At 53.6% G+C, this 115,343-nt stretch carries 97 protein-coding genes, 1 other RNA gene and 2 pseudogenes (1 of these 100 running past the window's edge); 51 read left to right on the forward strand and 49 right to left on the reverse strand.

Features of this window, described 5'->3' with window-relative positions; all coding sequences use genetic code 11:
* Window positions 1-75: 75 nt before the first annotated feature.
* Together ACJY2G_RS15800 and ACJY2G_RS15805 are read right to left on the reverse strand one after the other, a co-directional pair.
* Complete coding sequence (locus ACJY2G_RS15800) at window positions 76-435, reverse strand: cupin domain-containing protein (protein ID WP_430320507.1); 360 nt, start codon at window positions 433-435, stop codon at window positions 76-78.
* A gap of 128 nt (window positions 436-563) precedes the next feature.
* Entirely contained in the window at window positions 564-1,169 is a 606-nt protein-coding gene (locus ACJY2G_RS15805) for a transglycosylase SLT domain-containing protein (RefSeq protein WP_430320508.1), read from the reverse strand.
* A 218-nt stretch (window positions 1,170-1,387) separates the two neighbouring features.
* On the opposite strand from ACJY2G_RS15805, the gene ACJY2G_RS15810 reads away from it, so the two are divergent.
* Window positions 1,388-2,365, forward strand: a complete 978-nt coding sequence (locus tag ACJY2G_RS15810; protein WP_430320509.1) for a GlxA family transcriptional regulator — start codon at window positions 1,388-1,390, stop codon at window positions 2,363-2,365.
* Between the two features lie 78 nt (window positions 2,366-2,443).
* Entirely contained in the window at window positions 2,444-3,454 is a 1,011-nt protein-coding gene (gene gap / locus ACJY2G_RS15815; protein ID WP_112287027.1) for a type I glyceraldehyde-3-phosphate dehydrogenase, read from the forward strand.
* A gap of 133 nt (window positions 3,455-3,587) precedes the next feature.
* Here the strand turns inward: gap and ACJY2G_RS15820 are convergent, their stop codons facing one another.
* Both ACJY2G_RS15820 and ACJY2G_RS15825 read right to left on the reverse strand, forming a co-directional pair.
* On the reverse strand, window positions 3,588-5,021 hold the full coding sequence (locus ACJY2G_RS15820) for an arabinose isomerase (RefSeq protein WP_430320510.1): 1,434 nt from the start codon (window positions 5,019-5,021) through the stop codon (window positions 3,588-3,590).
* A 184-nt stretch (window positions 5,022-5,205) separates the two neighbouring features.
* Window positions 5,206-5,619 carry a VOC family protein gene (locus ACJY2G_RS15825; protein ID WP_112287025.1) on the reverse strand — a complete coding sequence of 138 codons (414 nt, stop codon included), beginning with the start codon at window positions 5,617-5,619 and terminating at the stop codon, window positions 5,206-5,208.
* Between the two features lie 200 nt (window positions 5,620-5,819).
* Between ACJY2G_RS15825 and ACJY2G_RS15830 the strand changes: the two genes are divergently transcribed.
* From ACJY2G_RS15830 to ACJY2G_RS15840, 3 genes are all read left to right on the forward strand, one after another.
* Window positions 5,820-6,278, forward strand: a complete 459-nt coding sequence (locus ACJY2G_RS15830) for a MarR family winged helix-turn-helix transcriptional regulator (protein WP_430320511.1) — start codon at window positions 5,820-5,822, stop codon at window positions 6,276-6,278.
* A gap of 187 nt (window positions 6,279-6,465) precedes the next feature.
* The gene (locus ACJY2G_RS15835) at window positions 6,466-8,208 is read left to right on the forward strand and encodes an MFS transporter (RefSeq protein WP_430320512.1); all 1,743 of its coding nucleotides are present in this window, start codon (window positions 6,466-6,468) and stop codon (window positions 8,206-8,208) included.
* A gap of 48 nt (window positions 8,209-8,256) precedes the next feature.
* The gene (locus tag ACJY2G_RS15840) at window positions 8,257-9,306 is read left to right on the forward strand and encodes an HlyD family secretion protein (protein WP_430320513.1); all 1,050 of its coding nucleotides are present in this window, start codon (window positions 8,257-8,259) and stop codon (window positions 9,304-9,306) included.
* A gap of 11 nt (window positions 9,307-9,317) precedes the next feature.
* Here ACJY2G_RS15840 and ACJY2G_RS15845 read toward each other — a convergent pair whose 3' ends face one another.
* On the reverse strand, window positions 9,318-10,331 hold the full coding sequence (locus ACJY2G_RS15845) for an isopenicillin N synthase family dioxygenase (protein ID WP_430320514.1): 1,014 nt from the start codon (window positions 10,329-10,331) through the stop codon (window positions 9,318-9,320).
* A gap of 157 nt (window positions 10,332-10,488) precedes the next feature.
* The gene (locus tag ACJY2G_RS15850) at window positions 10,489-11,388 is read right to left on the reverse strand and encodes an NAD(P)-dependent oxidoreductase (protein WP_430320515.1); all 900 of its coding nucleotides are present in this window, start codon (window positions 11,386-11,388) and stop codon (window positions 10,489-10,491) included.
* A gap of 220 nt (window positions 11,389-11,608) precedes the next feature.
* On the opposite strand from ACJY2G_RS15850, the gene ACJY2G_RS15855 reads away from it, so the two are divergent.
* A complete protein-coding gene (locus ACJY2G_RS15855) occupies window positions 11,609-11,980 on the forward strand; it encodes a protein YebF (protein ID WP_120163885.1) in 372 nt (123 codons plus the stop codon).
* Between the two features lie 259 nt (window positions 11,981-12,239).
* Entirely contained in the window at window positions 12,240-12,506 is a 267-nt protein-coding gene (locus ACJY2G_RS15860; protein ID WP_015697358.1) for a DUF3811 domain-containing protein, read from the forward strand.
* Between the two features lie 43 nt (window positions 12,507-12,549).
* Here the strand turns inward: ACJY2G_RS15860 and ACJY2G_RS15865 are convergent, their stop codons facing one another.
* A complete protein-coding gene (locus ACJY2G_RS15865; protein ID WP_430320516.1) occupies window positions 12,550-14,175 on the reverse strand; it encodes a rhodanese-like domain-containing protein in 1,626 nt (541 codons plus the stop codon).
* Window positions 14,168-14,773, reverse strand: coding sequence for a cysteine dioxygenase (locus ACJY2G_RS15870; RefSeq protein ID WP_430320517.1), 606 nt, complete (start codon window positions 14,771-14,773; stop codon window positions 14,168-14,170). The genes ACJY2G_RS15865 and ACJY2G_RS15870 overlap by 8 nt, the downstream gene beginning before the upstream one ends.
* A gap of 252 nt (window positions 14,774-15,025) precedes the next feature.
* Between ACJY2G_RS15870 and ACJY2G_RS15875 the strand changes: the two genes are divergently transcribed.
* A complete protein-coding gene (locus tag ACJY2G_RS15875) occupies window positions 15,026-15,940 on the forward strand; it encodes a LysR family transcriptional regulator (RefSeq protein ID WP_112287017.1) in 915 nt (304 codons plus the stop codon).
* On the opposite strand, the gene malI is transcribed toward ACJY2G_RS15875, so the two are convergent.
* Window positions 15,937-16,968, reverse strand: coding sequence for a Mal regulon transcriptional regulator MalI (malI, locus tag ACJY2G_RS15880; RefSeq protein ID WP_112287016.1), 1,032 nt, complete (start codon window positions 16,966-16,968; stop codon window positions 15,937-15,939). The genes ACJY2G_RS15875 and malI overlap by 4 nt on opposite strands.
* Before the next feature lie 267 nt (window positions 16,969-17,235).
* Here malI and malX point away from each other — a divergent pair, with 267 nt between their 5' ends.
* The 3 genes from malX to add all read left to right on the forward strand — a co-directional run bounded on the left by malX (window position 17,236) and on the right by add (window position 21,315).
* Complete coding sequence (gene malX / locus ACJY2G_RS15885) at window positions 17,236-18,849, forward strand: maltose/glucose-specific PTS transporter subunit IIBC (protein ID WP_439291921.1); 1,614 nt, start codon at window positions 17,236-17,238, stop codon at window positions 18,847-18,849.
* A 61-nt stretch (window positions 18,850-18,910) separates the two neighbouring features.
* The gene (locus ACJY2G_RS15890) at window positions 18,911-20,098 is read left to right on the forward strand and encodes a MalY/PatB family protein (protein ID WP_430320518.1); all 1,188 of its coding nucleotides are present in this window, start codon (window positions 18,911-18,913) and stop codon (window positions 20,096-20,098) included.
* A gap of 218 nt (window positions 20,099-20,316) precedes the next feature.
* On the forward strand, window positions 20,317-21,315 hold the full coding sequence (gene add, locus ACJY2G_RS15895; RefSeq protein ID WP_430320519.1) for an adenosine deaminase: 999 nt from the start codon (window positions 20,317-20,319) through the stop codon (window positions 21,313-21,315).
* 65 nt (window positions 21,316-21,380) lie between these two features.
* Here add and ACJY2G_RS15900 read toward each other — a convergent pair whose 3' ends face one another.
* From ACJY2G_RS15900 to ACJY2G_RS15925, 6 genes are all read right to left on the reverse strand, one after another.
* Window positions 21,381-22,400, reverse strand: a complete 1,020-nt coding sequence (locus ACJY2G_RS15900; protein WP_439291922.1) for a bile acid:sodium symporter family protein — start codon at window positions 22,398-22,400, stop codon at window positions 21,381-21,383.
* A gap of 79 nt (window positions 22,401-22,479) precedes the next feature.
* Window positions 22,480-23,526 (reverse strand): oxidoreductase, encoded by a 1,047-nt coding sequence (locus tag ACJY2G_RS15905; RefSeq protein ID WP_430320521.1) that lies wholly within the window; start codon window positions 23,524-23,526, stop codon window positions 22,480-22,482.
* 731 nt (window positions 23,527-24,257) lie between these two features.
* On the reverse strand, window positions 24,258-25,940 hold the full coding sequence (hutU, locus tag ACJY2G_RS15910) for a urocanate hydratase (protein ID WP_159282513.1): 1,683 nt from the start codon (window positions 25,938-25,940) through the stop codon (window positions 24,258-24,260).
* 42 nt (window positions 25,941-25,982) lie between these two features.
* Window positions 25,983-27,533: a histidine ammonia-lyase gene (gene hutH / locus ACJY2G_RS15915; protein ID WP_430320522.1), complete on the reverse strand. Its 1,551-nt coding sequence runs from the start codon at window positions 27,531-27,533 to the stop codon at window positions 25,983-25,985.
* 93 nt (window positions 27,534-27,626) lie between these two features.
* Window positions 27,627-28,229, reverse strand: a complete 603-nt coding sequence (locus ACJY2G_RS15920) for a HutD/Ves family protein (protein ID WP_430320523.1) — start codon at window positions 28,227-28,229, stop codon at window positions 27,627-27,629.
* Complete coding sequence (locus ACJY2G_RS15925; protein ID WP_430320524.1) at window positions 28,226-29,599, reverse strand: formimidoylglutamate deiminase; 1,374 nt, start codon at window positions 29,597-29,599, stop codon at window positions 28,226-28,228. Before ACJY2G_RS15925 ends, ACJY2G_RS15920 begins: the two co-directional genes overlap by 4 nt.
* Before the next feature lie 308 nt (window positions 29,600-29,907).
* On the opposite strand from ACJY2G_RS15925, the gene hutC reads away from it, so the two are divergent.
* The 3 genes from hutC (at window position 29,908) to hutG (ending at window position 32,999) form a co-directional block, all read left to right on the forward strand.
* On the forward strand, window positions 29,908-30,708 hold the full coding sequence (hutC, locus tag ACJY2G_RS15930) for a histidine utilization repressor (protein WP_430320573.1): 801 nt from the start codon (window positions 29,908-29,910) through the stop codon (window positions 30,706-30,708).
* 195 nt (window positions 30,709-30,903) lie between these two features.
* A complete protein-coding gene (gene hutI, locus ACJY2G_RS15935) occupies window positions 30,904-32,166 on the forward strand; it encodes an imidazolonepropionase (protein ID WP_430320525.1) in 1,263 nt (420 codons plus the stop codon).
* Entirely contained in the window at window positions 32,163-32,999 is an 837-nt protein-coding gene (gene hutG / locus ACJY2G_RS15940) for an N-formylglutamate deformylase (RefSeq protein ID WP_430320526.1), read from the forward strand. Before hutI ends, hutG begins: the two co-directional genes overlap by 4 nt.
* A 315-nt stretch (window positions 33,000-33,314) precedes the next feature.
* On the opposite strand, the gene ACJY2G_RS15945 is transcribed toward hutG, so the two are convergent.
* The 6 genes from ACJY2G_RS15945 to bcsR form a co-directional block, all read right to left on the reverse strand.
* Window positions 33,315-33,491, reverse strand: a complete 177-nt coding sequence (locus ACJY2G_RS15945) for a hypothetical protein (protein WP_430320527.1) — start codon at window positions 33,489-33,491, stop codon at window positions 33,315-33,317.
* A gap of 164 nt (window positions 33,492-33,655) precedes the next feature.
* Window positions 33,656-36,928 carry a cellulose synthase subunit BcsC-related outer membrane protein gene (locus tag ACJY2G_RS15950; RefSeq protein WP_439291938.1) on the reverse strand — a complete coding sequence of 1,091 codons (3,273 nt, stop codon included), beginning with the start codon at window positions 36,926-36,928 and terminating at the stop codon, window positions 33,656-33,658.
* Window positions 36,929-36,950: 22 nt separating this feature from the next.
* A complete protein-coding gene (gene bcsB / locus ACJY2G_RS15955) occupies window positions 36,951-39,278 on the reverse strand; it encodes a cellulose biosynthesis cyclic di-GMP-binding regulatory protein BcsB (protein ID WP_430320528.1) in 2,328 nt (775 codons plus the stop codon).
* Window positions 39,279-39,319: 41 nt separating this feature from the next.
* On the reverse strand, window positions 39,320-41,932 hold the full coding sequence (gene bcsA, locus ACJY2G_RS15960) for a UDP-forming cellulose synthase catalytic subunit (protein WP_430320529.1): 2,613 nt from the start codon (window positions 41,930-41,932) through the stop codon (window positions 39,320-39,322).
* Window positions 41,929-42,654 (reverse strand): cellulose biosynthesis protein BcsQ, encoded by a 726-nt coding sequence (gene bcsQ / locus ACJY2G_RS15965; protein ID WP_430320530.1) that lies wholly within the window; start codon window positions 42,652-42,654, stop codon window positions 41,929-41,931. The genes bcsA and bcsQ overlap by 4 nt, the downstream gene beginning before the upstream one ends.
* 1 nt (window position 42,655) lies before the next feature.
* The gene (gene bcsR, locus ACJY2G_RS15970) at window positions 42,656-42,856 is read right to left on the reverse strand and encodes a cellulose biosynthesis protein BcsR (RefSeq protein WP_120163862.1); all 201 of its coding nucleotides are present in this window, start codon (window positions 42,854-42,856) and stop codon (window positions 42,656-42,658) included.
* A gap of 203 nt (window positions 42,857-43,059) precedes the next feature.
* Between bcsR and bcsE the strand changes: the two genes are divergently transcribed.
* From bcsE to bcsG, 3 genes are read left to right on the forward strand one after another with little or no spacing between them, the layout of a single operon-like run.
* Complete coding sequence (gene bcsE, locus ACJY2G_RS15975) at window positions 43,060-44,658, forward strand: cellulose biosynthesis protein BcsE (protein WP_430320531.1); 1,599 nt, start codon at window positions 43,060-43,062, stop codon at window positions 44,656-44,658.
* Between the two features lie 5 nt (window positions 44,659-44,663).
* On the forward strand, window positions 44,664-44,897 hold the full coding sequence (bcsF, locus tag ACJY2G_RS15980) for a cellulose biosynthesis protein BcsF (RefSeq protein ID WP_430320532.1): 234 nt from the start codon (window positions 44,664-44,666) through the stop codon (window positions 44,895-44,897).
* Complete coding sequence (bcsG, locus tag ACJY2G_RS15985) at window positions 44,894-46,540, forward strand: cellulose biosynthesis protein BcsG (protein WP_439291923.1); 1,647 nt, start codon at window positions 44,894-44,896, stop codon at window positions 46,538-46,540. The genes bcsF and bcsG overlap by 4 nt, the downstream gene beginning before the upstream one ends.
* A 647-nt stretch (window positions 46,541-47,187) precedes the next feature.
* Here the strand turns inward: bcsG and ACJY2G_RS15990 are convergent.
* Window positions 47,188-47,889 (reverse strand): FadR/GntR family transcriptional regulator, encoded by a 702-nt coding sequence (locus ACJY2G_RS15990; protein WP_430320534.1) that lies wholly within the window; start codon window positions 47,887-47,889, stop codon window positions 47,188-47,190.
* Window positions 47,890-48,086: 197 nt separating this feature from the next.
* On the opposite strand from ACJY2G_RS15990, the gene uxuA reads away from it, so the two are divergent.
* Window positions 48,087-49,271, forward strand: coding sequence for a mannonate dehydratase (gene uxuA / locus ACJY2G_RS15995; RefSeq protein WP_112292001.1), 1,185 nt, complete (start codon window positions 48,087-48,089; stop codon window positions 49,269-49,271).
* Window positions 49,272-49,898: 627 nt separating this feature from the next.
* On the opposite strand, the gene araC is transcribed toward uxuA, so the two are convergent.
* The 4 genes from araC to ACJY2G_RS16015 form a co-directional block, all read right to left on the reverse strand.
* Window positions 49,899-50,834 (reverse strand): arabinose operon transcriptional regulator AraC, encoded by a 936-nt coding sequence (gene araC, locus ACJY2G_RS16000; protein WP_095922099.1) that lies wholly within the window; start codon window positions 50,832-50,834, stop codon window positions 49,899-49,901.
* 177 nt (window positions 50,835-51,011) lie between these two features.
* Window positions 51,012-52,016 carry an L-arabinose ABC transporter permease AraH gene (gene araH, locus ACJY2G_RS16005; RefSeq protein ID WP_120164009.1) on the reverse strand — a complete coding sequence of 335 codons (1,005 nt, stop codon included), beginning with the start codon at window positions 52,014-52,016 and terminating at the stop codon, window positions 51,012-51,014.
* Window positions 52,017-52,034: 18 nt separating this feature from the next.
* Window positions 52,035-53,618, reverse strand: a complete 1,584-nt coding sequence (gene araG / locus ACJY2G_RS16010) for an L-arabinose ABC transporter ATP-binding protein AraG (protein WP_112288540.1) — start codon at window positions 53,616-53,618, stop codon at window positions 52,035-52,037.
* A gap of 245 nt (window positions 53,619-53,863) precedes the next feature.
* Window positions 53,864-54,850, reverse strand: coding sequence for an arabinose ABC transporter substrate-binding protein (locus tag ACJY2G_RS16015; protein WP_112288541.1), 987 nt, complete (start codon window positions 54,848-54,850; stop codon window positions 53,864-53,866).
* A gap of 416 nt (window positions 54,851-55,266) precedes the next feature.
* Here ACJY2G_RS16015 and ACJY2G_RS16020 point away from each other — a divergent pair, with 416 nt between their 5' ends.
* The 5 genes from ACJY2G_RS16020 (at window position 55,267) to ACJY2G_RS16040 (ending at window position 62,272) form a co-directional block, all read left to right on the forward strand.
* Window positions 55,267-56,946 carry a ribulokinase gene (locus ACJY2G_RS16020; protein WP_430320535.1) on the forward strand — a complete coding sequence of 560 codons (1,680 nt, stop codon included), beginning with the start codon at window positions 55,267-55,269 and terminating at the stop codon, window positions 56,944-56,946.
* A 51-nt stretch (window positions 56,947-56,997) separates the two neighbouring features.
* On the forward strand, window positions 56,998-58,503 hold the full coding sequence (gene araA, locus ACJY2G_RS16025) for an L-arabinose isomerase (protein WP_120164006.1): 1,506 nt from the start codon (window positions 56,998-57,000) through the stop codon (window positions 58,501-58,503).
* Window positions 58,504-58,796: 293 nt separating this feature from the next.
* The gene (locus ACJY2G_RS16030) at window positions 58,797-59,546 is read left to right on the forward strand and encodes an ABC transporter ATP-binding protein (protein ID WP_120164005.1); all 750 of its coding nucleotides are present in this window, start codon (window positions 58,797-58,799) and stop codon (window positions 59,544-59,546) included.
* A 77-nt stretch (window positions 59,547-59,623) separates the two neighbouring features.
* Window positions 59,624-60,565: an ABC transporter substrate-binding protein gene (locus ACJY2G_RS16035; protein ID WP_430320575.1), complete on the forward strand. Its 942-nt coding sequence runs from the start codon at window positions 59,624-59,626 to the stop codon at window positions 60,563-60,565.
* Between the two features lie 48 nt (window positions 60,566-60,613).
* Window positions 60,614-62,272, forward strand: a complete 1,659-nt coding sequence (locus ACJY2G_RS16040) for an ABC transporter permease (protein ID WP_430320536.1) — start codon at window positions 60,614-60,616, stop codon at window positions 62,270-62,272.
* Here the strand turns inward: ACJY2G_RS16040 and ACJY2G_RS16045 are convergent.
* The 4 genes from ACJY2G_RS16045 to ACJY2G_RS16060 form a co-directional block, all read right to left on the reverse strand.
* Complete coding sequence (locus ACJY2G_RS16045) at window positions 62,269-63,765, reverse strand: MDR family MFS transporter (protein WP_430320537.1); 1,497 nt, start codon at window positions 63,763-63,765, stop codon at window positions 62,269-62,271. The two genes, ACJY2G_RS16040 and ACJY2G_RS16045, sit on opposite strands and share 4 nt — an antisense overlap.
* 129 nt (window positions 63,766-63,894) lie before the next feature.
* Window positions 63,895-64,581 carry a dethiobiotin synthase gene (gene bioD, locus ACJY2G_RS16050; RefSeq protein WP_112290477.1) on the reverse strand — a complete coding sequence of 229 codons (687 nt, stop codon included), beginning with the start codon at window positions 64,579-64,581 and terminating at the stop codon, window positions 63,895-63,897.
* Between the two features lie 209 nt (window positions 64,582-64,790).
* Window positions 64,791-66,014, reverse strand: a complete 1,224-nt coding sequence (gene mlc / locus ACJY2G_RS16055; protein WP_112290476.1) for a sugar metabolism global transcriptional regulator Mlc — start codon at window positions 66,012-66,014, stop codon at window positions 64,791-64,793.
* A 169-nt stretch (window positions 66,015-66,183) separates the two neighbouring features.
* On the reverse strand, window positions 66,184-67,083 hold the full coding sequence (locus ACJY2G_RS16060; RefSeq protein WP_112290474.1) for a LysR family transcriptional regulator: 900 nt from the start codon (window positions 67,081-67,083) through the stop codon (window positions 66,184-66,186).
* Window positions 67,084-67,225: 142 nt separating this feature from the next.
* On the opposite strand from ACJY2G_RS16060, the gene ACJY2G_RS16065 reads away from it, so the two are divergent.
* The 12 genes from ACJY2G_RS16065 to nth all read left to right on the forward strand — a co-directional run bounded on the left by ACJY2G_RS16065 (window position 67,226) and on the right by nth (window position 79,319).
* Entirely contained in the window at window positions 67,226-68,518 is a 1,293-nt protein-coding gene (locus tag ACJY2G_RS16065; protein WP_439291924.1) for an MFS transporter, read from the forward strand.
* 555 nt (window positions 68,519-69,073) lie between these two features.
* A non-coding RNA gene (locus ACJY2G_RS16070) (RtT sRNA) lies at window positions 69,074-69,155 on the forward strand.
* 354 nt (window positions 69,156-69,509) lie between these two features.
* A complete protein-coding gene (locus ACJY2G_RS16075; RefSeq protein ID WP_430320539.1) occupies window positions 69,510-70,718 on the forward strand; it encodes an FAD-dependent oxidoreductase in 1,209 nt (402 codons plus the stop codon).
* 225 nt (window positions 70,719-70,943) lie between these two features.
* The gene (gene dcuC / locus ACJY2G_RS16080; RefSeq protein WP_112291512.1) at window positions 70,944-72,311 is read left to right on the forward strand and encodes an anaerobic C4-dicarboxylate transporter DcuC; all 1,368 of its coding nucleotides are present in this window, start codon (window positions 70,944-70,946) and stop codon (window positions 72,309-72,311) included.
* Window positions 72,312-72,566: 255 nt separating this feature from the next.
* Window positions 72,567-73,007 (forward strand): DUF2569 domain-containing protein, encoded by a 441-nt coding sequence (locus ACJY2G_RS16085; RefSeq protein ID WP_112291513.1) that lies wholly within the window; start codon window positions 72,567-72,569, stop codon window positions 73,005-73,007.
* A 40-nt stretch (window positions 73,008-73,047) separates the two neighbouring features.
* Window positions 73,048-73,629, forward strand: coding sequence for an electron transport complex subunit RsxA (gene rsxA, locus ACJY2G_RS16090; RefSeq protein WP_095922116.1), 582 nt, complete (start codon window positions 73,048-73,050; stop codon window positions 73,627-73,629).
* The gene (rsxB, locus tag ACJY2G_RS16095) at window positions 73,629-74,195 is read left to right on the forward strand and encodes an electron transport complex subunit RsxB (RefSeq protein WP_120163995.1); all 567 of its coding nucleotides are present in this window, start codon (window positions 73,629-73,631) and stop codon (window positions 74,193-74,195) included. Before rsxA ends, rsxB begins: the two co-directional genes overlap by 1 nt.
* Window position 74,196: 1 nt before the next feature.
* Window positions 74,197-76,302 (forward strand): electron transport complex subunit RsxC, encoded by a 2,106-nt coding sequence (gene rsxC / locus ACJY2G_RS16100; protein WP_430320540.1) that lies wholly within the window; start codon window positions 74,197-74,199, stop codon window positions 76,300-76,302.
* Window positions 76,303-77,355 carry an electron transport complex subunit RsxD gene (rsxD, locus tag ACJY2G_RS16105; RefSeq protein WP_112291518.1) on the forward strand — a complete coding sequence of 351 codons (1,053 nt, stop codon included), beginning with the start codon at window positions 76,303-76,305 and terminating at the stop codon, window positions 77,353-77,355.
* Between the two features lie 9 nt (window positions 77,356-77,364).
* Entirely contained in the window at window positions 77,365-77,997 is a 633-nt protein-coding gene (gene rsxG / locus ACJY2G_RS16110; RefSeq protein WP_120163993.1) for an electron transport complex subunit RsxG, read from the forward strand.
* The gene (locus ACJY2G_RS16115) at window positions 77,990-78,688 is read left to right on the forward strand and encodes an electron transport complex subunit E (RefSeq protein ID WP_112291522.1); all 699 of its coding nucleotides are present in this window, start codon (window positions 77,990-77,992) and stop codon (window positions 78,686-78,688) included. Before rsxG ends, ACJY2G_RS16115 begins: the two co-directional genes overlap by 8 nt.
* A complete protein-coding gene (gene nth / locus ACJY2G_RS16120; RefSeq protein WP_120163992.1) occupies window positions 78,681-79,319 on the forward strand; it encodes an endonuclease III in 639 nt (212 codons plus the stop codon). The genes ACJY2G_RS16115 and nth overlap by 8 nt, the downstream gene beginning before the upstream one ends.
* A gap of 499 nt (window positions 79,320-79,818) precedes the next feature.
* Here nth and ACJY2G_RS16125 read toward each other — a convergent pair whose 3' ends face one another.
* The 4 genes from ACJY2G_RS16125 to ACJY2G_RS16140 all read right to left on the reverse strand — a co-directional run bounded on the left by ACJY2G_RS16125 (window position 79,819) and on the right by ACJY2G_RS16140 (window position 83,946).
* Window positions 79,819-80,313: a DUF2501 domain-containing protein gene (locus ACJY2G_RS16125; RefSeq protein WP_430320541.1), complete on the reverse strand. Its 495-nt coding sequence runs from the start codon at window positions 80,311-80,313 to the stop codon at window positions 79,819-79,821.
* A gap of 98 nt (window positions 80,314-80,411) precedes the next feature.
* On the reverse strand, window positions 80,412-81,332 hold the full coding sequence (locus tag ACJY2G_RS16130; protein ID WP_430320542.1) for a LysR family transcriptional regulator: 921 nt from the start codon (window positions 81,330-81,332) through the stop codon (window positions 80,412-80,414).
* Window positions 81,333-81,380: 48 nt separating this feature from the next.
* Window positions 81,381-82,361, reverse strand: coding sequence for an alpha/beta hydrolase (locus ACJY2G_RS16135; protein ID WP_430320543.1), 981 nt, complete (start codon window positions 82,359-82,361; stop codon window positions 81,381-81,383).
* 166 nt (window positions 82,362-82,527) lie between these two features.
* Entirely contained in the window at window positions 82,528-83,946 is a 1,419-nt protein-coding gene (locus ACJY2G_RS16140) for a NarK family nitrate/nitrite MFS transporter (RefSeq protein WP_120162884.1), read from the reverse strand.
* 357 nt (window positions 83,947-84,303) lie between these two features.
* Here ACJY2G_RS16140 and narX point away from each other — a divergent pair, with 357 nt between their 5' ends.
* Window positions 84,304-86,094 carry a nitrate/nitrite two-component system sensor histidine kinase NarX gene (gene narX, locus ACJY2G_RS16145; RefSeq protein WP_120162883.1) on the forward strand — a complete coding sequence of 597 codons (1,791 nt, stop codon included), beginning with the start codon at window positions 84,304-84,306 and terminating at the stop codon, window positions 86,092-86,094.
* Window positions 86,091-86,741, forward strand: a complete 651-nt coding sequence (gene narL, locus ACJY2G_RS16150; protein WP_112290142.1) for a two-component system response regulator NarL — start codon at window positions 86,091-86,093, stop codon at window positions 86,739-86,741. The genes narX and narL overlap by 4 nt, the downstream gene beginning before the upstream one ends.
* An 83-nt stretch (window positions 86,742-86,824) precedes the next feature.
* On the opposite strand, the gene ACJY2G_RS16155 is transcribed toward narL, so the two are convergent.
* The gene (locus tag ACJY2G_RS16155; RefSeq protein WP_430320544.1) at window positions 86,825-88,318 is read right to left on the reverse strand and encodes a YchO/YchP family invasin; all 1,494 of its coding nucleotides are present in this window, start codon (window positions 88,316-88,318) and stop codon (window positions 86,825-86,827) included.
* A 424-nt stretch (window positions 88,319-88,742) separates the two neighbouring features.
* Between ACJY2G_RS16155 and ACJY2G_RS16160 the strand changes: the two genes are divergently transcribed.
* The 3 genes from ACJY2G_RS16160 to ACJY2G_RS16170 are packed head-to-tail and all read left to right on the forward strand — an operon-like array spanning window position 88,743 to window position 92,503.
* Window positions 88,743-89,492: a gluconate 2-dehydrogenase subunit 3 family protein gene (locus ACJY2G_RS16160; protein ID WP_439291925.1), complete on the forward strand. Its 750-nt coding sequence runs from the start codon at window positions 88,743-88,745 to the stop codon at window positions 89,490-89,492.
* A gap of 15 nt (window positions 89,493-89,507) precedes the next feature.
* Entirely contained in the window at window positions 89,508-91,271 is a 1,764-nt protein-coding gene (locus ACJY2G_RS16165) for a GMC family oxidoreductase (RefSeq protein ID WP_439291926.1), read from the forward strand.
* Window positions 91,268-92,503 (forward strand): c-type cytochrome, encoded by a 1,236-nt coding sequence (locus tag ACJY2G_RS16170; RefSeq protein ID WP_439291927.1) that lies wholly within the window; start codon window positions 91,268-91,270, stop codon window positions 92,501-92,503. The genes ACJY2G_RS16165 and ACJY2G_RS16170 overlap by 4 nt, the downstream gene beginning before the upstream one ends.
* An 83-nt stretch (window positions 92,504-92,586) precedes the next feature.
* Here the strand turns inward: ACJY2G_RS16170 and ACJY2G_RS16175 are convergent, their stop codons facing one another.
* On the reverse strand, window positions 92,587-93,006 hold the full coding sequence (locus ACJY2G_RS16175) for a hypothetical protein (protein WP_112290134.1): 420 nt from the start codon (window positions 93,004-93,006) through the stop codon (window positions 92,587-92,589).
* A gap of 296 nt (window positions 93,007-93,302) precedes the next feature.
* Here ACJY2G_RS16175 and rstA point away from each other — a divergent pair, with 296 nt between their 5' ends.
* From rstA to ACJY2G_RS16190, 3 genes are read left to right on the forward strand one after another with little or no spacing between them, the layout of a single operon-like run.
* Window positions 93,303-94,034, forward strand: coding sequence for a two-component system response regulator RstA (rstA, locus tag ACJY2G_RS16180; RefSeq protein ID WP_439291928.1), 732 nt, complete (start codon window positions 93,303-93,305; stop codon window positions 94,032-94,034).
* Window positions 94,031-95,374 (forward strand): two-component system sensor histidine kinase RstB, encoded by a 1,344-nt coding sequence (gene rstB / locus ACJY2G_RS16185; RefSeq protein ID WP_430320546.1) that lies wholly within the window; start codon window positions 94,031-94,033, stop codon window positions 95,372-95,374. The genes rstA and rstB overlap by 4 nt, the downstream gene beginning before the upstream one ends.
* Window positions 95,358-96,839 (forward strand): carboxypeptidase M32, encoded by a 1,482-nt coding sequence (locus tag ACJY2G_RS16190; protein WP_112290129.1) that lies wholly within the window; start codon window positions 95,358-95,360, stop codon window positions 96,837-96,839. The genes rstB and ACJY2G_RS16190 overlap by 17 nt, the downstream gene beginning before the upstream one ends.
* Before the next feature lie 78 nt (window positions 96,840-96,917).
* Here the strand turns inward: ACJY2G_RS16190 and ACJY2G_RS16195 are convergent, their stop codons facing one another.
* The 7 genes from ACJY2G_RS16195 to ACJY2G_RS16225 form a co-directional block, all read right to left on the reverse strand.
* Window positions 96,918-99,578: a family 78 glycoside hydrolase catalytic domain gene (locus ACJY2G_RS16195; protein ID WP_439291929.1), complete on the reverse strand. Its 2,661-nt coding sequence runs from the start codon at window positions 99,576-99,578 to the stop codon at window positions 96,918-96,920.
* A gap of 40 nt (window positions 99,579-99,618) precedes the next feature.
* Complete coding sequence (locus ACJY2G_RS16200; protein ID WP_439291930.1) at window positions 99,619-100,917, reverse strand: MFS transporter; 1,299 nt, start codon at window positions 100,915-100,917, stop codon at window positions 99,619-99,621.
* A gap of 121 nt (window positions 100,918-101,038) precedes the next feature.
* Window positions 101,039-101,905, reverse strand: coding sequence for a helix-turn-helix domain-containing protein (locus ACJY2G_RS16205; protein WP_159282490.1), 867 nt, complete (start codon window positions 101,903-101,905; stop codon window positions 101,039-101,041).
* 248 nt (window positions 101,906-102,153) lie between these two features.
* Entirely contained in the window at window positions 102,154-102,864 is a 711-nt protein-coding gene (locus ACJY2G_RS16210; RefSeq protein ID WP_120162875.1) for a FadR/GntR family transcriptional regulator, read from the reverse strand.
* Window positions 102,865-102,958: 94 nt separating this feature from the next.
* Window positions 102,959-103,735, reverse strand: a complete 777-nt coding sequence (locus ACJY2G_RS16215; protein WP_439291931.1) for an SDR family NAD(P)-dependent oxidoreductase — start codon at window positions 103,733-103,735, stop codon at window positions 102,959-102,961.
* A 10-nt stretch (window positions 103,736-103,745) separates the two neighbouring features.
* Window positions 103,746-105,884: a heparinase II/III domain-containing protein gene (locus ACJY2G_RS16220; RefSeq protein WP_439291932.1), complete on the reverse strand. Its 2,139-nt coding sequence runs from the start codon at window positions 105,882-105,884 to the stop codon at window positions 103,746-103,748.
* Window positions 105,881-107,158 (reverse strand): alginate lyase family protein, encoded by a 1,278-nt coding sequence (locus ACJY2G_RS16225; protein ID WP_439291939.1) that lies wholly within the window; start codon window positions 107,156-107,158, stop codon window positions 105,881-105,883. The genes ACJY2G_RS16220 and ACJY2G_RS16225 overlap by 4 nt, the downstream gene beginning before the upstream one ends.
* Before the next feature lie 334 nt (window positions 107,159-107,492).
* On the opposite strand from ACJY2G_RS16225, the gene ACJY2G_RS16230 reads away from it, so the two are divergent.
* Window positions 107,493-109,292 (forward strand): sodium:solute symporter family transporter, encoded by a 1,800-nt coding sequence (locus ACJY2G_RS16230; RefSeq protein ID WP_439291933.1) that lies wholly within the window; start codon window positions 107,493-107,495, stop codon window positions 109,290-109,292.
* An 82-nt stretch (window positions 109,293-109,374) separates the two neighbouring features.
* On the opposite strand, the gene ACJY2G_RS16235 is transcribed toward ACJY2G_RS16230, so the two are convergent.
* The 3 genes from ACJY2G_RS16235 to ACJY2G_RS16245 all read right to left on the reverse strand — a co-directional run bounded on the left by ACJY2G_RS16235 (window position 109,375) and on the right by ACJY2G_RS16245 (window position 110,188).
* Window positions 109,375-109,602 (reverse strand): YgdI/YgdR family lipoprotein, encoded by a 228-nt coding sequence (locus ACJY2G_RS16235; RefSeq protein WP_112290154.1) that lies wholly within the window; start codon window positions 109,600-109,602, stop codon window positions 109,375-109,377.
* A 43-nt stretch (window positions 109,603-109,645) separates the two neighbouring features.
* Window positions 109,646-109,879: a YgdI/YgdR family lipoprotein gene (locus tag ACJY2G_RS16240; RefSeq protein ID WP_120162870.1), complete on the reverse strand. Its 234-nt coding sequence runs from the start codon at window positions 109,877-109,879 to the stop codon at window positions 109,646-109,648.
* 108 nt (window positions 109,880-109,987) lie between these two features.
* Window positions 109,988-110,188 (reverse strand): hypothetical protein, encoded by a 201-nt coding sequence (locus ACJY2G_RS16245; protein WP_232829945.1) that lies wholly within the window; start codon window positions 110,186-110,188, stop codon window positions 109,988-109,990.
* A gap of 300 nt (window positions 110,189-110,488) precedes the next feature.
* Here ACJY2G_RS16245 and ycgZ point away from each other — a divergent pair, with 300 nt between their 5' ends.
* The 4 genes from ycgZ (at window position 110,489) to ACJY2G_RS16265 (ending at window position 111,902) form a co-directional block, all read left to right on the forward strand.
* Window positions 110,489-110,728 carry a regulatory protein YcgZ gene (gene ycgZ / locus ACJY2G_RS16250; protein ID WP_120162869.1) on the forward strand — a complete coding sequence of 80 codons (240 nt, stop codon included), beginning with the start codon at window positions 110,489-110,491 and terminating at the stop codon, window positions 110,726-110,728.
* A 191-nt stretch (window positions 110,729-110,919) separates the two neighbouring features.
* A complete protein-coding gene (locus ACJY2G_RS16255) occupies window positions 110,920-111,213 on the forward strand; it encodes a hypothetical protein (protein ID WP_112290113.1) in 294 nt (97 codons plus the stop codon).
* A 19-nt stretch (window positions 111,214-111,232) separates the two neighbouring features.
* The gene (locus ACJY2G_RS16260; RefSeq protein WP_259275053.1) at window positions 111,233-111,529 is read left to right on the forward strand and encodes a biofilm/acid-resistance regulator YmgB/AriR; all 297 of its coding nucleotides are present in this window, start codon (window positions 111,233-111,235) and stop codon (window positions 111,527-111,529) included.
* A 115-nt stretch (window positions 111,530-111,644) separates the two neighbouring features.
* Window positions 111,645-111,902 carry a biofilm development regulator YmgB/AriR family protein gene (locus ACJY2G_RS16265; protein ID WP_439291934.1) on the forward strand — a complete coding sequence of 86 codons (258 nt, stop codon included), beginning with the start codon at window positions 111,645-111,647 and terminating at the stop codon, window positions 111,900-111,902.
* Between the two features lie 87 nt (window positions 111,903-111,989).
* Here the strand turns inward: ACJY2G_RS16265 and ACJY2G_RS16270 are convergent, their stop codons facing one another.
* Complete coding sequence (locus ACJY2G_RS16270) at window positions 111,990-113,231, reverse strand: diguanylate phosphodiesterase (protein ID WP_120162892.1); 1,242 nt, start codon at window positions 113,229-113,231, stop codon at window positions 111,990-111,992.
* Window positions 113,232-113,518: 287 nt separating this feature from the next.
* Between ACJY2G_RS16270 and ACJY2G_RS16275 the strand changes: the two are divergent.
* Window positions 113,519-113,671 (forward strand): annotated as a pseudogene (locus ACJY2G_RS16275) (type VI secretion system tube protein Hcp); the annotation flags it as partial.
* Between the two features lie 19 nt (window positions 113,672-113,690).
* Here ACJY2G_RS16275 and ACJY2G_RS16280 read toward each other — a convergent pair.
* Window positions 113,691-114,008, reverse strand: a complete 318-nt coding sequence (locus ACJY2G_RS16280; protein ID WP_430320554.1) for a DUF1493 family protein — start codon at window positions 114,006-114,008, stop codon at window positions 113,691-113,693.
* Window positions 114,008-114,457 carry an STM2901 family protein gene (locus ACJY2G_RS16285; RefSeq protein WP_430320555.1) on the reverse strand — a complete coding sequence of 150 codons (450 nt, stop codon included), beginning with the start codon at window positions 114,455-114,457 and terminating at the stop codon, window positions 114,008-114,010. The genes ACJY2G_RS16280 and ACJY2G_RS16285 overlap by 1 nt, the downstream gene beginning before the upstream one ends.
* A 230-nt stretch (window positions 114,458-114,687) precedes the next feature.
* Here ACJY2G_RS16285 and ACJY2G_RS16290 point away from each other — a divergent pair.
* Window positions 114,688-114,938: pseudogene (locus ACJY2G_RS16290) on the forward strand (site-specific integrase); the annotation flags it as partial.
* A gap of 82 nt (window positions 114,939-115,020) precedes the next feature.
* Window positions 115,021-115,343, forward strand: the 5' end (the start) of a protein-coding gene (gene ttcA, locus ACJY2G_RS16295) for a tRNA 2-thiocytidine(32) synthetase TtcA (RefSeq protein ID WP_430320556.1). 613 nt of this gene lie beyond the right edge of the window; only the first 323 of its 936 coding nucleotides appear in the window; its start codon is at window positions 115,021-115,023; its stop codon lies off the right edge, out of view.

Here is a 115,343-nt window from a genome sequence, read left to right on the forward strand (position 1 = left end):
GATTTGGTGCGCATAATGTATATTATGTTAAATACAATATCAGCTACGTACCAGCACCTCGATATCCAACGCCGTTCATACCTCACCTGCTTTGTCCTGGGTTTCTTCAGCATAATAAATGGCTAACCAAATCGTTGGCTCTTCAGTACTTGTCCATTCCACACGATGTCTGCACAACGCCGGGATATTTACGAAGTCACCGGCATTCATCACGCGCACTTCTTTCTCGTTTTCAAATTTTAAACCTGCCGAGCCCTGAAGCACTGTAACCCATTCACTTTGCGGCTGGCTGTACCAGAATCCCGGTGGACTCGCCTGACCGGTTGAAATAATTCTCTCGATACGCATATCTGGCTTCATCAATAATGGCTCGAACGTTTCTTCATTTCCCTCCTGTGCATTAACAGGAAAATCCTTAAACAGATTCGTCACCATCTCATTTCCACCTTTTGACATCAGAAATCGCACTTTGAACTGATCGCGCTACGTGATTTCTGGAATTACATCAGTACCCTAATCCTGCAGATTTCACGTAGCGTACCCATTTTCAGCATGTCTAAATGCTATAAACCTGCATAAGCCTTCTCGACTTTGGCCATGTATCTCGGTGCCTGAGGCGCCGGATGATACTGCCGGACATGCCAGTTAAACGCTTCGGGCGTCAGCTGATTGATCATCTGAATCGCGGTCTGGCGATTAGCAGAGAATGTTCGCAATAATGCGCCCGCACCATTTGCATAAGCCACTTCGGTTGCATAACGGCGTGTCAGCGGATCGTTAATCCAGTTTAGTTGCTGACGCTGCAATGCGCTGATGTATGCGGTTCCGAGGTCAATGTTGGTTTCCGGATCCAGCAAATCATCGTCATCAGGGCAGCCGCGTTTGCCTTTGTAGCGATAAGCATCACAGCCACTGGTTGATGCTTTAAGTTGCATCAAACCAATGGCATTTGAACGACTTACGGCTTCGGGATTAAAACCTGATTCGACCTGGATGATAGCCTTAACGAGTTTTCTGTCGACCTTATATTGGTCAGCAGCATCTTCAATTTCATCATCATAGGCATGCGTATCGTACTTCTTATATTTCGGCTTACTCGAGCAGCCAGCCAAAATCATCAGCATGATAATCACACTGAATCTGAAAGGTTTTTTTAGTAGAGAAATCATGAATTTCCACGGTTTTAATAAGTGAGTCTCAGCGCTGACAAGATACCGATATCATCCCTCAGGATCATGCATAAATCTGTTTTTTTTTACCCGAAAACCTGTGACAGACATGGAAGAATTGGCATCTGCACCCTGCTTTCGCTTTTAACTGCCGTAAAACGTTCTTATTTGCTAAACTCAAATCTGACTCATTTTGTATGAAAGGTATATTTAACGCCATGACAACCATTCTGGTTATCGTTCCTGACGGTGGCATGTTATTTGAAGCGGCAGGCATCGTCGATATCCTGATGCAGGCCAATCAGCTGCTGCCTGTTAATCCCCAAAGTTCGCCTTATCAGGTCGCGGTGGCCACCACGCAATCGCACCGTGTCGTTCATGGTATTTCAGGTCTGAACCTGCTGGCCGACCACCGGCTGTGTGATCTTGATCCGACAGAACCCCGTGACACGATTATTATCACCGGCAAAGGTCTGACTGAAGAAGAAAGCTCAAGCGTTGTTAACTGGCTGAAAAACGCGGCACCCCACGCGCGGCGTGTGGTGTCAATTTGTGGCGGTGCTATGTTGCTGGCTCATGCTGGTCTGCTCAATGGCCGTCATGCCACCACACACTGGCGGCTGCTTGATACCCTGCAGGCGAAATTTCCGCAGGTAAAAGTCGAACGCGGACCGATGTACGTTCAGGACGGTGAAATCTGGACATCCGGCGGTGTCAGTTCAGGTTTCGATCTCACCCTGGCCTTGGTAGAGGATGATCACGGCTTCAGCGTCGCCAGAAACGTCGCACAAAATCTGGTGATGTTTCTCCGCCGGCCTGGTGGACAAGCGCAATATAGCCGCTATCTTTTGAATCAGGCCAGCGATGGCCCTATCCGCGAGCTTCAGGCCTGGTTGCCTGAAAATCTTACCGGCGATTTATCTGTTGAAGGACTGGCCGGGCGCGTGGCAATGAGCCCGCGTAATTTTACCCGGGTATTCACTCGTGAAACCGGTATCACACCGGCGAAGTATGTCGAAGAAGTTCGCCTCAATGCTGCAAGACAGCTTCTTGAACAAACCACACAAGGCGTAGAGCAAATTGCACTCACCACGGGATTTGGTGGTGGCCTTAATCTGCGTCGTGTCTTTGAGAGAAATTTACAACTGACGCCTACAGAATACAGAGAACGTTTTTGCTCACGCATATTGGCGTAAATAGATCTATTGTTGTCATTTACGCCATCCCTTCTTCAGATTAGATTAACCCTAAGTCAGATAACTAAGGAGTTCATCATGGTCAAAGTTGGTATTAACGGATTCGGCAGGATTGGACGTAACGTATTGCGTGCTGCGCTCGGTCGCGATGATTTTCAGGTTGTCGCCATAAACGACCTGACTGACAGCAAAACCCTCGCTCACCTCCTCAAATATGATTCCCTCTCCGGTACCTTACAGGCAGACGTAAAAGCTGACGAAGGTCAGTTGCTGGTTGATGGCAAAACTGTCCGCGTATTTTCTGAAAGAGATCCTGCGGCTATTCCATGGAGCAGCGTGGGCGTTGACATCGTCATTGAGGCCACCGGTTTCTTCACTGAGAAAGAAAAAGCGGAAGTTCACATCACCCAAGGTGGTGCTAAACGCGTCATCATTTCCGCACCGGCCAAAAACGATGACATCACGATTGTGATGGGTGTAAACGATGGTCAGTATGACCCGGCCAAACATAAAGTTGTCAGTAACGGTAGCTGTACCACTAATGGCCTGGCTCCTGCGGCGCAGGTTTTGCATCAGACATTCGGCATTGAACATGGCCTGATGAATACCACACATGCCTATACCAACAGTCAGGCATTGCATGACCAGCCGGAAAAAGATTTGCGCGGCGCCCGTGCGGCGGCCGTATCTATTGTTCCTTATTCCAGCGGCGCGGCAAAAGCTATCGGTAAAGTCATTCCTGAACTGGATGGCCGTATGACCGGTTATTCACTGCGTGTGCCGGTCCCTGTGGTTTCCATCGTTGATTTGACGGTCAATCTGAAACGTGAAGCCACTGTTGAGGAAATCAACGCAGCATTCCGTAAGGCGGCTGAATCCGGCCCTCTGAAAGGAATTCTGGGGTACAGCGAAGAACCTTTGGTTTCCAGCGATTATCGCGGCGACCCGCGCTCTTCTATCGTCGACGGGCTTTCTACGCTGGTGATTGGCGGCAAACTGGTGAAGATCCTCGCCTGGTATGATAACGAATGGGGCTTCTCAAACCGTCTGGTCGATTTGGCTCTTTTGATGGAAGAACGGGGTCTATAATTCCCTCTTTTTCTGTAAGAATAATGACAGACACCGCCGGATGGCGGTGTTTTTTTATGGCTAACAGACGGGCACCGTTATTAAAAGCAATATACTGTATGTTGTAACTAAAATATCTATTCCTGTTAATGTTTCAACAAATCCTCTGTGTTACCACGCCCAGTAACGTCGCCAGTTTTTCAATTGTTTCGCCCTGATGTCCGATCCCTATCGCGCAATGATGTGCAGCTCCTCCGCATGACCAGTCTTTCGTAAATTCCCGCGCTGACAATGGGTAACGGTAACGGCTGTTGGTATTTCCGATATCCAGGATTTCTCCTTCGACCGACTGCCCTTCGGCATATTGTAAAATCACACGGTTATTGATGTCCTCGATGACAGAAAGGAACGTTACCGGGCCTTTGCGCACGCTCATCTGAATAGAAATGCCCTTCCCGGGTTTGCCGTGATAGACAGGTAACGGCACCAGACGCACTTCACCTTCTGCCATCAGCGGATGAGCTGGCCCGTCGTGCCCCCAAAGCACAACATCATCATCAAAATCAATACCATAAGGTTCAGAGAACGATCCCCCCGCTCCGAGCAGCGACATGATTTTCATGGCGATAACGTTCTTGATTTCATATTCACCAGCAACGGGAATATTGCGCCCCGTCAGCAGCGTATTGCCGAGGATCACCGACGTCACGATGTTCTCGTAAGCATTGCCCGGCGCCCCTTCATAATAATAGGCCAGTGCATCCAGCCCGTTATTATCAACCAGTTGCTCAAGCGCGACCGCGGTCGTCACTGCCCTTTCGAGCTCGGCTTTATCGCAACTGGTATCTGTGCGGAGACTTCTCCCGATTTCCTTCTGTTTCGCCTCACGTTGCGCATCACTGACCTGCTCACGCAAACTGTTCAGCTCGCACATCTCGAGGGGTTTAAAGCGGACACCTAATTTGGCTGAAAGATTGGTCATGTTGGAATACACATCCACCATGCCGTTGTAATAATGCCCCAGTACTCCCACCGTACTTTTGCCCAGCCGGATTTTTACGCCAATCGCGGTCAGCCATTGCTGTGTTTGCTGCCAGACATACGGGTCATTATTCAGCGCGCCGACAATCATCTCGTATGCAATGCCCGCACGGTTAAACACATTGGCCAGTTCCGGCGCGCTGCATGCCTGGCAATGTGCCAGCCATTCACCGGTCCGTGCCCCGCGATCGGTCATTTCACTGATAACCTGATAGGGAAGATGACGTTCAGGCTGAAGAGCCAGGATCAGCACCGGAACCTGAAATTGCTGCACCAGCGGTAACACTGTTGAACTCAGAGCGTAAGTGCTGATGGCGATAATAATGACGTCCGGAGAAACCTGTTTCAGTTCAGCGGCAAGCGTGTCGCTTTTTTCCACACTGTCGACCAGCCCGCCGTTATGAATGAGGATCTCCGGCGAAGTAAGTTGCTGCTCGATTTGCCCGAGATAGCCTGTCAGCCGTGCTTCCAGACCGGTGAATTGTGGCCAGTACGTATTAAGCCCTATCCCGAATAAGGCTGCGTTAAGCGGTCGTGAATTGCGCATAGTTTTTCCTCAGCTGATAACACGTTGAGGAGGAGTCTAAGGAGAGAGATGACCGTGAACCTTTGCGTGAAGGCCATAAACAAAAGAGGAGTGGCAAAAAAAACATTAAATTATAAAGTTGGAAGCAGGATCGCAATCCACTGCAACGCTACCCGGCGCTTGTCAGCGCCGGGAAAACAAGAAATCATTCTTCCTGCGGCCCTATCTGCATGAACGGGTTATAAGCAATTTCCCACAGATGTCCGTCCGGATCGGCGAAATACCCCGAATATCCGCCCCAGAAGACTTTTTGTCCGGGTTTGATCAGTTTGCCGCCCGCTTTCACTGCCTGCGCTAATACCGCGTCCACTTTAGCCTCACTGGCGACAGTTTGTGCCAGTGCCATACCGCGAAAACCCTGTCCTTCAGCGCTGACCTGCGCATCCTTTGCCAGCTCTTCCCAGGGGAATAACGACAACCAGGCACCGGCTAACTCAAAGAAGCTGACCCCGTCAGAATCAATGACCACTTTAGGGAAGCCAAGTCCGTGCTGATAAAACTCGGTGGCGATGGCTAAATCTTTTACGCCCAGGGTGATCATATTGATGACTGGTTGCATCGTAACTCTCCGTCATAGGGATGAAAATAATCATGAAAAAAACCTTGCTGACAGAATAAATACTTTTTGAATACTTTGCTTAGATCCTGCTTCCACTTGTCTCAAAATGTTAACAGCGCCCTCCCTTTTCTGGTAAATGTTGTCCATCGTGCTACTCTGACGCGACTAAAACCTGCTTACGCTCCGACAGTGAGGAACCTTTGACCACATTACGCCGCCGCCCGGAAGCAACCTCTCCCGCCGTTCGTTTTTTACCGGAGACCATTCATATTGGTCGCCAGTTGCGTACCTATTGTGATGCCCGCTTCAAAACTATTGGCCTGACTCTGGCCCGCGGTCAGGTGTTATTACATCTGGAAGCCGCCAATGGCCGCCTGCCTCAGGGCGAACTCACCTCGCTGCTGGAAGTCGAACACCCCACCGCTATCCGCCTGTTCGACAGTCTGGCTGAGCTCGGCTTGCTGGAACGTTGCCCCGGTGAAACCGACCGTCGTTCCAAAGACATTAAGCTGACAGAAGCCGGCACAGAACTTGCCAATCAGGTTCGCAGCATGACCGATGATATTCTTATCAGCGTGATGGAAGGCATTCCGCCTGAAAACGTAGATATCGCCCGCGGCGTTCTCGCCAGTATCACTGCCAATATCGCCGCATTGTAAGTGGCGTTTTACTCCTTCCGTATCTCCCTCCTTTTAGATTAATTACTTTCGTTACTGATTAGTTATTCGCTATTTGCATTTGTAAATATCACTGATATGAATAATTGAACTAGACACATATGACACGTCTTATTACATTATGTAGCAAGCTACAAACTAGTTGGGTAATGACTTACAAGGCATAACGATGACGACGCGTTCTGATTCAGATGTCCGGCAGGATGCCGGTGAATTATCAACACGGGATGCATCACCACAAACACTTCCACCAGAAACCGCCTCATCGAAAACGGAGACTGCACCGCCGGTTCCGCCGTCAACACATCACCCTTTTGCGGTTGAGGTCAGCACCTGGCTTTTGCAGTATCCGCGTCTGCGTATTGCAGTGTATGCACTGGCATCTCTGATTATCGGTATGACGCAGGGTCTGGGTATCAACCTGGTCAGTTCAAATCTGCCGGGAATTCAGGGGTCGCTGGGTATTTCCAACGTTGAAAGTTACTGGCTGGTGGCGGCCTACACGGCGACCAGTGTGACTGGCACGATCCTGCTTTATAAAATTCGCACACAGTTTGGTTTTCGCCGCTTCGGGGAATACGGGCTGCTGTTTTTTGCCGTGGCGTCTATGGCGCAAACCTTTACGCATGATTTCCAGACCGCGCTGGCCGTGCGCGCGGTGATGGGTTTTGCGATGGCGTCGCTCGGCCCGCTGGCGTTGTTTTATATGTTTGAAATCTTCCCCCCGGCCAAAAAGCTGACCGCCGGATTGTGTTTTGGTCTGGCGGGAAGCCAGATCGCCCTGCCGGTATCCCGCATTATTTCACCGCATCTGCTTGATCTCGGGCACTGGCATCAGCTGACCACGCTGGAATCCGGGCTGTCGCTGATCTGCCTGGCGATCATCTGGATTTTGCCGCTGACTCACCCGCCGCGGGTGAAAGTATTTGAGCGTACCGACTGGATAAGTTATCCGCTGATCGCCACTGCAGTGGCCTGTATGTCAGTGGTTCTGACGATGGGTCGTTATTACTGGTGGCAGGAAAAAGACTGGATTGGTGAAGTGCTGGTGGTCGGTATTATCGCGCTCACACTCTCTTTTATGGTCGAGTTAAAACGTAAGAATCCGATCATTGATTTGCGCTGGCTGATGACGCCGGAGATGTTGCTGTTTACCGGCTCCATGTTGTTCGTGCGAATGCTGCTGTCAGAGCAAACCACCGGTATGGTGGGATTTCTGAATCTGGTTGGACTGCTTAACGATCAGCTGGTCACGCTTTTCCTGGTGATCCTGGCGGCAACGTTTGCCGGGCTGGTCGTCGTCAGCATCATTCATAAAGCCAACCGGATTGTTTATATCCACCTTTTTTCGATTGCACTGATCGGCATTGCCTCGCTGATGGATGCCAGTTCGACGGTGGACACCCGCCCCGAACAGTTTTACCTGACGCAGGGCATGATCGCCTTTGCCGGTGCCATCTTCCTGCCGACCTCATTGTGGCTCGGTTTTGTCCGCGCGCTGCAGTTCGGGCAAAGCCAGATCATCAGTTTTGTGCTGGTTTTTCTCTCGACGCAAAACATCGGGGCGCAGGTAGGCAGCGCATTCCTGGGCACCATTCAGATCCTGCGGGAAAAGTTTCACTCAGCCGCACTGGTGGAACATATCAATTTGCAAAATCCGCTGGTTGCCGAACGTATTGCGCAATACAGCCACCTGCTGAAACCGGTCTTAAATGACGGAACCCAGCTCAACGCCGAAGGTCTGGCCCTTCTTAGCCAGAAAGTCACACAACAGGCCGGTCTGCTGGCTTACAACGATGTTTTCATGGTGGTTTCTTATATGTCGCTGGGCTGTTTTGCCGTCCTGTGCGCACATATTTGGGTCGGAAGGATCCAGACAAAAAAACGTGCAGCCGCTGAGGCTGTTGCATAAATAACGGGCTTTTGCTGGTGAATCAAAAAGAGTGAAACGGAAAAACTGATGAAAAATATATTTCGTTACCCATCCATTATTGTGATGCTTTGCCTCGGGATTATCGGGGTCATGATTGTGTTATACAGCTGGCAGTTATTTCCGTTTAATTCTCAGGTCGAATCGACGGACAACGCCTACATACGCGGCAATGTCACCCTGCTCAGCCCGCAGGTTTCCGGCTATATCACCGATGTGAAAGTACAGGATTTTATGTCGGTGAAAAAAGGTGACCTGCTGTTTGTTATCGACGACAGCACCTATCGCCAGGAATTTCTGCAGGCACAAGCCGCGGCAGCGCAGGCTCAGGTGACGTTGCAGAACTTCGAGCAAAACCGGGCTTCCGGCGCGGCCAGCCTGCAACTGGCTGAGGCGGAACTGCAGAGTGCGCAGGCGACACAAAGCAAAGCGACGCTGGATACCGGCCGCAACGGCCCGCTGCTGGAAAAAGGTCTGGTTTCCAAAACCACTGGCGATGAGCTTCATGCTGCATTGCTGACCGCACAGGCAAACGTGGCCAAAGCCCGCGCATCGGTCAATATCGCCCGTCAGAGTCTGGCGCTGGTGGATGCTAATAAAGCGTCGCTGGCCGCCGCATTTAAAGCCGCACAGGCCAGGGTAGAAGTCGCACAAATCAATCTGCAACATACGCAGATTGTGGCCCCTTCTGACGGACAACTGGGGGAAGTCAGTGCGCGGCTGGGACAATACGTCAGCGCCGGAACGCAGTTAACCTCGATTACACCGAAAACAGTCTGGGTGACCGCCAATTTCAAAGAGCGCCAGCTGGCGGGCATGGCGGTCGGAACGCCGGCGTCATTCACCGTCGATGCCCTTAACGATCATACTTTTAAGGGACATGTGGTGAGGATTGCTCCCGCAGCGGGTTCTGAGTTCAGCGTGCTGAAAGCCGACAACGCAACGGGAAATTTCACCAAGATTTCTCAACGCATCGCCGTGCGTATCGAACTGGAACCCGGACAGCTGCAAAGTGATCAACTCCGGCCGGGCATGTCGACCGTCGTCAGCGTCGATACTTCACAGGCACCAGAAAGCTGAGCGCATCAGGCTCAGCCTGTAATATCAGCATAATAACGCTGCGCTACGTCGGGATGTGAGCGCAGCCGCCCTTTCAGATAATTGAAGCCGACGTCGCGGAATAACGGATTAAGCGGATCGCTGGCCTCTCCCCGCGCCTCTTTTGCCAGATCCTCAGGCAACGGAAACAGCGGCACCACGGCATCCAGCTGAGCACCCAGGAAAAAGGCCAGCGACAACCGCTCAGCTCCGGCGGGTGGCGAAACCACGCGATGTACGGTGGCGCGCAGATAGCCGTTAGTCGCCAGTTCAAGCAACTCGCCGATATTCACCACCAGCGTATCTGCCACCGGTAAGGCATCTACCCACTGATTTTTCTCGACTTCAACCTGCAAGCCGCGTTGTTGATCCTGAAGTAAAAAGCTGAGAAATCCGGAATCCTTATGCGCGCCCACACCCTGATTTCCGCTGCCTTCTGAACGCCCCGGATAACGGATTAGCTTGATGTGCTCATTAGGTTTTTCGCCGTAAAGCGCATCAAACGCATCTTCCGGCAGCCTCAGCGCCAGCGCAAAGGCGCGTAAAAGTCGTAATGACATCGCTGTCATTTCCTGCTGCCAGTGCAGCAGCAACGGCCGCAGTTCGGGCAGCGCGGCGGGCCACTGATTTGGCCCCTGCAATCGCGCCCACGCCGGGGTGTTGTCACTGACCGGCAGTTTCTGACGTTCTGCACCGAGATCAAACTGTTCACGCCAGTCAGGCTGACCCCGTGTGATTTCCGAGGCGGCACGGTTATAGCCGCGAAAATGCGAAGAGTGAATCATCGCCACCGACAGTTTTTCTTCTTCCGGCAACGCAAAGAATTCGCGCGAGACCCGTTGCACCGCACGGAGCAACTGCGCATCGACACCGTGATTTTTAAGATAAAAGAAACCGATTTCCCGGGCGGCGTAGCGCAACTGTGAAAGAAACGCGTCGCGCTGGTCAGGCGAACCCGAAAACTGGCTGAAGTCGATCAGGGGAATAGAGGTAACAGTCTGGCTCATTGCGAACTCCGCAGTGACAGGAACAGCATTCAACGCTATCACAACGTCAGAACGGGTGACCAATAGCCAGATGGTCTGGTTTATATTGCGAGGTTATGAAAAAAGACCACGAAAAAATACGAAAACTACCGGCTCTTCCGTGAGCCAGAGTAAGGATTTACGCAGACGATTTGCTGCCAAGGTAGCGATACACCACTGCCAGATCCTGATCGCCATAACCGCCGTCAACAGCGCTTTGCCAGGTCTGACTGATGCGCTTCATCACCGGCAGTTCGAGCTGACTGCCTGCTTCAATCGCCAGATTAATATCTTTCAGCGCCCAGGTCAGCTGCATCTGCGGGGTATAATCGCCGCTTTTGAACATTTCCATTTTACCTTTGATATACGGCGCTGCCAGAGGTCCGCCTTCCAGCACGTTCCATAGGTCATCGGTAGTGAAACCCAGTTCTTCTGCCAGTTGGGTACTTTCTGCAATCCCTTCCATCATGGCAATCAGCCAGGCATTAACGACCAGCTTCATTTTCGAGGCGCGCCCTGCTTCGCCCAGCCATTTGGTCGCCTTAGAAATAGCGGCAAAGACCGGCTCAACCGCAGCGCCCTTCTCGCGATCGCCGCTGGCCAGTACCACAATCTGCGCCTGCTCAGCCGGGGCTTTGGTACCAGAAACCGGCGCGTCAAAGAAGATGACATCCGGACGCTGCGCCTTAATCAGTGCAATCAGAGATTCGGTACCTTCCACGCCCAGCGTGCCCATCTGGGCAATAATCCCGCCCTGTTTAAGACCGGCAAGCAGACCATTATCGCCCTGATACACGTCTATCGACGTTGCCCCGTCAGACAGCATGGTGATCACCACATCCGCGCCAAGTACCGCTTCACGCGGGGTTTGTCCGCGCACCGCGCCAGCTGATACTAAATCATCACCACGGGAAGAGGTACGGTTCCACACGCGGGTGGTGAATCCTTTTTTAATCAGGTTTGCGGCAAATGCATGCCCCATTGCACCCAGTCCCAGCACTGCGACGACAGGTTGTTGCGAATCGGTTTGCTGACTCATGCCTTACTCCTTGTGATAACAATCAATAATGTAAAAAGGCTAACATCACAGGTCTCGGCTGCGATAGTGGGTTCTGTAAGCGAATGCAACAGAAAGGCTGATATTACTTAACCTATGCTGCCTAAGTGGCGTAACATACGCGCTTTCATGCCTGGGCGTGGCCGGGATTTATCCGGGCAGCTTATGATTTGACTGATAATTTTCAGGAGTAACAAGCATTATGAGTAAAGTCGTTTTAATCGGGATCATTTCAGTCATTTTCGTATTGATGGTTTTGATGCTGGGTTCTGTCTATGTGTATCCGTGGTGGATGCAGCGTTCAACTGAAGGCGCCTGTGCTCAGATAACCAAAGATAACGCCATTGATACGGTGACCCGTGACTACATGGAAAACCGCATCCCGAACTGGGGCAATGATAAAGATAATATGGGCACTTCCGTGCCGGTTCTGAACTTTATCAGCGATGACGTGAAAGAAGATAAAGGGACTTACCACATTCCCTTCAGCGCTAAAGGCCCGAATGGCACGCTGGGTTATGTCGCACACTTCAACTGCTCCAACCATTATGTGAAGTATTCCACTGTCGAATAGTCGTTTAGCGGGTTTTGAAAGCAACGTCGTCCGGTAACTTCATGCAAGGGATCGTTTATGCCGTTGATCAAACTAAAGATCAGCGCCGATCATCGGGATCCCCTTATTGATCGGCGTAATTTCCATCAGTTCAGAAGGGTTTGTTTTCAGGCCAGCACCGACGTCAGAACAGTAACAGAGATAAAGTCAGCGCCTGCAGCGACTCCGGGACGTAATTCGACTACACTGTTAGCCACTTTCCTCACAGGATGCAGTAACCATGAAAAGACTGACTCAACAAGATATGACGGAAAGCGAGCAGCGTGAGCTGAAAACTCTGCTGGATAAAGCCCGTAAAGCACAGGGCCGTGAGCTGACGAATTCGGAAAATAACCGGATTAAAGATGATTACATCGATACATTGATGGCAGAAAAAGAAAAAGTGGCTGCTAAAGCCCGTGCTGAAAAGCGTCGTAATAAAGCCGTTCCAAGTACCTCCGCAACCTATGACTGGACAGCCCGCACCCATCCGCGCGGCCGCCGTTAAGTATTAATGCAGCCTCTGCGTTCCTCACGCAGAGGCCACAGCGTTAAGCCTGACCTGCTAATAACGTAAAACCGTGTGTCCCGTCCTTCTCCAGTTGCGCGACTAAACCATATTCCCAGTCGAGATAATCCTGCATGGCCTGCGGGCTGACATTCGTTCCTTCATACGGACGCTTATAGCGATCCTGTGCATTGTCCAGATACGCCGATTCACCGCGTTCCAGAGGCAACCCGGCTGCAATCCAGCCTACGGTCCCCTTCTCCAGCAGATAAACTTCTTTACCCGTCAGTGCGGCCACTTCGGTGACAGCGTAACGTGCCAGTAACCCGCTGGTGCAGGTGATCACCCAGCGCTGTTTTTCAGGCTGTGCAGCGATAATCTGCGGGATATTAGCGCGTGTGGTCCAGACAGCACCGGGAATACGGCGGTTCAGGAAGTTGGCACTGGTGGTCAGATCAAGCACGCCGGTGTTTTCGTCGCTCAGCCAGTTCAGCAGTTGCTCGGGTTTAACCGACTCAACCGCCGGAGCGGGCGCCACCTGTGCCTGCCAGTCGCCTTGCTCATTCAGATCATCCGGCTGAACATCGGCCACATACACTTCCCAGTTCATCTGCGCCAGCCAGGAAGCCGCCATTCTTGCGCGTACACCGTCATTATCTACCAGCACGATGCGGGCACCGCGCACGCTCGCCGTGTGATCGGTTTCCTGAACCAGCTGACCGCCAGGGACGTGGCGTGATCCAGCCAGATGACCGGCGCGGTATTCCTCAGCGGTACGCACATCAAACAGATACAGCGTGCGTGAATCATCCCGCTGCCAGTCATGAACTTGTGACAACGTCACAGAGCGCACACCTGCCCGAATTGCCAGAGCCTGCGCACCTTTCAGGGCAAACGTTCTGGCGCTTTCGCTGAGCTCAGGAAAATGCGCCAGCTGATTATGCGCCAGAGACTGACCTGCCAGCGTCCAGCCAATTGTCCCGTTACGTAAGGCGGTCACCGGCTGGGTCACTCCGGCATTGATCAGCGACTGCGTGCCGATGATACTGCGGGTGCGTCCGGCGCAGTTAATCACGATATGTGTCTTTTCGTCCGGCACCACATCGCGCAGACGCAGCGCCAGTTCGCCGCCCGGAACGCTGACGCCACCGGGAATGCTCATGGCCTGAAACTCGTCAAAGCGGCGGACATCCAGCACTGCAATGTTTGCGCCCTGCTGTTGCAGCGCCTGCACCTGTTCTGCGCTCAGCGATGGCGTGTGGTAATGATGTTCCACCCATTCGCCAAAGGCTTTACTTGCCGCATTCACGTCAATAAAGATTTCGCCGCCAGCTTCGCGCCATCCCGCCAGATCGCCTGCCAGTAAGGCGATATCCTGATAACCCAGCGACTTCAGAAATTCAGCGGCACGCACCGCTTTACGCTCACCACGGGTCTCATCGTAAAACTCGCCATTGTCGTACAACGTGATCGCTGTGCGACGATTTGGAATACGATCCAGCACGTCCAGTTCCAGCTTCGACAGTGAAAGATTAGCGGCAAACAGCGGATGTCCGGTAGCAAATGCCGCTTCCTCGCGCACATCAATCAGTGCCACTTCCTGCCCTTCGCGCAGGGCTTCATGCAGCCCGGAAAAATGGCGCAATGGCCACGCATGCAAATCAGTCATGAGTTTTCTCTTTGGACAGATCCCATATATTGGGAAGACAGGAACCGGAATAGCCGGAGATAAAGGTTTTCTCAGTGCCATCAGGCAGATAGACCGCTCGCGATACCGCACCAATATTGTCGCCGTAAACATGAATACTGACCGATACCCGGTCGCTGTAGACATTGCTCACCTGATGAATATCCAGCACATCCGGCGCAATTTTCTCGACGTCACCCGATTGCAGGGTGACGGGTTTGCCCTCCGGTTGCAGTGAGCCATCGGGATGACGTGCGTAGTTCTGACTGATTTCCGCGCCCCGCAGCATACCAATCAGTCCCCAGACCCGATGGTCATGAATCGGCGTTTTTTGCCCCGGCCCCCAGACAAAGCTGACGACGGAAAAGCGCGAAAGCGGATCGGCATACAACAAATATTGCTGATAATGCTCAGGATGCGGTTGTGCAAACTCGTCGGGCAGCCAGCTGTCATGGCGGATAAGTTCGCCCAGCAGACGACTTCCCTGCGCCAGAATTTCTGTCTGCCCGTGCGGTTCCTGCACCAGCCGCGTGAAATCCGCCAGGAATTGCCGCAGCGGCGCGACCTGTAATGTTGTCATGGCTTTCCTCTTCTCTTTATCTCATCAGAGACAACTCAGCACCGTTATCACCACAGGCTAGCACCGGCGAAACACAACCAAAATTCATTTTATGGATAAGCTAATATGCAAATCACACATAAAATTGTGCATCAGGATCCAGCTTCCCGCTTAAAATTGATTTATTCTGCCTGACTGACCAATGACGATATCGGGCAAGAAAATGCCTGTAGAAATGGCCAATTAAGCGAGCCAATTACATAAAGAGTGCTGATGAAAATTGAAGACCTGACTGCTTTTGTGGCAGTGATACGCCTGCAATCCACCCGCCTCGCTGCCGATGAACTGGGGCTGACGCAACCGGCCATTACCCGCCGGGTACAGAATTTCGAAGAATCGCTGGGCATTGCGCTTCTCAACCGCCAGACCAAACCGCTGAAACCTACGCTGATGGGCAACCGTGTTTATCAGCAATGCCGTCATATTTTGCGCGAAGTGGATGCCCTGACCGATCTGGTTGCCGCCGACAGCCCGCCGTCCGGCCTGTTGCGTCTTGCGGTACCACAAAGCCTGAGCGAAAGCAGTCTGCTGCCTGCACTGAAAAAACTCTCATCGCAGTTCCCGGAGATCCAGCCACGTTTGTCGAGCGGCTGGGGCGAGGAGCTGTTATTGCGCGTGCAGAGCCAGGAGCTTGAAGCCGCTGTCGTGCTGTTTCCGCTCAGTAAACAGTTTCCGGAAGGTGTGGAAAATCAACCGCTGGGCGCGGTGGATCTGGTGGTTGTCGGACCGAAGGATCCGCAGGCTTTGCCGCAGAGACTGGAGGATTGCTATCAGCGCGGATGGATCCTGAATCCGCAGGGGTGTGGTTTTCGTGCCGCGTTACAACGTGCGCTGACCGAGCAAGGGTTGCCGCTGCTGATTAATCTCGAAGCGTTTGGAACGACGTTGCAGTTATCACTGATTGCCGAAGGTCGCGGACTGGGACTGATGCCCCGCGCTCTGGTTGAACACCACGCGCTGCGCGATCAGCTGGAATTGTATGCCCTGAAAGATTTCGCCCCGCGCAGTCAGCTGTGGCTTATCTATCCGAATGTCCCGGCCAGTCAGATCCCTGCAATCGATGCGTTTGCGGCAGCGATTGCAGAAGGATTAGATTTGGCAGACGTGCATAAGCCTTCAACCTGCTAAGCGGATTCCCTTTCCACCAGCGCCGGAGGCACAATGATGTTTTGTGCTTCAAGATTTTGTCCGCCGATCCGCAGCAGCAGACGCCTTGCCGTGGCATGACCAATTTCACGGGCTGAGTTGGCAATCGACGTCAGCGGCGGTTCGGTCAGTTCAGACTCAGGCGCGTCTTCCATGCCGATCAGGGCGATTTTCTGCTGATAAAAACTGTCCACCGCCCCGCCGCCGACTTCAGCGCCGGTGCGTAACACGCCAAAGTAAGCGCCCAGAGCGACAGACGATTTATGGCAAACAATGGCGCTGATTTTCGGGTAGTGCGACAGCAAGGTTTCTGCCGCATCGGCCGCACATTTTTGCTGATAATCGCACTCGATAATCCATTCACTGCGAAACGGCAGACCGTACTGTAATAACGTGGCGCAGAAACCGCCGAGACGTTCGGCGCGGGTTAACGAATGGCTTTCGCCGCCCAGATAAGCAATTTGTTTATGACCATGCTTGATCAGATATTCCGTGGCCATTTTTGCGGCCAGCATATTATCGGGGCGCACCACATCGATACCTTCAATACCGCCTGAACGCGCGGCACACACCAGCGGCACGCCCTGCTCTTCAGCTCTTTCTTTCAGCCCTGCGACTGAATTCACCCCGCCGGCGATCACAATGCCGTCCACGCCATGCGTGAGTAAGGTTTCAAAACAGCGCATCAGCCCTTTGCCGGTTGAACCGCTTTGCAGCAGAAATAACACTTTCCCCTGCGCTTCAAACATTTCGCTCAGACCCGCGGTCATTTCGGCATAAAACGGCTCACAGATATCGCGCACAATCAGCCCGACAACCCCGGATTCACCGCCCCGCAGCGTACTGGCCTGACGGTTACGCACGAAACCCAGTTCATCCACAGCGCGGTTCACCCGCTCTGCCGTGGTTTGAGAGATCCGCCCTTTTCCGCTGAGCACCAGCGAAACGGTAGTGACCGAAACACCGGCATGTTGCGCCACATCGATAATGGTTATTTTTTTATGATTCATCAGACATTGTCGTTCATATCAAACTCCATGAAACGGGATCCTTTCCCGTCCGCTGCATTGCCCGCGGAATTCTACCGCAGGAAAAATTAGCGTGGTCAGACAGTTATACCTAATTTGACGTAATGAGTAAAACGTTTAACCTCCACTTTACCAGCGCTGTACGGGCATGATCGAATAATGTGAGGTACAACACGTATTATTTAGGTAAAACGTTTTATCTTAGCCGCCGTCACCACACAGCCTAATAAAACAACTCAGGGAGCGGGTATGCCTGCCACTAAAAAACAAAAAATTACACTTTGGGAATTTTTCCAAAGCTTAGGGAAAACCTTCATGTTGCCGGTCGCCTTGCTGTCCTTCTGCGGCATCATGCTGGGTATCGGCAGTTCATTAAGCAGTCACGACGTGGTTACGTTGTTGCCTGCTTTAGGTAATCCCATTCTCCAGCTGATTTTCGTCTGGATGAGCAAGGTCGGTTCGTTCGCGTTCAGCTTCCTGCCGGTGATGTTCGCTATCGCTATCCCGCTGGGCATGGCGCGTGAAAACAAAGGTGTCGCCGCGTTCTCCGGCTTCGTCGGTTTCGCAGTGCTGAACCTGGCGATCAACTTCTTCCTCACTGCTAACGGTACGTTGCCGACAGTGGATCCGGCGGTTCTGAAAGCCAACAACATTCAGATGATCCTCGGGATCCAGTCTATCGACACCGGTATTCTGGGCGCGGTCATTGTTGGTATCATCGTTTACATCCTGCATGAACGTTACAACACCATCCGTCTGCCGGATGCACTGGCGTTCTTCGGCGGTACCCGTTTCGTGCCTATCGTGACGACCGTGGTGCTGGGTCTGGTTGGTTTGATTATCCCGCTGATCTGGCCTTTCTTCCCCGCAGGGATCAACGGTCTTGGCCGTCTGATCCAGGGCGCGGGCGTGTTTGGTCCGATGATCTTCGGTTCCGGTGAACGTCTGCTGTTACCTTTCGGTCTGCATCACATTCTGGTTGCGCTGATCCGCTTCACTGAAGCAGGCGGCACGCTGGATGTTTGTGGTCGCGAAGTGAGCGGCGCACTGACTATCTTCCAGGCGCAGCTTTCCTGTCCGACCACTCACGGTTTCTCTGAAAGCGCGACGCAGTTCCTGTCTCAGGGTAAAATGCCAGCCTTCCTCGGCGGCTTACCGGGTGCAGCACTGGCGATGTACCACTGCGCGAAACCAGAAAACCGTCATAAAATTAAAGGCCTGCTGATTTCCGGCGTAGTAGCTTGTGTGGTTGGCGGTACGACTGAACCGATCGAATTCCTGTTCCTGTTCGTGGCACCGGTTCTGTATGTTATCCACGCACTGCTGACCGGTCTGGGCTTCACGATCATGTCGGTTCTGGGTGTAACCATCGGTAATACTGATGGCAACATCATCGATTTCGTGGTCTTCGGTATCCTGCACGGTACAGCGACCAAATGGTATCTGGTGCCGCTGGTGGCCGCTATCTGGTTCGCGGCTTACTACGCAATCTTCCGCTTCTCCATCATGCGCTTTAACATTAAAACGCCGGGTCGTGAATCTGAGAATATGCCAGCCGCAGCAGCCGTACCGTCTTCCAGCAAATCTGGCTACAACGTGCCGGTTATTCTGAGCGCGCTGGGCGGTGCCGGTAACATCGTTTCACTGGATAACTGCATCACGCGTCTGCGTCTTTCGGTTGCGGATATGTCACTGGTTGACGATGCTACGCTGAAAGCTAACCGTGCGATTGGTGTCGTGCATCTTAACGAGCACAACCTGCAAGTGGTTATCGGCCCGCAGGTGCAGTCAGTGAAAGATGAACTGGATTACCTGATCCGCACCGCGGCCAGTCACAGCGCACCGGAACCGGTCACCGCGTAAAATTCTGATTAACAGGGCGACTTATGTCGCCCTTTTCTGCTTTATTCAGGGAGTGAAACGAATGTCCTCAGCTTCTTTTGATTTCGATACCGTGACCGATCGTCATGGCACCTGGTGTACTCAGTGGGATTATGTCGCCGACCGTTTTGGCAGCGCCGACCTGTTGCCCTTTACCATCTCAGACATGGATTTCCCCGCCGCGCCGTGCATTCTTGATGCGCTGCAAAAACGCCTGCAACACGGCGTTCTCGGTTACAGCCGCTGGCATCATGACGATTTCCTCGACGCGGTGGCGCACTGGTATCAGCAGCGTTTTAACAGCCAGATTGACACTGACATGGTGGTGTATGGCCCGTCAGTGATTTATATGGTTGCGCAACTTATCCGCCAGTGGAGCCAGCCGGGTGACAGCGTGGTGACATTTACGCCCGCCTACGACGCATTCTTTAAAGTAGTGGATGGCAATAAGCGCCAGATGCTGGCCTGTCCGCTGATCAAAAACGGTAACGACTGGTCGCTGAATGCTGAACATCTGGAAAGCCTGCTGGCGCAACCGGCCTGCTCCTTGCTGTTGCTGTGCAGCCCGCACAATCCGACCGGTAAAGTCTGGACGCGCGAAGAACTGACGCTGATCGCTGAGCTGTGTGAACGTCACAACGTGCGGGTGATCAGTGATGAAATCCATATGGATATGGTCTGGGGCGAAAATCAGCATACGCCGTGGAATGAAGTTGCGCGCGGTGAATGGGCATTACTGACGTCAGGCTCGAAAAGCTTCAACATCCCTGCGCTGACCGGCGCTTACGGGCTGATCAGCCACAAGGCACAGCGCGAAACTTACCTGCATCAGCTGAAAGCCTGTGACGGGTTATCGTCTCCTGCGGTGCTGGCGGTTCACGCCCACGTGGCAGCGTATCACCACGGTGAACCCTGGCTGGATGCGTTACGTGAATACCTGAAAGCCAATCTGCATTACGTCGCAGACCAGCTGAATGCCGCATTCCCGCAGCTCAACTGGCAACCACCGCAGTCTACCTATCTGGCGTGGATTGATTTACGTCCGCTGGGGCTTGACGATAAACAGCTGCAAAAAGAGCTGATCGAACATCAAAAAGTCGCGATCATGCCGGGTTATACCTACGGCGAAGAAGGCAACGGCTTCCTGCGCCTGAACGTCGGTTGCCCGCGTTCGAAGGTGGAAGCCGGTGTACAGGCTTTGATCCGCGCAATAAAAAACTTGCAGCAATAACCGTGCAGCTCCCTCCCCTGCGAAGGGGAGGGTTGGGGTGGGGTATCACAAGAGAAACAACGGGTTAAGTGACCCCACAGGCGATGGTCTGGTCTGTGAAACCCCCTCCTGACCTCCCCCTGCGAAGGGGGAGGAGCTTAGTTGCGCAACAACATTTCATTCAGGGTGATTCTACAGTTATAATACCCCGCACATTTCAATAATAATGAGTGCACACCATGATCGACACACGCCTTCCCCTGACCGATATTCACCGCCACCTTGATGGCAACATCCGCGCTCAAACCATTCTCGATTTAGGCCGTCAGTTTAATCTGACCCTGCCTGCCAATGAAATCGAAGCCCTGCGCCCGCACGTGCAGGTGATGCATACCGAGCCGGATCTGGTGAGTTTTCTGCAAAAACTCGACTGGGGCGTCAAAGTGCTGGGCGATCTGGATGCCTGCCGCCGTATTGCTAAAGAGAACGTTGAAGATGCCGCGCGTGCCGGTCTGCATTACACCGAACTGCGTTTCTCCCCTTACTACATGGCGATGAACCACAAACTGCCGGTGGCTGGCGTGGTGGAAGCGGTGATTGAAGGGATCCGCGAAGGTCAGCAACATCATGATATCGATGTGCGTCTGATCGGCATTCTGAGCCGTACTTTTGGTGAAGACGCCTGTCTGCAGGAACTGGAAGGCCTACTGGCGCACCGCGATGGCATTACCGCGCTGGATCTGGCCGGTGATGAACTGGGCTTCCCCGGCAGCTTGTTCCTCAGCCACTTTAACCGCGCACGTGACGCGGGCTGGCGCATTACCGTTCATGCCGGTGAAGCGGCAGGTCCGGAAAGCATCTGGCAGGCTATCCGTGAACTGGGTGCAGAACGTATCGGCCACGGCGTGAAAGCGGCGCAAGACCCTGAACTGATGGACTTCCTGGCGAAGCACCAGATTGGTATCGAATCCTGTCTGACTTCAAACATTCAGACCAGCACCGTCGGCTCTTTCGAAAACCACCCGCTGGCAGTATTCCTGCGCCACGGCGTGCTGGCGTCTATCAATACCGATGACCCGGCGGTTCAGGGTATCGAGATTGCCAACGAATATAACGTTGCCGCGCCAGCTGCTGGTCTGACTCAGGAAGAAATCCGTCAGGCGCAAAAGAATGGCCTGACTATGGCGTTCCTGACTGAAACTGAGAAGCAGGCTATTCGCGATAAAGTGTCCGCGTAACTGTTTTTTAAGCAACAAAAAAGGGCGGGATACTATTCCCGCCCTTTTCTTTTTTATTCAGTGTGTTAAACCGGCTTAACTTCTTCTTTCTTCACTACCGCTTCAGCTTCTTCACGCGCCACACGTTTGGCATAACGCGAAGCCAGCACCGCGCAGACCATCAGCTGGATCTGATGGAAAATCATCAGTGGCAACACCATCGCGCCCACAGCCGCCGCCGGGAACAGCACATTCGCCATCGGAATACCGTTCGCCAGACTTTTCTTCGAGCCGCAGAACACAATAGTGATTTCATCTTTGGTATTGAAACCAAACAGACGGGCCACGTAGGTGTTGATAATCAGCACAATCGTCAGCAGCACAATTGAACAACCGAGGATCGCCAGCAGTGACCATCCGTCGATCTGATGCCATATCCCTTCAACCACGGCAGCGCTGAATGCCACATAAACCACCAGCAGTATCGAAGAACGGTCAGTAATATTGACGATTTTTTTATGACGCTGCACCCACGCACCAATCAGCGGACGGCACAGATGCCCGATAATAAACGGCACCATCAGCTGTAAAACGATAGATCCGATGGCGTGCAAGGTGTCACTGGTGCCGCCCTGCGTGTGCATCAGCAAGCCAACCAGCACCGGCGAGAGGAATACGCCGAGAATACTGGATGCCGACGCGCTGCAAATCGCCGCCGGAATATTACCACCCGCCACTGAGGTATAAGCAATCGCCGACTGCACGGTCGCTGGCAGTGCGCAAAGATACAGGAAGCCGTAATACAACGTCGGCGTCAAAATACCCACTGGCACCAGCCATTTCATGCCCAGACCCAGGAGCGGGAACAGCGCGAAGGTGCTGAGGAACACCACCAGATGCAAGCGCCAGTGGCTGATCCCCGCCATAATGGCTTCACGGGAAAGCTTCGCCCCATGCATAAAGAACAGCAGCGCGATAGCGGCCGTGGTCAGGTAGCCGAAGAAGATTTTATAAATTCCTTCACACGGGAAAAATGAAGCGACGACGACGACACAGACCAGGATCAGCAAAAATTTGTCGATTTTCAGACGTTGTAACCAGGACATGAACCTTCCTTGCAAAGTGAATAACAAATGAAAAATAAAAGTGCCACGAAAGTGACACTTCATAAACGCAGACGACTTATTAGTTCTTAATGACTTTCAGCGTCGCCTGTTGCTCAGAGGACTGGATCCCCAGTTCGATCATTTCCATGACGCGGATAGCATCTGCGGCCGGTACCGGATTATCGCCCTGTCCGTTAATCGCATCGCGCACACCGGCATAATAGGCCGGATAATTGCCCGGAATGGTCTGCAGTGATTTCTCAGCCAACACGCCATCGTGACTCAGCGTAATCACGCCATCTCGTTTGTCGAATCCCCAGTCAGCTTGTGGTAAACGTTCACCGGCTTTCAGTCGATCCTCCTGTGGATCCAGACCAAATTTCACGTAGCTGCCCTTTTCACCCTGCACGATAAAGCGCGCTGTTTCTGCCACTGCATACACGGTGCTGTGCAGCACGACGCGACGGCGCGGATACGTCAGCACGGCGTTAAAATAATCCACCGCTTTGCCGCCGGGACGCAGCACGGCCAGATCAGCCTGCAAGGTTTCCGGCACACCGAACAGTTGCAGCGCCTGATCCAGCAGATGCGAACCCAAATCAAACCAGATACCGCTGCCCGGTGCATCGCTTTCACGCCAGCGTTCCTGCACCTGTGGTTTATAGCGATCGTAATGGGATTCGAAATACACAACCTCGCCGAGCGCGCCTTCTTCAATCAGCGTTTTAACCGTGAGGAAATCGGAATCCCAGCGACGGTTATGGAACACCGACAGTACCTTGCCTTTTTCACGTGCCAGCGCATCCAGCTCGCGGGCTTCTGCCAGCGTGACGGTAAAAGGCTTATCCACGATCACATGTTTACCGGCTTCCAGCGCCAGCTTAGCCAGAGGGAAATGCGTGGTATTAGGCGTCGGGATCACCACCAGATCGATGGAAGCATCAGCAAACAGCTTTTCCGGCGAATCGACTACCGCCACATTGGGCCAGTCGGCATGGACTTTACCGGCATCGCTGCTGGAAACCACGGCAAGTTCCAGACCGGGCGTACCGTCGATCAGCGGGGAATGAAAAGTTTTACTGGCGAAGCCGTAGCCGATGAGGCCTACGCGGAGGGTCTGGGTCATATGATTTCCTTTATTTAACGGTCTTGCCCGTCAGGACGCTAATCATCTGATTTGACACCAGCTTACAAAGCTGGACAAGAGAAATTTTTCGTGGGCTTGCTGCCCACACAGGCCAGAGAATTGGGTTCGCCGCCCAAACGGGCCTTAAGGTCAAGGTCAAGGTCGTGGGTTGCCACCCAAACTGGCCTTAAGGTCAAGGTCGTGGGCTCGCCGCCCACACTGGCCCAAAGGGTTTTAAACGAAACCCTTTGGAATCCTGCGTTTTTTTAACTGCGCGCTACGCTCGCTGGCTATGTTTCAGGAAGCACGGCGACAGGCTGGAAATCTTGCCGCTGTGCGGTTCCTTCTCTCGGTCTTCGAGCCATAGGTCTCGAAGCCGCTCCGTTCAGCAAGATTTCTGAATCACCCGCACCATCTTAAATTCAAAGGCAAAATGTCTTTTATCTTTTAGAAAAGTTATTGGCGTGCTCAAAAATGGCACCGAATGAACGGTTCGAGACCTATGGCTCGAAACCTGAAATTCGGAAATCGCGCAGCGATGACATTTTGCGCCACTCACCAATGCGCCGGAACATGTCCGTCGTACCTGCGACAGCGCGCAGTGAAAAAGCGCGGAGTCCAGAGGCCCGCGCGTTACCGGGTCTCTGGTCGGTGTGGGCCGACGCCCACGGTCTTGACCTTAAGGCCAGTGTGGGCGGCGAGCCCAAGGTCTTAACCTTAGGGAAGGCAAGTCAGATCATCGGCAGGTTCAAATGATTCCGTTCTGCGCACGCCTGCGCCTGATCATACCCCGCATCCGCATGGCGCATCACTCCCGTCGCCGGGTCATTCCACAGCACGCGTTCAAGCCGCGCATCAGCTTCTTTGGTGCCGTCGGCCACGATCACCATACCGGCATGTTGCGAGAAGCCCATACCCACGCCGCCGCCGTGATGCAGACTCACCCACGTTGCGCCACCCGCCGTATTAAGCAAGGCGTTAAGCAGCGGCCAGTCGGAAACCGCATCCGAGCCGTCTTTCATGGCTTCGGTTTCCCGGTTTGGCGAGGCCACAGAACCGGTGTCCAGATGATCACGGCCAATTACTACCGGCGCTTTCAGCTCACCGTTGCGTACCATTTCATTGAACGCCAGACCGGCAATGTGACGCTCGCCCAGCCCAAGCCAGCAAATACGTGCCGGTAATCCCTGGAAGGCAATCCGCTCACGCGCCATATCCAGCCAGTTGATAAGATTGGCGTTATCCGGGAATAACTCTTTCAGTTTGGCGTCGGTTTTATAGATATCTTCCGGATCCCCGGAAAGCGCTACCCAGCGGAACGGGCCTTTACCTTCACAGAACAGCGGACGAATGTAAGCCGGTACAAAACCCGGGAAATCAAAGGCATTAGCAACGCCTTCGTCTTTAGCGACCTGACGGATATTGTTGCCGTAATCCACGGTCGGAATACCCATCGCATGGAAATCCAGCATCGCCTGAACGTGTTTAGCCATCGACGCGCGCGCGGCTTTTACCACAGACTGCGGGTCTGACTGACGTGACTCCTGCCATTTCTCCAGGCTCCAGCCTTCCGGCAGATAGCCGTTCAGCGGGTCATGGGCAGAAGTCTGGTCAGTAACGATATCCGGGCGCAAACCGCCTTCTTTGGCACGTGCCACCAGCTCTGGCATGATTTCAGCGGCATTCCCCAGCAGGCCAACAGAAATGGCTTTCTTCTCAGCGCAGGCTTTTTCAATCATCGCCAGCGCTTCATCAATGCTGTGCGCTTTGTAATCGAGATAACGGGTGCGCAGACGGAAATCAATGCGCGATTCCTGACATTCAATCGCCAGCACACAGGCACCGGCCAGCACGCCCGCCAGTGGCTGAGCACCGCCCATGCCGCCCAGACCGGCAGTGAGGATCCATTTGCCACGCAGGTCGCTGTTGTAATGCTGACGCCCTGCTTCCGCAAAGGTTTCATATGTACCCTGCACGATGCCCTGCGCACCGATGTAAATCCAGGAACCGGCGGTCATCTGGCCGTACATCATCAGACCGGCTTTATCCAGCTCGTGGAAGTGATCCCAGTTCGCCCAGTGCGGCACAATGTTGGAGTTGGCAATCAGCACACGTGGTGCGTCAGTGTGGGTGCGGAAAACACCCACCGGTTTGCCGGACTGCACCAGCAGGGTTTCGTCTTCGCGTAGCTTGCGCAGACTTTCGAGAATGCCTTCAAACGCAGGCCAGTTACGCGCTGCTTTACCAATCCCGCCATACACCACCAGATCTTCCGGGCGCTCAGCGACATCCGGATCCAGGTTGTTCTGGATCATGCGGTACGCCGCTTCAATCAGCCAGTTCTGGCAGCTCAGTTCTGTGCCATGTGGCGCACGGACAACACGGGCAACCGCCGTTTTTTGTGGAGCGTTCATTGTCGTTTCCTCTAAAATTCAGATTCGGATTCAGAAATAGTTTCAGGCAAAGCTTGGCAGCAGCGCTTCAATCGCAGCCGGCCAGTGTTCACGGGAAGCCCAAAGACGCATCATTTCCACGTCCGGCGCCATCAGGCGGTCTTTCTCCAGGAACGCCACGTTTTCGCGGATGGCTTTCATCTCATTTTCCAGCGTGGCCGAACTTTGCAGCGGACGGTGGAAGTCGATCCCCTGAGCCGCCGCCATCGCTTCAATGCCCACCACGACGCTGGTGTTAAAGCACATGTCACCCAGACGGCGTGCGGCGTAGGTCGCCATAGAAACATGATCTTCCTGATTCGCCGAAGTCGGCAGGCTGTCCACGCTGCCAGGATGTGCCAGTGATTTGTTTTCTGATGCCAGCGCAGCGGCCGTCACCTGCGCAATCATAAAGCCGGAGTTCACCCCGCCGTCGTTGACCAGGAAAGGCGGCAGACCGGAAAGTCCCGTATCCAGCAGCAGTGCCATGCGGCGTTCGGAGATCGCACCGATTTCGGCAACAGCCAGTGCGATGATGTCAGCGGCGAACGCCACCGGCTCGGCATGGAAGTTACCGCCGGAAATCACATCCCCGTTTTCAGAAAACACCAGCGGGTTATCAGACGCCGCATTGGCTTCGATACGCAGAATGCGTGCGGCATGATGCAGGTTATCGAGGCAGGCGCCCATGACCTGCGGTACGCAGCGGATGGAATACGGATCCTGAACGCGGCTACAATCCGCATGAGAAGTGACAATGTCACTGCCGGTCAGCAAAGTGGTCAGTGCTGCCGCCACGCTAACCTGTCCCAACTGTCCGCGGGCTTCATGAATACGCGAGTCCAGCGGTCTGACTGAACCTTTGATGGCTTCCAGCGACAGCGCACCCGCCACCAGCCCTGCGGAGAAGACACGCTCGGCTTCGAACAAACCGGACAGCGCCAGCGAGGTCGAAACCTGCGTACCATTGAGCAGCGCCAGCCCCTCTTTCGGACCCAGTTCGAAAGGCTTCAGACCGGCGGTGGCCAGCCCTTGCGTGGCTGACATTTTTTCACCTTTTGCTGTCACCTGACCTTCACCAATCAGCATCAGGGAAAGATGCGCCAGCGGCGCTAAGTCACCGGAAGCCCCTACGGAACCCTTCTCAGGAATGCACGGATAAACGCCGGCGTTAAACAGCGCAATCAGCGCATCAATCACTTCGATGCGGATACCGGAATGCCCGCGTGACAGGCTCAGCACTTTGGTCGCCATCACCAGACGCACCACATTGTCAGCCAGATCCTTGCCGATACCCACACTGTGCGACAGCACCAGATTGCGTTGCAGTTCCGCCAGACGCTCTGCCGGAATACGCGTTTGCGCCAGCTTGCCGAAACCGGTGTTAATGCCGTACACCACTTTGCCAGATTCCACGATGCGGGTGACCGTCTCCTGCGATGCCAGCACGCCTGCACGCGCCTCCTCAGCAAGTTCAAGGCGGACATTGCCCTGATAAATCCTGCGCAGCATCGGCAAGTCAACGTGACCCGGTTGCAGGCGGCAAAGGGTGAATTCAGTGGATGAAGAAGCCATAATCTATTCCTGTATAGACAAGTGAGACGGGAAGTAAACCCGGCTAAGAACGCTGTCCGCCGGGTGTTTATGTATTCATGACAATGCTAAAAACTAAGGTATAGAAACGTGTTCCGGTGAAATCATCGATGCCCACAACAACAGGCACCCGTCCACTTGTTCAACGGGTTTCAGAGTCAGTGACTCCCTACGATGTTCTGCCGGTTCAGACCAGTAATAACCCTCACCCGCCCGGATCAGCGTGCCATCCTGACGTTGCCATATCCCGCTGATGACATAAATTACCCCGCCTTTCTCAAGGCTGAAGCACAGGCTTTCCCTGACAGGCACGACCCGCGCGGCGCAAACTGTACGGCGTGTCATCACGTTGAAATCTGTCGTCACACCGCCCGTCAGACGGGCGCTGAGCGCGATATCCCCGCTAAATGAAAAGGGTTCGCCTGTAACAGTGAGAGCATGGTCGATGTCCGGCAATGCCTGTAAATACACGCCATCACCGCTAAGCAAAGTAATGGAGCGGTCAATACCCGGAAAGGCCGAAAACGGGCCGTCCTGCGCGACAGTGGCAATGCTGATGCGCCATTCAAAATCACTTTTACCCGGCGGATAGCTGATGATTTCGCGGGTCTCACCACCGCCGTTGCGCCACGGGCTGACCGGCAGACTGTCAAAGGTGAAATGCTGCCAGTCTGTCATACAGCGTCCTCCGCCAGCTGATCCAGCAGGTGCAGAAAGTCCGCAGCCGCAGCCTGTTGTTGCTCATGCTGCCCGTCTGTAATGCGCGCGATACCGCCGACATAGACATCGCGGATTTGCCCGGCATTACCGGCAAACAACCAGCGGTTAAGCAGTTCACCGTCTTTTGCCGCAGCCAGATAAGGACTGTTGCCGTCGAGTACCAGCCAGTCAGCGCGATACCCTGCCGAAAGCTGTCCGATGGCTGCCCCGCAGGCCTGTCCACCGCCCTGCAATGCCTGGCTATACAACACGTCCCCCACTGAATTTTGTGCAGGAGTGGTCAGGCGGTTGCGGCGCTGGTCACGCAAACGCTGCCCGTATTCAAACCAGCGCAGTTCTTCCACCACATTGAGTGATACATGGCTGTCAGAGCCAATACCCCATCGGCCAGCATGAGTCAGATAATCCACACCAGGGAAAATCCCGTCGCCAAGATTCGCTTCAGTGGTCGGGCACAGCCCTGCCACCACCCCACTTTTTGCCATGCTCGCCAGTTCAAAGCGGTCAGCGTGAGTGGCGTGGATCAGGCACCAGCGGGCATCAATATCCAGATTGTCATAAAGCCAGCTGATCGGGCGCTGACCGCTCCAGCCCAGACAGTCATTCACTTCTTTTTGCTGCTCAGCGATGTGGATATGCACAGGCACATTTTTGTCACCGGCGTTCAGCACCTGTTGCATTTGCTCAAGCGTCACAGCGCGCAGGGAATGGAAACACAGCCCCTGATTTTGCAGCGGATTGCCGTTCAGTTGTTTGCGGATAATTTCCTGTTGCTTCAGATAGCAGTCTGCATCCTGTATGAAACGTTTTTGCCCTGCCTGCGCGGGCTGAGCGCCAAATCCGGCATAACTGTAAAGTACCGGCAACATTGTCAGGCCGATGCCCGCCTGTGTGGCGGCGTGGCTCAGATGCGCGGTCATTTCACCGCGATCGGCATAGGGCTGCCCGTTGATGTCGTTATGCAGATAGTGGAATTCAGCCACCTGCGTATAGCCGCCCTTGAGCATTTCGATGTACAGCTGGCGGGCAATCACACCGACCTGTTCGGGTGTAAGATGCAGCACCATGCGATACATCAGATCACGCCAGGTCCAGAAACTGTCCTGCGGATCGCCGGCAACTTCTGCCAGCCCGGCCATCACCCGCTGAAACGCATGGGAATGCAGATTAGGCATTCCCGGCACAACCGGGCCGTTGAGGCGCTGGCAGCCCTGCGGATCACTGTCAGGCGTTACAGCAGAAAGGTATCCGGTAACATCTACGTCCAGACGCACATTGTGTGCCCAGCCCCGGGCAAGTAAGGCGCGAGAAGCAAAATAAGCAGGCATAACAGCGTTCCAGGTCAGCAAGAAAAACATAAGCGCAATTTTCATGAGACAATTGCGAAACCTTTTAGCAACTTGTCTATACATATACATATGCCTGATTGCGCTGTAAACTTGCAACTGTCCTTTTTTTTTAAATTAGTTTTCCGTCACGCCCTCTTTGTTTAATTTCCTCCGGGAGAAACTAACGTGCAGACTGGTAAAACGTTCACGATACGCCCCGCACTTGTTGGTTGAGATAAAAGTGGGCTGAGATAAGAGTCGGGTGAGATAAAATTGAGGGAGAGAAAAAGTTGAGTGAGGTAAATGACATGCCGGAGACCACGCCACTGTCGCAGACGGGTACCGCGCAAGAGGAAGTGTCCCGGCAGACATTGTCCGAACTGGCGGGCGCCATGAGCGATACGCCCGCGCCGATTTATCAGCGGGTGAAACAGGCAATCATCAGTCAGATCCGTGCCGGTGTCTGGAAACCGCACCAGCGCGTGCCTTCTGAAAGTGAACTGGTGAACGAGCTTGGCGTCAGCCGCATGACCATCAACCGCGCCCTGCGGGAGCTGACCAGCGAAGGATTTTTGATCCGCATGCAGGGGGTCGGCACCTTTGTTGCTGAAGCCAAGGCTTATACCCCGATGCTGGAAGTGCATAACATTGCCGATGAAATCGCCCGGCGGGGGCATCAGCATGACAGCAGGATCCTGGTGTGTGAGGCCAGGCTGGCCGATGCCGATCAGGCGCTTCAGCTGGGGATCGCGACCGGTGCCCTGCTGTTTTATTCGCAAATTGTGCATTACGAAAACAATGTACCGGTACAAATCGAAGACCGGTTTGTGAATCCCGACACTGCGCCAGACTATTTGCAGCAGGTGCTGAACAAGCAGTCGCCTTATACCTATCTGATGGAAATCGCGCCGCTGACTGCAGGTGAACATCGCGTGGAAGCTATCAGCGCCAGCGATGAACAACGCGAATTGTTGCAACTGGGCGAACATGAGCCCTGCCTCCTGATCCACCGCCGTACCTGGAGCGGCAGCCGCGTGGTCACCTCAGCACGCCTGATTTATCCGGGTTCCCGCTATCAGTTATTCGGCCGTTTCTCCAGCCACGGCTGACCCCGGCACACCTTAATAGCGGCGTTGAGCGCCGCTATCTGTTCATACAAACCTTCATCCAAATCTTCATTCAAATTTTGGAAGACATCTCGTAATAAGAAAAAACTATTGCTGGCTGCCTTGCCGCTTTGCGGGTTATGCGTTAGGTTGACTTTAGTTGTCTATACAAGATAAATTCAGCCTGGAGTCTTTGTCATGCCGGTAGCCCTCTCCCCACAATTTTCCTCCGCCCCCCCCTCTGACTGCGAAAGTGTATGGCGCGGTGCCACGCTGGTGACTATGCAGGACGGACATTACAACCTGATCGAAAACGGCGTAATTGCGGTTACCGGCGGAAAAATCGTCTGGACCGGCAGCGCCGACCATTGCCCCGATTTTCCCGGCGCAAAAGTGCATGAATTTGAGGGCGGCATCATCACGCCCGGCTTTGTCGATTGTCATACGCATCTGGTGTTCGGCGGAGATCGCAGCGCAGAGTTTGAACAGCGGCTGAACGGCGTAAGTTATGCCGACATCGCGGCAGCTGGCGGCGGGATTTTATCGACCGTCAACGCCACCCGTGAAGCCAGCGAAGACCAGCTGCTGGCGCAGGCCCTGTTTCGCTTACAACCGCTGCTGGCAGAGGGCGTGACCTGCGTTGAGATTAAATCCGGTTACGGGCTGAGCGTAGAAAGTGAGCTCAAAATGTTGCGGGTGATCCGCAGACTGGGCCATATGTTGCCGGTCGAGGTGAAATCCACCTGTCTGGCAGCTCATGCCCTGCCGCCAGAATTCAAAGGGCGTGCCGATGACTACATTGATCTCATCTGCGATACGCTGTTACCGGTCGTCGCCAGTGAAAATCTGGCCGATGCGGTGGATGCGTTTTGTGAGCATCTGGCCTTTTCTCCGGCACAGGTTGAGCGGGTATTTATCGCCGCGCAGGCTTTGGGTTTGCCGGTGAAATTACACGCCGAACAATTGTCTTCGCTGCACGGCAGCACAATGGCGGCACGGCACCATGCGTTATCCGCCGATCATCTGGAATACGCCACACCCGAAGATGCACAGGCAATGGCTGCCAGCGGCACCGTGGCTGTTTTACTGCCCGGTGCCTATTATTTACTGCGCGAGACACAATGTCCGCCGGTTAATGAGTTTCGCAAATATCACGTGCCTATGGCACTGGCCAGTGATGCCAATCCGGGGACATCCCCTGCACTTTCTCTGCGTCTGATGCTGAACATGGGCTGTACCTTGTTCCGCCTGACGCCTGAAGAAGCGCTGGCAGGGATCACCTGCCACGGCGCGCGGGCGCTCGGGTTACAGGATACGCACGGCACGCTGGAAGCCGGAAAAGTCGCTGATTTCATACACTGGCCGCTGTCGCGTCCTGCTGAGCTGGTTTACTGGCTGGGCGGGCAGCTGCCCTGCACCGTTGTCTTTCGTGGAGAAGTCCGGGGAGAGTTTCGTTCATGAGCCTGTCAACTGACACTTTTATCGCCGAACCTTACCAGTTTACGCAAGGTACCGCGCCCTTACTGATCAGCATTCCCCACGCCGGAACGCACCTGACGCCGGAGGTCGCCAGCGGTCTGAGTGATGCCGCGCTGCCGCTTTCAGATACCGACTGGCATATTCCGCAGTTGTACGATTTTGCGCGGGCGCTCGGTGCCAGCATTCTGGTCGGTCAGTATTCCCGTTTTGTTATCGACCTGAACCGGCCTTCAGACGATAAACCGCTGTATACCACTGCCACGACGGGTTTATATCCCGATACGCTGTTTGATGGCCGCGCTACGTTCAAACCGGGTATGACGCCAGCAGATGCCCGGCGCCAGCAATATCTTGAACAGATCTGGCAGCCGTATCACCAGAAAATCCGGTCAGAACTGGCGCGCATGAAGCAGGAATTCGGCTACGCGCTGCTGTTTGACGCGCATTCCATTGCATCAGTCATCCCCCGTCTTTTCGACGGTCAGCTTCCCGATTTAAATCTCGGCACCAACAGCGGCGCCAGCTGTTCACCGGCGCTGAGTGAAATCCTCGAACGCATCTGTAACCAGCAATCGCGGTTCAGTCATGTCCTGAATGGCCGGTTTAAAGGGGGCTACATCACCCGTGCTTACGGTCAGCCGGACCTGGATATTCACGCCGTTCAGCTGGAGCTGGCGCAGGTGAATTACATGGAGGAGATCGAGCCATTCGCTTTTGCGCCTGATAAGGCAGCTGAATTACAGGTGTTGTTGAAGCGGTTGCTCGAGGGGATGGTGAGATGGGGGGAGGATGCTTATAAACAGGGCGCTGTTTAATTTCGCTTTTCGCTGACCACTAAGGGCAAGACCTTGGGTTGCAACCCAAACTGGCCTTAAGGTCAAGGTCGTGGGCTCGCCGCCCACACGGGCCCAAAGGGTTTTAAACGAAACCCTTTGGAATCCTGCGTTTTTTAACTGCGCGCTCCGCTCGCTGGCTATGTTTCAGTTACCGCAGTGACAGGCTGGAAATCTTGCCGCTGCGCGGTGCCTTCACTCGGTCCTGGAGCCTTTGGTCTCCAGGCCGCTCCGTTCAGCAAGATTTCTGAATCGCCCGCACGATCTTAAAGTCAACGGCAGACTATTTTTCATCTTTTAGAAAAGTTGATTGGCGTGCTCAAAAATGGCACCGAATGAATGGTTCGAGACCAGAGGCTCGGCACCTGAAATTCGGGGATCGCGCAGCGATGACATTTTGCGCCACTCACTGATGCCCCAGAACATGCCCGTCGTTCCAGCGATAGCGCGCAGTTTAAGACGAGGGAGATCCAAGAGGGGCCCGTCATGGCCCCTTTTGGGCGGTTTCGGCGCAGCGCGATAAGTGATCTCTGCTATTGAGAAACCGAAATCATCTCGATCCAACCACCGCTGCAAACGTTCTGTAAGCGAGAAAAGCCTCGCGCCAGCGAAAAACCACCCTAATGCCCGGTCTGGCATTACTTAAAGTCCGCATACGGCACTAACGGCTCCGGCGGCATATCCAGATCCCCCTGCCAGCCGCTCATCGAATATCTCGCGTACAGCAGGAAATGGCTTGGTGTGTAATCTTTAGCCTGCTGAATATCGATACCGCCGCCGACCGTCCAGTGAGAGCTGACACGGCGCTCAAGCAGTGCCTGCACGGTATATCCGAAGCCAGAACCGCTGCTGCCGGTTTCGATGGCGCTTTTATCCGGTAACGAATCCGGGATCAAATTTTGTATCGGATAACGCTTTTGGTCACTGGTCGAAGAGCGCGACCAGGAAACCGAACCGCCCAGCTGCCATGACCAGTTCTCAGTACGCTGGCGATAATTAACCGGCACGGAAACCGAGAAATATTGCTGCGGACTGTAATAGCCGCCCTGTCCCAACGTATAGCCGCTGAGATCTTTCTGGTAATGCCAGACCATCGAACTCAGACCAACGGTCGCGCGGCGGTTATCCTCATTGATGACTTTATAGTAATACCCGCCCATCAGGCGCTCACGGGTGTTGTCTTCGACATTTTTACCCGTCAGCTGATGCGCACTCAGGTCAGCCCAGACGCCGTTTGCCAGCCCCTGATCGTAGCTCAAACCCAGACTGCCACCGGTCGCGATAACGCCGCCCCAGGTGGTGCCTGTACCCGGATCTTTTGCGCCGGCAAACGAGAGTAACGAGCTGGAGACCGGACGCCGCGAAACGGTGGTCGTCCAGCCAATCTGGTCCCAGTCGCCGCTGTAAGCCAGTCCGCCGACCCAGTTGACCACCTGGAAGCCGAGCGGCGTGGTGCCCAGATCCCCTTTCCATTTGTCATTTTCCCAGCCCGCGCCCAGGCTGAGGCCATTGGCTGTCTGGCTGCGATAACTGCGGCAGTTTTGATCGCTACAGGTACCGAAGCTCGCCTCATAGTTGCCGTTTTCATTGTCGAACGTTCCGGCATCCATACGCACCCAGTCGGCACGCAGGAATCCGCGCCCCTGATAAACCGGCATATCGGCCTGGAACATGGTGGTGTTGGCAGTGAGATCGGATTTACCCGGCGTCCCGCTTGAGGTCCAGGAATCCGTATCCACGGTAAAATTCACGTCCTGCTGGCGGTACAAATCATGCGCGTCAGAACGGATGCCGCGTTTAAGCCAGTCATCCCCCGCATTGTTTCGCGTCAGCCGCGTATAACCGTCGTTGTCCTGCGGCAATATATCGGTGATGCCGCTGGCGACCATCGCCTGCTCGTAATCCTGTCGCGCCAGCTGCGGCTGACCAAGCTGTTGTTCAACATTGGCAGCGTTACGATAAATCAGCGCCTTATCCTGTCCTGCGGGTTGTGATGCGGCGGCAGCTTTCAGCGGTTGTAACAAGGATGCCGCTCTGCTGGTTTCACCGACATCCAGCCACGCCATCGCCACACGACGCTGCTGATTGAGGCTCAGCCCCTGAAGACTGGCCTGCTGTAATTCCTGTTTCGCCTGCGCGGTATTTCCCGCAGCCAGCGAGGCATCAATTGCAGTGAGCGTTTTGTCCAGCCGGATGCGCTGTGCCATTTCGCGCATATTCTCGTCCCATCTTGCTTCCGGCAAGGTGTGCAGATGACGCAATGCCGCATCATCGCGGTCTGAACCAGAGAGATACAGCGAATAGGCGTAAACCTGTTGCGGGTCGGAAGGATGCTTCACCGCAAACTGTGCGAAAACAGCATCGGCTTTGGCCGGTTCGCCTGCTTCCCTCAGCGTTTCAGCGTAGTGATATGTGGCCCAGACATCATCCGGATTGAATTTCAGCGCTTCGGCGTAACGGTTCGCTGCCTGATTCCAGTTGCGCTCGGCGACGTATTTTTCTGCCTGCTCTGTGACAATGTCACTTTGTAAACCGCGCTGTTTGTCACTGAGTTTTGCCCGTGACGCCGCCGGTAATGAATTGATGTAATCAAGAGCTTTTTGCGGCGACTGTCGCTGATAAATGTTTGCCAGTCCGCGCTGGGCACTGCTGTTATCACGCTCCAGCATCAGCGCACGGCGATAAGCCTGTTCGGCTTGTGGATCGTTTTTACGTGCCACCGCCACATCACCCAGCCCGACGGGTGCCCACGGGTCGCGCGGATCAAGGCGCTGCGCCTGCTGATAAGCCGCTTCGGCCTGCTCGAGCTGACCGGCCTTCAGTGCCTTATCGCCCTGATCGACTTTCAGCCAGTAACTGTTGGTCTGGATCAGGCTGTTCCATTTTCCGGCGTTATAGCCATCGGTTTCTGCGGCTTTAGCGCGCTGGAACATCGTCAGTGCCTGCTGGCGGTTACCGGCGCGGGAATAGGCCAGCCCCATCGCGCCCAGCACTTCGGCATCATTTGGCGTAGCCTGTAAAGCCTGTTTCAGCGGTGCGATCGCGCCGGTAGAACCGCCTTTGTCAATTTGCGCCAGACCACGGATACGTGCCTGATAACGCGGGTCGGCCAGTAACCCCTGCTGACGCTGGAGTTCCTGCTGTGCCGCAATCACCTGCGGACCGGTATCAAAGGTGGCAATAAACTGCTGCAGGGCGTCGACGCTGGCATTACCTACCGGCTGGTCTTTAATGCGCGCCAGCCATAAATCGGCGGCGGGTGAACGCCCTTCGTTGGTGGCAGCAACCTGTTTGATAAGCCCCACTGCTCTGGCGTCATCACCCTGCTCAAAGGCCATCTGCGCCAGTTGCAGACGCAGCTGAACATCGCCAGGATATTGGTTATTCAGCGCCTGAAGCTGCGCCTGAGCGCGGGCTTTTTGCCCCGGGAGGCGGGCGATCAGTTGCCAGTATTCAACGGCCAGATCAAGCGTCGGCGGCTGGCCGCCAAAGAGTTCGTCGTACTGCGCTTTGGCTTCATCCAGCCGCCCTGCCGTCGCCAGCAGACGCGTCTGTTGCAACTTTTGCTGCATCTCTGGCGAGGCGATTTTCAGGCTGAGTTCTGCCTGCCGGTAATCGTCGGAGCCGGGCGCCACCTGTTTGATTTTTTCCAGTTGCTGCTGTGCTTTGGCCTGATCGCCTTCACGCAGAAGCAAACGCAAACGGGCTGAAAGCACCTTAGGATTTTGCGGATCCATCAGTTCGAGGCGGAACAGCGACTGGCGCACTAAATCATCCTGATGGCTGGCCTCCCCGACCCGCACCTGTTCCAGCAGCCACTGTTCGGGAGAAACCACCGGCGCTGAAATCGCCGGCGCAGCCAGCAGAGCTAGCCCTAACGTCAGGGCCAGCCGGTTGAGAGGAAAACGCATTTTGTGACAGGTGTTCACGTGCTTATTCCTGGTCATCATCAGACAGACGACGACGCGCCAGAGAACGCAGGCCGGTCCACAACAGAATCGCTGCCAGCAACACCACGATCACCGCCATCACCGCCAGCAAAACCGGATGGGTCGCCAGCGCATTCCACACACGTTCCCACCATGGCAGATGACCGACGTAGTAAGTGTCGCCCACTCTCAGGCTGCTGACGCCGGAATCACGCACCACGCTGACCGATCCGAAGACCTGCGCGCGTTGTTTAGTGTCCTGCATCGAGGTGTTGAGCATTTCAAAGCCTTGCGGGCTGTTCGCCATCAGCGCCACGACGCTGCGCTGGTCAAAATACGGTGACTGCATACCGACGACTGCGGCTATCGGGCCCTGCGCCGTGATTTGCGCACGGGTATCCACCTGAGCGTCACTCGCCGGTGCCGTATTGTCCGGCAGCGGAGTCTGGCGGATGGGCGTATTCACGGCGTCGCGTGCGGCAGTGATCAGCAAATTGGCTTTTTTGTCATCGCGCATACTGTCGTCACGCAGACTTTCCGGCAGACTGCCGATCACCAGTAAATCCGCATCGGTCGATTTGGCTTTAGCAGTATCTTCCGTCAGCCCCACGCCGAGCGCCGGATACCCGGTGAGCGCGCCAATATTGCCCATCGCATCAAGCAGCGTAGTCAGCTGCACCGGCTGCGGTTGCGGCTGAACCAGCACCAGCGTCTGGGACAAATCGGCCATGCGGCTGAACGGGAAACCAGCATTGGCGAACGCACGTAAATCCGGCATCGCCATAAAGTGACGGTAACCGGAGAAGTCGATGGTTGAACTGTCGTCAATCACCACATGATTTGGCACCGTGGTGTAGGTTTCGCAGCGACCTTCCGTGCCGCTGGCCAGCAGCGAGGTGTAGTCGAAATCAAAGCGCATCTGGTTCACGGCACCGAGTTTCAGCGCCGGAATGTTCAGGTCTTTGCTGCCATCGAGCAGTCCCTGCAACAGGGAAAGATGCAGCAGTTGTGAATCCTGATCGTGACCGGTTTTCAGGGTCAGGTCCTGCACAAACTGGTTATTCAGGCTGATGCTCAGGCGCGAGGTATTTTTCAGCTGCGGCGACGTATAACGATATTTCAGCCGCATATCGATACCGGTGCTGTTGATGAGGAACAAGTCCGGCGGCAGATTGATATTGAGCGTAATCGGGTTCGGCTGAATACCGTCTGACTGCAACTGTTCGGCGTACTGTTTCAGTTCACCAAAGTTCATCGGGCGGTCGGTGCGCACCCAGTTTGGCGCATCGTACGGCTGACGTGGCTGAGCCTGGTCAACATTATCCACGCCGATGGCTTCACCACGGAACAGGATGTTGCCCTGCGCGATGCCTTTCACCGCCGTCAGCAGATCCTTATCGTCACGCCCTAAAATCAGCAGCATTTTCACGTAAGGATTATCCGGGCGGCTGACCATCTGCACCACCGGCCCTTTCACCGGCGGCAACGCTTTGAGGAAATCCGGGCGCTTGTCATTGGTGGCAAACACAATGGCATGACTGTCCGGCATCTGGTTATACAGCGTCGGGAACGACTGACCGCGCCACTGCGCTTTGGTCCCGAACCAGGAGGCAAGAATTGCCGCCGCCTGTTGCTGGGTGGCGTCCGGCGACCCGGCAAAGACCATCGGCAAATCCAGCGGACGACTGTCACGCGCATCAAAGAACGGCACCGGGAAATGCGCCAGATCGTTGCTCAGCGGCAGTTTTTGGTATTGCAGACTCAGCGAACTGCCCTTGCCGATCTCCAGCCACAGCGTGGTATTGGCCGGGTTCTCACAAACATTCTGGTAATGGCCGATAAATTCCAGACGGATGCGGTTGAAGTCTGTGACATAGCGCGGATCAATCGCCATCTGTAAGTGGTTTTTCTTGCCGAGCTGATCTTTGTCGATCACTTCAACGCCCATCAGCTGGTCATTGAGATACACCTTAAGATGCGACTGTACCGGGATCAGCGACGGTGACGGTGTGAATTCCAGATTCAGCATCGCCTGTGTGACCACTTCATCACTGCGCACACCGAATTCAATCTGACCGTTAGGCTGAATGCCGCGCAGGGTAATCGCACCCGGCGTCGGCGCCACATCCGCAAACGGCAGCGTGACACTGCGCACCGGCGCGCCCGGAATGATCATCGGATCGACTGCCGGTGCAACCACCGGTAATGTCACCTGCGTCTGAGCCGACGGCGTGATATTGTCCGCAGAAACTGCGGGAACGGGTTGATTGCCTGCACTGGCTGGAGCTGGCGCACCGAAGGCCGGAGCCACTGAACCCACCGCCAATGACATCAGGGCGGATGCCATCAAAATTGTTAGAGGAAGTCTTTTCATTATTTGGTCATCATCAGGTTGGGTTCATCAGGCTGAACGGACAGCGGCGGATTTCGCGGCGCGAAAGACAGCAGCCAGCCGCCAAACGACCGGGTGCGGGAGGCCAGCGGACGGAAGCGTTGCGGCGCAATATCCAGCATCCGCAGGTAGCCGCGGATACCCAGCCCCAGCACTTCACGCAGGCTTTCCATCGGTTTGTCTTCAGGGAAACTGTCTTCGCGCAATACCCAGCTGTCAGCCCGGGCAAAAGTACATTGAATGAAATCGATATGTTGTTGCGTGGTGAGCGGCAGAAGCTGCATTCCCATGCTGGTACCAAACACACGACTGATTTGCATCGGGAAAGTGTATTCCTGCTGACCGCGGTGCAACAGCAACGTGACGTTGTCACCGGCTTTAAACTGGCTGGCACTTTCTGTTTCCAGCCCGACGCCGTTGTCCGAATAATCCTGCACGGTACACACATAAATGTGGCCGTCCGGTTGTATCAGCGAGGCTGGCATTCTGGCTTCGACACGATGCGCCTGACGCACCTGTTTCGATTCAAACGCCACCGCAATCGCCCCGCCGAGAATAATCATGTTGTAAATCACCCAGGCCATACTCACCACCACGGTCAGGATTTCATCGGGGCGGCCATAAATAATGCGGTAAATACCGAAGAATAATCCGGCCAGGTTAAGCAGCATCAGAATCTGATACGGGCGGCTGATTTTCCAGTCAACGTAGGCGTGTTTGTTCAGGCCACCTTTGGCGGTGACGTTAAATTTACCGGCGTGCGGATTAAACAGCGCCACGGTAGTGGGTCGTGCGATATACCAGGCCAGCACGGTTTCGTAGATTTCATTCCAGAAAGAATGGCGGTATTTCCCCTGCACGCGGGAGTTAGTCAGGCTGGCGTGGATCATGTGCGGCAGGACATACAGCGCTATCGCCATCGCCGGGGCATAAATGATGTAGGCGTGTAATAACAGAAACGCCAGCGGCGCGGTCAGGAAGATAAGCCGCGGGATCCCCGCCAGGAAGTGCATCATGGCGTTGGCATAACACAGCCGTTGTGCCAGTTTCAGCCCTTTGCCAAACAGCGGATTATCAAGGCGGAAAATCTGCACCATTCCGCGCGCCCAGCGGATACGCTGACTGACGTGGGCGGAAAGGCTTTCAGTCGCCAGCCCCGCCGCCTGCGGAATACGGATATAGGCTGAACTGTAGCCGTGTCGGTGCATACGCAGCGAGGTATGGGCATCTTCGGTGACGGTTTCCACCGCGATACCACCGATTTCATCGAGCACATCACGGCGTAACACCGCGCAGGAACCGCAGAAGAAGCTGGCATCCCACAGGTCGTTGCCGTCCTGCACCAGCCCGTAAAACAACTCGCCTTCGTTCGGCGTGCGGCGCATACGTCCCAGATTTCGCTCAAACGGATCCGGCGAGAAAAAGTGATGCGGCGTCTGCATCATGCTGAGTTTTTTATCTTTGAAGAACCAGCCGACGGTCAGTTGCAGAAAAGAACGGGTCGGTACGTGGTCGCAGTCAAAAATCGCCACCAGCTGGCTTTTTGCCTGTTTCAGGGCGTTATTGATGTTACCGGCTTTGGCATGCTCATGGGTTTCACGCGCAATATATTTGATGCCAATTTTATGGGCAAAATCGGCGAACTCCTGCCGGTTGCCGTCATCAAGCAGGTAAATAGTCAGTTTTTCACGGGGCCAGTCCAGCCCGAGCGCCGCATACAACGTCGGTTTTACTACGCTGAGGTCTTCGTTATAAGTGGGGATCATCAGATCAACCGTCGGCCAGGTCGAGACATCCTCAGGCATCGGCACCGGTTTACGGTTAAGCGGCCAGATGGTCTGGATATAACCGAGCACCAGCACGGTCCAGGAGTAGGTTTCCGCGCCCAGCAGCAGTAAACCGCAAATCAGGCTCAGCGGATCTTCCCAGTTCAGGGTTGAGGTGTAGCGCCACCATAAATAGCGGCAGGAAATGGTCAGTGACAGAACAATCATCATCAGCGCCGGGAAACGCCCCGGAATGCGCCTGATAATCATCGCAATGCTCCACAGCAGCACCACGAAAATAAACTGGGCAATATAACCAAATGGCTGGGAAATGCAGAACATAGCCAGCGTAACCGCCACTAGCCCCGCCATCAGCATCAGAATGCGCCTGCCGGCGCGGTTCATTTTTCCGATACGACGTGTGATACGGGTTTCGAGCGGACTTTGCGTCACCCGTTTTGGCAACGATTCCAGCCAGAGATGGATCCTTTCCCGCAGCCGTTGCGGCCACCGGCTATAAACGATGCCGCCACGGGTTTTTCCTGCCGGGATAATGATCATTAACCACAGACTCTGAACGAGATAACGCAGCGGATCGGCAATACGCACCCGCGAAGGCGAAATTTGCGGATACCAGCGGGTTCTCTGCGCACCGACACGCTGCCAGGCAGGTGATTCAAAACGCAGAAACAGCCAGCACAGCGCCACACAAACAATCATCATGCCGGAAGCAATGCGTGAAGATTTTGCCTGCCGGTAACGGCGGTAACGGTGCTGCAATTCCTGCATGACGGGCGGCACAAAAAACAGGTTCAACAGGCCGTTCATTTTGCCGGACTCCGCACCGCTTGCGGCTGACGAAGATTGAGCAGGAACCAGTTTGCCAGCGTATTCATTTCACGGGCGATCTTGCTGTTATCTTTCCATTCCCCGACCGGTTGTTTTACCGCCAGCGATTCCGCCATGGCTTCATCACGATGTAAAATCACCGGGATCAATGCTGGCAAGGTTTCTCGCCATAACAGCAAAATATCTTGCTGTAACTGGCTGGAGGGAACGAACTGATTGAGCAGATAGCGCCCGTTTGGCGCTAAGGCGTGCTGGTGTAAACGAAGATGCGACTGGGTATCGGCGTGCAGAAGTACCACCGTGCTGTCGGCCAGCGACTGCGCAGGCAGAGGATCAGCCGCCGGAGAATCAATCAGGATCCAATCATAGACGCCGGTATTTTTGAGCTGCGTGAGCGCTTTTTGCCAGTCGAAATTGGCCTCACTGACATCGTCAGCTGAAACATGACCGTAAGGCAGAAAGTCGAGACGGGCGTGGTAACGCATCGCTGATTGTTGCCAGGCTTCTCCGGCTTTATGCGCGGAACACCAGCCGCGCGACTGAGCGTAAGGCATACCAAAATGCAACCGCAGCATGTTTTCAGGCGAAAAGTCGATCACCAGCACTTTTTCATTCAGTTGTGCGAGCCCCCAGGCCAGCGCTGCGGTCACTGAGGTGGTACCGGTACCGCCACGAAACCCCTGTAACGCGATGACAGCCATATTATTTTTTCTCCGCGCCGTGTTCAGCGAATTGCGCCAACTCAGCCAATAATGGCCAGCGGGACATTAGTTGCGGAATTTTTTCTTTACGGGCTATATCTACGTAATGTAATTCTGACAAAGCAAAAAGGTGACTCAGCGCATAAAAATCATCATCACTGGACGGTTCGGATTCTTCTGAGTCTGCAATATTGGCCGCCACCGTTTCTCTCCCTGCTTCAATCCAAATGCTGATACTTCAGCACAGCCAAAAATTGCCCATCATGATTAGGCATTTTAGTATCAAACATTATTGTGAAGAATTATGATTATTTAATGTAGCAATGATAGAATTTATTATACTCACATTTATCAGTGTGTCCCAGCAGACTTTTAATCAAAACCGGACTGAAGCAGATTAACAATATGGCACTCTCCTTTTCATTGGGTATGAAGCAATTCTGGAATGGTTTAGGCCAGATGCAGGCTCAGGGGCTTTACTGGGTCAACACCGACAGTCAGGAAGCGGCATATCGTTTGAGTGGTCAGGTACTTGAAGCTCAGCGGGGAGAAATCCCTGTCAGCCTGTTTTTTCCACAGCACAATTTAATTTGCTCTGATGATAAAAATAGACTAGCTGATGACAATATCCTTCTCACCCATTTGCATAAATACCCCAGGCAAACGTTTTATTATCAGCACGCGGAAGGAAAAAAAGCGTTTCTGGGATTGCCCGCCGATATTAATCGCCTGCCTGCCCCCCCTGCTTCTTTAATGATTTTATTACTTCCTGCCGTGCGCTGTCAGGAAGTAAAAGATAAACAACTTTCCCGCTGGCTGAGTGAAATTCAGTCAGGCGCTAAAAGTAAAGGGGCGACGCTGCTTATTATCTGCTTCGGCGATGGCATTAATGCGGTTAAATCCCGCTTACATTTATTCCACCACAATATATATGGCCTTGCTGATTTAAAAACCGATGTGAACCCAAACCAGTGGGGCATCTCCTGGTGGCATAACAGTCTGGGTGCCGAAGCGAATACGCTTTATCCTCTCATCCCGCGCGAGAACGGTTGGGAGATCCAGAAAGACGCCTCATCTTCAGCTTCAGCCCAAACCGGTGATGATCAGTGGATGTTGCTGGCAGAGCGTTCGGTGCTGGAAGGCGCGCCTGCACTTTCCGAGCGCTGGTTCCTGTTCGATGGCAACGACGCGCTGACCGAAAGAGCCACGCATGCCCGTTCTGCCACCGTTATTTTTGCGCTGGCGGGTAACGATGAAGTGGAAGTGCTCGCACGGCAGATCCACCTTTTGCGCATTCAGCGCGGCAATGGTTTGAAAATTGTGGTGCGCGAGATGAATTCTTCCCTGCGCTATGTCGACCAGCGTCTGTTGCAGGCCTGCGGTGCCAATCTGGTGGTGCCGCACGCTGCACGTCTTTCCAACTTTCTGACCTTACTGGATGACCTGCAAAATCTGACATTTACCCGTCATGTCCCGCAGGACATCGACGTGCTGCTGGACAGCCGTTTACCAACGCATCATAAGGGATATCTGCCGCTGCCGGTGTTCTGCGACGTGATGCGCGATATCTGGGATCACGCCGCGCTGGCGACCGAATCACGCGGGATTTTAATTTCACTGCGCCCTGCCGCCGGGATCAGCCCTGAGCAGGCGATGTCTCTTTGTTCGCTGCGCCGCGACGGCGATATTCTGACCGTGACAGAACGTCATCTGTATTTGTTCCTGTCGAACTGTCAGGTCAGTGATGTCGAAAACGTTCTGGCCTTCCTGTTTAATCTGCCGGTGAAAGAAGTCTTTAGCAGTCAGACTTTCTGGAGTCACGAGCTGGATATTCAGACAGAAGTTCGCCGTCTGGCCGCCAAACCGCCGATGGCAAATCCGGTGTCAGAAGCACAGCCTTTTGTGGCGCATAAATCTGAACCTTTGAAACGTGCGCCCGTTCATCAGCCCGTTCCCATCACGCTGGCCGTGAGCGATACGCCCGTTATTAACACGCCGGAGTAAGAGAAATGGACATTCAGGACATTATCGAAATTTTCATTCTGGCGGCGGTGATTTTTCTTCCGCTGGGATATGCCCTGCGCAGCCGGTTGCCGCGCTGGAGAAACCGCTTTGCGACGCGATTTCTTTCGCCGCGTTATTTAACCCCCATGACCATCAGCAGCATCAATAAGAACCGCAAACGCTCCGCGACTTTGCCTGAAAATTCTGCGGCTACAGGGAAATCCAAAACTTCACTATGAACGAATCGCACTCTTCTTCTCCGCGCTTGCGGATCTGGCAATCCTGGCGCGGTCTTGGTGCCTGGAACTACTATTTCTTATTGAAATTTGTTCTGCTTTCACAGGGTTATCTGAATTTTGACGCGCTGAGCAATCTGGTTTTTGCGGCCGTATTATTATTCCCGCTTCGCTCCCTGCGCCTCCATCGCTGGCGACAGTGGGTTGCCCTGCCGTTCGGCCTTGCGCTGCTTTATCATGATACGTGGTTGCCGGGCTGGCGTTCCATTGTCAATCAGGGAGCCGACGTCGCAGGTTTCAGCGTCAGTTATCTGCTTGAACTGGCTGACCGTTTCATCAACTGGCAGTGGATTGCAGTCGGTTTCGCCCTGCTTGTCGGTTATCTGTTTATTTCACAGTGGTTACGCCTGACCACATTCACGGTGATAGCCCTGTTATGGGTGAATCTCAGCGGTGTGATCACGCCGCTGTTTACGCATACACCGGCACCGGTTGTGGCGCAAAATACCGCGGCGGCTCCGGCACAAGTCGCGTCATCCGGTACCGATAATACCGTCACGGGTCCGCCGACCAATGCCAACCTGAATGCGTATCTGGATCAGTTCTACCAAAATGAACGCCGCAAGGCGACTAAGTTTCCTGATGCCCTGCCAGCCGATGCTCAGCCTTTCGATCTGCTGGTGATCAATATCTGTTCGCTGGCCTGGGCTGATCTGGACGCGGTGAATCTTTCGAATTCGCCGCTGTGGTCGCGTTTTGATTTTGTGTTCAGTAATTTCAACTCCGCCACAGCATACAGTGGCCCGGCGTCGATTCGCCTGCTGCGTGCGAGCTGCGGTCAGCCATCCCACCACGATTTGTACCAGCCAGCCGGTCAGCAATGTTACCTGTTTGACGATCTGGCGCGTCTGGGCTTTACCTCGCAGCTGGCGATGGATCACACCGGCGTGTTCGGTAATTACATCGGCAATCTGCGTGATGACGCGGATATGAAAGCCCCGCTGATGTCACAGGCTGGTCTGGGTTATGAACTGACCTCTTTCGACGGTTCACCCATTTTCAACGACGGGCAGCTGTTCTCACGCTGGCTTGAGAATCAGGAAAAAGCCGGCACCGCACGGACAGCAACCTTCTTCAACCTGATCCCGCTGCATGACGGCAACCGTTACGTCGGCAGCAATAAAGGTGCGGACTACCATAACCGCGCACAGACACTGCTGAACCAGCTGAACACCTTTATGGATCAGCTGGATAAATCGGGTCGTAAAGTGATGCTGGTGGTGGTGCCTGAACATGGCGCGGCGCTGGTGGGCGATAAGATGCAGATTTCCGGCCTGCGCGATATCCCGAGTCCGGGTATCACTCACATCCCGGTCGGCGTGAAGTTCTTTGGTATGCAGGCACCACATGCTCCGTCGCCGATGAAAATCGAAGGCCAGAGCAGCTATCAGGCGATTTCAGAAATGGTCGCCCGCGCAGTCGATGGCAAAGTCTTTACCACGCCGACCATGGACTGGAAAACCTTCGCGTCGAACCTGCCGCAAACGCCGCTGGTGTCTGAAAATGAGAACTCGGTGGTAATGGAATATCAGGGGAAAATCTATATTCGCCTGAATGGCGGGGGATGGGTGCCGTATCCGAGCTAATGCTATTTTGTGGGCTTGCCGCCCACACGGGCAAAACCTTGGGTTGCCACCCAAACGGCCTCAAGTCAAAACCGTGGGCGTCGGCCCACACCGACCAGAGACCCGGTAACGCGCGGGCCTCTGGACTCCGCGCTTTTTTCACTTCGCGCTATCGCTGGACACTATGTTTCAGGTGCCACTGCGACAGGCTGGAAATCTTGCCGCTGCGCGGTGCCTTCTCTCGGTCTTCGAGCCAAAGGTCTCGAAGCCGCTCCGTTCAGCAAGATTTCTGAACCGCCCTTGGCTTTTAAAAATAAAACAGAACAAGTAAGGTTGTGAAGTAAAGGCCTGAGGCCGGTTCCAAAATACCGCCGGACGAGAGGTGGAAAACCGCGTGTCTTTTTACGCGGGTTGCAACCCGAAGGGAGGGAACCGCGCAGCGGCGGGATTTTGCGGCTATCACGGTGATACCTGAAACATAGCCAGCGAGCAGAGCGCGCAGTTAAAAAAACGCAGGATTCCAAAGGGTTTCGTTTAAAACCCTTTGGGCCAGTGTGGGCGGCGAGCCCACGACCTTGACCCTAAGGCCAGTTTGGGTGGCAACCCAATGTGTTGGTTTTGGAGTTGGTTTTGAATTTAAAAGCCGCCTGTGTCCGGCATTGACACTATCACTCCGCAAATAACTGGTCATACACATGCTGTAAATGCCTTGCCATCCTTGCTTTCGCCCCCGCTCCATCTTTCGCCAGAATCGCGTCCAGGATCCCCTGATGGTCGGCATTCATTTCACGGGCGAAATCGACTTCGGTGTAATGGCTTTCTAAGCGCATAAACCGGCGTGAGCGGCGTTTATCCCACAGGTAGCCCATCATATCGTGCAGCACTTCATTGCCGGTCATCTCACTGATCATCAGATGGAACCGGCGGTCAGCTTCGAGGAATGCGTCGTTGTTGGCATTCAGCTTATTCAGCTCATCGGCAATTTCTTTCAATTTCACACGCTGCTCTTCAGTACCGTTAATCGCCGCCAGTTCCGCCGTCATCGCTTCATACACCTGTCGTGCTTTCACCAGCGACTGCAGGCTGAATTCTTCTTCATGACTGACCGTTTGCTGTGCGGCTGGCGTTGCCTGTGGCAGCGGGTCGCTGACGTAGACACCATTGCCGGTGCGGATTTCCACCCAGCCGGTGATCTCCAGTGCAATCAGCGCCTCGCGGATGGAAGAACGGCTGACGCCCAGCTGTTTGGACAGGTCACGTTCGGACGGGATCATCGCCCCCGGCGCGAACTGACCGGTGTTGATGCAGTTAATCAGTACGTTTGAAATCTGGCGATACAGCCGTTCCACTTTCAGGGTTGGTAATTCCATTATTGTCTCCATGTTCTTGCTGAATCGCAGATCTGTTATCCAGGTCACATTAATCATCGGTTTGATACTGAATCATATGTCGGTCTGATGGCCTGACCAGCAGACCACCTGACCAGACCGCGCATTAAGATTGAACTTATCACCGGCCATGCGTCAACTACATTCAGAGAGTCAGTTAACAATTTTAAGGAAAACACATGGAACAGACATGGCGTTGGTACGGCCCGAACGATCCGGTTTCGCTTGATGATGTGCGTCAGGCTGGCGCAACTGGCGTGGTCACTGCCCTGCACCATATTCCTAACGGTGAAGTGTGGCCGGTAGAAGAAATTAAAAAGCGTAAGGCGATCATTGAAGCCAAAGGTCTGGTGTGGTCGGTTGTCGAAAGCATTCCGGTACATGAGGAAATCAAAACCCGCAGCGGAGATGTTGAGAAGCACATTGCGAACTATCAGCAATCTATTCGTAATCTGGCGGAATGTGGGATTTATACGGTCTGCTATAACTTCATGCCGGTTCTGGACTGGACGCGTACCGATCTGGGTTATCTGCTGCCAGACGGTTCACGCGCCCTGCGCTTCGACCATATCGCTTTCGCGGCCTTTGAATTGCATTTGCTCAAACGTGAAGGCGCGACGTCGTATTACAGCGCTGAAGAACAGAAACAGGCGGCAGAATATTTTGCGGCGATGACGCAGGCAGAGAAAGACCAGCTGGTGTCAAACATCATCGCCGGTCTGCCGGGTGCAGAAGAAGGTTATACGCTGGATCAGTTCCGTGCCCGTCTGGCGACGTACGACGGTATCGATAAGGCCAAACTGCGTGAAAACATGGCGCACTTCCTGCGCAGTATTGTGCCAGTGGCGGAGCAATGCGGATTAAGTCTGGCGGTTCATCCGGATGATCCCCCGCGCCCTATTCTCGGCCTGCCGCGCATTATCTCCACCATTGAAGATATGCAGTGGCTGAAAGAAACCGTCGACAGTATTCATAACGGTTTCTGCTTCTGCACCGGTTCTTACGGCGTGCGTGAAGATAATGACCTGGTGAAAATGATGACCGATTACGCTGACCGCGTTCACTTCATCCACCTGCGCGCCACGTTGCGCGAAGAAGTTCCGGGCAGCTTCCATGAAGCCGACCATCTTGACGGTGATGTGGATATGGTCGCAGTCATCAAAGCCATTCTGACCGAAGAGCAAACCCGCCGCCGCGCAGGTAATTTGCGCGCTATCCCGATGCGCCCTGATCACGGCCATCAGATGCTGGATGACTTGCACAAGAAAACCAATCCGGGGTATTCGGCGATTGGACGTCTGCGGGGACTGGCGGAACTGCGGGGTGTAGAGCGGGCGTTGAAACAGAGCTTCTTTGCCGAGTAAACTCGCGGGATTAATTAACTTCCGACTGAGATAATTTCGGTTTCTTAATAACGGTTATCACTCGGCCTTTCGCGCTGAAACCGACCAAGAGGGAAAAATGCTTTTTCCCTCTTGGATCTTCCTTCGCTTTTTCAAAAAGCGCTTCCGCTCGGTGGCTATGTTTCAGTTACCGCAGTGACAGGCTGGAAAGCTTGCCGCTGCGCGGTCCCTTCATTTCGGGATTGCAGCCTCAGGTCTGCAACCTCTCATTCAGCAAGCTTTCTGAATCGCCCGCACGATCTTAAAATCAACGGCAGATCGTCTCTTTTATCTTTTAGAAAAGTGGATTGGCGTGCTTAAAATCCAGCTGAACGGAGCGGCTTCGAGACCTGTGGCTCGAAGACCGAGAGAAGGCAGTGCGAAGCACCTGGATTTGCGCCACTTACCAATGCGCCAGAACATGTCCGTCATACCCGCGACAGCGCGCAGTGAAAAAAGCGCGGAGTCCAGAGGCCCGCGCGTTACCGGGTCTCTGGTCGGTGTGGGCCGACGCCCACGGTCTTGACCTTAAGGCCAGTTTGGGTGGCAACCCAAGGTGTTGTTGAACTTAAACGGCCGCCCCTTTTGCAGCGGCCCACTCTGCAAAACTCAAAAATGATACGCCACCGCGTTTTCCTGCTCCGGCCACGGATGTGACTTGTACGGTTTAGCCGGATAGTTAATCTCAACACTTCTGCGGCGGAAATCACTTGGGCTGACCCCTACCCGTTTGCGGAATACCCGCGAGAAATACAACTGATCGTCATATCCCACCACACGGCCAATCGTCGCTATAGATTCCTGAGTCGTCTGTAATAACAGTTTGGCGCGGATCACCCGCTGATCTTCACGCCAGCGCAGGATGTTGATCCCCACCTGCTCGCGGAAAAGATGTGCCAGCCGTGATGGAGACAGGCAAACATGACGCGCCACTTCGTCGATACGCAACTCTCCGGCAAGATTTCCGGTGATGAACTGGCAGGCTTCGATAACGCGCGGATCCATAATTTTTTGCGGGCTCTGCGGATCTTCTTCCATTGCGCGCAGCAACAGACGCTCCAGCAGATTCATCCCTAACTCTTCGCAGAAACGACGGCCTGATTTTTGAGTTTGCTCGATATTGGCAAACAGGCGGTCGAATTCCAGTAATAAGGTGTTATTCGGTAAGGAGAGACGCCCGACGTCGCGGGTTTTGGTGTGCCACTCCAGCCAGTCTGCCCAGTAGGCACGCGGGCGGAAATACACCCAGCGGTGATACCAGGAATCGGCGTTAGCGGAACGGCTGTAGAGATGACGGGCTTTCGGCGGGAATAATAGCAGATCACCGGGGTTGCAGTAGAACGTATCTTCGCCGTCAAAAACTTTACCCTGCCCTTTTACGGTCAGGTTGAGGATGTAACCTTTCATGCCGCCCGGGCGGTCGATGGCAAAGTCCAGTGGCCCGTCAGCAAGGATCGGTGTCATACCGGCGACCAGATAGGCGTTGAAACTGTAACCCGGTAACAGCGGGTTTTGCTGCTGATCCTGAATCATACGGTGATACATCGAACCTCCCGAAACTTCACGTGGCTATGGACTTTTTATCTATTCTAATCGGCGATGAAAACGCTGCCAATAAATGTTACTTTTTTGTGAACAACCACGCGTTTTTGCGGCATTTAACCGGTCTGAGCGTTAAATGCCGCGGGTAGTAAGCTGTGAAAGCGTTATCACAAAACCGGTTTAAACGGTCTTTTTGGCTTTCTGTTTGTAACGGTCGAAGATAACCGCCGCCAGCAGGATCAGACCACGTACCACATACTGCGAGAACGGAGATATATTCAGCAGGTTCATGGCATTTTCCACGGTACCCAGGATCAGGATCCCCGATACCACGTAGGAAATTTTACCGATGCCGCCTTTCAGCGAAACGCCACCCAGCACACAGGCGGAGATGACGATCAGCTCAAAGCCCAGCGACGTCATTGGCTGACCGCTGGTCATACGTGAAGCCAGAATGATGCCCGCCGCCGCCGATACCAGACCGGACAGAACGAAGATGATGATTTTAGTGCGCACCACCGGCACACCGGCCAGACGCGCGGCATCTTCATTACCCCCAATCGCCAGCGTGTTACGGCCAAACGTGGTTTTGTTCAGCAGCAGACCAAAGATAATCAGACAGCCGACCGTCAGCCAGATTGGCGCGGGCAGTCCCAGCCAGTTGGCGTAACCGAGTGCGAAGAAGCGTTCGTCTTCGATGCCCACTGCTTTACCGTCAGAAATGATGTACGCCAGACCGCGCACAATCTGCATGGTGGCGAGCGTGGTGATCAGCGCGTTAATTTTCAGGCGGGCGATAACAAAACCGTTGAGCAAACCGGTCAGCATCCCAAGCAGTAAACCGGCAGCGACGCCAATCCACAGGCTTTCAGTCATGTTGATGACCACCGCGGTTGTCACGCCCGCACAGGCAATGACGGAGGCGACGGACAAGTCAAAGTCACCGGAAGCCAGACAGAACAGCATCCCGCAGGCCACCATGCCGGACATCGAAATAGCCAGTCCCAGCCCTTTCATGTTGATGAAAGAACTGAAGTTCGGCACGAAAATCGAACAGGCGAGAAACAGTACGGCGAACACCACTAACATGCCGTAGCTGTCCCAGATACGCATCAGGCCTTGTCCGCTGCGCGATGCGGCTGAAGGTTGATCCGGTTTTGCTGAATTGGTTGTCATACTCGACATAATATTTTTGCTCCTCAGTCAGGCAGCGTCAGGGGCAGAATCAAGGTCTGGTGTCCGCAACATGGCGAGCCCCAGCGCTTTTTCTTCGGTGGCTTCATCGTGGGACAGTTCGCCGGAGACAGCGCCTTCGCGCATCACCACAATTCTGTCCGCCAGACCCAGCACTTCCGGTAAATCACTGGACGCAAACAGCACCGCAATGCCTTGTTTCGCCAGTGAATAAATCACGTTGTAAATCTCATGCTTGGCGCCGACGTCAATCCCACGCGTCGGTTCGTCGAGCAAAATGACTTTCATGTCTTCCGACAACCAGCGCCCTAAAATGGCCTTTTGCTGATTACCGCCGGAAAGGTTCATGATCAGCTGCTGATCGCTTGGCGTTTTGATATTCAGCGCCTCGATGTGCTTGCGCGCATTTTTCGCTTCCCAGGCGTTGTTGATCAGGCAACCCGCTTTCACCGTTTTCCGGCGGGCGCTGATGTTGATGTTGTCACGTACCGAGTGAACAGGAATGATGCCGTCGGCTTTGCGGTCTTCAGGACACAGCATGATGCCCTGGCGGATCGCGTCTGCCGGTTTGCGGATGTTCATCACTTTGCCATCGAGCCGCAGTGTGCCGCCGGTGACGCGCGTGCCGCCGAATAACCCCTTCATCAGCTCACTGCGACCGGCGCCTACCAGCCCGAACAGGCCGACGATTTCTCCCTGACGCACGCTCAGGCTGATCGGCGTCTTCACGCCCGGTGCTTTGACCTGATCCAGCTGCAAACGTATTTCGCCGTGCGGACGCGGCGCGTAGCCGTAAATGTCGTCCAGATTACGGCCGACCATCGCCTGCACCAGCTTGCTGTTATCCACCTGGGTCATGTCGTCAAAGGTCCGCACATAGCGGCCGTCTTTGAAAACGGTGACAGCGTCACTTAATGCAAAAATCTCTTCCATACGGTGTGACACATACAAAATCACACGCCCTTCTGCCCGCAACTCACGGATAACACGGAATAATTGTTCGATTTCACGTGCTGAAAGTGAACTGGTCGGCTCATCGAATGCAATGATTTTGGCGTTACGCGCCAGCGCTTTAGCGATTTCCACCATCTGCCACTGGCCGATGGAGAGATATTTCAGCGGGGTATCGGGATCGATATCCAGCCCGAGGTGTTCGAGCTGAATTTTGGTTTCATAGCGCAGCAATTTGCGGTTCACAAAACCGTGTTTGCTGGGCAACTGTCCGAGATAAATGTTCTCTGCCACCGTCATTTCCGGCACCAGATGCAATTCCTGATAAATGATCGCCACACCGGCATCGAGCGCATCGGTGGTGTTATTGAAAGCGACCTGCTGCCCTCTGATATGAATATTGCCCTGTGAAGGCTGATAGTTGCCGCTGAGGATTTTCAGAAGCGTCGATTTACCCGCGCCGTTTTCGCCCATCAGCGCATGGATCTGCCCGGCATAACAATTGAAAGAAATCCCGTCCAGCGCTTTCACGCCTGGAAAAGTTTTGCCAATGTCATGGAATTCCAGATACGGCGTGGCCGCATCAAACTCCGTCAGTGACGGTGTCAGCAAAGGCGTCTTGTTTGAAGATTGCTGAGTCATAGTGGCTACCTGGAAATTAAGTAAAGTTGAATGCACGCCACTGCACAGCAGAAAACAGTTCGTAAAACTTCCTGTCGTCCACTCTGCAGCAGCGTTATCTAATGCTCGTTTACTCGCTATTCCTCTAAATCATTCGGGTTGCAGGAAGGCGGCAAGTTCGTGAATCCCCGGGAGCTTACATAAGTAAGTGACCGGGGTGAACGAACGCAGCCAACGCATCTGCAGCCCGAAGGATGACGAGGAAATTACATTAAGCCTTTCTTCTTCAGCTCTTCTTTGAAGTTGTCGCGGGTGATCAGGACAACATCAGTGACTTCGGTGAATTTCGGTGGTTCAACGCCTTTGGTGACCCATTCGTTCAGCATCTGGATACTTTTATAACCGTGGATATCCGGGCTAGGTAACAGGGAACCATAGAAGCCGGTTTGCGCGCTTTTTGACAGCTCATTCACGGCGTCCACACCGTTGATACCGATACCGATCACGTTAGCGGCTTTGAAGCCCTGACCTTCTGTTGCACGCACACCGCCGAGAACGGTGTTGTCGTTCATACCGATGATCAGCCAGTTCTTCACTTCAGGATGTTGGACTAACAGGGAGTTACCGGCATCCAGTGCGCCAGGAATATCGTTGGATTTGGTCGGAACTTTATAGATTTGTTTTTCCGGGAAACCGGCAGCTTTCAGCGCGTCCATTGAACCGGAAGTACGGCGGCGTGCAGTGTCCAGCTCATCAGCGGTAATCGCCATCACGCCGGTATCTGCGACTTTCCAGCCACGTTTTTGCATTTCTTTATACAGTTCCTGTCCCTGACGTTCGCCTATTTTGGTGGCGGCCATCATCACCAATGGCACCTCTTCCATTGGCTTGCCTTTGGCATTCACGAACTGGTCATCCACCTGGATAACTTTCATGTCATAGCTGCGCGCTTTCGCCATGATGGCAGGCCCCAGACGCGGATCCGGCGTACAGATAACAAAACCTTTCGCACCGTTTGCCGCCAGACTGTCGATGGCATTCAGCGTTTTTTCACCGTCTGGCACAGCAATTTTAATGACCTCAAAGTTCAGATCCTTACCGGCTTTATCTGCAAAGCGCCATTCAGTCTGGAACCACGGCTCTTCGGGCTGTTTAACCAGGAAACCCAGCTTTGGATTTTCGGCTGCCATAGCTGAATGTGACATAACGGCTGCTAACCCTACCGCCGCTAATGCCTTAGTGAATTTATGCATGATGTTCTCCGACTTTTATTGTTGTTTTTCACAATCGCAGTCTCATATCTGTTGGTTTGCCGCAATCATGAAAACGTTATCAGTAGCGTAAAGAAACAAAGTGAAAGTGCGGCGAAGTCCGGTATGTAGCGGATTTACGTCACACTCTCTTGTAAGACGGGTTAAGTTTTAGCGGTAATTTTGCAGCGGAATGTAGAGCGCTATCACACGGCGGGAAAACAGCAGGTTTGTACATAGATATAGCGATTTTAGCCAAACGCTAACATTTGACCAACCTCACAGAAACATCATTGGGAGCAGATTTGTGCATACTTCCAGCTAACGCCTCCTCACTCACTTTTTTGCATCCTCCTACTGTTAGAGCAATTCGATTCGCCGCCGTAATGACTACGGCAAACCTGAAGGAGTGAGAAAGAATGACGCAAGGTGCGATTGCTCTTGGTCTTGATTTTGGCAGCGATTCTGTCCGGGCACTGGCTGTGGATTGTCAGACCGGTGCGGAGATGGAAACTGACGTGGTTTATTATCCGCGCTGGACTGAAGGCCGTTACTGTGACGCGGCAATAAACCAGTTCCGCCACCATCCGCTCGACTATATAGAAGCGATGGAGCAGGCAATCAAAAACGTCGTGCAACGTCTGGGCAGTGAACGGGCGGCGCGCGTGGTAGGGATCGGTGTGGATTCCACCGGTTCCACGCCTGCTCCTGTAGATAATGAAGGCAACATTCTGGCGCTGACGCCTGAGTTCGCCGAAAACCCGAACGCCATGTTCGTGTTATGGAAAGATCACACGGCAATAGAAGAAGCCGAAGAAATTAACCGCCTGTGCCGCAGCGGTGAATTCCCCGACTATTCCCGCTATATCGGCGGCGTTTACTCCTCTGAATGGTTCTGGGCAAAAATCCTGCATGTTTCCCGCGCGGACGCTGCCGTTAAAACAGCCGCGGCTTCTTGGGTTGAACTGTGCGACTGGGTGCCTGCCCTGCTTTCCGGTACCACCGCGCCGGACAAAGTGGTGCGTGGCCGTTGCAGCGCCGGACACAAAATGCTCTGGCATCCGTCATGGGGCGGTTTGCCGCCAAAAGATTTCTTCGCTGCTCTCGATCCTTTGCTGGTCGAAAACCTGCCGTATCCGCTGTTTACTGACACCGTTACCGCTGAACAGGCGGTTGGCACGCTGACCTCTGAATGGGCAGAACGCCTTGGTCTGCCTGCTTCCGTGGTGCTTTCCGGCGGTGCATTCGACTGCCATATGGGCGCAGTCGGCGCGGGCGCACAGCCTTATACGCTGGTGAAAGTGATCGGGACTTCCACCTGCGACATTCTGATCGCCGACAAAGAGCGTGTAAACGACCGCGCGATTGCCGGGATCTGCGGTCAGGTCGAAGGCAGCGTGGTGCCGGACATGATCGGGATGGAAGCCGGACAATCCGCTTTCGGTGATATGTATGCCTGGTTTAGCCGTCTGCTGAGCTGGCCGCTGATTCAGGCCGCCAAAGTGCATCCTGAAATGGCACCGCAACTGACCAGCCTGCAAAAAAATCTGCTGTCCGATCTCACCGCAGCGTGGGCGGCCAGTCCGAAACTCGATCATCTGCCGCTGGTGCTCGACTGGTTCAACGGTCGCCGTACGCCGTTTGCTAATCAGCGTCTGAAAGGCGTCATCACCGATATCAATCTGGGCACGCAAGCGCCGGAACTGTTCGGGGGCTTTATCGCTGCCACCGCCTTTGGCGCACGCGCCATCATGGAATGTTTCGAACAGCAGGATATTCCGGTGGAGAACGTCCTCACGCTCGGCGGTATCGCACGTAAATCACCGGTCATCATGCAGGTTTGCGCCGACGCGATGAACCGTCCGCTGCAAATCGTCGCCTCCGATCAGTGTTGCGCGCTGGGTGCGGCAATTTTTGCTGCCGTCGCCGCCGGGGAATTCAGCGACGTTCCGGCCGCACAGGAAAAAATGGCCTGCAGCATAGAACGTACGCTGCTGCCGGATCCACAGCGCGTCGAACAATATCAGCGCCTGTATGAACGTTATCAGCAATGGTGTGCCACCACTGAACCGCTGTTTGCAGCGAAACCGGCACATTAATGTCTGTCTCATAAATTGCTATTTCACACCTACGATATTCAGGAGTAATAAATGGACGCGTTTAAACATCTCGAAGTGTGGTTCGCCATTGGCAGTCAGCATCTGTACGGACCGGAAGCATTGCGTCAGGTAAAAGAGAACGCCGAGAAGGTGGTCAGTAGCCTGAACAGCGAAGCCGGTTTGCCGGTTAAACTGGTGCTTAAACCGCTGGTCACCACGCCGGATGAAATCACGGCGCTGTGCCGCGACGCCAACTACGACAATGCCTGCGTGGGGATCATCACCTGGCTGCACACCTTCTCTCCGGCCAAAATGTGGATCGCGGGCTTAAGCATTCTGCATAAGCCACTGTTGCAGTTCCATACACAGTTCAACGCTGAAATTCCGTGGGACACCATGGACATGGACTTCATGAACCTGAACCAGACCGCACACGGCGGCCGCGAGTTTGGCTTCATTGGTGCCCGTATGCGTCAGCAACACACTGTGGTCGCGGGTCACTGGCAGGATGGCGAATCACATCGCCGAATCGCCCAATGGATGCGCGTCGCTGCCGCGAAAAACGAAAGTCAGCATCTGAAAGTGGCGCGCTTTGGCGACAACATGCGTGAAGTTGCCGTGACAGAAGGTGACAAAGTGGCCGCACAAATCCAGTTCGGCTACAGCATCAATGCTTACGGCATTGGCGATTTGGTCAGCGTCATCAACGAAGTCAGCAAAGGCGATATCGACACGCTGGTGGAAGAATACGAAGCCACTTATCGCCTGACCGATGCGGTTAAACTTAACGGCGAACGTCGTGAAAACCTGCTGGATGCGGCGAAAATCGAACTGGGGATGACGCATTTCCTGGAGCACGGTAAATTCGGCGCATTCACCACCAACTTTGAAGATCTGCACGGCATGAAACAGTTGCCGGGGCTGGCGGTACAGCGTCTGATGCAAAAAGGCTACGGCTTTGGCGGCGAAGGCGACTGGAAAACTGCGGCACTGCTGCGCATCATGAAAGTGATGGCCAGCGGCCTGAAAGGTGGCACGTCGTTCATGGAAGATTACACCTACCACTTCAAGCCGGGTAATGACCTGGTAGTCGGTTCGCACATGCTGGAAGTGTGCCCGTCGATTGCTAAAGAAGAAAAACCGTTACTCGATGCGCAATATCTCGGCATAGGTGGCAAAGCGGATCCGGCGCGTCTGATCTTCTCCACGCCGGCAGGCCCTGCGGTTAACGCCAGCGTCATCGACATGGGCGACCGTTTCCGTCTGCTGGTCAATCTGGTGGATACCGTCGAGCAACCGCATCCGTTGCCAAAACTGCCCGTCGCCCGGGCTATCTGGAAAGCCCAGCCTTCACTGGCGACAGCGGCAGAAGCCTGGATCCTTGGCGGCGGCGCGCACCATACCGTGTTCTCACAGGCACTGGATATTGATGCGCTGCGGTTATATGCGGAGCTGAGCAATATTGAATTGCTGGTGATTGATAACGAGACGACGCTGCCGGACTTTAAGAATCAGATCCGGTGGAATGAGGTGTATTACAAACTTTGCAGTCGTTGATTTGCTTGCTCCTCCACTTCAAAGAGCCTTTTTTCTTTGCTCCTCCCCCTGCGAAGGGGGAGGCCGGGAGGGGGTTTTAAAGCCAAACACTCTGTAAAAGCAAACTTCAACTCTTTGATTTTTCGTTAATACCCCACCCCAACCCTCCCCTTCGCAGGGGAGGGAGTCGCCCCAGCCAGTCTTCACAATTCTTACGCATCCTCGACAAGAACGAACAGAAACTGTCATTTCCCCGTCACATTCCCCCTTTACGCTCACCCCACAAATAAATCCCAAAGAGGATAGTACCAACCATGATCATTCCAGCTCATACCGGCGGGAATGCGCCTGCGCGCATGTCTTCTCCCCCTGCCATCGCTATTCATCAGGTGTCCCATTACTTTGGGAGCAACCCGGTACTCAATCACGTCAATTTATCCGTGCCGGAAGGTACGATCCTCGCCCTGCTTGGCCCTTCGGGCTGCGGGAAAAGCACGCTGCTGAAAATGCTGGCGGGGCTACTCCATCCCGCGTCGGGGCAAATCAGTTTTGATGGCGAAATCGTCGCCAGCGGGAAACTCAGCGTGCCGCCGGAAAAACGCAATCTCGGGATGGCGTTTCAGGATTACGCCCTGTGGCCGCACATGAACGTGCGCCAGAACGTGGCGTTTCCGTTGCAAATGCGCGGGATCCGTGGCGCAGCTCAACACGAGAAAGTAATGGCCGCGCTGGAGCGCGTCGGGCTGGCGGATTTTGTCTCGCGCCGCCCTTCTGAACTTTCCGGTGGTCAGCAGCAGCGCGTGGCGCTGGCACGGGCGATTGTCGCCGAGCCGCGTATTTTGCTGTTCGATGAACCACTGTCAAATCTTGACCGCGACCTGCGCGAAAGCCTGTGCGAAGAAATGGCGACATTGTTGCGCCAGCTCGGCACCACGGCGGTGTATGTCACCCACGATCAGCACGAAGCTCATGCACTCGCTCACCGCATTGCGCGCATGGACAAAGGCGCCATCGCCAGCATTGACCAGATTGACCCTTCCGTTGTTTCACCTTTTGTTGCTTAACCTTTGATGGAATGAAAATGATGAACCGCACACACAACACACAGACAAAAACGTTTTCCCGTACCAAAACAGGCGTAATGACAGCAATGACTCTTTCTCTCGCAATGGCAGCCGGCAGTGCTCAGGCACTGACGCTCTACACCGCCGGGCCGGGTTCACTGGCAAAAAAACTGGCAGCAGGCTATGAAAAACAAACCGGCGTAAAAGTCGATGTGTTCCAGGCAACAACCGGCAAAGTCATGGCGCGGCTGGAAGCCGAACAGGCTAATCCGCGCGCGGACGTCTTAATTTCAGCGTCCTGGGATACCGCAACCGACCTCGAGCAACGTGGCTGGTTGCTGGAATATCAAAGCCCGAATGCAGAACAGGTTCCGGCACAATTCAAAACGCCGTATTACGTCGCGCAGGGTATTTCCGCGCTGGGTATCGTGTGGAACACCAAAAGCGGTACTACCGAACCAAAAGACTGGGGCGATTTAGCCAAACCGGAATTCAAAGACAAAGTCACCACGCCGGATCCGTCGCTTTCTGGTGCTTCTTTAGATTTGCTGATCGGGTTACAAAATGCGCATGCACAGCAGGCCTGGAAGCTGTTTGAAGATTTGAAAGCCAACGGCATGATTATCGCTGGTCCGAATGCGCAGGCCCTGACGCCGGTCTTGCAGGGGGCAAAAGCCGCGGTATTCGGCGCAGTGGATTATGTGTCTTATGGCAGCGTGCAGGACGGCGAATCCGTTAAAGTGATTTTCCCGAGCAGCGGCACGGTTATCGCGCCGCGTCCGATGATGATCCTCAAATCCAGCCAGCAGCAGAAAGAAGCCAAAGCATTCATAGATTACGCGCTCTCGCCTGAAGGCCAGAAACTGGTCGCCGATGCGTGGCTGATGCCAGCGCGCACGGACATTGATGCCAAACGCCCATTGTTTAAATCATTGAAATTGCTGCCAGAGGCCTCACAGGCTTCAGCATCCCGTAAAGACGTTCTCGAGCGTTTTGCGAAGCTGTTCGGCCAGCAATAATCCTTTCACGGGCTGTCGCTAAAACAGCCCGCTTCTGAGATTTGATCAATGAATAGAAACGCTTTTTTACCGGGCGTAACGGGCATCGCGCTGCTGTTACTGGTCGCGGTGCCGGTGGCATTTGTGATCTTGCAGGCGGTTTTTCCGCATCTGGATACCGGCAGTTATTCGGCGCCATTCAGCACTTTTACCCGCGTTTTTGCCGAACCTTCGTTGCAGGCACTGTTTGCCACCACGCTGAAAGTCGGACTGGGCGTGGCGTTATGCAGCGCGCTGATCGGCGTGCCTCTGGGCGCGCTGCGCGGATTATTCGCCCTGCCCGGCGCCGTTCTGTGGGATGTGGTTTTTCTGATCCCTTTTTTAATACCGCCTTATATCGCTGCGCTGTCGTGGATGCTGGCGCTGCAAACCAACGGTTACGTACAGCAATTGCTGCCGTGGCTGCATCTGAATGATTTTCTGTTTTCACTGCCGGGTATGGTGGCAGTGATGACGCTCAACGTTTTTCCGGTGGTCTATTTTGCCGTCTCGCGCAGCATGGCCGCCAGCGGCAGCCGTCTGGCGGATGTGGCGCGTATTCATGGCGCAGGCCCCTGTCGGGCATTTATCCGCATCACGTTGCCGATGGCCTTACCGGCCATGGCCTCCAGTCTGCTGCTGGCGTTTACCCTGTCGATAGAAGAATACGGCGTGCCCGGCGCGTTAGGTTCGCGAAGCGGCATTCTGATGCTGACGACCGGTATCGAACAGCGTCTTGCCGACTGGCCGATTGATATGCCGGGAGCTGCGGTGCTTTCCCTGCTGCTGGTGGCGATCGCACTTTGCGCTTACAGCGTACAACGCGCGGTGCTGGCCGGTAAAAATGTCGAGAGCATGACCGGTAAACCGGCTGATGTGACACAGAAATCGCTGGCAGGCTGGACGCTGCCGGTGATGGCGTTATTTACCGTCGTGGCGTTGATTGCGGTGGCGCTGCCGATTGTCTCCACGCTGGTGACGGCATTTTCCGGCACCCTTTCCGGCGGACTGACGCTTTCCAATTTCACATTACGGCACTTTGGCAATCTGTTTGCTGCGCATAGCGATGCGCTCGGTGCGCTGTCGACCAGTCTCAGTCTGGCGCTGGGCACGGCGCTGATCGCCGGTGCGACGGGATTTCTGGCGTCATGGCTGGTGGTGGCACGCAAAATTCGCGGGGCGGCGTTGATTGACGGACTTTCGCTTTTTCCGGCCGCGCTGCCGGGTATCGTGGTGGGTGTCGGGCTGATCCTGGCCTGGAACCGCAGTTTCTGGCCCGTGACACCGTATAACACCTGGGGGATCCTGCTGTTGTCGTATTGCTGTCTGCTGCTGCCTTATCCGGTGCGTTATGTCAGCGCGGCGCTAAAGCAGATTGGCGGTAATCTCGATGCGGCGGCACGGGTACACGGCGCGACTGCCGCGCAGGCATTGCGGATGATCCTGCTGCCCCTGGTGTTCCCGAGTTTACTGGCGTCAATGATGATGGTATTTGCAGTGGCATCGCGTGAACTGGTGACGTCGCTGCTGCTGTCCCCGGCAGGTGTGCAGACGGTTTCCGTGTATGTCTGGCGGCAGTTTGAACAGGGTTCGGTGGGCGACGGTATGGCGATGGCGTCGATTGCCGTACTGCTGAGCCTGACGCTGATGTTAATCGCATTCAGGCTACAGCAGCGTCAGACGTCTTAACTTTGACGCTGCGCTTCACGGCGCGGGCGGTCGCCAGACGGGATTAGCAAACCGGCTGCGACCGCCAGCACTGAAACCACCGCCGACACCACGAATACCCAGTGCAGCGAAGCGGCCACGCTGTCGGTCAGCATATTCAGCTGTCCTGCGTCCATCGCGCTGCGCGTGGTTTTTTCCATCAGTTGCTGAACCGGATCGTTCACCTGCGGCAGCCGGTATTCCAGATTAAGATTCAGCGTCGCGCCCAATACCGCCGTGCCGATGGCTGAGCCAAGCATCCGCGTGAACAGCGTCGACGCGGTAGCAATGCCGCGGATCGCCGGTTCTGCGCTGTTCTGCACTGAAACGATAAATGTGGTGTTAGAAAGCCCCATGCCTGCGCCGATAGAAAACGCCGCGATGCGCGCCATCCACAATCCCGACGACGGCGAAAGCAATAACAGCGCCAGACTTCCGCCCACCAGCAGCAATCCCCCCGTCACCGCCGTGGTCCGATACGACGTTGCCTGCATCATGCGGCTGCTGAACATGCTTGCCAGCGGCCAGCCGATGGACATCAGCGCCAACGTGGTGCCCGCCTCCAGCGGTGTTCCGCCGAGAACGCCCTGAACGTAAGTCGGCAGGAACGCGCTGATCCCCATCATGGTCGCGCCGATAATCAGACCACCGACATTACCGGCAATAATTACTTTGCTGTCCCACAGCGCCAGCGGGAACAGCGGTTCAGGCGTTTTACGCTCCTGACGCACCAGTAATCCGCCGTTGACAACAGCAAACGCCAGCAACGCCAGCGCCCAGTAGCCCAGAGCTTCGGCCTGTAACAGCGCCAGTAATAAGGAAGCGACGGCGAGCGTGAGATAAGTGGTTCCGGCAAGATCCAGCTGATGCGGTTTACGCTGACCGTCCGGCGGCAGGTATTTGATCAGGATCGCCATTGCCACCAGGCCGATAGGCACGTTCACCCAAAACACCACCGCCCACGGAAAATGGGAAACAATAAACGCCCCCATCAGCGGGCCGACTATCGCCGACACGCCCCATACGCTGGACAAATACCCCTGCGCTTTCGCCCTTTCCTGCGGACCGTAGACATTGGCAATCAGCGTCGTGGCAATGGGCGTAATGGCGCCAGCACCCAGCCCCTGCAACGCACGAAAACCGATCATCCAGCCCAGCGACGGCGCGAAGCCGCACAGAACCGAACCAATAAGAAATAAGGTGGTGCCGATGAAAAACATTTTCCGGCAGCCGTATAAATCCGCCAGCCGCCCGTAAATGGGCACCGTAATCGCCTGCGTCAGAAGATAGACGGCGAATACCCAGCCAAGCAGTGAAAAACCACCGAGATCACCGATGATGGTCGGCATCGCGGTCGCGACAATGGTCACTTCCACCGCGGCCATAAACATCGACAACATGCAGGCAATGAGGATCAGCGGACGGTGGGAAGATTTAACAGCAGATGTTTGGACTTCAGAATGATTGACGGCCATGTTCTTTGTTTTCTTAAGAATTGTATTGATGAATGCACTCAGGCAGATTTCAAATTATAGACGTAAAAAAGGCTCCGGGTTTTGCACTCAGAGCCTCCGAACTGGCGAAATTTTGTGACAACGTCACCGTCAGGCGCGGGTCATTGTTTTGAGATTGAAGCTGGACAGGTCAATAAACTTCGCCATATCGCGGCTTTCAGCGCGGGGTAAATACGGAATTTCTCCCAGAAGCGGTGCTGAAATATTGGCGCTTATCGCGTCAATCGTTTCCTGATAGTGAGCCAGGCACGGATTAATGCGGTTCGCCACCCAGCCAATCAACGGTAAACCATCAGCAATAATTGCCTGCGCTGTTAATAATGCATGGCTGACGCAACCTTCCTGAATACCGACCACTAATACCACCGGCATATTTTGCTGGCGTACCCAGTCAGAATAAAAAAGATGCGGAGTAATCAATGTTCTCCAGCCATCACATCCTTCAACAACCACTGAATCCGCCTCTTCACGCATGAAATTAAGACCATTGGTCATTATTTCAAACACATTCCCGGGGATCTGGCTGGCATAAATATCTTCATCCGCCAACGCCAGAGGGGTTATTTTATTAAAAGGATAAGAAATAGAAGATGACTGCTGGAGAGTTACCGCATCTTTATTTCGAACCCCGTCGGCCAACTCCTGGCTGCCTGTTGCAATAGGTTTATAGCCTAAAACGCAGCGGTCCTGCGCGGCTAAGGCCTGAAGCAAGGCACGTGTGACAATGGTTTTACCTACACGGGCGTCCGTACCCGTGACGAAAAAGTGCGTTAACATGGAATTCAGGCTCCGGGATCTCTCCGTCTTATTGAAAGATAGTCGCCGGTAAGAAAACACCACCAGAGACAAAGTATCGACAGAAAGTCTAGGCGATGCGAGATGAGAGCAGTTTGCGTTAGCGCAATGTTTTGTCGACTCGGTGAGCAAAAATGCCGGAAGGCTTATAGCTATTTTATTAAGATAAACAACCTAACGTTATATAAAACTTAGCCTTGCAGTAATTTTATTATCAGGGAGCCGCTGTATAACGCGTCTTTGACTAATGCCGCACCGGGCATAGTTCCCTGATTATAGAATTGCGTCGATTCGAGTTTGATATTCTCGCTATATGCAGGAAGTGACTGCTGCTGAATACAGGACATTATCGCGGGATGGAGAATATCCTGAGATAAATTAAGCGGCGAGCCGATCAGCACTTTTTCCGGATTGAACAGATTCACCATGATCGCGAGAATTCGCCCTACGCTCTGACCGACACTGATAATCACATCGCGCGCCAGTTGATCGCCACGGTTAGCGGCGTCGCATACGGCCTCAATGGTCAGCGAAACCCCATGCAGTAAGCTGGCTGGAACCGGTACCGTCAGACGCTGACGTACAAGTTCGAGAATACTGTCCGTGCTGGCCACCGTTTCCAGACACCCATGATTGCCGCAATAACAACGCCTGCCGTAAGGATCCACCTGCGTATGACCAATTTCCGCCACACTGCTGCTACCCGCATGCAGAACCCGTCCGCTGGTGATCACGCCCACACCGACATTGTGATCAATCACTACCTGAACGACGTTTTTACAGCCACGGGAGGCGCCATAAAGTGACTCCGCCAGCGTCCACGCACCGATATCGTGCTGCACATAAACCGGCAGACCGGTATGTACGGAAAGCGTGTCGCCAAGCGGCATATCAAACACGTCATGGTAAAACGGCATACGGTGTACAATGCCCCTGCGTGCATCTATCATCCCCGGCAGGGTAATGGCGATGGCGGTAAGGCGTTCGAGTTTGCGCTGATGACGGATAAAGAACTGATCGATTTCAGAGATAATACGTTTGAGCAGCGGTTCCGGAGCCTGAACCGGCAATGGCAGCACTTCTTCCACCACCAGTTTACTGCTCAAATCCCGCAAACCTAAGGTCACGGTTCCGGGACTGATACGGGCAGAAAGGTAGTGCCAGGCCTGCGTATCCAGCGCCAGACCAATGGCCGGACGCCCGCGACTGCCGGGATCCTGAAACTCCGTTTCCAGCACCAGATGAGCCTGTAACAACTCGCGGACAATCTTGGTGATACTGGCCGGAGCCAGTTGTGCTTTTTTCGAAAGCTCGATACGCGAAATGGGACCAAACTGATCTATCAGGCGGTACACAGCACCGACATTGGTTTGTTTAATCTGGTCGATATGTCCTGGTTGCCCGTCGGGGATCACTCAAGGAACTCCTGTTATTTTCGCGCTTCAAAATAAAGATTAGGGGTATGTTGGAGTTTTTGTTATATGTCGTCAACTATTTGATTAGTTATGTGATTTGGTGCACAAATTGCGTGAAAAGACCCTCAGAATTGACTGGAAAAACAGCATGTTCTGTACAAGAAGTCCGTCAGTCATCGTGGAGCAACAATGCCATAAACGCGCGGGTCGCTGCCGTAAGAGGACGTGTCGCATGATTCACCAGCCATAATTGCGTTGTGCCATGCAAATTGCCAAAGCGCAGATAGCGCACGCCTTCCACCTGAATCCGCAAATAAGACGCCGGTAAAATCGATACACCCAGCCCTGCCGCCACCAGCCCGATGATCGTCAGCGGTTCCCCGACTTCCTGGGTGATAAACGGCGTAATGCCCTGCGCTTTCAACTGCCCGAGAATATCGTCGTACAGCGATGTACCGACATCTTTAGAGAAGAACACAAATGGCTGATCGGCCAGATGCTGGAACGTCAGTTCGCCCTCGGCCAGCGCATTAAGCGGATGGTCTTTATGGACTACCGCAATCAGGGGTTCAGTCAGTACCAGATGATGTTCCAGTTCCGGCGGCAGCTCGCCGTTGCGCATCATCCCCAGATCCAGTTTTCCTTCCAGCAGCGGTTCGATTTGCTGTTTGCTGTTGAGCTGTTCGATGCGGATATTCACGTCAGGATACGTCAGGCGAAACCGATGCAACGTACTTGAAACTCGGCGTAAAAACGGCGCCGAAGACGTCAGCCCGAGAGTCAGATTCCCGGATTCCCCGCGGTGAATACGCGCCGCCTGCGCCGAGGCCTCATCCACACGTTGTAAAATCTGACGCGCTTCTGACAGAAACACCTGACCCGCCTGCGTCAGGCGCACGCTGCGGTTACTGCGGTAAAACAGCGCCGCGCCGACATGCGCTTCCAGCGCCTGAATTTGCTGGCTCAGCGGCGGCTGGGAAATATGCAAACGCTCCGCCGCCCGGCCAAAATGCAGTTCATCCGCAACCGCGATGAAATAACGTAAATGACGCAGCTCAATGTGACTCATAACGATGTCCGGTTGTTCCTGATTGATACTTTAAACATATCGTTTTCGATTGATTAATATATTAGACAATACAACGACCACTGTTAAAATTTTCATACATTTTAAAATTTAGTTTTACAGCCCATCGTATTAAGGATTTCCAGTGAAAACCTCCCGGCGGATTTCCGCTGCACCTGCTCAAGATTCTGTTAATGACGACGAATTAAATCCTGACTCGCCTGTCGCCCGCTCCGGTCTGAAAACTCCTTTTATCAAACGTGGTACGCCGCAATTTATCCGCGTTACGCTGGCCCTGTTTTCTGCGGGTCTGGCGACATTTGCGTTGCTGTATTGCGTGCAGCCGATTTTGCCGGTGTTGTCTCATGATTTCGGCGTATCACCGGCCACCAGCAGCCTGTCGCTGTCGTTATCGACCGGTCTGATGGCAATTGGGCTGTTGTTTACCGGGCCGGTTTCTGACGCCGTCGGGCGAAAATCGGTGATGGTGGTGGCGTTACTGCTCGCCGCAGGCTGCACGCTGGTTTGTTCCTTTATGCAGAGCTGGGACGGCATTCTCATCATGCGCGCGCTGATCGGTTTATCGCTCAGCGGCGTGGCAGCGGTAGCAATGACTTATCTGAGTGAGGAAATCCACCCGAGCGTAGTCGCCTTCTCGATGGGTTTATACATCAGCGGGAACTCGATCGGCGGCATGAGTGGCCGTTTAGTCAGCGGCGTGCTGACCGATTTCTTTTCATGGCGTATCGCCGTCGCGGTCGTCGGTTTCTTCGCCCTCGCCGCCGCGATTATGTTCTGGCGCATTCTGCCGCCTTCTAAGCATTTTCGCGCCAGCTCGCTCAAGCCCCGCAAACTGCTGATCAACTTTAAGCTGCACTGGCGTGACAGCGGATTACCGTTACTTTTCGCCGAAGGTTTCCTGCTGATGGGCAGTTTCGTGACCATGTTCAACTACATCGGTTATCGTCTGCTTTCATCGCCTTATAACCTGAGTCAGGCGATTGTCGGGATACTTTCCATCGTCTATCTGATGGGGACTTACAGTTCGCCCAAGGCAGGCGTACTGACCGGTGTCTATGGTCGCGGCCCGGTGCTGATCGGCTCGACAGCCATCATGCTGCTGGGGATTTTGATCACCGCCTTATCTCCGGTATGGCTGATTTTCATCGGCATGATCCTGGTCACCGGCGGGTTCTTCGCTGCGCACTCTGTGGCCAGCGGCTGGATTGGCCGTCGTGCGCGCCGTGCTAAAGGTCAGGCTTCGTCTTTATATCTGTTCAGCTACTACGCGGGATCGAACGTCGCCGGGACGCTGGGCGGATTCTTCTGGCATGCGTACGGATGGTACGGGATTACCGGGTTTATCAGTCTGATGCTGATTGTTGGCGTGGGTGTTGGGTTCCGGTTGATGCGACTTTCTGAGGCAAAAGCCGCTTAATGCCATTTTTTGTGCAGAGGCCGCTGCAAAGGGGCGGCTTTTAAATCCACTTCGACTTCAAAATCAAAATCAATACCTTGGGCTCGCCGTCCAAACTGGCCCAAAGGTCAACACCTTGGGTTGCCACCCAAACTGGCCCTAAGGTCAACACCTTGGGTTGCCACCCAAACTGGCCTTAAGGTCAACATCTTGGGTTGCCACCCAAACTGGCCCTAAGGTCAACACCTTGGGTTGCCACCCAAACTGGCCTTAAGGTCAACATCTTGGGTTGCCACCCAAACTGGCCCTAAGAGGCGCCTATCGCCGCGCCTCTTAGGAATCTCCGGCTCTTTTACTGCGCGCTCCGCTCGCTGGCCATGTTTCAGGTATCGCAGCGACAGGCTGGAAATCTTGCCGCTGCGCGGTTCCTTCATTTCGGGATTGCAGCCTTGGGTCTGCAACCTCTCATTCAGCAAGATTTCTGAATCGCCCGCACGATCTTAAATTCAAAGACAGATTGTTTTCATCTTTTAGAAAGGTTGATTGGCGCGCTCAAAAATGGCACCGAATGAATGGTTCGAGACCCAAGGCTCGAGCCGAGCGGAGCGAGACAACGTCACGAAGTGACGGCCCGAAGGGCGAGGCCGTAGGCCGAGTACACCTGAAATTCGGGGATCGCGCAGCGATGACATTTTGCGCCACTCACCAATGCACCAGAACATGTCCGTCATACCCGCGACAGCGCGCAGTGAAAAAAGCGCGGAGTCCAGAGGCCCGCGCGTTACCGGGTCTCTGGTCGGTGTGGGCCGACGCCCACGGTGTTGACCTTGAATTTGAATTTGAATTTGAAGTGGAATTTAAAAGCCGCCCCTTCGCCACGGCTCTGGCAAAAAAAAGCTTTGTTACAACGCTGGGCAGGAAATGTTCTGTGATGTAGCACGGGAGGAATTGACGCACATCGGCGCAAATGATAATTGTTATCATGTAAATTCATACCGTCAGGCAGGTTGTAATGGCACCGAATACAAAGTCCGCAGCAGCAGCGTCCTGCTGCATCGTCGGCGGCGGTCCCGCAGGATTAATGCTGGGATATCTTCTGGCACGTAAGGGAATTGACGTCACCGTGCTGGAAAAACACAGCGACTTTTTGCGTGATTTTCGTGGCGACACCATCCATCCTTCAACGCTCGACATCATCTGGCAACTGGGATTTCTTGATGAATTCCTCGCCCTGCCGCATCAGCGTGCGGAAAAGCTGTACGGCGAAATCAATGGCAAAGAAACCACGCTGGCAGATTTCAGCCATTTACCCACGCAGTGCAAATTCATCGCGTTTATGCCGCAGTGGGATTTCCTTAATTTCATCGCCAGCAAGGCCGCACAACTGCCGAACTTTCATCTGATCCACAACGCGCAGGTGCTGTCGTTGCGGGAAGATAAATGTCAGGTTTCCGGTGTTCTTGCAGAAGTGAACGGCGAAACGCAGCATTTCGACGCTGATTTAGTAGTGGGTTGTGATGGCCGTAATTCCATCGTACGTGAACAGGCCGGGATGGAAATCCGCCGTTATGGTGCACCGCGTGACGTGCTGTGGCTGAAAATCAACAAGCGCCCAGACGATCCGCAGTGGTCGATGGGACATCGTGGCCCGAAGAAAAACTTCATCATGATCGACCGCGGCGATTACTGGCAGTGCGGTTATTCGATCCCGAAAGACAGCCTGGATGGACTCAAAGCACAAGGCATCGCGCCTTTTCTCGACCTGCTGGCGGAAGTGTCACCATTTGAGCGCCCGCGCTTAGCCGACGATATTCTCAGCTGGGACGACGTGCGCCTGCTGGTGATCCGCATCGACCGCCTGAAAGAGTGGTCAAAACCGGGGCTATTGTGCATCGGCGACGCAGCTCATGCGATGTCACCGATTGGCGGCGTCGGGGTGAATCTGGCGATTCAGGATGCGGTTGCGACGGCGAATATCATTACGGAACCGCTGAAAGCCGGACGTCTTACGCTGCGGCATTTGAAGCGCATCCAGCGCCGCCGGACGTTCCCGACGTGGGCGACGCAGGCGTTACAGATTATGATCAGTAAAGCAGGACAGAAACAAAGGAAGCGCGCCCCATCACGGCTGGAAATGTGGCTGCGCGGGCGGAAATTTATACCATTCCTTTTTGGACGCCTCATCGGAGTCGGGTTTTATCGGGAAATCCCGAAGCTTTGATTTTTCAGGCAAACCTATTGATGTGCACGGTCAACTCCCTCCCCGCCTCCCCCTTCGCAGGGGGAGGCGCCGTACCGGATCCTCTTCTGAACAGGCATCACAAATTTAAATATCCCCCCGCCTTTCATCACCCATAATTGATGAGCGTCATTACGCCCGTACCGTTATTTCGGCAAAGTTCCCGCCTTTCACTTGGATCCACATTTAATCTCGGGGAATACAATCATGCTGGAATTACTGATCGGACTGGTGGTCGCCGTGTTTGTCGGGCGCTATATCATCAAAGGCTATTCGCCCACCGGCGTCCTGATGGTCGGTGGTTTGTTGCTGCTGATTATCAGCGCAATCATGGGTCACAGTATCCTGCCGGAAGGCACTAAAAGTACCGGCTGGAACGCGACGGATATCGTCGAGTACGTCAAAATTCTGCTGATGAGCCGTGGTGGCGATCTCGGCATGATGATCATGATGCTGTGTGGTTTCGCGGCCTATATGACCCATATCGGCGCCAATGATGTGGTGGTTAAGCTGGCGTCGCGTCCGTTACAGATGATCAACTCGCCGTACATTCTGATGGTTGCGGCTTATATTCTGGCGTGCCTGATGTCACTGGCGGTGTCTTCGGCGACCGGTCTGGGCGTGTTGCTGATGGCTACCCTGTTCCCGATTATGGTTAACGTCGGCATCAGTCGCGGTGCGGCGGCGGCGATTTGTGCTTCCCCTGCGGCGATTATTCTTTCTCCGACTTCAGGTGATGTCGTGCTGGCAGCGCAGGCCGCGAATATGCCGCTGGTGGATTTCGCCTTTAAAGTCACCCTGCCGATTTCCATAGCAGCCATTGTGGCAATGGCGATCGCGCACTTCTTCTGGCAACGCTATCTGGATAAACGCGATACCACCGCGCAGGTAGATGCCGTTGATTCCAATGCAGACGATGTGGTCGAAACGAATGCCCCCGCTTTCTACGCCATTTTGCCTTTCACGCCGATTATCGGTGTGCTGATTTTCGACGGTAAATGGGGCCCGAATCTGCATATCATCACCATCCTGGTGATTTGTATGTTGCTGACCGCCATCATTGAAACGCTGCGTAACCGAAACGGCAAAGCCGTCTTCGCCGGTCTGGACGTCGCTTATCGCGGCATGGCGGATGCCTTCGCCAACGTGGTGATGCTGCTGGTCGCGGCCGGCGTATTCGCGCAAGGACTGAGCACCGTCGGATTCATCAGCAGCCTGATCGGACTGGCGCAAAACTTTGGTTCAGGCAGCATTGTGATGATGCTGGTTCTGGTGGTGATCACCGTGCTTGCCGCCATGACAACCGGTTCCGGTAATGCCTCGTTCTATGCGTTCGTCGAACTCATCCCAAAACTGGCGGCAAAAATGGGCATCAACCCGGAATACCTGGTCATCCCGATGTTGCAGGCGTCTAACCTCGGCCGCACTATTTCACCGGTTTCCGGCGTCGTGGTAGCCGTGGCCGGCATGGCAAAAATCTCGCCTTTCGAAGTGGTTAAACGTACCTCCGTTCCCGTGCTGGTCGGTCTGATCGTGGTGATCGTCGCCACCGAAATTCTGGTGCCGGTGCATTAAACCTCCCCGATTTTAATACCTGAAACATTCAGGCTGTATCAAGGCGGCAACTGAGTAAGTCCCCGGGAGCATACAAAAGTATGTGACCGGGGCGAGTGAAGACAGCCAACGCAGAAACGGCATGAAGGATTAAGGTATTGATCACATAAATACGATAACGAGAATGCCTCTCACAGGTTAAGCTACTGCGCCTTGAAGGTCGGGGAACTCTCCCCGTGCTGATTTGATGGCGAAACCAGCGTGAGAAAAGCTTTTATGTCGAATAATCCGGGCTATAAACGTATTGGCGGGTGGTTACTGGCCCCGATGGCGTATCTGATTGTGACGCTGCTGAGCGTCGTATTAATGCTATTTTTGTTTTCAATGGCATTATTTGTGCCGGAATCGCGTGAATACTTATTCACCAACTCGCAGGCATTTACCCTGCAATGGTATTTCTCCGTGGTGACCACGCTGGCGATGGGGGCATTTACCGTCGCGGTATTGTGGCAATTCTGTAAGCGCGCAAGAGCCTTACCGAAAATGTATATTATCTGGTTATTATGTACGGTGCTTCTGGCGGTAAAAGCCTTTGCATTCTCGCCAGTTACTGATGATTTGGCCGTGCGTAACTTATTGTTACCTTTATTGGCCGCCGCCGTCTTTGTGCCTTATTTCAAGCGCTCATTGCGGGTAAAAGAAACCTTCACGGAATAACCCTGAGGTTTTTAATGTTTATTATGTCCGGGCAATTGTCATGACCTCTTATTTATTACTTTTTGTCGGCACTGTGCTGGTAAATAACTTCGTACTGGTTAAGTTTCTTGGCCTGTGCCCATTTATGGGCGTTTCCAAGAAACTGGAATCCGCTATTGGTATGGGGCTGGCGACCACGTTCGTCATCACCCTGTCGAATATCTGCTCGTGGATCGTCAACACTTTCATACTGATGCCGCTGGGACTGGTGTATCTGCGCACCATGGCCTTTATTCTGGTGATCGCAGTTGTGGTGCAGTTCACCGAAATGGTGGTGCGTAAAACCAGTCCGTCACTGTATCGCCTGCTGGGTATCTTCCTGCCGCTGATTACTACCAACTGCGCCGTGCTCGGCGTGGCACTGCTGAACATCAACCAGCAGTTCAACTTTATGCAGTCCGCGCTGTACGGATTTGCCGCATCGCTCGGTTTCTCGCTGGTGATGGTGCTGTTCGCCGCCATTCGTGAACGTCTGGTGGTGGCTGACGTCCCTGCTCCGTTCAAAGGTTCTTCGATTGCGCTGGTCACGGCTGGCCTGATGTCATTAGCCTTTATGGGCTTCACAGGTCTGGTGAAATTCTAATGTTTGAATTATGGGAAGCGATTGGCGCGCTGACCGCTCTGGCGCTGGTTTTTGGCCTGCTTCTGGGCTACGCCTCGCGTCGTTTTGCGGTCGAAGGCAATCCGGTTGTCGATCAGATCGATGAGATCCTGCCACAAAGCCAGTGCGCGCAATGTGGATATCCCGGCTGTAAGCCTTACGCTGAAGCGGTTGCCAATGGCGACAGCATCAATAAATGTGTGCCGGGCGGCGAAGCGGTGATGCTCAAACTGGCGACCCTGCTTAACGTCGAACCGCAGCCAATGGGCGAAGACGCCGCTGCGGCAGTACCAGTACGCAAAGTCGCCTACATCGACGAGAGCAACTGTATCGGCTGCACCAAATGCATTCAGGCTTGTCCGGTTGATGCCATTGTCGGTGCCACCCGCGCCGTGCATACCGTGATTACCGATTTATGCACCGGCTGTGACCTGTGCGTCGCACCGTGCCCGACGGACTGCATCGAAATGCTGCCAATAAAAACCACCACCGCAAACTGGAAATGGGATTTACAGTCCATTCCGGTTCAGGTCATCCATGCGGAGTAACATGTTTAATCTGTTTGCCGCGCTCAAAAAAGACAAAGTCTGGGACTTCGACGGCGGTATTCATCCGCCGGAAATGAAGACTCAGTCGAGCCACGTTCCGCTGCGCAACGTGCCGCTGCCTGAGCGCTTTATCATTCCTCTTCAGCAACACCTTGGCCCTGAAGGCGAGCTATGCGTGAAAGCTGGCGACCGCGTATTAAAAGGTCAGCCGCTGACCACAGGTCGTGGCCGCACCGTGCCGGTTCATGCGCCGACATCCGGCGTAATCACCGCGATCGAGCCGCATATCACCGCGCACCCTTCCGGCCTGAAAGAACTGTGTGTGCTGATTGAAGCCGACGGCCAGGACACCTGGTGCGAGCGTGAATTCATTGCCGATTATCGCCAGCTTTCTGCCGATGAACTGAATCAGCGCATCAGTCAGGCCGGTATCGCCGGACTGGGCGGCGCAGGTTTCCCGACCGCCAGCAAACTGGCAGGCGGCCTGACGTCTACCCGCACGCTGATTCTCAATGCTGCCGAATGTGAGCCGTACATCACCGCCGATGACCGCCTGATGCAGGAACACGCAGCGGAAATCCTCGAAGGCACGCGTATTCTGTGCCACATGCTGCAACCGGAACGCGTGCTGATCGGTATCGAAGACAACAAACCGGAAGCTATTGCCGCCTTTAAACACGCTATCAAAGCCGAACAGGCCGAAGGTGTGCGCATTGAACTGCGGGTAATCCCGACCAAATACCCTTCCGGTGGTGCCAAACAGCTGACCAAAATCCTGACCGGCCTTGAAGTGCCGAAAGGCCATCACTCGTCGTCCATCGGCGTGCTGATGCAAAACGTCGGCACCGTATTTGCTATCAAACGCGCGATTATCGATGGCGAACCACTGATAGAACGCGTGGTCACGCTGACCGGCGAAGCGATGGCAAAACCCGGCAACGTCTGGGCGCGTCTGGGCACACCGATTGAACATCTGATGCGTGAAGGCGCATTGCAGCCGCAGGGCGACAAAAAGATGGTGATTATGGGCGGTCCGCTGATGGGCTTTACCCTGCCATCGCTCAATGTCCCGGTGGTCAAAATTTCCAACTGTCTGCTGGCACCGTCTCAATCCGAACTGGGTGAGCCGGAACCGGAAGAAGCCTGTATCCGCTGCAGCCTTTGCGCCGAATCCTGTCCGGCTGGTTTACTGCCGCAACAGCTTTACTGGTTCAGCAAAGGCGAAGAACACGAGAAAGCGCGTAAGCATAATCTTTTCGACTGTATCGAATGCGGTGCCTGTGCGTACGTCTGCCCGAGCAATATTCCGCTGGTGCAGTATTACCGTCAGGAAAAGGCCGAAATCCGCGCCATCGATGCAGAGACTGCCCGCGCCACCGAAGCCAAGGCACGCTTTGAAGCCAAACAGGCGCGCATGGAACGCGAGAAGTTAGCGCGTGAAGAGAAACACCAGAAAGCGGCAGTGAAACTGGACGAAACACCGGCAACAGAAGCGCCATCTGCTGAAACAGCGGCACAGCAGCCTGCCGAAGCCGATCCGCGTAAAGCGGCGCTTGCTGCGGCTATTGCTCGTGCGAAAGCGAAAAAAGCCGCCGCTGAGCAGGAAATCCCGGTGGCTTCTGAGCCGGTGCCTGAGACTCCGCCTTCTGCGGAAGACGACCGCAAAGCCGCCGTGGCTGCGGCTATCGCACGTGTGAAAGCGAAAAAAGCCGGAAACAGCGGCGTTGTGGTCGAAGCGAAAGAAAGCGAACTGGCCGTTGCCCCGCAGGCGCCGGCAGAGGATGACCGCAAAGCCGCTGTCGCCGCAGCCATTGCCCGTGTGAAAGCCAAAAAGGCCGCTGCGGCACAACCTGCAAATGGCGAAGAAAACGTGACAGCGTCACCTGCCGAGCCGTCCGCAGACGATAAACGCAAAGCCGCTGTCGCCGCGGCCATTGCCCGTGCTAAAGCCAAAAAAGCTGCTGCACTGAGTGAAGCGCAGGACGCTGAACCGGAAGAAAAAGAAACATCACAACAAGAAAGCGATCCACGCAAAGCCGCTGTGGCTGCTGCGATCGCACGAGTTAAGGCCCGTAAAGCCGCTCAGACAATGTCGAACGAGGAATAAATGGCCTTCAGGATCGCAAGTTCACCTTTTACGCATAACCGCCAGAACACCAGCACCATCATGATGATGGTAATTCTGGCGTGTATTCCCGGCCTGATCGCTCAGGTCTGGTTTTTTGGCTACGGCACGCTGGTTCAGCTGACGCTGGCTATCGTGATTGCCCTGCTGGCGGAAGGCGCGGTTTTACAGCTGCGCAAACAGCCGGTAAAAAAACGTCTGGGCGATAACAGCGCCCTGCTGACTGCGGTTTTGCTGGGCGTCAGCCTGCCGCCGCTGGGTCCGTGGTGGATGGTGGTTCTCGGCACGATTTTCGCCATCATCATTGCCAAACAGCTTTATGGCGGTCTGGGTCAGAATCCGTTTAACCCGGCCATGGTAGGTTACGTTGTTTTGCTGATTTCGTTCCCGGTGCAGATGACCACCTGGCTACCGCCGGATGTTTTACAGCATCATCACGTCGGATTCACCGACACGCTGCTGACCATTTTCACAGGGCATAACAGTCAGGATCTGACCGCGTATCAGCTGAATATGAACGTTGATGGCGTCACGCAGGCGACACCGCTGGATGCGTTTAAAACCGGTCTGCGTTCCGGTCATACCGCCGATCAGATCCTCGGAACCCCGCTGTTCAGCGGCACGCTGGCCGGTCTGGGCTGGCAGTGGATTAACCTCGGCTTCCTGGCCGGTGGCCTGTTCCTGATGTGGCGCAAAATCATCAGCTGGCACATTCCGGTTGCCATGCTGGGTATGCTGGCCTTCTGCGCGGGTATCGCGTGGGGTCTGGCACCAGAAAGCTATTCCTCGCCGCTGGTGGGGCTGTTCTCCGGTGCGACCATGCTGGGCGCGTTCTTTATCGCGACCGACCCGGTTACGGCATCTACCACGCCGAAAGGCCGCCTGATTTTTGGTGCGCTGATTGGTTTGCTGGTATGGCTTATCCGCAGTTACGGCGGTTATCCGGATGGCATCGCTTTTGCGGTTTTACTGGCGAATATCACCGTGCCATTGATTGATCACTACACACAACCACGTGTTTACGGGCATCGCTGAGGAAGAATTATGTTAGCTACAATGCGACGCCACGGCCTGATCCTGGCTTTTTTTGGCGCACTGATGACCGGCATGACGGCGCTGGTCAATCTGATGACCAAACCGACGATTGAACATCAGGCGCTGTTACAGCAAAAATCCCTGTTTGATCAGGTGATCCCGGCCAGCGTCTACGATAACGACATGCAGAATGAATGTTACAACGTCACCGATGAATCACTCGGCACCGCCACCCCGCACCGCATGTATCTGGCGCGCAAAAATGGTCAGCCGGTGGCGGCTGTGGTAGAAACCACCGCGCCTGACGGCTATTCCGGTGCGATTCAGTTACTGGTTGCCGCTGATTTTCATGGCAAAGTCTACGGTTCCCGCGTGCTGGAACAGCATGAAACGCCGGGACTGGGTGACAAAATCGAAGTGCGCATTTCCGACTGGATCAAGCATTTTGCCAATCAGACCATTAACGGTCCGACCGACGAACGCTGGGCGGTGAAGAAAGATGGCGGTATGTTTGATCAGTTCACGGGTGCGACGATCACACCGCGCGCCGTTGTGCGTTCAGTAAAACGCACTGCATTATTTATCGGGACGGTACCGTCTCAGCTTTCCCACCTCACCCCTTGTGGAGCCCGTGATGAGTGAAGCCAAAAAGATAATCGTTCAGGGTCTGTGGACCAATAACTCCTCGCTGGTTCAGCTGCTGGGACTTTGTCCGCTGCTGGCCGTGACGTCCACCGCCACCAACGCCCTGGGTTTAGGTCTGGCGACCACGCTGGTGCTTACCTGTACCAACGCCATGATTTCCGCGTTTCGCAAGTGGATCCCGGATGAAATCCGCATCCCGATTTACGTGCTGATCATTGCCTCGGTGGTGAGTACCGTGCAGATGCTGATCAATGCATACGCGTTCGGTCTGTATCAGGCGCTGGGGATCTTTATTCCGCTTATCGTCACCAACTGTATTGTGGTCGGACGCGCCGAAGCCTGCGCGGCCAGCAGCCCTGTCCATCTGGCAGCCCTCGACGGTGCCATGACGGGTCTGGGCGCGACCTGTGCGATGTTTGTGCTTGGTTCGATGCGTGAAATTCTCGGCAGTGGCGTGTTGTTCAACGGCGCAGATCTGCTGCTCGGCAGCTGGGCGAAAGTGCTGCGCGTGGAAGTGCTGCATCTGGACAACCCGTTCCTGTTGGCGATGCTGCCGCCGGGCGCGTTTATCGGCCTCGGCCTGCTGCTGGCCGCCAAATACCTGATTGATCAGCGCATGAAAGCGCGCAAAGCCGTGCAACATGTCGCGGCTGAAGAAAGTCTGCCAAAGGGAAGTGTTCATGAATAAGGAAAAGCGCATCGAAATTCTCAGCCGTTTGCGGGATAACAACCCGCATCCGACCACTGAACTGGTGTACACCACCCCGTTCGAGCTGCTGATTTCGGTTCTGCTTTCCGCGCAAGCCACGGATGTCAGCGTAAATAAGGCGACGGCAAAGTTATATCCGGTCGCCAACACCCCTGCATCCGTTCTGGCGCTTGGCGTGGACGGCGTGAAGGAATACATCAAGACCATCGGCCTGTTTAATGCTAAAGCCGAAAACGTGATCAAAACCTGTCGTATCCTGCTGGAAAAGCACAACGGCGAAGTGCCTGAAGATCGCGCTGCTCTGGAAGCCCTGCCGGGCGTAGGCCGTAAAACCGCCAACGTGGTACTGAACACCGCTTTTGGCTGGCCGACCATCGCCGTCGATACGCACATTTTCCGCGTCTGCAACCGGACGAAGTTCGCGCCGGGGAAAACTGTCGATGACGTCGAAGAGAAATTACTGAAAGTGGTGCCCGCCGAGTTCAAACTCGACTGCCATCACTGGCTGATCCTGCATGGTCGCTACACCTGTATTGCGCGCAAGCCGCGGTGCGGGAGTTGTCTGATTGAAGATTTGTGTGAGAGTAAAGAGAAGGTTTATGCGGAGTGAAAGGGCTTCCCTTTGAATCCCTTTAAATGGCTTTAAAAGCTTTAAATAGAATTGAGTAAATTTCGGTTTCTCAATAACGGTTATCACACGGCCTTTCGTGCCGAAACCGACCAGAGGGGAAAGGCTTTTCCCCTCTGAACTCCCCTCGCTTTTTCAAACATGTGATCCGCGCGCTGGCTATGTTTCAGCAACCACAGCGACAGGCTGGAAATCTTGCCGCTGCGCGGTACCTTCGTTTCGGGATTGCAGCCTATGGTCTGCAACCTCTCATTCAGCAAGATTTCTGAATCGCCCGCAGGATCTTAAATTCAAAAAGCAGAAGGAATTTATCTTTTAAAAATATGGATTGGCAACTCGGTCTGCTCCCTCCCCTGCGAAGGGGAGGGTTGGGGTGGGGTATTAAATAAAAATCAAAGAGTTAAAGTTTGCTTTGACTGCTATTTTATCTGCTAAACCCCCTCCCGACCTTCCCCTTCGCAGGGGGAGGAGAAAGTCAAAATCAAATAAATGATTTCGCCTGCTTCAGCACCACATCACACGCTTTGGTTTTTACTTTCTCTTTCACCTGCGTCAGGCCGCTGCCGAGATTGTTCAGATCCACACTCTGATCTTTACCGGTTTTCAGTAAACCGCCCAGCCCTTGCTGATAATCCTGACTTTCTGCGCCGGAAGCACTCTGGATCCCCAGTTTGTTCAGCAACTGGTCTTTCACGTTTTCAGTGCTGGCTTTGGAAAGCACATTATTTTTCACGCAGTATTGCAACACACCCGCCGCGTTGGATGCGCTGGTCGAGGTCAGGGCGCTGTCGCCGCCGCTGAGCAGGGATGTCAGCGAAGAGGTGGTACCCGTTGAACCGGTTTTGCTGGTGCCATTCAGTCCGTCGCTGGCAGCCTGCTGCAGTTGTCCCAGAAGATTATTTGAGGCCTGTGCGCCTGCAGAAAGTAAAATTCCCGCAGAGGCCATCGCCAGAACAACCGCTTTCAAAGTTTTCATGTCTTACTCCATCCATTTCACATAAGTATTGCCGCAAAGCTTGGGCTTAAAGTTTCATGACATCAATAGGAATACCGGAGAGAAACGGCCGGAAATGTTTATTTCGCGGGCTTCTGCATTTGCTGCTGCGCCAGCCAGACACCCGCTGCGGTGAAGAAATGCTGCGCCAGCGGCGTAGCTCTTCCCCCTTCGGCGACCACCAGCGCGGCGTGACGGCTCATCGGGGTGATATCCAGCGGACAACGCTTCAGCGCAGGATGCATTTCATCAATCAGATGCCCGCGCGGTACCAGCGCGCAGCCGATACCGACAAAAACGCCCTGCATCAGCTGGAAAATAGAGGTACTTTCCAGCGTCGGATGCAATTCCAGCCCGGACTGGCGGAAGAAATTATCCAGATAACGCCGGAAATAACGGCTCGGTTCAGACAGACATAACGGCAATGCAACCGCCTGTTCGGCAGTCATCAGTTCAATGTCCTGCAACTGCGGAAAATGGTCCGGGTGATACACCACGTCAACACCGCCATCGTCGAGCGGCACCAGCTGGAAACGCAGCTCATTTAGCGTCGAGAACTCAAAGAAACCGATCCCCACATCTACCGAATGACTGCTCAGCGCTTCAATCAGCTGATCGGCGCTGACTTCCGAAACACGGTAATCTAGCCCCGGATGCGCTTCGCTGACGGCTTTGATCAGTTGCGCCAGTGACACGCTGCATTGCGGCATGACGCCGATACGCAAGGTGCCGCTCATGCCCTGTTTCAGCGATTCAACTTCCAGTTTCAGGCCTTCATAGACGGCGACGATTTCACGCGCCCAGCTGAGGACGCGCAGCCCTTCAGCGGTAAACCCCTCAAAGTTATTACCGCGATTGATCAGATTCAGGTCGAGTTCTTTTTCGAGGTTCTTGAGACGCATCGACAGCGTCGGCTGGCTGACAAAGCTGGCTTCCGCCGCCCTGCCAAAATGCCGTTCACGCTCGAGGTTACAGAGATAGATAAGTTGTTTGATATCCAATTGAGTGTCTGATTCAGCCGGTAGTTTTGCCTTATTGAGTGTTGCCTATTATAAGCCAAAGTCATGGGTATGACGCAGCGGATTAAAACCGGCTAAGGCATCCTGACGCTGTTTACGGGCACGGCGGGCCAGAGCATATGCCGGATCGCCATTGAAACCGTGGAATCCGCCCGGATAGATGCTGAATTCTACCGGCACGCCAGCGCGGATTAACCGGCGGGCATACTCAATATTCTCATCCAGGAATAAATCAATCGAACCGACACCCATCCAGACCGGAGGTAATCCGCCGAGATCTTCCGCGCGGGCAGCGGCTGCGTAGCAGGAAATTTCAGGCAAACCCGCCTCATGCCCGAGATACGCGCGCCAGCCGAAACGGTTGTCCTGACGCGTCCACGAAAACTCGCCGGTGACCGGATTGGGGTTGGGATCGGTGACGGTACGGTCGTCGAGCATCGGGTACATCAGGTTCTGAAACGCCAGCTTTGGGCCACCACGGTCGCGGGTGAGCAAAGCCAGCGACGCTGCCAGACCGGCACCGGCGCTGTCGCCCATGACGCCGATATGCGAAGGGTCAATGCCAAGTTCATCTGCCTGTGCGGTCATCCAGACCAGCGCGGCATAGCAGTCTTCCAGCGGACCGGGGAAAGGCGTTTCCGGCGCGAGCCGGTAATCTACCGAGACAATCACACAATCCTGCTGCGCCGCCGTCGGGCGCGTCAGTGGCATCGACTGTTCCGGACTGCCGAGCACATAGCCGCCACCGTGAATATGCAGGATGCCCATCCGCCCTTTCCGTTGATGCTGCGGCGAAATCACCACCACACGCACTGCGGGCGAATCTTCACCTGCTGAAATGTGATGTTGAGTCACCGTCACCGGCAATCCGTCATCATGTAACAGACTTTCCAGTGCCGCCGCCTGACGCTGCTCACGCATGGCGGGTAAATCGGAGGCTTCAAGCACGCGATCCGGCATATCTGCCAGCAACGGGCGCAGCTCGGGGTCAACAAGATGGGCAGTTTTCATTGCGGGAACCCTGTGAGAAATGATTTATCCCGTTATTTATAACGCCATCCGCCGGTTTTAAAAAGTCTGAATCGTTATGGCTTATACCTGATTAGGTTCAGTATTTACTGTTGATCAGAATACAAAAAAGGGGCCGAAGCCCCTTCCGTCATTTAGCAGAGTGCGATTATTTATTGCTTTGTTTGGTCGCAAAACCTTTGTTCAGTTTGCGCCAGTACACCAGCCAGGTAATCAGCGCACAAACCACGTAAAACACCAGGAAGACTTTCATCGCGCCAGCCGGTGAACCGGTCATCGCCAGTGAAGTACCGAACGCTTTAGGAATAAAGAACCCGCCAATCGCGCCGATTGAAGAGATAAAACCGAGCGCCGCAGCAGTATCCGTCACCGCTTCACGCAATGCTTCATCATCACTAGCACCGCGTGCTTTAGCCTGATCGGTAGTCAGTTTACGGAAGATCACCGCAATCATCTGGTAGGTGGAACCACTGCCCAGACCGGCCGTCAGGAACAGCACCATGAATACCGCGAAGAACGCCGGGAAGTTACCGCCCACGCCGCCAACCGGCAGGGTCAGGAACAGCAGACCTGCAAAAATCGCCATCACAATGTAGTTCACCAGCGTCACGCGGATACCGCCGAGACGGTCAGACAACATGCCGCCCGCAGAACGCGCCAGCGCACCGAAGAACGGGCCGAAGAAAGCGAATTGCAGAATGTTTACTTCAGGGAACTGAGTTTTAGTCAGCATGGCAAAACCGGCAGAGAAACCGATAAAAGAGCCGAACGTAGCCAGATACAACACGCTCATGATCCACAGGTGGCCGCGCTTGAGCACCGGCAACTGCTGGCGGATTGACGCTTTAGATGACGCCAGATCATTCATGCCGAACCATGCTGCAATCGTACCGATCAGCAGGAAAGGCACCCAGATCCACGCCGCATTTTGCAGCCACATGTCTGAACCGTTCGCCAGCGTTTGTTTGTCACTGAACGCCGCGAAAACGCCAAGGGAAATCACCAGCGGCGCAACCAGTTGCATCACGCTCACGCCCAGATTACCCAGACCGCCATTAATACCCAGTGCGCCGCCCTGCTTCGCTTTAGGGAAGAAGAAGCTGATGTTGGACATGCTCGAGGCGAAGTTTGCACCACCGAAGCCGCACAACAGCGCGATGATCAGGAAGACGTTATAAGAGGTGCTGGTATCCTGTACCGCAAAGCCCAGCCATGCACATGGCAGGATCAGGAAAACGGTGCTGATTGCTGTCCAGCGACGACCGCCAAACAGCGGGATCATAAAGGAGTAAGGTACGCGCAGCAGTGCGCCGGAAACTGACGGGATCGCTGTCAGCATGAACAGCTGATCTGTGGTGAAGTTAAAACCGACTTTGTTCAGATTGACAGAAACCAGGCTGAACAGCATCCAGACACAGAAACCCAGCAGCAAACAGGGAACAGAAATCCACAAATTTCGGCTGGCCACTTTATGCCCGGTCTTTTCCCAAAATTCCGGATCTTCCGGACGCCAGTCCTGCAAAAGGCGGGACGGTTTTTCCGCCGGTGAAGCTGATGTATGTGACATGTTTACCTCGGGTGGCAACGCATTGTTGTTGTAATGATTAAGTTATGTCGCACACACTAGGTAGAGCCCCGCCTCCCGATGTTGATACAAATCAACGCAACAGCAGGTGGATCATGGCCAGAAAATGACCACAAATCCTTTATGAGTATTCGGCGAGTTTCCAATAAACTGCTAATATTCATAAAGTTGGTAAAGAGTTCCCTGCCCCATTTTTACCGGCAAGACCCACATGGAAATAAAGGAGTAATCATAAAGAGGTATAGGGAAACGCCCTGTGATCATAAAAAATGCCCACTCCGTACAGGACTGTGGCGATCCACACTTTAACTATCCAGATAAATTCCAGGAATTCGATTCATGCTTAAACGTGTTCTGCCTTCTCTTTCGCTGGTCAGCCAGACAACATTACTGATGTTGCTGCTCGGCCTGCTGGGTATTGGCGGAATGAGTATGGCAGCGTGGATGGCGGGTAGTATCGAAGGCAACGCCCACGCGATTAATAAAGCCGGCTCGCTGCGTATGCAAAGCTACCGGTTGTTGTCCGAAGTGCCGCTCGAAGGGAAAAACACCGCGTATATTCGCCAGATTGAAGCCGACCAGAACAGTGTCGATTTGCTGCAGGCGGTAGAGCGCGAAAACCTGCAACCGCAGTTCCAGGCACTGCGCAATTACTGGCAAACAACGCTGCGGGATCAGATTCTGACCGCGAAGCATCCGCAGGACGTCTCGGCCAATATCGCGGTCTTCGTGGGGCAGCTTGATGTGCTGGTCGCCGAACTGGAACATAAAACTGAATACCACTTACAGCAGATTTCGCTTATCCAGCGCGGTCTGGTCGCTGTAACGCTTCTGCTGCTGGCGCTGACCATCTGGTTTCTGCGCCGTCATTTGCTGGCCCCGTGGAGAAGTCTGCTCTCGCAGGCCAGTGCCATCACCGCCGGTGATTTCAGCCATCGTTATCAGCGCAAACGGGTTGCCAATGGTGATGCACATAATGAAATGGATATTCTCGGCGACTCGCTGAACAGCATGTCCCTGGCACTGGCGGAGTTGGTCGATAATCTGGCGCAGCGTGTGGCGGAGAAAACCGCTGATTTACAGCAGAAAAATCAGATGCTGGATTATCTGTATCGCGTGAGCCGTCAGCTTCACACCAGCGAGCCGCTCGAAGCGCGAATGGAACCGGTGCTGAAAGAATTGCAGTCGCTGACTCCGCTGAGTGGCGTGCAACTGCGGCAATACGAAAATAACAGCGCCGAAGTGTTCAACGAATTCAGCAATGCTTCACCACGTCAGCCTGTCAGTCCGAAAGTCGGGGAACATGCAAATGACGGTGGCGAGTCTTTGAGCTGGAGTCTGCGTGATGAGCGTGAAAATTACGGCGTGTTACTGGCGCAACTGCCGCCGGGCAAGAATCTGAATGATGCACATCAGCAGCTGATAAGTACCTTGCTTGAGCAACTGACCAGCACGCTGATGCTGGCGCGTCAGGCCGAACATCAGCAACAGCTGATGCTGATGGAAGAACGTTCGGCAATTGCCCGCGAGCTGCATGATTCGCTGGCGCAGTCGCTTTCCTGCCTGAAAATTCAGGTCGCCTGTCTGCAAATGCACGCCGCTGCTTTCAGCGAAGAAGATCAGAATGTGCTGCAACAAATGCGCGATGAACTGAGTACGGCTTATCGTCAGTTGCGTGAATTGCTGACCACGTTCCGCCTGACGCTCAATACTCCCGGCCTGCGGGCTGCACTGCAACATACGGTCGATGAATTCTCACGCCGCATGGGACTGACGATAGATTTTGATTACCAGATCCCGCCGCGTTCCGTGCCGGCCAATCAGGGCATTCACCTGCTGCATATCGCCCGTGAAGCGCTGAACAATGCCTATAAGCACGCTAACGCCACGCAGGTTTCGCTTTCACTGCATTGCGTCGACGGTGAAATCACGCTGCGCATTTGCGATAACGGCGAAGGTATTTCGCCGAATGTTGAACGACAAAATCATTATGGTCTGATCATCATGCAGGATCGCGCCAGCACTTTACACGGTAAATGTCGGGTTGCCCGACGCCCGGACGGCGGCACAGAAGTGACAGTCCGTTTTCGTCCGGAAGCACTGCCCATTAATCCCCAGGAGCAAGTATGAACGACATGACCCCTTCCACTATTTTGCTGATTGACGATCATCCGATGCTGCGCAACGGCGTCAAACAGCTGATTGCGCTGGATACCAGCCTGAAGGTGATTGGCGAAGCCAGCAACGGCGAACAGGGAGTGGAACTGGCGAAACAGCTCGATCCCGACCTGATCTTGCTTGATCTGAACATGCCGGGCATGAACGGTCTTGATACGCTCGACAGTATGCGCCAGACCTCGCTTTCCGGCCGTATTGTGGTGTTCAGCGTGTCCAATCATGAAGATGACGTGGTGACAGCACTTAAACGCGGCGCAGACGGCTATTTACTCAAAGATATGGAGCCGGAGGATTTGCTGACGGCGTTGCACAACGCCGCCGCCGGAAAAATGGTACTGAGTGAAGCCCTGACGCCAGTGCTGGCTGCCAGCCTGCGGGAAAGCCGTCCGAGCGGCGACCGCGATATCCAGTCTCTGACGCCGCGCGAGCGCGACATCATCAAACTGATCGCAGAAGGTTTACCGAATAAGATGATCGCCCGCCGTCTGAATATCACCGAAAGTACGGTGAAAGTTCACGTCAAACATCTGCTGAAAAAAATGAAGCTAAAATCCCGCGTCGAAGCCGCAGTGTGGGTATTGCAGAGTAATGTGCTTTGACAGTCGTTAGCCTTTAAAACCCCCTCCCAACCTCCCCCTTCGCGCAGGGGGAGGAGCAAAAGCAATTCGCCTTTCTGCCTTAGCTAAAAATTCAGCCCCGCATCGTCACCGTACTGCGGTTGTGCGGTCAGCGGCGGGGAGACATTGAGCGTAATCCAGTTAGATGTCACTTTCTGGGATTTGCTGTCTTCAACCGTGACGGAAAGCCGGTAACTGTTGGTCGCACCCGGCGAGTTATCCCACGGCGGCACAATCACACTCCAGCCATCAGGGTTACGGTTATTCGCCGGTGGCGTCAGGCTCAGTGCCTGCGTGTCACCCTGCCAGCTCAGCGCCACAATAGAATTCATCGCACGTAATTGCAGTTTGAGCGGCACTGTTTCGCCCGGCTGTAATGACCACGGCGGCGTGGCTAAAAACACCGATAACGTTTTTCGCTGCTTAAATTCCATCACCGGCATGTTATTGCGATCGACCATATCCATCCGGCTGCCGCGCAGCGATCGCGCTGCCGCCACATTCTGCGATGACAACTGCTGAGCCAGCGGCACGCCCAGCCGGTAGTTCAGCGTCAGTTTAACCAGATCCTGATTATCGCCATCCTGGCCCGCCTGATGCTCCGCCATCACCGTCACCAGCGGAACCGGCGTGTAATTGAGTCCGAACGACACCGCCGACGGATTGCTCTGGCGCGTTCCGTTACCAAATAAATCGACCTGATCGCCAAAATACTGTTCGTAACTGAGCGACGCACCCAGCTGGCGATAAAACGGCAAATACCCTTTGGTGGAGATGTCATAACCGCGAGCCTGACGGCGCAACTGCGTCGACGTACTGCTGTCGGCTTTCCAGGAGGACAACGGCTGATAATAGTTGGTCGAGAATCGCAGATAGTCTGTCCAGGCTTCAGCACCCAGACTGCCCCGCGTCAGCTGACGGTCAAAATCATTGTCGATAAACGCGTTGTAGCCCAGCATCCACGGGCCGGTATTGATGCGCTGCCCTAAACCGAAGTTACCGACCGTGGCGTCAGCCGCGTTTTGCAGACCGATCTGACTGTAGACCAGATTGTTTTCAGAATTGTATAACGGGCTGAAAAGCTGACCGGAGCTGCCATCAAGATTATGACCGGTCACATCCAGCGTGGTACTGACCGTGCCCAGCGGCGAAAGCAAGCTGCTGGTTTCTTTCTGCACCAGTTTGGCGGCCTGAGTCAGCGCCAGCGTTTCGGCCTGTATGCGCAGCGGATCGTCGCTGTCAGTGGTGGTGGTTCCCAGTTCTTTCAGGGTGGTTGCCAGCTGTTTTTCAGTGGCACTCGGGCCGGTATCATTCTTAATGTACTGGCTGCCCAGACTCGGCAGAACATTAGTCTGCGGCGCAGTGCCGGTATTAAACGTTGAATGATTATCGCTGGCCGGCAGGAAACCGGTAAGTTTATAGCTGAGGCCGCCGTATTCGGCAGGGTCTGCCGTCAGCGCACTGGCGCTTACAGCATAGAGAGCAGTTCCCCCTGCGAGAATGGCAGGGACCGCGCAACGCTTCAATAAATCAGAAAAAAAATCTGTGACGTTTGTCATGCCTTACACATTTTGCAGGTAATATTCGATCTTACCTCACGAGCAGCATAATTCAACCTTCATGCCACAAAAGGTCACACAACCCTTCTCCTTAAGTGAAATCATTTGAATTCATTTCCTTGATGAATACATGGATGATTTGTCATCAGATCACAAAATCTCATCTAAAATTACATCGAAATAATCAATTCACACACATTTCATAACATTTTTAACACACTAACCATTTATCTTTACAGTCTGTTTTCATTTATCCTTAGCAGGTTAACGATTTCTGATGCCACCCGACTGCTTTAGCAGAGCGTATCTCAAATCATAATGGCGTTTTTCCGTGGAAGTTTTATCCGCCGGTAACAGGCAGGACCAACGCCATTTATAGCCAGTTGTTGCAACACATAGCCCTTCTAAAAAACAGGGAACATAAATGAGCAAAAAAACATTGCCCGGTGTGACACGCCGGCAGATTCTCTCGTTCACGGCAGCCTCAGCGGTATTGGGCGCAGCCAAAGCCGCAAACGCAGTCACGCTCAAAGGTACGCCCGTGTGGAGCCCCTTCGATGCGAGTCCGCCACCGCAAATTGACATCGATGGCTGGGCGTTCTTCACCGACGCTGAAGCCGCCGCAATGGAAGCCATCGTTGACCGGCTGGTGCCTGCCGATAATCTGAGTGTGGGCGGCAAAGATGCCGGTTGCGCGGTGTTTATCGACCGCCAGCTGGCTGGTTTCTACGGCACTTACGCCCGCCTTTATATGGAAGGGCCTTTCCAGGAAGGCACGCCGGAGCAAGGCGATCAGTCTCCGCTGGTTCCCCAGCAACGCTACCGTCTTGGCCTGGCCGCACTGGATAAATATACCCAGTCTCAGCACCAGAAATTGTTCAAAGACCTGCCCGGTGACCAGCAGGACCAAATCCTGTCCGGTCTGGAAAAGGGAAAAATAGCCCTCGATGGGATCGATTCCAAACTGTTCTTCGCCATTGCGCTGAAAAACACCATGGAAGGATTCTTTGCCGATCCGATTTATGGCGGTAACCGCAATATGGTGTCGTGGAAAATGCTGGGCTTCCCTGGCGCACGCTACGACTACCGCGAATATGTCGGCAAACATAACCAGAAACTCGATCTGGAACCGCTGAGTATTTCGGGCGGCGACGCATGGAAAATGAAAAGCTAAGGGCAGAACAACATTATGGCAAAGAAATTACCTAAAACTGATGTGGTGGTGATCGGGCTCGGCTGGGCCGGTTCAATCATCGCCAATGAATTATGCGACGAAGGCCTCAACGTAGTGGCGATTGAGCGTGGCCCGTGGCGCGATACCGCCCGTGATTTCAACGTAGCCACCGTCACCGATGAATTGCGCTACAACAGCCGTCAGGAACTGATGCTGCGCACCCGCCAGAATACCATCACTATCCGCAACAATCCGGCGCAAACTGCCCTGCCAATGCGCGAATGGGGTTCTTTCCACCCCGGTAACGGCACCGGCGGCGCAGGCAACCACTGGGCGGGGATCACCTTCCGTTTCCAGCCGGATGAATTCCGTCTTAAAAGCCATCTGACCGAACGTTACGGCGCTAACGCTATCCCGGAAGAACTGGTGTTGCAGGACTGGGGCACCGACTGGGATGAAATGGAACCGCATTACGCGTCTTTCGAACGCCTTGCCGGGGTTTCCGGGAAAGCCAGCAATGTGAAAGGCGAACATCATGATGGCGGTAACCCGTATGAAGGGATGCGCTCGATTGAATATCCGACCCGTCCGATGGATCAGCCTTATGGTCCGACGCTGTTTGCTGAAGCCGCGCGCAACATGGGATACAAAGCGTTCCCTGTACCCTCTTCGCTGATTTCCGAGCCTTACACCAACCCGCTCGGCGTGAAAATGGGGCCGTGTACTTACTGCGGTTTCTGCACTAACTACGGCTGCGCAAACTACTCGAAAGCCAGCGCCATCACCACCGTGTTACCGGCGCTGATCCACAAAGAGAATTTCGAAGCCCGCACCAACTGTGAAGTGATGCAGGTGCTGACCGATTCCACCGGCAAACGCGCCACCGGCGTGGTTTACATCGATTCTTCCGGCGACGAGTGGGAACAGCCAGCAGATCTGGTGATTGTCAGCGCATTCACCTTTGAAAACGTGCGTCTGATGCTGCTTTCCGGTATCGGCAAACCGTACGATCCGGTGACGTTAAGCGGCACCACGGGTCGTAATTATGCTTATCAGACCGCCAACGGCGTGCAGCTGTTCTTTGATGACAAAAACTTCAACCCGTTCATCGGCGCAGGCGCGGTCGGTATGGGCATTGATGATTTTAACAATGACAACTTTGACCACAGCGGTCTGGGTTTCTTCGGCGGCGGCAGTATTCGCGTGACGCCAATCGGTGGCGCGCCAATCGGTTACCGCCCTGTTCCGCCTGGAACGCCGAAATGGGGCAGCGAGTGGAAAAAAGCCACGGTCGCTAACTACCTCAGTTCTATGTCTATCGGTTGTGAGGCCAGCAGTTACACCACTAAAACCAACTATCTGTCGCTCGATCCAAACTATAAGGATCGTCTGGGTCGTCCGCTGCTGCGTGTGACCTTCGACTTCCCGGAAAATGACCTGAAGATGGCCGCGTATTGCACCGGTAAAGTCGCTGAAATCGCCAAGGCAATGAACCCGCGCCAGCTGGTTGCTAACCCGATGAAAGGCCACTGGAACGGTACACCGTATCAGTCTTCACACGTGGTCGGCGGTTTTGTGATGGGCGCGGATCCTTCCACCAGTTCCGTCAACAAACACCTGCAAGTCTGGGATGTACCTAACCTGTTTGTGGTCGGCGCTTCCGCCTTCCCGCAAAACCCGGGTTACAACCCGACCGGCACCGTTGGCGCGCTGGCGTTTAAAGCTGCCCATGCCATCCGTAACTTCTATCTGAAAAAACCGGGAGAGATGATCGCATGAAGAAATTAACGTCATTCTCACTCGGATTACTGGCACTGAGCGTTACCGGTCTGGCACATGCCGCGGGTGACGGCTCTTTCGATCAGGTAGAACGCGGGCGTTATCTGGCCACCGTGGGTGACTGCGCGGCCTGTCATACGGCCTCAACGCCGGATGCCAAACCTTTCGCCGGTGGCGTGCCGATTGAAACGCCGTTTGGCCGTCTGGTCGGCGCAAACATCACGCCGGATCCGGAAACGGGTATCGGTAAATGGAGCTTCGACGACTTCCAGCGCGCGATGTCCGAAGGCATCGGCCACGGCGGAAAACGTCTGTATGGCGCGATGCCGTTCACGGCGTACACCAAAGTCACCCGTGACGATAACGCCGCCATCTGGGCTTATCTGCAAACCCTGCAACCGGTGCATCACGAAGTCGAAACCAACCAGCTGCCGTTCCCGTTCAACGTCCGTACCAGTCTGATGGGCTGGAACTGGCTGAACTTCAACAAAGGCGAATTCAAACCGCAGATGGATAAGTCTGCTGAATGGAATCGCGGCGCCTATATTGTTGAAGGCCTGGGACACTGCGGAACCTGCCACACGCCGAAAAATATGATCGGCGGCGATAAAGACAGCGAGTTCCTGCAGGGCGCCGTGGTGGAAAACTGGGTTGCTCCGGACATCACCACCAATAAACACACCGGTATCGGCAACTGGACGCAGGAAGATCTGATGCAGTATCTGAAGACCGGTTCTAACCGCTTCGATATGGCATCAGGCCCGATGGCTGAAGAAGTAACGAATTCTTCACAGCACTGGACGGATGCGGATCTCAAAGCCGTGGCGGTTTATCTGAAAGACAGTGGTCACGACAGCGGGAATAAAGCCCCTGCGCCGGTGAAAGCGGAAGATAACGCCATGATGGCCGGGAAGCACATCTATGCTGACCGTTGTTCTGCGTGCCATACGCCGGACGGCAAAGGTCAGGATGGACTGTTCCCGCGTCTGGCTGATTCCGCTCTGATTAATCAGACCAATGCCACATCGCTTATCCGCGTAGTGCTGACGGGAAGCCGTCCGGTCGCAACGGACAGCAAACCAACGGCGCCGTCTATGCCTTCGTTTGATGCCAACATGAGTGACGCCGATGTGGCAAACGTGCTGACGTATATCCGTAACAGCTGGGGAAATGCCGCTGCGCCGGTGTCAGCCTCAGACGTGAAAGACCTGCGTGCAGAGCTGAAGAAATAAGCAGGAAACTGCGCATTCAGCATGACCTGAAAATGAGAAAGGCCGCGCAAGCGGCCTTTCTTTTTACAAGCATCACGGATAAATCAGTGCCGGGAAGGCATCTGCATAATCTGTACTAACAGATGATCGTTATTCTGACTTAATTGCACCAGATGTTTGCATTCCACTTTAATCGCAGTGAGCTGTTCTTCGGTCAGTGAGTACGGCAGGTTAATATCAATGCTGTACATATTTTGCTGCTCTGCCAGTTCAATCAGCCGGACGATATTGGTTTCATCGCTGACCTGCGTGGATACCACCTGTAAAGCCAGTGCGCGTAAGGCTTCCTGCCGGGAATTTTCTTTTTTAGAGCGGGATTTCAGTACCATGCCGAAGAACGGCATCACACCGTAAATCGCGTCAACAAAGCTCCATTTCTTTTTGCAGGATGCGGACAAATACTCCATATAGTCAAAGGTCGCTTTTTGACTGCGCGCATCAGGTACCAGGCGGTTTTCATTCATCCCCTATTCCTCTTCCTGGTCAGGGTCAATCAATTAGGTAAATCAATCTGTAACGATGAAGATATTCACCTATATAATGGCATAATTCACCGATACTTTGCCAGTCGGTTCGGGTGCTTAAGTTTGAGCAATTATTGCCTGATCAGACAAAATTTATCATTTCAGAATTTATCGAAAGTATTTCGCGTATATGGAATTTACGCCGCAAAACTGACATGTTCTATTACGCTCGCAGGATGGCGTCGCCAGCCGGGTCACGCTATCCTAATCACCGGATTTCTTAAAGCAGCAAGCCAATGAATAAAATCGTTTTTGTAGAAGATGATGTAGAAGTCGGCAACCTGATCGCCGCCTATCTGGGTAAACACGATATCGATGTTCTGGTTGAGCCGCGTGGCGATACAGCGCAGGCGCGCATTGAGAAAGAAAAACCCGATCTTGTACTGCTGGACATCATGCTTCCCGGCAAAGACGGCATGACGTTGTGCCGCGATTTGCGGCCGATATTTCCGGGGCCCATCGTATTGCTGACCTCGCTCGACAGCGACATGAACCACATCTTATCGCTGGAAATGGGCGCTAACGATTACATCCTGAAAACGACGCCACCGGCAGTGCTTCTGGCGCGTTTGCGCCTGCATTTACGCCAGAGTCCGGCGCAGAGCATTCAGAGCGAGCAGCCGGTTCAGACCCTGAAAAGCGGCAATGCCCTGCACTTTGGCCAGTTATGTATCGATCCGGTGAACCGCGAAGTCACGCTGGTGGATGAAACTATAGTGCTTTCCACTTCCGACTTTGATTTGCTGTGGGAACTGGCGACCCACGCAGGCCGCATTATGGATCGCGAAGCTTTGCTGAAAAATCTGCGTGGCGTCAGCTATGACGGGCTGGATCGCAGTATCGATGTGGCGATTTCCCGCCTGCGTCGCAAGTTATATGACAACACCCTTGAGCCCTTCCGCATTAAAACCGTGCGTAACAAAGGCTATCTGTTTGCCCCTAACGCCTGGGAGTCGCTGCAGGAATGAAAAAGCTTTTCATCCAGTTCTTTTTGTTACTGCTGGTCTGCTTTATGGTCATGGCGATGCTGGTCGGGCTGGTCTATAAAGTGACCGCGGAGAAAACCGGCCGGCAGTCCATGAACGACCTGATGAAAAGTTCGCTCTATTTAATGCGCAGTGAGCTGAGGGAAATCCCGATCAAAGACTGGAATAAGACCATCAATACGCTGGATCTGAATCTGTCTTTCAAACTGCACATTGAACCTCTTGGCAAACGCAAACTCAGCCCGCTGCTCGATCAGCGCCTGAAAGACGGCGAAATTGTCGCGCTCGATGATGAATATACGTTTATCCAGCGGGTGCCGCGCAGCCATTACGTGCTGGTAGTCGGTCCGATCCCGTATCTGTTTTACATGCACGAAATGCGCGTGCTTGATCTCGTTCTGCTGATGTTCATCGGCCTGTCGCTCGCTTTACCCGTTTTCCTGTGGATGCGTCCGCACTGGCAGGATTTGCTGCGTCTGGAGAACTCGGCGCTGCGCCTGGGTAACGGGCATCTTGACGAGCGCATTGATTTTGATTCGACCTCCAGCCTGAACCGTCTGGGTGTGGCATTTAATCAGATGGCGGACAATATCAGCACGCTGGTGGCCAGTAAAAAACTGCTGATCGACGGCATTGCGCATGAGCTTCGTACACCGCTGGTGCGCCTGCGTTACCGGCTGGCGATCAGCGAAAATTTACCCGAGGCGGAGCAAAACGCCATCAACCGGGATATCGGGCAGCTTGAAGCGCTGATCGATGAACTGCTCACGTATGCGCGCCTTGACCGGCCGCAGGTGACGCTGAATCTTGAAAAAGTGAATCTGGCAGAATGGCTGGAAGACAAAGTCGATGATTTCCGCATGATCACCGAGCGCACGATCCTGTATGACGCGCCGCAAAACAGCGATTTCGGCGGCGTGGATTTACGCCTGATGGAGCGCGTGCTGGATAATCTGGTCAATAACGGGCTGCGTTATTCACAGGAAACCCTGCGCGTCAGCCTGTGGCTGGACGGTGAACTGGCCAGCCTGCAAGTCGAAGACGACGGGCCGGGCATTCCGCAGGAAGAACGTCAGCGGATCTTCGAACCTTTCGTGCGTCTGGACCCAAGCCGCGATCGCGCTACCGGCGGCTGCGGGCTGGGGCTGGCTATCGTACATTCCATCGCCGTGGCCTATCAGGGACGCATCGCCGTTGACAGCAGCCCGCTGGGCGGTGCCAGTCTGCGTTTCAGCTGGCCGGTAAAACCGACATTTAATCTGGCTGTTGAACAGCCTAATAATGAAAATCAGGAAGGGAGCCACAATGACCATCGCTTATAAAAAACTACACGACACCTTCGCCCGCCTCTCCCGCTTTGGCCACTTATCGGCAATTGCAGGCTGGGACGCCGCCGCCATGATGCCACCGGAAGGCGGACAAGCCCGTTCGGAAGCACTGGCCGAACTGAGCGTGCTGACGCATCAGATCCTCACCGCGAAACAGGTTGGTGAATGGCTGGAGCAGGCGGGCGGCGAACAGCTCAACGACGTGGAGCAGGCAAACCTGCGTGAGATGCGTCGTCATTACCAGCAGGCCGCCCTGCTGCCGGAAAGCCTGGTGCAGGCAAAATCACTGGCAGGCGCGCGTTGTGAGCAGGCATGGCGCATTCAGCGCAAAAGCAATGACTGGGAAGGTTTCGCTGATAACCTGAAAGAAGTGGTGAAACTGAGCCGTCAGGAAGCGCAGCTGCGTTCAGAAGCCGCGGGCATCAGCCGCTACGATGCCCTGCTCGATTTGTACGAACCGGGTATGACCTCGCAGAAACTCGACGTGCTGTTTGGCGATTTGAAAACCTGGTTGCCGGATTTGTTGCAGACCGTGGTCGAAAAGCAAAAATCTGAAACCCGCATCGCGCCGCAGGGTCCGTTCGACATCGAAAAACAACGCCAGCTCGGGCTGAAAGTGATGGAACGTCTGGGCTTTAACTTTGGCGCCGGTCGTCTGGATGTCAGCGCGCACCCGTTCTGTGGCGGCGTGCCGCAGGATGTGCGTATCACCACGCGCTATAACGAAGATGAATTCCTCAGCGCCATGATGGGTGTGATCCATGAAACGGGTCATGCGCGTTATGAGCAGAATCTGCCGAAAGAATGGCTCGGTCAGCCGGTTTCAAACGCACGCTCAATGGGCGTGCATGAATCTCAAAGCCTGCTGTTTGAGATGCAATTAGGTTGCAGCGAGCCGTTCCTGAAGTCAGTTTACCCGCTGGTAATCGAGCAATTCGGCCATCGCGAAGGGCTGGATGAAAGCAACTTTATGAAACTGAACCAGCGCGTTCAGCCTGGTTTCATCCGTGTTGACGCCGATGAACTGAGCTATCCGGCTCACGTGATTTTGCGTTATGAAATCGAAAAAGCACTGATGGAAGGTGACGTTGAAGTTGACGATATTCCGGCCTTGTGGAACAGCAAGATGAAGGAATATCTGGGCATCAATACCGTCGGGAACTACCGCGACGGTTGTATGCAGGATATTCACTGGACCGACGGCGGATTTGGTTATTTCCCGACGTATACGCTGGGTGCCATGTATGCCGCACAGCTGTTCCAGACGGCCAACAAAGCGATCCCTACGTTGCAGGACGATATCGTACGCGGCGACCTGACGGCGTTGTTCCAGTGGTTGCAGCAAAATATCTGGCAACACGGCAGCCGTTTCTCAACCGATCAGCTGATCAAAAATGCCACGGGCGAAACGCTGAATCCTGCGTTCTTCCGCGCGCATCTCGAAAATCGCTATTTGTAATTCATCTGTAATTCAGCTGTAAAAAACACCTCCTTTTCGCAAAGGAGGTGTTCTTCAACTACCTGCTACCTGACCCCTTTATCCCGCGACGTGATATTTCAGCCGGTATTCGCCAGAGCCAACCTCTGCGGTAAACCCTTCTGCATTAAGGATAAATTTCACACCATCGGCTTCCAGCACAGTTTCAGCGCCCGTCAGCACCAGAGTGGCTGAGGTATTTGCCGGAACATTCACGCAAAGACTCACGTCCTGACCATTGACTTCCCAGCGCACACCTATTGCGCCGTAAACCGACTGATAGCGGGTTTCCAGCCAGTTCAGGCCACCGCCGGTCAGCGGTTTGATGACGAAATGCTTGAATCCGGGCTGTTCCTCGTCCGCTTCAATCCCCGCCGCCACACGGTAAAGCCATTCGCCCACTGCGCCGTAAGCATAGTGATTGAAGGAATTCATGTCGGCACTCCACATACTGCCGTCCGGTTTAATGCCATCCCAGTGTTCCCAGATGGTGGTAGCACCGGCCTTCACCTGATACAACCATGACGGGAAATCGTCTTTCAGCAGCAAATTCCACGCTTCTTTGACGCGGCCATTCTGGCTGAGTGCATGGCAGAAATACGGCGTACCGACAAAACCGGTGACCAGATGGCCGTCGTGTTCTTCGAGCAGTTCAACCAGCGTATCAGTCGTTTTCTGGCGAAACGCCTCGGGTACCAGATTGAAATACAGCGCCAGAATGTGAGCGGTTTGCGTTCTGGCCGTCAGCCCCCCGGACGGTGTGAAGAACTCCTCCTGAAAACGCCCGACAATCGCCTGATGCAGGGCATTGTAATGTTCATAGTCTGCGTCGCGTTTCAGCACTTTGGCGGTTTTAGCGAACAATTGCGTGGAGTAAGCGTAATACGCCGTACAGGTCAGGTCGTTTGGCGTAGCACCGAAGTAACTGCCCTCTTTTGCATCCAGCGCCACCCAGTCGCCGAACTGCAATTTGTAGCGCCAGATATGGTTTTCGGCATGGTCAGTCATGAAATCAATCCAGCCTTTCATGCTGGCGTACTGGTTTTCCAGCACGTTGGTATCGCCATACATCAGGTACATCGTCCACGGATTGATCACCGCAGCATCCGCCCACGCCGACGCGGAATGGGTTCCGCCTTCCGACAGCAAACGGTCTTTGCCACAATAGCCGGTAAGGATATCCGGGATAACGTGCGGCACGCCGCCTTCCGGTGTCTGGTCATAACGAAGATCGGTCAGCCATTTGGCGAAGAAATTGCGGGTTTGCATCAGATAGCTCGCCGTGCGGCAAAAAATCTGTGCATCGCCCGTCCAGCCCAGCCTTTCGTCACGCTGCGGGCAGTCCGTCGGCACATCAACAAAGTTACCTTTCAGGCCCCACAAAATGTTGTGATGCAACTGATTCAATTCAGGATTTGAGCAGGCGAAATAGCCGGTCTGTTCCATTGCGGAATGCAAAACAATCGCAGTGAAATTATTCAGATCCAGCGGTGCCGGATACTCCTCTACTTTCACAAAACGGAATCCCTGCCAGGTGAAATGCGGATGCCAGGTTTCTTCGCCCTCACCTTTGAGAACATACTCAGTGCGCTGCGTGGCTGAACGCAGGTTATCAAGATACACATTGCCCTGCGCATCCAGCACTTCAAAGTGGCGGAGCACCACTTTATCGCCCGCGTTGCCCCGGACAGTAAACTCTACCCAGCCGCTGAGATTCTGACCAAAATCCATGACGGTATCGCCCTGCGGCGTGGTGATTAACCGAACCGGTTTGAGTTCTTCCATTTTTCTGACCGTGTTACTTCCCTGTGCGACCAGCGTGGATTTTTCATGCGTCACACGACTGACCGGGCGCCAGGCATTGTCAGAGAAACCTTTCGCGCACCAGCCGGGTATTTCCCGGCGCGCATCATAAATTTCGCCGTCATAAATTTCTGAAAAAAGAATGGCGGAGTCGTGGCATTTCCAGCTTTCATCACTGACCACAACCTCCTGAGAACCGTCTTTGTAATTGATGACCAGTTGCGAAATAAACGCAGTTTGCTCGCCGTAATAGTTACGATGACGGCTGAACCCCATATCGCCTTTGTACCAGCCTGCACCTGCAATGGCGCCAATGACGTTTTCACCCTTTTCCAGATGGCTGGTCAGATTATAGGTCTGATAAAGTAAGTGATTGTGATAACTCGTCCAGCCCGGCGTCAGGGCATCTTCTCCGACTTTCTGGCCATTAAGATGTAATTCATAAAGCCCCAGCGCGCTGACATGAATAAAGGCTGACTGAATATCTTCAGTACAGTTGAGGACAAACGATTTTCTCAGTAATGTGCCCGCGGACTGATCTTTATCAGCCGGTGTTTCAGCAGAAATAAAATCAGCCTGCCATTCGTGTGTATAAAGTACCCCGGATATCATCTCTGCGGGAGAACTCCAGTTACTGGTCTCGCCATAATTATCACGCACCTGCACACGAATAAAATAATGCTGGGACGAGGTAAGCATTAATTCCATTAACGGAACATTATTTGAACAATCGCTTTCCTGCCATTCGCCGCGAAGCAGAATATTATCAAAATTCTGTTGATGGCTAATCTGGATCCGATACGCCGTTTGCCGGACGTTTCTGTTGTGGCTTTCAATCTCCCAACCCAATACAGGAAGTTCCTGCACGCCTGATAATGCGGATTCCTGATTCAGTGTAAGTCTGGTTACTGCGAGCATAATTCGTGACTCCTTTCGTAATTTCGGTGAAGATAGATAACTAAATTTGTTTAACAGCGGATGCCGGATATTCAGGCGCTGTTTCTTTTATGAGCACTCCGGCCTCACTGTTGAATTCGTTTCGTTGTTTTCCGTGGAAACAGATCCAGCCGATCAATAATCCGGAAGCCACTGTCGCGGATAACAGGGTATAAAGCACCTGCGGTCCGGCTTCCAGTAACAGCGGCGTAATAAAGGCCAGTACACCGCATAACAACCGGGAGATAGCGACGATAATACCCTGCGCCGTAGATCTCAGCATGGTTGGGAACGATTCCTGTGACCAGACTTTCATGATCCCTTCGAAAGCCAGTCCGCTGCCTATAGCAGTAAAGAATAGACAACAGAACCAGGAGGCAGGTGAGAAATTAAATAATACCGGCAGGAAGAATCCGCCCGCGAAACAAATAGCCCCCAGAATAAATGCGGGAATACGTTTCGGCGTATCAACAAAGCGCATAAACATGATCCCGGCGAACACTCCGACCGGCATGGTCAGCAGATTCCACAGCGAATTTTGTTCAACAGAAATACCCACCACGTTTACCGCGATATAGGTGCCAAACTGACCACCGGTATTCGCGGCAAGATTGGTGAAAGCGTAAAACAGACACAGCGCAATAAACGGCCACAAGTATTTCCCGTGGATGAGATCTTTAAATGAGGCTTTCTGAGCCCGCACCGTCACAATGCCTGCACGCCTTTCGTTTCTGGCGATCAGCCATAATGGGGATTCCGGGATGGTACAGCGCAACGCCAGCAAAACGACGGCCACGGCGCAGACATGCAGATACATAATCTGCGCACCGGGCCGCCCCCACCCGCCTACGACGGCAGAAATTGCCATCGTGCTGCCAATCCCTAAGAACCACAGTAGATTCGACAAGCCGATAATCTTGCCGCGGTTTTTGTCTGTTGCCGCTTCGGCAATTGTCGCCAGAGAAACGGGTAAATCTGCACCAGTGGCCAGCCCGACCAGCAATGTTCCCGCCAGCAGCAGCGCAAAAGTGTCGCCGAATGCCAGAAACAACGTGCCGATAATGATCATTATCATGGTGGCAATAAAGACTTTGCGTCTGCCGTAACAATCGCCCAGCCTTCCGCCCGTCAGTGCCCCCAGCGCAATGCTCAGCGTGAGTATTCCTGAAAGTATTCCTATCTGAACTACCGTGGTGCCGATCGTTTTCTGATAAATAACCAGAGCCGTTCCGTTTGAAACAATAGCAGCAGAATCAATATATGACGCCATGCCGGAAACCACCCCGACGTACCAGGGATTAGGTTGTTTAGTGGTTGACATAATAATGTCCTTCAGAGGTGTACGTGAATTAAATGATCCTTGAGAGGTCCTTTCTGTTTACTGTTATTATGGTTTGATATTATTACTTTGAACTATTTCTTTAAATTAACAGAACAGGTTATTAACGCGTGGTTGAAATAACACTGTTACTGACTCTCATCCTTTCCTGAGAGGGTGTTCTTTGAAACTGTTTTTTGTACGCTTCCGTCAGGCGTGATGTGGTGGAAAATCCACACAGCGTGGCTATTTTCCCTATGCTTAAATCCGAGGTTCGCAATAACTCCTGCGTTTTTAATAAACGATAGCGCTGCTGGAATCTTTCCGGTGTAAAGCCGGTGATCTCCTTTATAAACCTGAACATGGTTCTTTTAGCGACACCGCTTTCTTCGCATAAATAATCCCAGTTAATCGTGCAGGTATAATTTTCGCGCAGATGATTCAGCAGATGGCGCTTCCCTGATTCTGTCTCACTGGCACGACATTCTTTACGCATGGCACACTGGTAAAGCATCACTATCATCGATAATAAATAAGACTCTGCGGTCGCAAAGTAGGCGTTATCATATCGGGCATCACATTGCCGGGTGATTTTATCCGTCAGTTCAATCACTCTGGCCAATTCTTCATCCGTTAATCCTGTACGACGTCTCTTCATCGACCCGGTATATTCTTTGATCCCTGCCGTCAGTTCAGCGATGTTATTGATAAAATGAAAAGGTCGTTCTTTATGTAGCAGAATATTGATTATTGACAACTTATTAGTAGATTCATAACAGTGAACATCGTGCGCGCTGACGATAAAAAAGTCGCCTTTATGAATAAACTCCACCTGATCGTTGATGATATGAAAGCCGCTGCCATTGCGGACAATAACCAGTTCATCAAATTCATGCACGTGTACATCTTCCATCGACTGTCGGTTCATATCGAATAAACTGAAAGCATGATGTTCTGAAAGAAAGAAATCACTGACCTTGAGTATTTTCATGCATTCACCGAGTTAATGATTAATATAATTCACTGTAACTTTGCCGGGTCATTTAAATATTTCGTGTCGATAAAAAGATTAGACCGTAATAATTATGACAAGTCTATACGATGCACTGGCACTGTGGCGTAAGCGCCCGTGACATTTGTTTCATTTTTGTATCAGAAATCTCATTTCAGGATCAGCACGCATAAAAAAGCGCAGAAATATCTGCGCTGGATAAACGTGGTGCAACGGTTCTCTGTCTGTTATGTCTGATGCAACCGGTGCTTATGCCCTTTCATCAGGCTCAGCGACGCAGAAAAAGCGGCACCTTCATCCCCGGCCATAATGGCTTCGTAAATCCTCTTATGTTCATTCAGACACATGCCCCCTTCTTTTGAGGAATATTCAAAAAACCATTTGAATATAGTGGTCAGCACGTTGCCAAACGGCACATAAAAACAGTTACCGGAGGCAATAAAGATCATCCGGTGAAATTTGGTATCGATATCCACCCACTGCTCAGCATCAAAATTTTCAGCGACATGACACATCTGTCGGTAGATCCGCGAAAGTTCGATGCGCTGTTCTTTGCTGGCATTCACGGCGGCCAGCGCGGTAGCGTGCGGTTCAATGGCTTTGCGAAATTCCAGAAACTGGTGATAGATTTCTTCTGTCGCTTCCATGCCCTGCATCCATTCCAGCAACTGCGGATCCAGCATGTTCCACTGCGCGCGTTCTTTGACGCGGGTGCCGATTTTAGGCCGCGACTCCAGCAGCCCTTTGGAGGTCAGCAGTTTCAACGCCTCGCGCAGTGCGGTACGGCTGACGCCAAACTGTTCGCCCAGCTCGATTTCACTTGGCAAAATGGCTCCCGACGCCAGTTCGCCCGACAGGATTTTACGTGCAATATCACGTGCGATATGGGTATTCAGGCCACGGGTCATGCCTGCGGCGGTTTCAAACTGCAACGTCATGCTCTTCCCTTTTTACTGTGCAGATTGCCGACATCATAGTTCAGGCGACGGCACGCTGCATGCGGCCGTCGCACTGAGACACCCAAACTGTGCGCTACGGCGCCATCTGACCGCCATTAATGTCTAATATCTGGCCGGTGATGTAACCGCTACAGGCGTGCGAGGCGAAAAACAGGTAAGACGGTGCCAGTTCTTCCGACGTACCGAAACGTCCCATCGCAATAGAGCCGGCGATTTTCTCACGCACTTCTGCACTTTTATCCGCGTGGAACACGGTGTCGATAGTGCCCGGCGCGATAACATTGAAACGGATATTGTCTTTAGTGAATTCCTTCACCCAGTTACGGTGAACGTTGTGCAGCCAGGCTTTTGAGGCCGCGTACAGACTCGCTCCCGGCCCGCCGCCTTCACGTCCTGCAATGGAACCGGTGCTGATCACCGACGTAGTTTTGCCGCTTTGTTTCGCCGCATGACGTAAATGCGGAATGGCGAATTTTGTGACCATCAGCGCCGAACGGGCATTCAAATCCATCACATGGTCATAAAAATCGTCGTCGATGTTTTCCAGCCCCTGACGCCCGCCAAGACCGCCGGCGTTATTAATCAGTACATCTATTCCGCCAAAACGTTCGACAAAGTTCGCCACCAGCGCTTCGCATTCGGCAGATTTCGTGACATCCGCGCCAAAGTACGCCACTTCGCCGCCATTTTTAGCGATGTCAGCCGCCAGTTCATCGAGGCTGGCATCATGACGATGGCCGTTAATCCCAACCTTTGCGCCCGCCGCCGCAAATGCCTGCGCCGCCGCCAGACCGATGCCTTTAGTTGAACCGGTAATCAAAACACGCTGACCTTTCAAATCGTTAAACATAATGACTCCTTTATGATTCAGGGATGTTCAGAGGTGAGACGGATTGCCACGCCACGCTGAACGCGTCTTCCGCTGCCGGTGCGGCACGGTTACTGATGCAAACGTTCAATGTGCGATTATTGGCAAAGAAAATATTCAGTTCGGTTTGCTCATCGTCATGGCTCACCACCATGATGCGTTCGGCCTTACCGCGCGCATCAACAGACGTTTCGGTGGCTTCGTCGAAAAAACCGTGGGTTTCAAATACGCTGGCAAAAATGGCATTCGTGCCGTGAGTACGCAGCAGTAATGCCGGTTCGCAGCGCAGGTTGAAATGTGGGTCGTTCGCACCGGTACGGGCGACAATCAGTTCGCCGCCTTCAGGGAAAGCGCTGACCAGCGTGCGGTAACTGTCACCGTCAAGCCAGCTGAACAGTGCCGAATCCCCCGCGGCGATTTCAGCGCGCCCGCCATCCCATAAGTGCTGATAACCGTGATCTTTGCCCAGGGGTTTCAGCTCGCCGGGCACCTCCAGGGCGGCGTCTGTGCGGACAAACTGACCGAGATGATGCAGCGAATAATCGTAACGATGTGGCTGTGCGCTGGTCAGGCGAAATACGTCCACCATCAGCGGTGATGCAAGTTCCGGCAGGCTGAGCATCAGCACCGTCCGTTGCTGGTCGACGCCCGGCGTGTAGTTTTTCAGCCGGGCGCTCATACCCTGTTGTTCCGGATTATCCGTCACGAAGAAATGCAGTTCGCCCCAGCGTTTTTCAGCCTCAAGGCTGTCTCCATGATTCTGGCTTTGCCCGTCCACCACCACGGTATTGTGCGCGACGGTTTGTTTGCAGTAGCTGTTGTTTTCAGGGATGTATCGTCCGCCGAATTTCGGCTCGACGTTTACCCAGCGGCCAAAACCGTAATCACGCAGGAACTCACGTCCGCGGCTGAACAGGCTAAGATGCAGGCCGTCAAAGTGTCCGTGATTGAGTGCCGAATGCAGGCGCGGAATACTGCCGTGCTGGCCGTACCACATCAGCGCCATATCCTGATTTTCTGTGTTGCTCCGCAAAATACCGATGCCGCCCTGCGTCCCCTCGGGGCCATCACGTAGCTGGACGCTGCCCCACGTCACAGGCCGCGCGGGCGATTGCTGCAACGCGGCGGATAATTCCAGCGCGGCGGCGCTGACCCAAACGGTGTGCTGTTGTTGGGCGACGGCAATCCACTGCAGATTGTGGCCGTAACGGGAATAACAGACACTGGCGGCGATCACCGCGCCATCATCACGGATATTGATGGTTTTCGAGGAATCATTCAGCGCAGGCCAGGTTCCGTCGGGGAAAGCGGTCTGCATCAGGGCTTCACAAGTTTTCCTGATGATCTGCTCGCGGAACGTATAAATCTCCAGTTCCGGCTGGCGACGTTCGATGGTCTCACTCAGCAACAGCAGCGGGCGCAGCGCAAAACGGTGATAATACGGGCCTTCGATGTAATATCCGTCCGGCGAGAAAAGCTGGTTCAGCTGGGCAAAAAAACCGCCACTTTCACTGTCGCCTTGCAGTCCGTATAACGCCTTTTCCACCAGCGCTGAATCGCCAAGCACGTAACCGCTGATTGCCGCTGCCGCCACCGACCAGATGCCGTGGTTATGCACGATATCGAAATCTTTGGTATGCCGGTTCAGCGCATCATCCGCCATCACCTGAAACAAGTTTGTTTCAATATTTTCCCGCTGAACCTCGCTGAGCGCCGGGATCAGGCAGTGATAGCCTTCAACGGCGTACAGCCAGAACATGTTTTCATTCAGCGTCTGATGGAATAAACGGCCTGGTGAATTACTGTCTTTGCTGATGGCACTGCCCAGCGACGGATAAATCGCGCCATAACCGTTCAGCAGCGCCAGCGCATAATCCAGGTAACGCGGCTCACCGGTGATCAGGAATAAACGCCCGGCCAGATTGATCGCCTGGTAGTTTTGTTTGTGCTGCGTATGCTCCGGCCCGCCCGCTTCGCCATGACCGGGAATAATCATCGGTTGCGCGAGCATTTGTTCCAGCGTGTCGATTTGCGCACGCAACGCCGCGCCCAAACGGGAATCCGCGTTAATCTGTTCACGCAGTTTCTCCGCTTCACTGACGCTTATCAGCAACGGCTGCCAGTCATTCATTTTTTATCCTCCGGCGCCTGTGGCGCGACGTACCCCGGCGCAAAGGAAGGCAGTGAAAGCAGCCAGGTTTCTCTTTCAGCTTCAATGACTGCGCCGCGGGTAACGTCTTCGTGATAGCCGCCGGAAGCCGGTTTCACCGCTCGCGGCAGAGTGAATGTTGCGCTGCGAATTTGCTGCTCGTAGCGTTTTTCACCGGTGGCATTATCCGCCCAGGAAAGTAACGGCACCGGACGCACGCGGATCTGATCAAGTGATTTGTACGGCCAAGGCAGCGCCGGATCGGTAAAGCGCGCCATGAAATCCAGCGATTTGAGCACACTGCCCCCCTGCGACGTGCGGTAATGCCACAGGTCGATACCATTTTTCTGCGCCAGCACCGCCATCATGCTGATCGCCTGCAAATTGAAATAGCTGTAATGAAACGATCGCGTCCGCGCCAGTTCAGCGGGCTGCGTGCCATCGGGTTTCAGCTGCACATCCAGCTTACTTTTCATCAGCTTCGCCATCTCGCCAATCACCGCTTTATCGCCCAGATACCACGCAATACCGGAAACCTGCGTCACATACCAGTTGCCGTGATTGTTCTCCGTGCGTCCTTCCTTTTTAGCGATTTTGCTGCCCTGCAACCACGTCAGATAATCCTGCATCCACGCGCGCATTTGCTGTTCGTCGTTGTCGGTCCACGCCGGATTACCCCGTAACAGAACCAGAGAATCCACAATCCGGGTGGAGAAATAGCGGCCATCCAGCACTCCGGCGTTGCGCCCGGGCGAGATACCCGGCACGCCCTGCGCGTAATTCAGATTCGGGTTCATTCGCGTTTGTGGGGTGATAAACCAGGTGCGCAGCAGGCTGGCGGCTTTATCCGCGTATTTCTGTTCGCCGGAAAAATACCAGGCCAGCGTCAGGTTCTGCACCCGGGCGGTAAAATCAGCCAGCCGCACGCCATCACTCTGATCATTTTTGCTGGCGGGATTCACATGACCGTCTTTACGGATCCACGGCAGGCCATCGGGTTTGCTGTCATCCGGCCACCAGTACGCGCTCAGGCTGAGATAATCATGTTTCGAACCGCCCGGCGGCGTCATACCTTTGTCGGTCACGCTCAGTTCAGGCTTTTTCAGCGCGGAATCCGCCGCCGCCAGCAGATGCTGATACGCGTCGGTGGTTTGTGGCGCGGCATTGTGGTCACGCAGTTGCTGGCGGACAACGGCCATCTGTGCCGGATTCAGAAACGCCGGTTCAGCGGCCAGTACGCCCGCAGAACCCGTCATCAGCCCCAGCAGCAGCGTTGCGCCGGTCGTGATTCTGTTCACGGTTCTTTTCACCTTTTTGCCCTGCATTAACTTCATGTTTTCTCCCGGCTCCGCGCCATTGTCCCGATGAGATCTCACGCTTTAGTCATACTAATAAAGCAATGAACGTTCAGTTTCGCCAGTCAGAATTGACTTAAATATCCACATTACGCCTAACAAGTGACCGGAATCACAATTTGATAACAAACTAAGCATTTCTTATTTGTCCGACTTTTAATTTCATTTACCTCTTCTACGCTTGCTCAATACATAACCAAAAACATCTCACCCTACAAACGAGAGAGTCACGACAATGGATATCAACGTTCTGGTCATGATCGGTTACTTCGTCTTAATGATTGCCATCAGTTATGCGTTCAAAAAGATGGCATCCGGCTCGTCCAGCCACTATTTTCGCGGCGGCGGGCGAATGCTCTGGTGGATGGTCGGCGCGACCGCCTTTATGATCCAGTTCAGCGCCTGGACGTTTACCGGTGCGGCCGGACAGGCTTACCGCTACGGGTTCAATGTCGTCAGCGTGTTCGCCGGTAACGTGTTCGGCTATCTGGTCGCCTGGTGGTGGTTTGCCGCCCGCTTCCGTCAGTTACGGGTTGATACTGCCACAGAGGCGATTAACCATCGCTTTGGCAAAGGTAACGAACAATTTTTCACCTGGATGATTATCCCGCTGAGTATCCTCAGTGCGGGCGTGTGGCTGAACAGTCTGGCCGTGTTTGCCAGTGCAGTATTCCAGCATGACATTACGCTGACATTATGGGTGACGGGCATCGTGGTGCTGGTGATTTCGCTGCTGAGCGGCGCGTGGGGCGTGGTGGCGAGTGACTTTGTGCAGACGCTGGTAGTGGCGATTATCTCCATTGCCTGCGCGGTGGTGGCGTTGTTTAAAGTCGGTGGCCCGGTGAAGCTGGTGACAGAATTCCCTTCCGGCTTCTTTACCGGCCCGGATGTCGGCCCGCATTATATTTCGCTGCTGGTAGCCTGCTTCCTGTTCTTCTTTATCAAGAACGTACAGAGCATCAATAACCTGCAAGATTCCTACCGTTTCCTGAATGCCAAAGACAGTTTTAATGCCAAAAAAGCGGCGTTGTTTGCGCTGGTACTGATGCTGGTGGGCACGATTATCTGGTTCATCCCGCCGTGGGCGGTGGCGATCCTTTATCCTGACGCGGCTACGGCACATCCGGAACTGGGCAAAAACGCCACCGATGCGGTGTATCTGATTTTCGCTGAACGCGCGATGCCAGTGGGCACCGTCGGTCTGCTGATGGCTGGCTTGTTCGCCGCAACAATGTCTTCGATGGACTGCGCGCTGAACCGCAACTCGGGGATTTTCGTGCGCAGCTTCTGGACGCCGATCATTAATCGTAACAGCGAGCGCAGCGATAAATACCAGCTGCGCGTGGGCCAGATTGCCTGCGTGGTGAATGGCGTGCTGGTCATTTTGGTGGCGCAATACATGCACACCATGCAGACCGTCAGCCTGTTCGACCTGATGATGAAAGTCGGCACGCTGATGCAGGCACCCATTGTCGTGCCCCTGTTCCTCGGCGTTTTTATCCGTAAAACCCCTGACTGGGCGGCGTGGGTCACCGTGTTGTTTGGTTTATGCGTGTCTTACGTGGTCGCGAACCTGTTCACCGCGCCGGACGTCGCCCGTCTGCTGGGCATCACACTGACCAAACGCGAACTGCTGGACGTCGCCATCATGTGGAACATTTTTGCCCATCTGGTGTTTACCGGCGGCTTCTTCTGCCTGACGACGCTGTTTTATCGCGAGAACGCCTCGGCGAGAAATACCCAGCGTCAGCAATTCTTCACCGATATGGAAACGCCGGTCTATGCCGACCATGAACAGGATGAGTTTGACCGGTTACAGCGCGATAAAATCGGCCGCATTTCGATGTACATGGGTGCGGGTTTACTGCTGATGGTGCTGGTGCCGAATCCGCTGTGGGGACGTATTTTATTCCTGTTGTGCGCCCTGTCCATTCTGCTTTTCGGCTGGATTTTACACCGCAGCGCGGAGAAAGGAATGAAAGCGGCACAGGCTGAAAAAGCGTTGAAGAGGAATGTGACGACGTCACAGAGATAGCGCAAGTTACCCGCGATACCGATCATAAAAAACCCGCTTTATCAGCGGGTTTTAATGTCAGACAAAAAAGAGAGCACCGGATTTACTTCGGAAGTTCTGTTACCTGTTTCACTTCAGTTTTGCTGATCTGCTGTTTCACACCGTTTGCATCGGTGTATTCCAGCAAGCCGGAATCGGCTTCTTTTGGTTTGCCGTCACTGATGATGGTTCGCGCATCATTCGTCTGGATGGCATAACTTGTGCGTGTACAGCCCGACAGCGCAGCGACACATAACACAGCTGCTAAGGGTAAAAGTAATGTCCTATTCATGATCTTCATGATCTTCTCCTTTCGTTATACGTTTCCGGATAAATCAGTTATCCAGTTCGCTCATGTTTTTAACCTGATCGCGATTAATCTGCTCGGTCTTACCGGTTTCCGCATTGGTATAGGACACCAGACCTGTATCGTCATCTACCTGAGGTTTTCCGTCCGTCACGATGGTTTTTCCGTCCGTCGTTTTAATAGCCTGGTTCGATGCACAGCCCGCCACAAACAAAATTGAAACGGCGGCCAGCGATGCGGCGATTAGGTTATTCCTCTTCATACATTTCCTCCTGAAAGGGTTCTGACTTAACAATTAGCTTAGTAAGTATAGTCACTCTTTCGGGAGGCCTTGAAAAATAGGACAAACGGAAGTTTTTTGACTGTTTTATCAGCGACCTTTAAGGCGCTCGATGGCCAGTTGCAGCGCATCATTAGGCTCGCCAATGGCATCAACCGCCTCTTCCTGAGCGCGACCCAGCCATAATGCCAGTCGCTCACGGCTAATTTCCTGGCCGTTTTGCGCAAACATCAGACAGCACTCACCCACCATACGGCAGGCTTCCTCAAAGGCCATTTTTGAATTTTCCACCGCCACTCCCTTCAACACCCAAAAAAAGACACACATTGTTTAACGGCAGAGTCAGGAAAAAGTTGCCCTTTTTTACCCAACCTTTACCATAATGCTTTCTGAGTTGTTGTTTACGGATGAGTACCCATTCCCCCCTCTGATGACTGACAACTGTCCCGATTCAGCTAAAAACCGCTTAAGAATATTCTGCATTAGTATCCATTATTCCTAAAAATACCTGTACAACTTTGTGCATCTTGTATAACTTTATAGTCACACAAGTAATCATTAACTACGCACACATTAACAAGAGGATATGTCATGCGTCAGAACAAGCACGATGGATTGTCTCCGGAGACCTCCCCTTCTTTATATGGTCAGGGTTTTTCTAAAGAGGAAACAATGGGACGCGTTGTGGTTGAAATTCTGGAAGCAGGCAAGAACCTTAATCGCAAGGCGTTGTGTTCAAAACTGTTGAATCGTGTTGAATCCGCTGGCAGCGAAGAAGAGGAAAAGCACTATATGAAGCTAATCCGTCTGGTTCTTGAGCGTGACTCATGATTTGTTGAGATTTAAGTAAAGATTGGCTTCATAGAATTTCGGTTTGACATATTATGCGGGCTTGATTAATTCATAGCCTACCAATACTTTATTCCCGATGTTGTTGTTCCTGGTGGTTTGAAGTAATAACTCTGAACCTGAAGCTAATCTGCCCAAGACCTTTGGTCAGCGTATATTCAGAGGCTGATAATATGTATAGAAGTAATGAAGAAAAGTTAACGGACAAGCTGATTGGTGAGGCAGTAATATCCTTACTTAAATCTAAAAGTCCAATTTCAATCGACAGACTCATTAAGCAGTTACAGTTTATGGCTGTAAATGCTGAGAACTTAACTCGAAAAAGCGCCCTGGAGCAGATCATAAATGAGATGCGCCACGATCAGGCTGATAAGCGTGCGCGTGTCAGTTATGAAGTACGGGACGTCGACAATGTACGACACTTTTTCAATACTGAAGGGCCGTCCGATGACCAGAAAAAACATTGATACATCAAACGAGTGTGCCGTGAGCCACAATGACTCGATGGTATCAAACTCATCTCAGTCGATGACAGACGCAGTCAATCAAACAGGGATTTTTCAACAATTTTCTAAAGTGAGCGAACTCTACTCCAGTGAAGCCGAAGTTCTGGGTGCCGCAATTCGTCTGATTCTGGCGAAGAAAGGTACGGTGACCCATAAAGCCATCATCATGCATCTGATCAATCAGCTTGAAACCACATCAGATGTCGTGCAACTGGATATTCTGCGCGGCGCACTGGAAATGGTCGTGGGCATGACGCCCGATGATGCCGGGTTCTGATCCCTAAACAAGGGTCTGCTCTATTATTCGCTTCGCGCTCAGTCTTAGTAGTCACAGACGGGCGCGGAATCTTTCAAATAACCGGTTCTGAAGAACAAACGCGGAGGGTATTAAAATGCAAGATGTGTCTTATACTCATGTAACATTGGCTGATTATATTCTGGCAGAAGACCCTGAACTTTTGGTTGAAAACGAAACGGTCATCCGTCTTTATCAAAACTTAAAAAAACAAAAAGAAGTAGTTACTCATAAAGATATTATTCTTTGTCTGATTCAGAAGATTGAGCAGGAAAGTGATTCAGGTAAGCAGGATGTCTACCTGGAAGCACTTGAATATGTCGTCTACCGCACACCTGATGATGATATTTTATAAATTAACAGCAACGTATTATGAAATGAGCCCGGCAAATATCATTTGCCGGGCTCATTCATTTATAACTTATGCGCTGCTGACAAGTTCTCAGAGAGCCTGATTGCCCGACTGGTATTCATAGGTGACTTCCGGCCAGGTAATTACCGGCGTCCCCTTCAGTCTTGGCTCAGCAAACAATTCGCCCTGGAAATTACACACTCCTGCCGCATCCAGCCACATCCACTCTTCTGGTTTTTCAACACCTGTTGCGATGACTGAGACTTCTAACGAAGAGCAGAATCTGATAATTGCCTGAACGACGGCCTGTTTAGGTCCGCTGGTATGGATGTCACAAATCATATTGCGATCAATCATAATTTTATCTGGCTGGCATTGAGTCAGCAGCAGCAATCCGGCGGAACCTGCCCCGAAATCGTCAATTGCCAGACGCATTCCTGAAGCTTTCAGCTGTTTCATCGCGTTAGAAAACTTGTCTTCACGGGTTATGACGCCGTTCTCGGTGATGGCCACCACAATCTGTTCAGGAACCAGGCCACTCGCGGTGATGTCATTAACCAGAGACTCCACAGCATCTGGCACCATCACCAGTGTCATAGGCAAAAGCTTGATAGAAAGCGTTTTGTCGCTGATCCCCATTTTCTGCGCCATGGCAAAAGCCAGCTTTTTGGATTTGAGATCTGCCTCGTAGATTGTTGTTCCGGACAGCCGGGAGTAATACTCCATCGCTGAACCGCCTTCCGGCCCGCGTATTGTCGCTTCATAAGAGATTATCTCGCGACTGAGCGGATCGACTATCGGCTGGAATGCAAAATTGTAGTCCTGCATTTCAGGAAAGATAAATTCTACTTCTGGTTTCAGGGACTCATCAGCGATGAAAGACCAGGAATCCGCCGGAAGGATTTCGAGATAATTTTCCTTCTCACGAGCCTGCACAAAGGTACATAAAAATTGCAGCGCCCTGTCTTCGTAAGTGAGCTGATATTTAGACGTTCCTTTATCAAGCACTGCCTGAAGCACCTCATCTTCGTGATGATGTCTGAGGTCAAAAAGCTCCATACCGACATTGCCGAAACGGCGTGACTGCGCATAGTCGCGCATCAGAACCACCACGTTGTGATGCCGCTGATCTTTACAAATCTCACTGTAAAGGGCATCCACTGCCTCTTCCGCCCCTTCCAGCAGCTGGAAGAAGTGCATCCCGTCAAAAAGCAGGATCCCGGTAATGCCTAAAAGTTCGTTGTTTACTTTGGCTTGCGACACCATTTCGACCAGTGAACCAGACTGTACATGTTCACTAATGTGGCTGCGGTAAACGAGGGTTAAAAGCATCGGGCTGTTCCAAAAGGATCTGGTTAAGACCATCAGGGTAGCAGAAATTTTGTGTATGGAAATATCCGAACAGATCATTTTACCTTATGTTTCAGGGTAAAATTGGCGGCAAAGCCCTTCAAAGCTAGCAATTTTAAGGATGGGGAAGATTTGTAAATCTCACTTTATTTGACCGGCAAATATTTGGCCTTTCTTTTGCTGCTACCTGATGCCCCTATTTTGCCCCTGAAAGCGTGCTTTGGAAGCATGGCAACTCACCAATACTAAATTTCTGAAAATAAGAAATGATAGTGTCCATCTCTCCAGCTATGGCAACGGGTGACAACACGCAAGATAACCATATGGAAACCGTAGAAGTACGCTACGAAAAAATAACGTGGAAGCATAACGATGGCAATATCATCTATGCTGATTCATGGGATGACCGCCAGACTGCATAAGAAAAGGGGCTAAGGCCTCTTAGTCATATAGCCAACGACCCGCCTTTGCTGATTCGATAATCATACCTAGCGTCAGCGTCTTGAATTGACGTTCTTGCCATTCCTTTTTGAGCTTAAACTGCCACCAGTAAAACTCCGGCATGAAGTAGTCATCTATGTTGAAATTGCTATGCTCAATGCCGTATCGCGTGAACAAATCAAACAACATTTCCTCCAATTCTTCCTGGAAGAAATTAAAGTGTTCTTCAAATGTCCAATCCTTCTGTGCCGGTTTATCACGTTCGCCATATGTATTGGTGACGTAATCTAAGAGTTCTTGCTCGTCAGGCTTTAGCATTAGAAATATGTCCACGCTATACGATGCTCCGGCCTTGATATCAGGTTGTATTTATCCCTGGTATCTTTTGCGACCAGGCTTACGATAACTATCGCCTGCGCGTAGCCAATAAAAGGCACCGCCCTACCCACTACCGCACCTATTTTGCTTGTAACGCGAGTACGTCCCCTCACATTAGTTGAAAATTTAATTCCAAAGGGAAAATGTGCGTTTTTAAAAATTCTGCGAGCCAATTTCGACGCAATGCTCCTTCGAGAAACCTTTGAACCCAGCACTACACGCTTTTTAAGTATCGGTTGCCCAGCAAGAATCGTCGCCGCTGTTTCTACTGAAACTCCAAGATGGTCCGCCAAACTTTCTGCGAATATTAGCCAAAATAGCTCTTCTCTGGTGACATTAGCGTGTCCGTGATAAAAGTACGTGCCATTAAGCTCTTCGGTAGTATCCATTCTCAATATCCTTTTGATTGGAAGGGTTTTAGAATACTGCTGCATTAATAAGCAGGCAATATGTCCCGTCACGTTAATCACTATGTCTATACTTAAAATCTCGCAACGGAGGGAATTTTATGTGTGGACGCTTCACACAGTACGAGCCACGCTCGCATTACATCGAAGTTCTGGCGCCAGATAATGAATTTTCCAGCGGTATTAATGACATGCCCATTGAGCGCTACAACATAATATTTTTCCATCGTGAATATGGGCTGACTGAAACACAAAATCTGCACTTTCTTTTCATGCCGCGCCCGGCGAAAGAAGAGCAAAAACCTTGGTACTCACTTTCCCCGTCGGAGCACGCTGGAATGCTGCAATAAAACGCGCTGACTTTTTGCGTCTTAATCCGTATCATACGCGCCACACGTACGCGTGCCGGATGCTGACTGCGGGAGCGAAACCGCCTTTTATCATCGGCCAGCGGGAGCATGAACGCGACCCGACCGGCATGCTGAACAAGAAACTCGCGTGGCAGGTTTCCCTGCTTCGCCACCAGACGAATTGAACATCAAAAAATGTCAGATACTCAGTCAGTTAACAAGAAAGAGCAGTACAACCTCAATAAGCTGCAAAAGCGCCTGCGTCGTGACGTAGGGAAAGCGATCGCCGATTTCGGCATGATCGAAGAAGGCGATCGCATTATGGTGTGTCTTTCCGGCGGGAAGGACAGCTACACCATGCTGGAAATTTTGCGCAATCTGCAACAAAGCGCGCCGGTGAATTTCTCACTTATCGCGGTTAATCTGGATCAGAAGCAACCAGGCTTCCCGGCGCACATCCTGCCGGAATATCTGGAAACGCTGGGCGTGGAATACAAGATTGTCACTGAAGACACCTA

This window comes from Rahnella sp. ATs2, assembly GCF_051851855.1.
Classification (GTDB): domain Bacteria; phylum Pseudomonadota; class Gammaproteobacteria; order Enterobacterales; family Enterobacteriaceae; genus Rahnella; species Rahnella variigena.

Coding starts and splice junctions, on each gene's coding strand:
- ACJY2G_RS15800 (WP_430320507.1), bottom strand. CDS start 435: ATGGTGACGAATCTGTTTAAGGATTTTCCTGTTAATGCACAGGAGGGA.
- ACJY2G_RS15805 (WP_430320508.1), bottom strand. CDS start 1,169: ATGATTTCTCTACTAAAAAAACCTTTCAGATTCAGTGTGATTATCATG.
- ACJY2G_RS15810 (WP_430320509.1), top strand. CDS start 1,388: ATGACAACCATTCTGGTTATCGTTCCTGACGGTGGCATGTTATTTGAA.
- gap (WP_112287027.1), top strand. CDS start 2,444: ATGGTCAAAGTTGGTATTAACGGATTCGGCAGGATTGGACGTAACGTA.
- ACJY2G_RS15820 (WP_430320510.1), bottom strand. CDS start 5,021: ATGCGCAATTCACGACCGCTTAACGCAGCCTTATTCGGGATAGGGCTT.
- ACJY2G_RS15825 (WP_112287025.1), bottom strand. CDS start 5,619: ATGCAACCAGTCATCAATATGATCACCCTGGGCGTAAAAGATTTAGCC.
- ACJY2G_RS15835 (WP_430320512.1), top strand. CDS start 6,466: ATGACGACGCGTTCTGATTCAGATGTCCGGCAGGATGCCGGTGAATTA.
- ACJY2G_RS15840 (WP_430320513.1), top strand. CDS start 8,257: ATGAAAAATATATTTCGTTACCCATCCATTATTGTGATGCTTTGCCTC.
- ACJY2G_RS15845 (WP_430320514.1), bottom strand. CDS start 10,331: ATGAGCCAGACTGTTACCTCTATTCCCCTGATCGACTTCAGCCAGTTT.
- ACJY2G_RS15850 (WP_430320515.1), bottom strand. CDS start 11,388: ATGAGTCAGCAAACCGATTCGCAACAACCTGTCGTCGCAGTGCTGGGA.
- ACJY2G_RS15855 (WP_120163885.1), top strand. CDS start 11,609: ATGAGTAAAGTCGTTTTAATCGGGATCATTTCAGTCATTTTCGTATTG.
- ACJY2G_RS15860 (WP_015697358.1), top strand. CDS start 12,240: ATGAAAAGACTGACTCAACAAGATATGACGGAAAGCGAGCAGCGTGAG.
- ACJY2G_RS15865 (WP_430320516.1), bottom strand. CDS start 14,175: ATGACTGATTTGCATGCGTGGCCATTGCGCCATTTTTCCGGGCTGCAT.
- ACJY2G_RS15870 (WP_430320517.1), bottom strand. CDS start 14,773: ATGACAACATTACAGGTCGCGCCGCTGCGGCAATTCCTGGCGGATTTC.
- ACJY2G_RS15875 (WP_112287017.1), top strand. CDS start 15,026: ATGAAAATTGAAGACCTGACTGCTTTTGTGGCAGTGATACGCCTGCAA.
- malI (WP_112287016.1), bottom strand. CDS start 16,968: ATGAATCATAAAAAAATAACCATTATCGATGTGGCGCAACATGCCGGT.
- malX (WP_439291921.1), top strand. CDS start 17,236: ATGCCTGCCACTAAAAAACAAAAAATTACACTTTGGGAATTTTTCCAA.
- ACJY2G_RS15890 (WP_430320518.1), top strand. CDS start 18,911: ATGTCCTCAGCTTCTTTTGATTTCGATACCGTGACCGATCGTCATGGC.
- add (WP_430320519.1), top strand. CDS start 20,317: ATGATCGACACACGCCTTCCCCTGACCGATATTCACCGCCACCTTGAT.
- ACJY2G_RS15900 (WP_439291922.1), bottom strand. CDS start 22,400: ATGTCCTGGTTACAACGTCTGAAAATCGACAAATTTTTGCTGATCCTG.
- ACJY2G_RS15905 (WP_430320521.1), bottom strand. CDS start 23,526: ATGACCCAGACCCTCCGCGTAGGCCTCATCGGCTACGGCTTCGCCAGT.
- hutU (WP_159282513.1), bottom strand. CDS start 25,940: ATGAACGCTCCACAAAAAACGGCGGTTGCCCGTGTTGTCCGTGCGCCA.
- hutH (WP_430320522.1), bottom strand. CDS start 27,533: ATGGCTTCTTCATCCACTGAATTCACCCTTTGCCGCCTGCAACCGGGT.
- ACJY2G_RS15920 (WP_430320523.1), bottom strand. CDS start 28,229: ATGACAGACTGGCAGCATTTCACCTTTGACAGTCTGCCGGTCAGCCCG.
- ACJY2G_RS15925 (WP_430320524.1), bottom strand. CDS start 29,599: ATGCCTGCTTATTTTGCTTCTCGCGCCTTACTTGCCCGGGGCTGGGCA.
- hutC (WP_430320573.1), top strand. CDS start 29,908: ATGCCGGAGACCACGCCACTGTCGCAGACGGGTACCGCGCAAGAGGAA.
- hutI (WP_430320525.1), top strand. CDS start 30,904: ATGCCGGTAGCCCTCTCCCCACAATTTTCCTCCGCCCCCCCCTCTGAC.
- hutG (WP_430320526.1), top strand. CDS start 32,163: ATGAGCCTGTCAACTGACACTTTTATCGCCGAACCTTACCAGTTTACG.
- ACJY2G_RS15950 (WP_439291938.1), bottom strand. CDS start 36,928: ATGCGTTTTCCTCTCAACCGGCTGGCCCTGACGTTAGGGCTAGCTCTG.
- bcsB (WP_430320528.1), bottom strand. CDS start 39,278: ATGTCATTGGCGGTGGGTTCAGTGGCTCCGGCCTTCGGTGCGCCAGCT.
- bcsA (WP_430320529.1), bottom strand. CDS start 41,932: ATGAACGGCCTGTTGAACCTGTTTTTTGTGCCGCCCGTCATGCAGGAA.
- bcsQ (WP_430320530.1), bottom strand. CDS start 42,654: ATGGCTGTCATCGCGTTACAGGGGTTTCGTGGCGGTACCGGTACCACC.
- bcsE (WP_430320531.1), top strand. CDS start 43,060: ATGGCACTCTCCTTTTCATTGGGTATGAAGCAATTCTGGAATGGTTTA.
- bcsF (WP_430320532.1), top strand. CDS start 44,664: ATGGACATTCAGGACATTATCGAAATTTTCATTCTGGCGGCGGTGATT.
- bcsG (WP_439291923.1), top strand. CDS start 44,894: ATGAACGAATCGCACTCTTCTTCTCCGCGCTTGCGGATCTGGCAATCC.
- ACJY2G_RS15990 (WP_430320534.1), bottom strand. CDS start 47,889: ATGGAATTACCAACCCTGAAAGTGGAACGGCTGTATCGCCAGATTTCA.
- uxuA (WP_112292001.1), top strand. CDS start 48,087: ATGGAACAGACATGGCGTTGGTACGGCCCGAACGATCCGGTTTCGCTT.
- araC (WP_095922099.1), bottom strand. CDS start 50,834: ATGTATCACCGTATGATTCAGGATCAGCAGCAAAACCCGCTGTTACCG.
- araH (WP_120164009.1), bottom strand. CDS start 52,016: ATGTCGAGTATGACAACCAATTCAGCAAAACCGGATCAACCTTCAGCC.
- araG (WP_112288540.1), bottom strand. CDS start 53,618: ATGACTCAGCAATCTTCAAACAAGACGCCTTTGCTGACACCGTCACTG.
- ACJY2G_RS16015 (WP_112288541.1), bottom strand. CDS start 54,850: ATGCATAAATTCACTAAGGCATTAGCGGCGGTAGGGTTAGCAGCCGTT.
- ACJY2G_RS16020 (WP_430320535.1), top strand. CDS start 55,267: ATGACGCAAGGTGCGATTGCTCTTGGTCTTGATTTTGGCAGCGATTCT.
- araA (WP_120164006.1), top strand. CDS start 56,998: ATGGACGCGTTTAAACATCTCGAAGTGTGGTTCGCCATTGGCAGTCAG.
- ACJY2G_RS16030 (WP_120164005.1), top strand. CDS start 58,797: ATGATCATTCCAGCTCATACCGGCGGGAATGCGCCTGCGCGCATGTCT.
- ACJY2G_RS16035 (WP_430320575.1), top strand. CDS start 59,624: ATGACAGCAATGACTCTTTCTCTCGCAATGGCAGCCGGCAGTGCTCAG.
- ACJY2G_RS16040 (WP_430320536.1), top strand. CDS start 60,614: ATGAATAGAAACGCTTTTTTACCGGGCGTAACGGGCATCGCGCTGCTG.
- ACJY2G_RS16045 (WP_430320537.1), bottom strand. CDS start 63,765: ATGGCCGTCAATCATTCTGAAGTCCAAACATCTGCTGTTAAATCTTCC.
- bioD (WP_112290477.1), bottom strand. CDS start 64,581: ATGTTAACGCACTTTTTCGTCACGGGTACGGACGCCCGTGTAGGTAAA.
- ACJY2G_RS16060 (WP_112290474.1), bottom strand. CDS start 67,083: ATGAGTCACATTGAGCTGCGTCATTTACGTTATTTCATCGCGGTTGCG.
- ACJY2G_RS16075 (WP_430320539.1), top strand. CDS start 69,510: ATGGCACCGAATACAAAGTCCGCAGCAGCAGCGTCCTGCTGCATCGTC.
- dcuC (WP_112291512.1), top strand. CDS start 70,944: ATGCTGGAATTACTGATCGGACTGGTGGTCGCCGTGTTTGTCGGGCGC.
- ACJY2G_RS16085 (WP_112291513.1), top strand. CDS start 72,567: ATGTCGAATAATCCGGGCTATAAACGTATTGGCGGGTGGTTACTGGCC.
- rsxA (WP_095922116.1), top strand. CDS start 73,048: ATGACCTCTTATTTATTACTTTTTGTCGGCACTGTGCTGGTAAATAAC.
- rsxB (WP_120163995.1), top strand. CDS start 73,629: ATGTTTGAATTATGGGAAGCGATTGGCGCGCTGACCGCTCTGGCGCTG.
- rsxC (WP_430320540.1), top strand. CDS start 74,197: ATGTTTAATCTGTTTGCCGCGCTCAAAAAAGACAAAGTCTGGGACTTC.
- rsxD (WP_112291518.1), top strand. CDS start 76,303: ATGGCCTTCAGGATCGCAAGTTCACCTTTTACGCATAACCGCCAGAAC.
- rsxG (WP_120163993.1), top strand. CDS start 77,365: ATGTTAGCTACAATGCGACGCCACGGCCTGATCCTGGCTTTTTTTGGC.
- ACJY2G_RS16115 (WP_112291522.1), top strand. CDS start 77,990: ATGAGTGAAGCCAAAAAGATAATCGTTCAGGGTCTGTGGACCAATAAC.
- nth (WP_120163992.1), top strand. CDS start 78,681: ATGAATAAGGAAAAGCGCATCGAAATTCTCAGCCGTTTGCGGGATAAC.
- ACJY2G_RS16125 (WP_430320541.1), bottom strand. CDS start 80,313: ATGAAAACTTTGAAAGCGGTTGTTCTGGCGATGGCCTCTGCGGGAATT.
- ACJY2G_RS16135 (WP_430320543.1), bottom strand. CDS start 82,361: ATGAAAACTGCCCATCTTGTTGACCCCGAGCTGCGCCCGTTGCTGGCA.
- ACJY2G_RS16140 (WP_120162884.1), bottom strand. CDS start 83,946: ATGTCACATACATCAGCTTCACCGGCGGAAAAACCGTCCCGCCTTTTG.
- narX (WP_120162883.1), top strand. CDS start 84,304: ATGCTTAAACGTGTTCTGCCTTCTCTTTCGCTGGTCAGCCAGACAACA.
- narL (WP_112290142.1), top strand. CDS start 86,091: ATGAACGACATGACCCCTTCCACTATTTTGCTGATTGACGATCATCCG.
- ACJY2G_RS16155 (WP_430320544.1), bottom strand. CDS start 88,318: ATGACAAACGTCACAGATTTTTTTTCTGATTTATTGAAGCGTTGCGCG.
- ACJY2G_RS16160 (WP_439291925.1), top strand. CDS start 88,743: ATGAGCAAAAAAACATTGCCCGGTGTGACACGCCGGCAGATTCTCTCG.
- ACJY2G_RS16165 (WP_439291926.1), top strand. CDS start 89,508: ATGGCAAAGAAATTACCTAAAACTGATGTGGTGGTGATCGGGCTCGGC.
- ACJY2G_RS16170 (WP_439291927.1), top strand. CDS start 91,268: ATGAAGAAATTAACGTCATTCTCACTCGGATTACTGGCACTGAGCGTT.
- ACJY2G_RS16175 (WP_112290134.1), bottom strand. CDS start 93,006: ATGAATGAAAACCGCCTGGTACCTGATGCGCGCAGTCAAAAAGCGACC.
- rstA (WP_439291928.1), top strand. CDS start 93,303: ATGAATAAAATCGTTTTTGTAGAAGATGATGTAGAAGTCGGCAACCTG.
- rstB (WP_430320546.1), top strand. CDS start 94,031: ATGAAAAAGCTTTTCATCCAGTTCTTTTTGTTACTGCTGGTCTGCTTT.
- ACJY2G_RS16190 (WP_112290129.1), top strand. CDS start 95,358: ATGACCATCGCTTATAAAAAACTACACGACACCTTCGCCCGCCTCTCC.
- ACJY2G_RS16195 (WP_439291929.1), bottom strand. CDS start 99,578: ATGCTCGCAGTAACCAGACTTACACTGAATCAGGAATCCGCATTATCA.
- ACJY2G_RS16200 (WP_439291930.1), bottom strand. CDS start 100,917: ATGTCAACCACTAAACAACCTAATCCCTGGTACGTCGGGGTGGTTTCC.
- ACJY2G_RS16205 (WP_159282490.1), bottom strand. CDS start 101,905: ATGAAAATACTCAAGGTCAGTGATTTCTTTCTTTCAGAACATCATGCT.
- ACJY2G_RS16210 (WP_120162875.1), bottom strand. CDS start 102,864: ATGACGTTGCAGTTTGAAACCGCCGCAGGCATGACCCGTGGCCTGAAT.
- ACJY2G_RS16215 (WP_439291931.1), bottom strand. CDS start 103,735: ATGTTTAACGATTTGAAAGGTCAGCGTGTTTTGATTACCGGTTCAACT.
- ACJY2G_RS16220 (WP_439291932.1), bottom strand. CDS start 105,884: ATGAATGACTGGCAGCCGTTGCTGATAAGCGTCAGTGAAGCGGAGAAA.
- ACJY2G_RS16225 (WP_439291939.1), bottom strand. CDS start 107,158: ATGACGGGTTCTGCGGGCGTACTGGCCGCTGAACCGGCGTTTCTGAAT.
- ACJY2G_RS16230 (WP_439291933.1), top strand. CDS start 107,493: ATGGATATCAACGTTCTGGTCATGATCGGTTACTTCGTCTTAATGATT.
- ACJY2G_RS16235 (WP_112290154.1), bottom strand. CDS start 109,602: ATGAATAGGACATTACTTTTACCCTTAGCAGCTGTGTTATGTGTCGCT.
- ACJY2G_RS16240 (WP_120162870.1), bottom strand. CDS start 109,879: ATGAAGAGGAATAACCTAATCGCCGCATCGCTGGCCGCCGTTTCAATT.
- ycgZ (WP_120162869.1), top strand. CDS start 110,489: ATGCGTCAGAACAAGCACGATGGATTGTCTCCGGAGACCTCCCCTTCT.
- ACJY2G_RS16255 (WP_112290113.1), top strand. CDS start 110,920: ATGTATAGAAGTAATGAAGAAAAGTTAACGGACAAGCTGATTGGTGAG.
- ACJY2G_RS16265 (WP_439291934.1), top strand. CDS start 111,645: ATGCAAGATGTGTCTTATACTCATGTAACATTGGCTGATTATATTCTG.
- ACJY2G_RS16270 (WP_120162892.1), bottom strand. CDS start 113,231: ATGCTTTTAACCCTCGTTTACCGCAGCCACATTAGTGAACATGTACAG.
- ACJY2G_RS16280 (WP_430320554.1), bottom strand. CDS start 114,008: ATGCTAAAGCCTGACGAGCAAGAACTCTTAGATTACGTCACCAATACA.
- ACJY2G_RS16285 (WP_430320555.1), bottom strand. CDS start 114,457: ATGGATACTACCGAAGAGCTTAATGGCACGTACTTTTATCACGGACAC.